A 115,343-nucleotide genomic window follows, 5' to 3' on the forward strand; every position below is an offset into this window, starting at 1 on the left:
TGGCGCACAATCGTCGGCCAGCGCCTGAATCGGAACACCTGGGGGAAATGCATGTTCGATGTGGTCGTCGTCGGCGGCGGGCCGACCGGCATGATGCTGGCGAGCGAATTGCGGTTGCGGGGCGTTTGCGTGCTCGTGTTGGAGAAAGAGGCCGAGCCGCCGCCGTTCGTGCGGTCGCTCGGGCTGCATGTGCGCAGCATCGAGGTGATGGATCAGCGGGGGTTGTTGGAGCGGTTCCTCGAAAACGGTAAGCAGTTTCCGATCCGGGGATTCTTCGCGGGTATCGACAAGCCCGCCCCCAGTGGACTGGACACCGCCCACGGATATGTGCTCGGGATCCCGCAGACGCGCACCGATCGGCTGCTCGCCGAGCACGCGGCCGAGGTTGGCGCCGAGATCCGGCGGGGCTGCGCGGTGGTCGCGCTGGAGCAGGACGACGACGGGGTGACCGTCCACCTCGGAGACAGCAGCGTGTCGCCGGTGCGCGCCCGGTTCGTGATCGGTTGTGACGGCGGGCGCAGCACGGTTCGGAAGCTGCTCGGCGTCGGCTTCCCGGGCGAGCCCTCGCGAGTCGACACGCTGCTCGGTGAGGCCGAGGTGACGGCCTCGCCGGAGGACATCGCCGAGGTGGTGACCGAGGTACGCAAGACCGAGAAGCGGTTCGGGGTCGGGCCGTCGGGCACGCCGGGGACATTCCGGGTGGTCGTGCCGGCGGAGCACGTGGTCGAAGACCGGTCGAAGCCGCCGACGCTCGCGGAGTTCCAGCAGCAGTTGCGCGCGTACGCGGGCACGGACTTCGGGCTGCACTCGCCCCGCTGGCTGTCGCGCTTCGGTGATGCCACCCGCCAGGCAGAGCGATACCGGGTCGGACGGGTGTTCCTGGCCGGTGACGCCGCGCACGTGCACCCGCCGATGGGCGGTCAGGGGCTGAACCTCGGGATCCAGGACGCCTTCAACCTGGGTTGGAAGCTGGCGGCGGCGATCAACGGCTGGGCACCGGACGATCTGCTGGACAGCTACGAGTCCGAGCGGCATCCGGTGGCAGCGGATGTGCTCGACAACACGCGGGCCCAGATGGAGTTGACCACGAACGAGCCCGGGCCGCAGGCCGTCCGACGGTTGGTGGCGCAGCTGATGGACTTCAACGACGTCAACCGGTTCCTGATCGAGAAGATCACGGCGATCGGTGTCCGGTACGACTTCGGCGAGGGCCATGCCCTGCTCGGGCGGCGGCTGCCCGACGTCCAGCTCGAACGTGGGCGGCTGTTCGAGCTGATGCGCTCCGGGAACGGGCTGCTGCTCGACCGGACCGGGCGACTCGCGGTGGACGGCTGGCGCGACCGGGTAGATCATGTCGTCGACACCAGCGAGGAGCTGGACATGCCGGCGGTCCTGCTTCGGCCGGACGGGCACGTCGCGTGGGTCGGTGCGGACCAGCCGACCCTGGAGGCGGCGCTGTCCAGGTGGTTCGGTGGTGCTCGCTGACACGCACCGAGAACGAGGAGGTCGGCATGGCGTTGCCGCGGTGGCTCGCCCGGTTCAACAAACGGTTCGTCAACCCGCGGGAAGTCCGTCGGGGCGTCCGACCGGTCCTGACGCACGTGGGCAGATCGTCCGGCAGGACGTACCAGACTCCGCTGGACGCCCACCCGCTGCCCGACGGATACCTGTTCCTTCCGCTGTACGGGCCGCGTACCGACTGGGTCCGCAACGTCCTCGCAGCCGGAACGGCGCGGCTGTCCGTCGACGGCGAGCAGGTGCAGTTGGATTCTCCTCGGCTGGTGCGCAAGCAGGAGGTCTGGTCGCTGGTTCCGGCGGGCACCAAGGCGCCACCAGGCCTGTCCGACGAGTCCGAACTGCTGCGGATGAGCCTTCGCCGAGACTGACCAACGGACCGAGCCCGGCCCCGGTCTGTCGCAGGGGCCGGGCAGAATCACGTTCGTGCTGGTGGCGGTGGTGTCCGACGACCGGGGCGGGGGAGTTCTGCAACCCCTCGACCCGACCGGCGCGTCGCTGGGCGTGCCCGAACCGGTCGTCGATCTGCCTGCCGCGGTGGCCGCCCGGGAACGCACCGACCAGCCGCGCTGGGTGTGGGCATCCGGGGCCGCGCTCTACCCGGCGCTGCTACGCGCCGGGGTCACGGTGCAGCGCTGCCACGACGTGGAGTTGACCGAGGCGCTGCTGCTCGGGTACGCGGGCCGGTGGGGTGAGCCCCGCGGGCTGGCAGCGGCCTGGGCGCGGTTGACCGGTGCGCCGGTGCCGGCCGATCCGCCGCCGCGCGCCGCCACCCCGCCCGGCACCGGCCAGGCCGCGCTCTTCGACGCCGTGCCGGGGCCGCCGGGCCCCGGCCTCACCGCCCTGACCCGGGTGTACGCCGACCAACTCGGCCGTGTCGCGGGGACCGGAGACCCGGGCAGGTTCCGGCTGCTCGTGGCGGCCGAGTCGGCCGGTGCGTTGATCGCGGCCGAGATGGGCGCGGCCGGGCTGCCCTGGCGGGCCGACGTGCATGACGCGGTCCTCGCCGAGTTGCTGGGTGAACCCTCTCCGGTGGGTGGGCCGCCGCGCCGGTTGGCGGAGCTGGCCGCGCGGATCGCCGGCGCGTTCGGGGTCCGGCAGGTGCACGCGGACAGCCCGGCCGAGCTGCTGAAGGCGTTCGCGCGGGTCGGCGTGGAGCTGCCGAGCACCCGGGCGTGGGTGCTGCGCGGGGTCGATCATCCAGCGGTGCCGCTGATCCTGGAGTACAAGGAGCTGTACCGGATCTGGACGGCGCACGGCCGGGCGTGGCGGGACGCCTGGGTGCGCGACGGCCGGTTCCGCCCGGAGTACGTTCCCGGCGGGGTGGTTTCAGGGCGGTGGGCCACCCGGGGTGGCGGCGCGTTGCAGATTCCGAAGGTGATCCGCCGGGCGGTGGTGGCCGACCCGGGCTGGCGTTTCGTGGTGGCCGACGCCGGGCAGTTGGAGCCACGGGTGCTGGCCGCGGTCTCCGGTGACGCCCGGCTCGCCGCCGCCGGGGCGACCGGTGACCTTTACGCCGCCCTGGCTCGGGACGCGTTCGACGGTGACCGGGGCCGGGCCAAGCTGGCGCTGCTCGGGGCCATGTACGGGCAGACCGGTGGGGCCGCGGTGCCCGCGCTGGCGGTGCTGCGACGCAGCTATCCGACCGCGTTCGGCTACGTCGAGGCGGCGGCGCGGACCGGCGAGGTGGGCGGCCTGGTGCGTTCCTGGTTGGGGCGGACCTGCCCGCCCGGCACCGCCGGGTTCGGCGTGGACGAGGCGGTTGGGACGGATCCGGAGGCGGACAGCGACGTCCAGTCGCCCCGGGCCCGGGCCGCCCGGGCCCGGGGCCGGTTCACCCGTAACTTCGTCATCCAGGCCACCGCGGCCGAGTGGGCGTCCACCCTGCTCGCGGTGCTCCGCGGCGAGTTGGCCGGCACCCGGGCCGAGCTGGTCTTCTTCCAGCACGACGAGGTGATCGTGCACTGCCCTGTGGCGCAGGCCGGGCAGGTCGCCGAGGCTGTCGATCGGGCCGGTCGACGGGCCGCCGCGCTGCTGTTCGGGGACACTCCGGTCCGCTTTCCGTTGGATCTGTCTGTCGTGGAGTGTTATGCCGACGCGGCCTGACGGTGCCTTCGAAAAGGTCATGTCCTGCTGCGCCAACTAATCCGGGCGAGACTGTTCACCAGAATTTCGTGGCCCATACATCTCTGCGGAACAGGGAATTCGTCTTCCGGAAAAGGCGTCGCCCGCTGTTTTGGCGTGCGCCCGCCGTATGTCACTCTGGCTCCGCGAAGGTGACCACTTCGATCGACATGGTGTCGGGTCCGGGAGGCGGCATGGCCAGGCGCGTCTATCTGCATATCGGTGCGCCGAAGACGGGAAGCACCTATGTGCAGAACGTGCTCTGGAACAATTACGCCGCTCTGCGGGACGCCGGCATTCTGTTGCCGGGAAGTGCCGTGGCGCACGACCACGCGATGGCCGATCTGCGGGCGGCGCCCTGGCGGGACAGCGACGTCTACTGGACCTGGGACCGGCTGGCCGAGAAGGCGCGCAGCTGGCCCGGTGATGTGATCATCAGTAACGAGGGGCTGGGCGCGGCGACCAGCGAACAGGCCGCCCGGGCGGTGGAGAGCCTGGAGGCCGCCGAGGTCCATGTCATCGCGGCCGGCCGTGACCTGTGGCGGACCTTCCCGTCCTTCTGGCAGCAGAGCGTCCGGGCGCGCAGTGGCTGGCGGTTCGGGGCGTTCATGCGCGCCGTCGAGGGTGGCAGGGCCGAGGCCTTCTGGAACAACCACACGGCGCCGCGCATGCTGCGCCGCTGGGGCGACCTGGTCCCCGCTGAGCACCGGTACCTGGTGACGGTACCGCCGCCCGGCGCACCGAGGGACCTGCTCTGGCGGCGGTTCGCCGGGATCCTGGGGATCCCGGACGGGCTGTGCCAGCTGGCGGAACCGACCTCCAACCCGTCGCTCGGCGCGGCCGAGATCGAACTGCTTCGCCGGGTCAACCTGGCGTTGGGCGACAGGTATCCGCTGCGGACGCCGTACCAGAAGGTGGTCCACCGACATCTCGTCGACGCCGTGCTCAAACGGCGTGAGGGGGTGCCCTTCGGCGTCGGCCTGGACCGGGCGGACTGGGTGCGGGAGCAGGCGGAGCAGCAGATCAAGGAGCTTCAGGACTACCCGTGCCGGATCGTCGGTGACCTCGACGACCTGCGGCCGACAGTGATGCGGCAGAGCATCAGCCCCGACGAGCTGGACGAGGAACAGCTGCTCCAGGTCGCTGTCGAGACGATCGTGGGCATGCTGGGTCACGCCGACACCCTCAGTCGGCGGCCGGACGGCCTAGCCGACAGCGTCAACGTCCTCTCCCGGCTCAGGACCCGCGCGGCCGGTGGCGTCAAACGCCGGCTGCGGCTGGCTGCCCGGCGCGATCCGTAGCCGATCAGATCGTGTCCCGGCGCTTCACCGGGCGGTGGCGGATGAGCCTCGGGCCGAACACAGCGGATCAGCCGAACATGATGAGAGCCGGATAGATACCCAATTTACACCAAATGCCCCGCCACTCTCCTCCGACCGCTGTCGTTGCAAACGGTGTGCGTAGGACGGGAGGGTCGGGGTCACACGGCCCCGACCGCTCCCACGCTGGAGGGAGCGCAGCTCTGAACCGGATCGCAGGAATGATCATCGCTGCGGGGGGTGGCCGCCGGATCGGCGGGCCGGAGGCCCTGCTGCACCAGGGCGGTAAACCCCTGGTCGACCAGATGATCGACACGCTGACGGAGGCAGGCTGCGGGCAGATCGTGGTCGTTCTGGGCGCCGCGGCCGACCAGGTCCGCCAGACCGCCGACCTGAGTCGCGCCACGGTGGTGGTCAACCGCGCCTGGGGTACCGGCGTGGGCTCGTCCATCCGGGCCGGTCTCGCCGGCATCGACGACGACCGGGTCGAGGCGGCGGTGGTGGTGCCGGTGGACATGCCCGGGCTCACCGCCGCTGCGGTCCGCCGGGTGGCCGCGCTGCCCTTCCCCGACGTGCTGGTCTGTGCCACCTACAACGGCCTGCGCGGTTACCCGATGCTGTTCGGCCGTCGGCACTGGCCCGGCATCGCCACCCTGGCCAGTGCCGACGTCGGCGCCCGCCCGTACCTGCTGGCGCACAAGGACCAGATCGTCGACATCGCCTGTGACGCGGTGGCCGACGGCAGTCGGGTCGATACCCCCGAGCTGATGGCCCTGTACGGCCTCACCGTCCCCGAACAACGCGTAGGCGCCTGACCCCCACCGCCCCTCCCGGGCGCGTTGATCAAGAAGTTTTGGTCGGGATCGCGCCGGCCGCAGGACCAAAACTTCTTGATCAACGCATAAGGAGTCGGGGGGCGGGGGCGGGGGTCAGGGGAGGCGGTTGGTGGTGGTCAGGCGGCGGTACCAGTGGGCGGAGTCCTTCCAGGTGCGCTGCTGGGTTTCGTAGTCGACGCGGATGATGCCGAAGCGGCGGTCGTAGCCGTACGCCCATTCGAAGTTGTCGAGCAGGGACCAGACGAAGTAGCCGCGTACGTCGGTGCCGGCGGCCATCGCGTCGTGCGTGGCGGCGATGTGCCGGTGGAGGTAGTCGATCCGGCGGTCGTCGTGGATCGTGCCGTCCGGCGACACGACGTCGTCGAAGGCGGCGCCGTTCTCGGTGATCATCAAGGGCTGGTCGGGATACTCGCGGTGCAGGCGCAGCAGCAGCTCGGTCAGGCCGGCCGGCTCGATGTTCCAGCCCATCGCCGTGTACGGACCGGGTTGCGGCAGGAACTCGACCTGCTCCGAGCCGACCCACGCCGAGTGCGCCGAGCGGCCGTGCCCGTCGGCGTCCGACTTGGGTGAGACGCCGTCCCAGGCACGGACAAGCGTGGTCGAGTAGTAGTTGACGCCGAGCACGTCCAGCGGCACCGCGGCGGTGGCCTCGTCGCCGTCCCGGACGAACGACCAGTCGGTGACCGCGGCGGTGTCGGCGAGCAGGTCCGCCGGGTACGCCCCGTCCAGCATCGGGCCGAGGAAGGCCCGGTTGGCCAGGGCGTCGATCCGGCGTGCCGCGTCGGCGTCGGCGGCCGAGCCCGACGCCGGCCGGATGACGTGCAGGTTCAGCGTGACCGAGAGCTGCGCCGCCGGTGCCAGGTCACGGATCACCCGGCCGGCCAGGCCGTGCGCCAGGTTCAGATGGTGTACGGCGGCCAGCGCCGCGGCCGGCTCGGTCCGCCCCGGCGCGTGCACCCCGGAGGCGTACCCGAGGTAGGCCGAGCACCACGGCTCGTTGAACGTGGTCCAGGTGTGCACCCGGTCCCCGAGCGACCCGACGATCTTCTCGGCATAGTCGGCGAAGCGTGCGGCGGTGTCCCGGGCCGGCCAGCCGCCCGCGTCCTCCAACTCCTGCGGCAGGTCCCAGTGGTACAGCGTGGCCACCGGCCGGATGCCGAGTTCGAGCAGCCGGTCAACCAGGCGGGAGTAGAAGTCCACTCCCGCCTGGTTGAGCGCGCCGGAGCCGCCGGGCTGCACCCGGGGCCAGGCGATCGAGAACCGGTACGCCCCGAGCCCGAGCGCGGCCACCTGGTCGAGGTCGTCGGCCCACCGGTGGTAGTGGTCGGCCGCGACGTCGCCGGTGTCCCCGTTCAGGGTGCGGCCCGGGGTGTGACTGTAGGTGTCCCAGATCGACGGCCCCCGTCCGTCCTCCTTCGCCGCGCCCTCGATCTGGTACGCCGCCGTCGCCGAACCCCACACGAATCCCTCAGGAAACACGACGTCGCTCATGTCGCCACCTCCGTCACCTCGCACTCGTACCCGGACGACGCGCCCGCCACCAGCTCGGCGCTGGCCGTTCCGTCCTGGTAGGACACCTCGAACTCGGTGCCCGGTCCACCGTCGGGTGCCGGTACCCGCACCCGGGTCCGCTGCCCGGGCACCGGCGCGAACATCCGCAGCCGTACGCCGTCGGCCCACGGGTAGTCCGGGCGGTCGGTGACCGAGCCGAACGCGATGACCGACCCGGGCCGGGCCAGCACCGGAACGCTGTCGAAGTCGTGCTTCTCGGTGACCCAGCCCGGACCGGTGACCTGGGCACCGGTGGTCAGCTGCGTCCAGGTGCCGGCGGGCACGTAGTAGGTCACCTGGCCGTCGGCGCTCATCACCGGTGCGACCAGCAGGTCCGGGCCCAGCATGTACTGCCGGTCGAGGTACGCGGCGGTCGGATCGTCCGGGAACTCCAGGACCATCGGCCGCATCACCGGTACGCCCTCGCGGTGAGCCTCCTCGGCCGCTGCCGCGAGGTACGGCATCAGGCTCAGCTTGAGCCGGGTGAAGCGGCGCAGCACGTCGACCGCCTCCTCGTCGTACGCCCACGGCACCCGGTAGGAGCCGGAGCCGTGCAGCCGCGAGTGCGACGACAGCAGGCCGAAAGCGATCCAGCGTTTGAACACCGCCGGGTCGGGGGTGCCCTCGAAGCCGCCGATGTCGTGGCTCCAGTAGCCGAACCCGGAGGCGGCCAGCGACAGCCCGCCGCGCAGCGACTCGGCCATCGCCACGAATGTCGACTCGCAGTCGCCACCCCAGTGCACCGGGAACTGCTGACCGCCGGCGGTCGCCGACCGGGCGAAGACGACCGCCTCGCCCTCCCCGCGTTCGGCCGCCAGCAGCTCGAAGACGGTCTTGTTGTAGAGGTACGCGTAGTAGTTGTGCATCCGTTGCGGGTCTGAGCCGTCGTGCCAGACCACATCGGTGGGGATACGCTCGCCGAAGTCGGTCTTGAAACAGTCGACGCCCATGTCGAGCAGCACCTTGAGCTTTCCGGCGAACCAGTCGACCGCGTCCGGGTTGGTGAAGTCGACGAGCGCCATGCCGGCCTGCCACTTGTCCCACTGCCAGACCGAGCCGTCCGGGTTGCGGACCAGGTAGCCGGCCTGCCGGCCCTCCTCGAACAGGTACGACCGCTGGGCGATGTACGGGTTGATCCAGACGCACACCTTCAGGCCACGCTCGTGCAGCCGGCGCAGCATCCCCTCCGGGTCCGGGAAGGTCGCCGGATCCCAGATGAAGTCGACCCAGTGGAACTGCCGCATCCAGAAGCAGTCGAAGTGGAACACCGACAGCGGCAGGTCCCGCTCGGCCATGCCGTCGATGAACTCGGTGACCGTCTTCTCGTCGTACGAGGTGGTGAACGAGGTGGACAGCCACAGCCCGTACGACCAGGCCGGGACCCGCGCCGGCCGGCCGGTGAGCGCGGTGTAGCGGCGCAGTACGTCCTTCGGGGTGGGCCCGTCGATCAGGTGGTACGTCAGCGACTGGCCCGGCACGCTGAACTGGGTCTGCGACACCACCTCGGAGCCGACCTCGAACGATACGTGCTCCGGATGGTCCACGAAGACCCCGTAGCCGGCGCTGCTGAGATAGAACGGCACGTTCTTGTACGCCTGCTCGCTGGCGGTGCCGCCATCGGCGTTCCAGATGTCGACGGCCTGGCCGTTCTTGACGTACGCGCCGAAACGCTCGCCCAGCCCGTAGATGGTCTCGCCGACGCCCAGGGCCAGCCGCTCGTGGACGTACTTGTTGCCCTCGGCGTCGGTGACCGCGCCGATGCTGCGCTCGGTGGACGAGGTGACCAACCGGTCGCCACGCAGGAAGTCCACCCGCCACGGCCCGGTCAGCGCGACCCGGACGGTCAGCTCGCCGGTGGTCAACCGCGCGCTGAGCCCGGTGACCTCCACCTGCACCGGATGCTCGGTGCTCTCGGCCAGGGTGAACCGCGGCTGCTTGGGCAGCCCACCGGTGTGGTGACCGATTGTCACTCCGACCACGCCGGGCGCGGGGGAGAAGAACCGTACGGTGATCACCGGCCGGTTGAGGGTGTCCCCGCGTCCGGTGATTCGCCCGATGGGTGCGAAGACGGTGAAGGACCGCTCGTCCGGCTCCACCGACTCCACGGTGCCGGGGCGCAGCACGCTGACCCCGGGACGCAGTTGCCAGTACCCGTCGGTGAACTTCACTTGTCGGCTCCTGCCGTGATGCCGCGCGAGAGGGTGCGCTGGAAGATGAGGAAGAACAGGATCGCCGGAAGGAGACTGATCAGTGCCCCGGCGTTCGTGGTGGGGGCGTCCATCAGCCGGTCGCCCTGCAACGAGGCCAGCGCGACCGGGACGGTCTGCGTCTGGTTGTCGATGAGCATGACCAACGGGATGAGGAACTCGTTCCAGGTCCAGATGAAGAAGAAGACGAGCAGCACCGAGATGGTGGGCCGGATGTTCGGCAGCACCACCCGCCACAGGGTTCGCCACCGGCCGGCCCCGTCGAGCGCGGCTGCCTCCAGCAGGGTGCGCGGGAAGGTGCCGAGCACCGAGGCGAGCAGGTAGGTGCCGAAGGCCGCCTGGATGACGGTGAAGATGATGATGACCGCCAGGCGGGTGTTGTAGAGCCCCGCCTCCTTGGCGAAGTGGTAGAGCGGGTAGATCAGCGCCTCCTGCGGCAGCATGTTGGCCAGCAGGAACAGGCCGATGATCCAGAGCCGGCCGCGGACCCGGCCGATGCCCAGGGCGTACGCGCTGAGCAGTGACACGACGACCGCGAGGACCGCCACCGAGCCGGAGATGAGCACCGAGTTCCACAGCTTCACCGGGAAGTCGACCTGCTCCCAGTAGGTGCGCAGGCCGGTGGTGTAGAACTCGCCCGGCCAGCTCAACGGGCCGTTTGTCGAGTAGTCGCCGGGCGACTTGAAGGCGTTGAGCAGCATGAACGCGAACGGCACCAGCATGGCGAGCGCCGCCGCGCCGACCAGCGCGAGCACGATCCACCGGGCGATGCCCCGGTGCCGCCGGTCAGCGGGACGCCGTACCCGTCGGGGCGGGGTGAGGGTGATCGCCATCAGAGCACTCCGTCCCGGCGCTCGGCACGGTTCTGCGCCCGGATGAACAGCACCGCGACCACGACGATGATCAGGGTCAGCACCATCGAGATCGCCGAGCCGTAGCCGACCTGCAACCGCTTGAAGAAGGTGAAGTACGCGAAGTAGGAGGGCACGTTCGTGGCGTTCTCGGGCCCGCCGCGGGTCAGCGCGAAGATCGGGCCGAAGACCTTCATCGCGGCGATGGTGCAGGTGAGCCCGACCACGAACGTCTCCGGCCGGATCTGCGGCAGGGTGATCGCCCGGAACCGCCGGAACCAGCCGGCCCCGTCGATCTCCGCCGCTTCGTACAGCTCCGGGTTCACCCGTTCCAGGGCGGCCATGAAGACCACCACCGGGTAGCCGAGCTGAACCCAGATCATCACGGCCATCACGGCGGGCAGCGCGGTGTTCGGGTCGCCAAGCCAGTCGTGGGTGAGCGAGCCGAGCCCGACCGCGTCGAGCAGCCCGTTGAGTGCGCCGTCGGGCCGCAGGATCCAACCCCAGACGATGCCGGCCACCACGACCGGGAGCACCTGCGGCAGGTAGAAGGCGGCCCGCAGCGCGGCGGCGGTGCGGGGCCGGAACCGGCGTCCGATGGTGTCGAAGAGCACCGCGGCGAGCACCAGTCCGATCAGGGTGGGCAGCACCACCATCGCGATGATCATCGCGACGGTGTTCTGGAACGAGGTCCAGAAGACGTCGTCGGTCAGCAGATCGCGGTAGTTGTCCAGCCCGATGAAGGTGGGGTCGCCGACGCCGGACCACTTGGTCAGTGAGAGGTAGCCGGTGTAGACCAGCGGACCGCCGATGACCAGCAGGAAGAGGACCGCGCCGGGGAGCAGGTAGGGCCAGTACCCGGCGTCGGAGCCGGACCGGCGGCGCCGACCTGCCGGTTTCCGGGCCGGGGCGTCGACCGTGTCGAGGGATGCCATGGAAATCCTTCCAGGGGCGGGCAGGCGCGCGGGCGCGCCTGCCCCGGCCGCCGTCAGTCGCGCTTGATCTCCGCGACGCCGTCCTGGTACGGCCCGGAGATCGCGTCGAGGACCTGCGCGGGCGACCTGGACTGGTTGATCAGGCCCTGGAATCCGGAGACCAGCACGTCGTAGTAGCCCGGGACCGGCCAGTCCGGGTAGAAGGCCAGACCGTCCTGGGAGCTGACCGTGTTGAAGTCCTCGATCAGCTTGCGGTCCTTCGGGTCGTTGATCGTCGCCGGGTCACCGGCCACCGGCACGCCACCGTTGTTGCCGATCAACGCCTGGATCTCCGGCCGCATGGTGATGTCGATGAAGTCGTACGCCAGGCTCTTGGCCTTGCTCGTCTCCGGGACCACCCACAGGTTGCCCGAGGAGCCGGCGTGCAGGGTGTTGCCGGGGAAGAGGAAGGTGTCCCAGTCGAAGGAGATCTCACTCTTGAAGCGGCCGAACCACCAGCTGCCGGAGACGATCATCGGGGTCTTGCCGGAAATGAATCCGGTGCCCATGTCCTCCGCCTTGAGGCTGGCGGAGTCCTTGGCGATGTACCCCTTGTCCACCCATTCGGCGAAGGTCTCGGCGCCGTACTTGAGCGGGTCGGCGGTGAAGTCCACCGGGTTGGCGTAGAGCTGGTAGTTGTCGACGAAGGCCCGGTCGGCCCGGGAGAGGGCGAGCTGGTAGAAGAGTTGCCCGGCCGGGTACTCGGCGCCGGACATGCCCAGCGGCGTGACGCCCTTGGCGACGAAGGTGTCCATCGCGGCGGTCATCTCGGCCAGCGTCGTCGGCACCGTGACCCCGTGCTCGGTGAAGAGGTCCTTGTTGTAGTAGACCATCACGTACTCGCCGTAGTTGGGCACGCCGTACCAGTTGCCGGAGCCCATGACGCCGTTGTCGTACCTGGCCGTGGTCTGGAGGCTGGGGCTGAGCGCGGTGTCCCAGCCACGCTCGGTCGCCTCCTCGGTGAGGTCGGTGAGCAGGCCCTGCGAGGAGAGCAGCCCGGCGGTCGCGTTGCCCTTGTTGTACTCCATCACGTCCGGACCCTCGGACGAGTTGATGATCATGCCAGCGTTCTGCTGGATCTGCTCGAACGCCTTGCGCTCGAAGCGCACCTCGACGCCCTCGTGCTCTTCCTTGAAGATCTCGATCGCCCGGTCCCAGGCGATGCCCATGGCGCTGTTGGCGCTCTCGTAGTGCCAGAGCTTGAGGACGTTGGCCTCGCTGTCGCCACCGTCGTCGCCGCACGCCGCCAGGCTGGTCGCCGCGAGCGCCGCCACTGTGGCGGCCACGGCTACGCTACGGAATCGTCGCATTGCTAGTCTCCCTGGTGAGTATCGAGCCGGTACTCCTTCAAGCCCGTCGTCGCGTGGCAGCGCGACGGCGGGCTGCTTCGGTACCCGGGGACGACCGTTCGTCGGCCGCCTCCGGGTCGGTGGTGCTGGCAGCCGGCGTACGTGGCGGGCCGCTGGATCCACGGACCTCCAGCACGCACGGCAGCAGTTCCTGGTGGATCTCCCCGTCGCCGCTCTCGACGTGCCGCAGCAGCGTCTGCACCGCGATGCGGCCGAGCGCCGAGCCGGGCGACGTCATCGCCGTCAACGCGGGCGTGGCCAGCTCGGCGACCTGCGGTGAGGTGACCATCGAGACGACGGACACGTCGTCGGGGACGGTCAGCCCCCGGGTGGACAACTCGCCGAGCAGCCCGAAGACGGCGCTCTCGTTCATCGCCAGCACGGCGGTGAGATCGGGCTCCTGGCGCAGCGCGCTGGCCAGTGCCGCTTGACCACTGGCGGCGCTGTCCTCGGCGGGGATCATCAGCGGTGTCAGACCGTGCTCGGTCATCGCGGCGGTGAAGGAGTCACGGGTGCGCAGGGCCGGGCCGTAACCCTCGGCGATGGTGTCGGCCGAGTGGTTGACGTAGACGATGCGCCGGTGGCCGAGGCCGACCAGGTGGTCGACCGCCGCGCGGACGGTGCGGTCGAAGTCGATGTCGACGTACGACAGGCCGCTCGGGTCCTCGGTGCGCCCGATCAGCACCGTCGGCACGCCCGCCTCGCGCAGCACGTCCACCCGGGGGTCGTGCAGCTGGACCTCCATCAGCAGCGCACCGTCGAGAATGCGCTGGCTGGCCAGCCGGCGCAGCTCGTCGAGGTCGCCGACGCCGATCGGGGAGAGCACCAGGTGGTAGCCGGCGGCCACGGCGGCGGAGGTCGCGCCGGTGACGAAGGCGGTCTCGGTGGCGCCGATGCCGCGCTCGTCCATCGGCAGCAGCAGGCCGAGGATCCGACTGCGCCGGCTGGCCAGCCCACGGGCCAGGGCGTTGGGCTGATAGTCCAGCTCGGCCATGGCGGCGAGGACCTTGTCCCGGGTGGCCTGGGAGATCGGTCGGGCGCCGGTGAGCACGTACGACACGGTGCTGACCGACACCTGGGCGCGACGTGCGACGTCCTGCATGGTGGCCATCCGGCACCTCCTCGCGGTATGCCCCGGCGTTGTCGAAGCGCTTCGACTAAGCAGTTCGACAGAAGGTAGGTCAGGTGTTACGACCACGTCAATAGGCAGTGACGAACTGAGGTCGGATCCCGCTCGATCAGCGTGCCGGCAGGTCGAATCAGCCTGTGGGCAGGTCGAAGAGGTCCGTTGCGGCCTGCCAGCAGACCATCCGCAGCCAGTCGTCACCCAGGTCGAGCCCGGCCAGACCGGTCAACTGGTCGGCGTAGGGGTAGGGGATGTTGGGGAAGTCGCTGCCCAGCAGCACCTTCCCGGCCAGCCCCAGCTCGCGCAGGCGCGGCAACTCCTCGGCCGGGAAGGGCACGAGCTGATCGAGGAACGGGGTGAAAGCCATCGTGGTGTCCAGCCGGACCCGCTCGTGCCGCTCGGCGAGATCCAGGAAGGCGGGATAGTCGGGCGCACCCAGGTGGGCGACGATCGCGGGCAGCCGCGGGTGCCGGGCGAGCAGCGCGGCGAACGGCTCCGGCCCGGTGTGCGCGGTGCCCACCGGCGCGTGCCCGGCATGCACGACCACCGGCACGTCGGCCGCGCTGAGCAGGTCCCACACCGGCGCCAACGCCGGGTCCGTGGGTGCGAAACCACCCACCTGGAAATGCACCTTGAACACCCGGGCACCGGCGTCGATCGCCTCGGCGACGTAGCGCGGCGCCGTCGGCTCGGGGAAGAAGGTGGCCGACGGCAGGCATCCGGGGGTGTCGCGGGCGAAGTCCAGCGTCCACTGGTTGAGTTGCTCGGCCATGCCGGGCCGGTGGGCGTACGCGAGTGCGCTGAATGCCCGTACCCCCAGCCGACGGAGGTGATCGACGCGTTCCACGTCGCTCCACCGGTACCGGATCGGCCACTCCAACCCCACCAACGGACCGGCCGACTCGAAGTACTCCCACACGCGGCGGCGCAGCCTCGGCGGCAGGAAGTGCACGTGGACGTCGGCCAGACCGGGCAGACCGAGCCCCTGCCAGAACCGTGGCACCGCCTCGTCGGCGGCCACGATCGCCGGGTCGACGGGCTCGACACTCACAGGTCGAGGTTGAACTTCTGGAGCACCGAGGGAGCGACCAGCCCGACCGCGGCCAGCACCGACACGATGGTCAGTGCGGTGCGGACCACGACGATCTCGGTCTTGCCCCCGGCCCGCAGCGCGATCTTGTCGGGCAGGCTGATCGGTGTCCACATCCGGCGTTTGATCGGAATCGGCCAGAGAATCGGTACGCCGGCTCTGGTGATCATGTCACCGATGATATGCACGAAACTGCCCACGCCGACGGCCAGCCCGATCATCGGATAGCCCCGGTCGCCGGGCAGGTTCGCCGCGGTGAACGTGGCCGCGCCGGCCGAGACCAGGGTGACGATGACCCAGCCCGCGCGCTCGGCCCACTCGTCGAACAGGCCGCGCAGCGCGAGGCCGATCATGAAGAACAGGATGCCGATGACCGCCCACTTGCCGTACCGCGCGCAGAGCGTGGTGGTGCCCCAACCCACCAGCACGGTGAACGGGATGGTGTGGGTGAGCGTCCGGTGGCCGTTGCTGCGCTTGGGATCGCGGCTGAGCTTGGTGGCGTAGTAAACGCCCAGCGAGACCTTCTCCACCACCTCGGCGATGAACAGCGAGAAGACACCGAACGTGCGGGCCACGGTCGCGCCGCCCTGGTTGCGGGTGACCTTGCCGGACAGATCGAGATCGGGCAGCAAAGCCCCACCGGCGCAGACGGCGGTGCCGACGGCCAACGCCAACGGCGACTGCTCGTAGTCGTAGAAGTGCTGTAGCGCCCAGGACCCGCTCAGCCATACCGCCGCGCCAGACAGCGCGTGCGACGGTCCCATCATCTCGGCTCGCCCTCCCCAGGGATCTTGAGCGCCAAAACTACGCCACTGTAGTTCGCGGCGACGCCGCAGGGGGACCATCCTTGTTGTCCACTTCGGACAACCATCGGAGGTGGTCGGTGGGCCGGGCCGACCACCAGGAAGTATGGCAGCGTGTGACGGTCGGTCGGCCCGATCTGTCGGCGATGGGACGGGCGGCGTCACCACCAGCGCTTGCGCGGCGCGCGGACGGTCACGTCGCCGAAGATCGCCCGGCAGCGCACCTCGATCACTGGTGCGCCCGCCGCGACAGGGCCACTGAGCTTGGACTGCTTGCTCCCGAAGATCGCGCTGCCGGTGAGCCGGACATCGGTGCCCTCCGCCACGACGATCGTGACGTTGCCGAAGATCGCCTCGGCGTCGATCCGGGTCACCCGCCCGGGCAGCCGGGCCTCGTGCAGCTCGATCCGGCAGTCGCCGAAGACCGCCCGGGCCTCGATGCGCTCCGGTGCCGGCCACGCGCCCTTGCGTACCTCGTTACCGAAGACGGCCAGCAGTTTCTCCGTCGCCGGGACGAGCGCGCCGGTGGCGGGTCGGGCCGCCACGTCCGGCAGATCCCTGGTCACCCGGGCCAGTTCGCCGCGGGTCTGTGCGGCGTGGGCCGCACCGGCCCGCTCGGAGTACTCGTCGAGGGTCAGCCGGCCCTCGGCCGTGGCCTTGCCGAGCAGCTCCACGACCTCCTCCCGTTCCCGGTCGGAGACTCGCAGCTGGTCGGTGTCGTCGTGCCGGTCCGGTTCCACGGTCCGAGACTAACCGCGTCCCGCGAACCGATTCTCAGGGACGGAAGCTGAGCCGGACGGTCGCCAGGTCGCTCGCCGCAGCCGCCCAGTCATGGTCGCGTGTGATCCAACCCAACGTCCAGGAGCGGCCCCGCGTCGGATCCGGCACGATCTGCGTGGCGCGCAGCCGGTCACCGTGCGGCGTCAACCACCCGAACTCCCACTCGACGGCGTCGCCGACCCGGCCGAGGCGGAACTCCTGGTAGTCGGGCAGGGTGCCGTCGGCCAGTTCCCGGTCCCGCACCGCCCGGAGCCGGGCGGCCGGTTCGGTGGTGACGTCGGCGCTGTCCGCGACGGTGAACGCACGACCGGTGGCCGGATCCTGGAAGCAGGCCACGTCGTTGTCGCGGGAGTGCCGCCAGTCGGCCGGCAACGCCACCCGGAAGCCGCCGGCATCGGCGTGCCACACCCAGCCGGCGGGCGGCCGGAATCCGTCGGTCGGACGGGGTGGGGCGGTGCGCAGCGAGGCGCCGTCGACCCACGGGCGTACGCAGGGCAACGGCGGGGGGACGACGCCGCCGGGCGGCGGACCGGGCGGGCGTCGCCCGTCGCGCGGGAACGGGCCGCCGGGCCCCGGCGCGCCCACGTCGTACGAGGGCGGGCTCTGCGTCCCCGAACCGGGCTGCTCCGCGCCGGTGCCCACCACCGTCAGCGCGGTGCCGATCCCGGCCGCCATGGCGACCAGCACGGCGACCCCCGCCAGTGCCCAGGACCGGGCCACCGGCTCCCGGCGCTGCCCGGTTCCCGGCGTCGCCGCCGGGGTGCTGGCGGGCGCGGTCGGTGGCGGTGACCCGCCGGTCGGGCCCGGGCCGTCCCCGCCGGTCCGGCCCGGGCCGTCCCCGCCGGTCTGATCCGGGTCGTGCCCGGCTGACGGCCGGGTGGCCTCGTCGGCGCCCGGGCGCCGGTTCGGCTCCCTGCGGGGCGAGCCGGCGGTCATCGCCGGAGCGTCAGCGACCCCGATGGACGCGGCGGTGCCGGCGGGAGACCCTCCGGTCGTGGGCAGCGGAGCGGTGTCCTCACCGGACCTGTCGGGTTCGTCGGTCGGGTCGGGGCCGGTGGCGGCCAGTAGCCGGCGGCGCGTCTCGGCGTGGTCGGTGCGGTGCGCGGGGTCGCGGCGCAACAGCCCGGCCAGCACCGCCGACAGCGGGCCGGCGTGCGGTGCCGGGTCCGGTGGTGCGGAGGCCAGCGCGCTCAACGTCGCCATGGCGGTGCTGCGGGCGTACGGGGCGCGGCCCTCGACGGCGGCGTGCAGCGTGGCGCCGAGCGACCAGAGGTCGGCGCGTTCACTGGACACCCCGTCGGCGGCCCGCTCCGGCGCGACGTACTGCGGCGAACCCAGGATGGTGCCGGGCCCGGTCATCGTCTGATCGCCACCGTCGAACACGGCCAACCCGAAGTCGGTCAGCAGCACCCGGCCGTCGTCGGCGACGAGGACGTTCGCCGGCTTGACGTCGCGGTGCAGCACCCCGGCGTGGTGCGCCGCCCGCAGCGCGTCCAGCAGCGCCAGACCGATCCGAGCGGTCCGCTGCGGCGACAGCGGCCCGTCCGCGTCGAGGAGGTCCTGGAGGGTACGCGACGGCACGTACTCCATCACGATCCACGGCTCGTCGGCCTCGGCGACCACGTCGTAGACGCGGACCACGTTGGGATGGTTCAGCCGCGCCGCGGTCCGCGCCTCACGCAGCGTGCGGGCCCGCGACTGGTCCAGCTCGTCACCGCCGAGCCAGGCCGGCAGCACCACCTGCTTGATCGCCACCTGGCGGTGCAGCAGCTCGTCCTCGGCCCGCCACACCGTCCCCATCCCGCCGCGCCCGACCAGATCGAGCAACCGGTACCGGCCGGCGATCACCGCTCGCACATTTCTCCCATCCGCCACGGTCCGGCGTACATCCCCAGGGTCTGGTCGACGTCCTCGGCACAATCGAGCACGTCGACTCCGACCCTAGCCAGCGGATCGGGAATCACCTATCCGACAGGTCCACTCAGGAGGCGGCACCTCCCACCGCGAGGAGGTTGCCGTCCGGGATGGCGATCGTCTGCCGGCGTGTGGGCAGCTCGGCGGCGACGCGCCGGGGTTGCGGCGCGGTGTGCTCGCGGCGGGCCGCGGCGTAGGTGTCGGCGGTGCGGTCGGCGATGGTGGCCCAGCCGTAGCGCCGGCCGACCATGCTGCGTGCCTGGCGAGCGACGCGGCGGGCGAAGACCTCGTCGCCGAGCAGCTGCCCGACGGCGCCGGCCAGCGCCGACGGGTCGCTGTGCGGGAAGGTGACGCCGGTGACGCCCGGTTCGACGATCTCGGCGAGTCCGCCGGTGCGGGCCACGGCCAGTGGCGCTCCGGCTGCGGCGGCCTCCAGCGCCACCATGCCGAAAGGTTCGTAGAGGCTGGGCACCACCGTCGCGTCGGTGGCGCCGAGCACCGCCGGCAGCTGGGTGTTGTCGAGGAAACCTGTGAAGCGGACGGTGCCGGCGAGCCCGAGCTGGTGGGTCCGGTCCTCCAGCTCGCCCCGGTAGGGGCCGTCCCCGGCGATCAGCACCCGCAGCCCGGGATGCCGCGCGCGTAGCTTCGGCACGGCGTCGACCAGGTGCTGCACGCCCTTCTCGTAGACCAGGCGGCCGGCGTACCCGACCAGCGGCCCGTCCCCGGCGAAGCGGGCCCGGGCCGAGGCGACCGCGCGGGGCCGGGCCCGCCAGGCCCGGTCGTCGACCCCGTTGGGCACCACGTCGACGCGCTGTCCGGGGGTGCCGAACAGCCTGGTGACCTGTTCGCGCATGTAGCCCGAGCAGGCGATGACCCGGTTCGAGGCGTTGCTCAGCCAGTGCTCGACGCCGTGGATGGTGCGGTTCATGTCTTCGGGTAGCCAGCCCTGGTGCCGGCCGGCTTCGGTGGCGTGGATGGTGGTGACGAGGGGGAGGTGGAGGTGGTCGCGCAGGGTCATGGCGGTGTGGGCGACGAGCCAGTCGTGGGCGTGGATGACGTCGTACTGACCGGTGCTGGTGGCGTGCAGGGCGGCACGGGTGAGGGTGTGGTTGAAGGCCATCGTCCAGGCCAGCAGGGAGTTGGTGGCGAGGGGGAAGGCGACGGGGTCTTCGGCGGCCCGGATGACGCGTACGCCGTCGACGTATTCCTCAAGGGGTGCGCCGTCGGTGTGGCGGGTGACGACGGTGACCTGGTGACCGGCGGCGGCCAGGGCCACCGACAGGGCGTGCACGTGTCGGCCGAGCCCGCCGACGAGAACGGGTGGGTACTCCCACGACAGCATCAGCACCCGCTGCGAGCGTGCGGGGTTGATGTCGATCACGTCGGCGTTCGGTGACATACGCGCCCCCTTTGACTTGTCTCCGCGCACCCCTGGGAAGCCCCCTGACGGGTGGCGTTCGCGTTGCGGCCGGATCGGGACCAATCCTGGTCGCACCTGGCTAACCAGCGGAGACATAACCGTTGCGGGGGTGTAAAGCGCTACCGGCGGACGCGCAGCAGTTCCGCCACCGACCATGCCTGGAAGGGACAACCGGTGGCGGTGTGCGGGGCCGTACCGTCGGCTGTCTCGCTGACCGAGCCGAGGCCGTACTCGCTCAGGTGCGCCTCCAGACCGGTGAACAGGTCGTCGACCGGCAGACCGGCCCGCCGGACGGCGTCGGCGTACGGGCCGATCAGCCACGGCCAGACCGTGCCCTGGTGGTACGCGGTGTCCCGCTCGGCCGGCCCGCCCCGGTGCCGGCCCAGGAAGCCGGGACAGTCGGGGGAGAGGCTGCGCGGGCCGAGCGGAGTGAGCAGCCCCGCCCCGAGGTGGCCCAGCGCCTCAGCATCCGGCTCCATCGGCGCGAACGGCAACGACCAGGCCAGCAGCTGGTTGGGACGCAGCAGGTCGTCGTCGTGGTGGGCCGCGCCACCGAGCGGATATGCGGGTGCGGGCGCGTCGACCACGTCGTGCAGCCAGCCGGCGGGAGTGGGAAACCGCTTCCGGAACGCCTCGACCGCCCGCTCGTGCAGCCGGTGCAGCCCCTCGGCGTCCTGCCCGGCCAACTCGGCCAGTTCGGCGACCCCGGCCACCCCGTTGACCCACAGGGCGTTGACCTCCACCGGCTTGCCGTGACGCGGGGTGACCGGCACCCCGTACACCCGGGCGTCCATCCAGGTCAGCGCGGCACCGGGGGCACCGCAGGCGAGCAGCCCGTCGGTCGGATCGACGGCGATGCCGTACCGGGTGCCGGCCACGTGGGCGTCGATGACCGCGCGCAACGCCGGCAGCAGGTCGTCGCCGAGGTCGGTGTCACCGGTGACGGTGACGTGCCGGCTGACCGCGTGCAGGAACCACAACGTGCCGTCGACGGTGTTGTACTCGACCCGCCCGGTGTCGGCGGTGTTGGCCAGCATCCCCTCCGACAGCGTCGCCGCGTACGAGCGCAGCAGCTCACGGCCCAGGTCGGCCCGACCGGTCCGGAGGAAGAGCCCCTCGTACGAGATCATCGTGTCCCGCGACCAGGCACCGAACCACGGATAGCCGGCCACCACGTCCGGGCCGGTGGCGGTCCGCACGACGAACGCGTCGGCGGCGAGCGCCAGGGTTGCCTCGACCGCGTCGGCCGCCCGGGCCGCCGCGACCACCTGCCGGTTGCGTTGCCGCGCCGACGCCACCACCTGCGGTCCCGGCGGTGGTTCCTGCTCCAGATCCGTGGCCCAGGCCAGCACCGAGAGCGTGTCACCGGGGCGGTGCAGGGTGTCGCGGAACTGGCCCGCATACCACAGGTCCTCCTCCGGGTGCAGGCCGCGCGCCGCCTCCTCGCGGTGGTACACGCCCCGCCACCAGTGGCCCTGCGGCGACCAGCCGGGCCCGGACAGCCGGTACGCCTCCTCGATCACCGCGCCGCCGTCGACCGGGTCCATCCGCAGCGGTGGTCCGTCGCCGCGCCGCTCGCCGTGCGCGTCCCGCCAGGTGCAGGCGGCGGCCAGTTCCAGCTCGACCGGGCCGCCGCTGACCAGCCGGTGCACCACCGCCACGCAGGAGCGGCCGGGCAGCATGGCCAGCTCCCGCTCGATCACCACGTCGCCGATGCGCCACCGCCAGCGCGGCAGCCCGTCGGTCAGGTCGAAGCGTTCCAGCAGCTCGAAGCCGCGCGGGTCCACATCGCCGGAGACCCACTCGTGCGCGCCGAGGCGCACCCGGGCACCGGAGGGCAGCAGCACCGCCGGATCGAGGCTTACCAGTCCCACCTTTCGGGAGGCCGGCGTTTCACCCGGAACCACCAGCAGCCCGTGGTAGCGGCGGGTGCGCAACCCGCCGACGGTGCCCATGGCGTACCCGCCGAGGCCGTCGGGTACCAGCCATTCACGGCTGGCGGCGCTGGTCAGCTCGCCGCAGACCTGCGAACCGTAGCGAATTTCGATCAACTTTCCTCCACGGCGGCGAGGTGTAACACGACACGACGACAATGGCCGCTGTGGTGCAGTACCCCGGCGGCGTCGAAGATGTTCAGGTGATCACTGACGTTTCGCCCTCCGCCCCCGACGTCGAGCGGATCCGGCTCGCCCAGGCCGATGCCGGGGAGCAGGACTGGCGCGCATGGGGTCCCTATCTGTCCGAGCGGGCGTGGGGGACGGTACGGGAGGACTACAGCGAGCACGGCACGGCCTGGGACTACTTCCCCCATGACCATGCGCGGTCCCGAGCCTACCGGTGGTCCGAGGACGGCATGGCGGGCGTGTGTGACGACCGGCAGACGTTCTGTTTCGCTCTCGCGTTGTGGAACGGACGCGATCCGATCATCAAGGAGCGGATGTTCGGCCTCGGTGGGGACGGCGGCAACCACGGCGAGGACGCCAAGGAGTACTGGTGGTACGAGGATTCCACCCCCACCCACTCCTGGATGCGGTGGCGGTACCACTATCCGCAGGCCGCCTTCCCCTACGACGAACTGGTCGCGGTCAACGGCCTGCGGGGCCGTGACGACACGGAGTACGAGCTTGTCGACACCGGCATCTTCGACGACGACAGGTACTGGGCGGTGACCGTCGACTACGCCAAGGCCGGACCGACCGACATGTGCATCGTGGTGACCGTGGCCAACCGTGGCGAGGAGGCCGACCGGCTGCACGTGCTGCCGCACCTGTGGTTCCGCAACACCTGGGCGTGGGGGCTGCCCGGCGGTGACCGGGTGCCCCGGATCGTCGGGTCCGGGCGGCGGCTGGTCGGCGAGCACTGGGTGCTCGGTCAGGTCGTGCTCGAAGGCGACGGCGACCCGACGCCGCTGCTCTGCGACAACGACACAAACGCCGAGCGGCTGTGGGGGCTGCCGAGTCGCACCCCGTACCCGAAGGACGGCATCAACGACCATGTGGTCGACGGTGCGGAGACGGTCAACCCGCAGTCGGAGGGCACCAAGGGAGCGCTGCACTACGTGCTGGACGTGCCGGCCGGCGAGCAGCGGCGGATCCGGCTGCGGCTGACCCGTACGGCCCCGCCGCCCGGCGGCGGCGAGCCGCCGCCGGCCGACCTGGGCGACGGCTTCGACGCGGCGGTGTGGGCCCGTCGCGCCGAGGCGAACCGGTTCTTCGACACGGTCATCCCGCCCAAGGCCAGCCCCGACGAGGCGTTGATCGCCCGGCAGGCCATCGCCGGGCTGATGTGGGGCAAGCAGTTCTACCACTTCGACGTCAAACGGTGGTTGGAGGGCGATCCCGGTTCGAACCCGCCGGCCGGTCGCCGGCACGGGCGCAACAGCCACTGGTGGCACATGACCAGCTTCGACGTCATCTCCATGCCGGATCCGTGGGAGTACCCGTGGTACGCCGCCTGGGACCTGGCCTTCCACTGCGTGAGCATCGCCCGGGTCGACCCCGGCTTCGCCAAGGAGCAACTGCTGCTCCTGCTGCGGGAGTGGTACCTGCACCCCAACGGGCAGATCCCGGCGTACGAGTGGGCCTTCGGTGACGTCAACCCGCCGGTGCACGCCTGGGCGGCGTTGAAGGTGTTCGAGATCGACGGCAGCCGGGACCACGACTTCCTGGCCCGGATGATGCACAAGCTGCTGATGAACTTCACCTGGTGGGTCAACCGCAAGGACACCGGCGGCAACAACGTCTTCGAGGGCGGGTTCCTCGGGCTGGACAACGTCGGCCCGTTCGACCGCTCGGCGGCGCTGCCGGTGGCCGGGGTGCTGGAGCAGTCCGACGGCACCGGCTGGATGGCGATGTACGCGCTCAACCTGCTGGACATCGCCATCGTGCTGGCCGAGCACGACCGCACCTGGGTGGACACCGCGACGAAGTTCTTCGAACACTTCGCCTACATCGCGGCGGCCGCGTACGACCAGGGGCTGTGGGACGACGAGGACGCGTTCTTCTACGACGTGCTGCGGTTGGCCGACGGCACGAAGGTGCCGTTGAAGGTGCGTTCGGTGGTGGGCCTGCTGCCGCTGGCCGCGGTCACCCGACTGACCGCGCGAACCCTGCACCGGTTGCCCGAACTGGGTGCCCGGCTGCGCTGGTTCCTGACCAACCGGCCTGAGTACGCCGCGGTGGTCGGAGCGCGGCGGCTCGGACCGGACGGGCGGCAGCAACGGTTGCTGTCCATGTGCGGCCCGGAGCAGGTGGTGCGGCTGCTCGCCCGGATGCTGGACACCGACGAGTTCCTCTCCGAGTACGGGCTGCGTACGCTGTCCCGCGCCCACCTGGACAAGCCGTTCGCGGTGACCCTGGGCGGGCAGGAGTTCTGCGTAGGCTACGAGCCTGCCGAGTCGACGAGCGGCCTCTTCGGCGGCAACTCCAACTGGCGCGGCCCGATCTGGATGCCGACCAACTTCCTGTTGATCAGCGCGTTGCGGGACTACGCCGCGTTCTTCGGCGACGACCTCCAGGTGGAGTATCCGACCCGTTCCGGGGTGAAGAAGACCCTCGACGAGATCGCCGACGACCTGTCGGCCCGGCTGATCGCGCTGTTCACCCGCGACGGTTGGGGCCGTCGGCCGATCTACGGCGCGGCGCAGTTGTTCCAGACCCACCCGGACTGGCGTGACCTGATCGCGTTTCCGGAGTACTTCCACGGCGACAACGGCGCCGGCCTGGGGGCCTGGCACCAGACGGGCTGGACCGCCCTGGTCGCCGACCTCATCCTCACCCTGCGCCGCTGACCGGGCTGCCCGACAGGCCTGCCTTCAGTCGCCAATCCGTCGTGACCGGGTGACCCTGCGTTACGCGGGCTAGCATCGGCGGCGTGTCCGGAGCAGACGAACCAGGCACCGGGCGGGACGGCGACGCTATCGTCACCACCGCCTGGCAGCTGGCCGAGGCCGAGGGCCTGGCCGCGGTGACCACCCGCCGGCTCGCCGAACGCGCCGACGTCGACCTCGGTGCCCTTTACCAGCGCTTCGCCGACCGGGACGCGGTGGTGGCCGCCGTCGCGGTGCGCGGCTTCGCCGACCTGGCCGCCGCACTGACCGGGGCACGCATGTCTGTCGATCGCCCGGCGGAGGTCTGGCCGGCGGTGATGGCGGCCTACCTGGACTTCGCGTACGCCAATCCCGAGGTCTACGACGCGATGTTCGCCCACACGCCGGAGCTGACCCTCGGCGCGGAGCAGGTTCCCGAGACGGTCGCGGCCACCTTCGGTGAACTGCGCACCGCGCTCAGGCCGTTGGCCGCCGGCCGCGACGCCGACATCCTCGCCGAGCTGGGCTGGAGCCTGCTGCACGGCATGGTGATGCTCACCCGGGGCGGCCGACTGCGCCCCGACACCCAGGACCACCGCGAACACCTCCTCAGCCAGAACCTCTTCACCCCCCGCCCCTCGTCTCGGTGATCAAGAAGTTTGCGTCGGATTTCGCGGGCGTGGACGACGAAAACTTCTTGATCAACCGGGAAGGGATGGGGTGGTTGCGGGGGGTGGGGTGGGGGCGTAGGTTGGCTGGCACGCCGATCGAGTGGAGGGGAGGTCAGAACAATGTCCGATGTTCTGCGCCCCGTCCGCGGCCCGGCGTCCACGCGGATCTGACCCGGGGCGTCGCTGTCCCGGAGGATCTGCCATGACCGATCTGGTCATCCGTCCGCTCGTCGCGGGCGAGGAAGAACTGTTCGACTCGATGCCCGACCCGCTGCCGCAACTGCGACAGATCAGCTACGCCGACGGGATCGCCAGTGGCGGCTACCGGCCGGAGCACACCTGGGTCGCCCTGCGCGCCGGCCGGGTGGTGGGCCGCGCCGCGTGGCTGCTGCTACCCGGTTCCGTCGGCGAACCGTGGCTGGAACGGTTCGACCTGGACCTCGCACCCGCCACCGAAGCCGCAAGCGTCGTGGGTGCTGCGTTGCTGCGCAGGGCGCACGCCGCGCTGGGCGGTCCGAAGGTGTATCACGCCGCGCTGCCGGCGTGCTGGCGTCGGCAACCAAAGGTGCGGGCTGTCGCCGAGGCGTCGATGGCGGCGGCCCAGCTCGCGGGACTAATCGAGCGGGGGGAGCGGCTGCGGTTCAGTTGGGCGGGTGGGCCGTTGCCGGCTCCGTCCGGCCGGTTCTCGTTCCGCCCCGCCGAGGACGCTGCGGAGATCAACGCCTTGGTGGCCCGGATCGCCGAGCCGGTCGTGCTGACCGGTGCCGAGACCGCCCGGATGGTCGCCGAGGTTGACCTGGCCAGCGACCCGCTGGACTGGTTGACCGGTACGCCGCCCGGAAGCTGGCGCGTCGCGCTCGACGGTGACGAAGCGGTGGGACTGGCGGGACCGACGGCCGACGCCTGCTTCCCGATGATCGCCTACCTCGGCCTGCTGGACGAGTCGGTGTTGGGCGAGCTGTTGGCCGACTCGGTCGCGGCGTTGGCCGGCGGCGGGGCGTACGAGGTGGTCGCCGACGTGGACGCGCACCGGGTGGCGGTGGTGGCGGAGCTGGAGCGGACCGGCTTCCGGCGGGTCCGTTCCCGGGTGGTCTTCGCCCCGGCCTGAGCCGATGATCGTCTGCATTCCAGTGACCCGAAACGCCGGCACGGCGGTCACTGGAATGCAGACGATCGAAGTCGGGCCCTGGTTATCCGGTGGTCCGCCGCGCGCCTGTTCGCCTAGAGTCCCCGAGGTGACGCGTGGGGGAACCATCGAGCCGGGCCGGGTGCTGGTCTTCGACGCCGACGACACCCTCTGGGAGAACAACGTCGTGTTCGAGCGGGTGATCGACGATTTCCTGAAGTGGCTGGACCATCCCACCCTGGACCGGGCGCAGCTGCGGGCCGTGCTCGACGACATCGAGCGGGCCAACGCCGTCACCCGTGGGTACGGCAGCAAGGTCTTCCTGCGCAGCCTGCGCGAGTGTCTGGAACGGCTGCGCCAGCGTCCGGCGACCGAGGCGGAGCGTCGGGAAATCGACGAGCTGGCGGTGGCGTTGGTGACCCACCAGGTCGAGCTGATGCCGGGGGTGGCCGACGCCCTCGACGAGTTGGCCGGCCGGCACGAGTTGCTGCTGCTGACCAAGGGCGAGCGCGAGGAGCAGCAGCGCAAGCTGGACGCCTGCGGGTTGCTGCACCACTTCACGGCCGCACACATCGTTCCCGAGAAGAACGTCGAGACCTACCGGTGGCTGGCCGGGCAGCACGCCCTGGACCCGGGCAGCGCCTGGATGATCGGCAACTCACCGCGCTCGGACATCCTGCCCGCCCGGGCCGCCGGCTGGAACGCGGTGTTCATCCCGAACGCCAACACGTGGGTACTGGAGCATGACGAGCTGGATCCGGCGGACACCGGCGTGCTGCACCTGAACGCTTTCCCGGACCTGCTACGCCACTTCTGAACATCGCCGAGCCGGCGGGCAGCGGGCGCCCCGACCATGCCTGGCCGGGGCAGGACCGGAGCGGGTGGTCCAGTCCTGACCCGGTCGGGTCGGCACGGCCGAGCGGTGCGGCGTCCGTCAGGTGATCTCGCCGCGGACGATGGCGACCGCCACCCGGCACAACTCGTCCATGTCGGGCTCAAAACCGGCCGCGATGTCGGGGTGCAGGCCGGCCCGGGTCTCGTCGAGCAGCCGTTGACAGACCTGCTCCACCGGCTCACCGGCGTAGCTGTCGCGTACGCGGTCGGCAGCCACCTGCAGGGCAGAGGTCAGCTGCTCCTCCAGCGGCCCGCGCAGCTTCTCCTGCACCGGGTCGTGTGGATCCAGCGTGACGTGTGGCTCCGACATGGCGCTCCCTTCGTCGGCGGCTGCGGTACCCCACCGCTGCCGTCGGTCAAACCCCGTCCGGTACGGCGGCGACGCGTACCTGGTACGAGAAGTCCTCGGCTGGCTGTTCCAGGTACGACAGCCGGCGGATCTGCTTGTCGTCGTCGTAGAGTGCGACGTCGACAAGCACGCCGAGGTGGGCCAGCCCGATGCTGGACACCCGCTTCTTGTCCTGAAGCACCGCGCACACCCCACCCAGCAGCGTGCTGGCGTCGGAGGTGCGGTGCCCGGGCGGGCAGCGCAGGGTCAGGTCGATCTCGATCGGGCCGGACAGTGGCGTCCAGCCGGTCTCCTGCGCGGCCGCGCAGGCGGCCTGCAACAGGGCGCGTACCCTCGTCGCCTGCCGATGCCCGGCGGCGAAGATGGACAGCGCTTCGGTCTTGACCGGTGGCAGGCCGCTCACCTCGAACGTCAGGGTGAGAGCGCGGGTGTCCTGCACCACGGCGGCACCTCCTCGTTGGGGACGATCCTGCCCAACCGGTAACCGGTGAGGGGCTGTTCCCGCGAGAACCAACCGATCGGGCGGGTCGGGGTCGGCCGGTGGCGTATCGACGGCGACGGCGTACGCGCTGGCGGCGGAGCTTGTTAAACGCTAGTCCACCTGACGGTCGCCCGGTAGCACCGGCCGGTCAGTCCCGTGGTGGGAAGGCGCAGAATTCGTTGCCCTCCGGGTCGGCCAGCACCCACCAGGACACCGCGTCGTCCGGCTCCCGCAGCAGGGTGGCCCCGGCCCTGATCAGCGCGGACGGCTCGGGGGCGGCCAGGTCGACGTCCCAGTGCATCCGGTTCTTGACGGTCTTGCGCTCCGGGACGGGGTCGAAGACCCAGTGGTCCCAGGGGAAGCCGGCGGCGCCGGTGACCGAGGCGTGCCCCTCCTCGCTGACCTGGACCTCGCCGCCGACGACGCCGGCCCACCAGGTGGCCTGGGCGCTCGGGTCGGCGGAGTCCACCACCAACTCGAACGGCCCCGGGCGGGGGTCGTCACCGGGGGCGAAGGCGCAGAACACGTTGCCGTCGGGGTCGGCCAGCACCCACCAGCTGATCTCCGAGTCCGGCTCGCGGACCAGCCGCGCGCCGGCTTCCAGCAGCGCTGCCGGGCTCGCCTCGGCCAACCGCAGGTCCAGGTGTACGCGGGTCTTGACGGTACGCGGTTCGGGCACCCGGTTGACCCAGATCGACTCGGCGCTGACACCGGTGGGTGAGTCGACCCGGGTGTCGCCGTCACCGACATCGACCAGTTCCCCGTGCAGAATCCGAGCCCAGAAGCCGCCGAGGGCGTGTGCGTCGGCGGCGTCGAGGCAGAGGTCCTTGAAGCGTGCGATCATCCGCCGATCATGCCGGCCGGCACCGACATCCGCCTCCGAAGGCCGCGGGCCGTGGTCAGCGGCGCTTGCCGGCCCCGGCGATCCGGTGCGACTGCCGGCACGTGACGTGGGCCACACACTTTGGTGTTTAGCGCGTGTCGGCTCGGGCAGGTTTCGCGGCTCCACACGTCGGGCAGTGTTTCAGCCACGAAACGCAGGGGTGCGAAGCAGCAGGTCAACGCCCTGACCGTCTCGCCGTGCGCCGGGGCACGGAGTCCTCCCCGGCTGTTGGCCGAGAACGAGGGGAGGGTCATGAGCGAGCGGAGTGATCCGGCCGGCGGTCGACGCCGGCCCCGCGTACGGATGGCGGCGACGGCCGCGGCACTGACGTTGTTGGCACCGATGGCGGCCTGTGCCGCCGGTGACGACGGCGGCGTGCCCACGATCAACCTGTACTACCCGCCGGAGCAGAACCTGCAGCAGGTGGTCGACCGGTGCAACACCGAGGCCGCTGGGCGGTACCGCATCGTCAACCGGGTGTTGCCGCGGGAAGCCGACGAGCAGCGGGTGCAGATGGTGCGCCGACTCGCGGCCGAGGACGACGGCATGGACGTGCTCGGCCTCGACGTGACCTGGACTCAGGAGTTCGCCAGCGCCGACTGGATCCTCGAATGGACCGGGCAGGACCGCGCCGAGGCGGAGCAGGGCACTCTCGAAGGCCCGTTGGAGACCGCCCGGTACCAGGACAAGCTCTACGCCGCGCCGAAGCACACGAACGTCCAGTTGCTGTGGTACCGCAAGGATCTGGTGCCCGAGCCGCCGACCACCTGGGACGAGATGATCTCGACGGCGCAGCGGCTGCGGGATCAGGGCCAGCCGCATCAGGTGCTCACCATGGGTGCCCAGTACGAGGGACTCGTGGTCCTCTACAACACGCTGGTGGCCAGCGCGGGCGGCAACATCCTCAACGACGACGGCACCGAGGCCGTGGTGGACGACGGTGCCGTGCGGGCACTTGAGGTGCTGCACGACTTCGCCACCTCCGGGGTGACCTCGCCGTCGTTCAGCAACGCCACCGAGGATCCGGTGCGGCTGGAGTTCCAGAGCGGTAACGGCGCTTTCCAGGTGAACTGGCCGTTCGTCTATCCGGCCATGCAGGAAGCCAACCCGGAGCTGGCGGAGCAGGTCGCCTGGGCCCGGGTGCCGGGAGTCGAGGAGGGCACGCCGGGGCGGGTCACCATCGGCGGCATCAACCTGGCCGTCAGCCGGTACTCGGAGCACCCGGAGGAGTCCTTCGAGGCGGCCAGGTGCCTGCGCGACGCGGAGAACCAGAAGTTCTCCGCGATCAACGACGGGGTGCCGCCGACCATCGAGAGCGTCTACGACGACCCGGAGATGGACGAGGCGTACCCGATGAAGGAGACCATCCTCGAACAGCTGCGGGACTCGGCGGTGCGACCGCTGACCCCCGCGTACCAGAGCATCTCGACCGTGACCTCGGCGATCCTGTCGCCGCCGTCGGCGATCGACCCGCAGGCGACCGCCGACGAGCTGCGCGAGGCCGTCGCCGCCGCCCTGGAGTCGAGGGGAGTCCTGCCGTGAGCGAGCACCGCGAGCGAACCATCGGCACCGACACCCGCAGCGGCCGGCAGGCCGCAGTGCCCGCGCAGCGGGACAACCGGCGCGGCAAGCCGCCGTTGAGTGAGAACAAGCGGGCCGAGCGCCGGCTGGGTTGGCTGCTGTGCGCCCCGGCGGCGCTGGTCATGCTGGCGGTGACCGCCTACCCGATCCTGTACTCGGTGTGGCTGTCGTTGCAGCGGTACGACCTGAGGTTCCCCGCCGAGCGGGAGTTCATCGGTCTGCAGAACTACGCCACCGTGCTCACAAACGAGTTCTGGTGGACGGCGTTCGGGGTGACCATGCTGATCACGGTGGTCACCGTGGCCGTGGAGCTGGTGCTCGGCATGGGACTCGCGCTGATCATGCACCGTACGCTTGTCGGGCGGGGGATCGTGCGGACCTCGGCGCTGATCCCGTACGGCATCGTCACGGTCGTGGCCGCCTTCTCCTGGCGGTACGCGTGGACGCCCGGCACCGGATACCTGGCCAACCTGTTCTCCGACGGCGCGCCGTTGACCGAGCGGGCCAGCTCGCTGGCGATCATCATGCTGGCGGAGATCTGGAAGACCACGCCGTTCATGGCGCTGCTGCTGATGGCGGGGCTGGCGCTGGTGCCGGAGGATCTGCTCAAGGCGGCCTCCACCGACGGCGCGACCGCCTGGCAGCGGTTCACCAAGGTGATGCTGCCGGTGATGAAGCCGGCGATCCTGGTGGCCCTGCTGTTCCGCACCCTGGACGCGTTCCGGGTCTTCGACAACATCTACGTGCTCACGTCGGGGGCCAACGAGACCTCGTCGGTGTCGATGATCGCCTACAACAACCTGATCCGAGGGCTGAACCTCGGCATCGGCTCGACGATGTCGGTGTTGATCTTCATCACCGTGGCGATCATCGCATTCATCTTCGTGAAGTTGTTCGGTACCGCTGCTCCGGGCAGCGACGACGGAGAGAGGCGCTGACATGGCTGACACCACCACCCGGGCCAAGGTGCGCTGGGGCCTGCTGGACGTCGCCGTGGTCGTGTTCGCGCTGACCCCGGTGCTGTGGATCATGTCGTTGTCGTTCAAGACGCCGGCGACGCTCACCGACGGGAAGTTCATCCCGCGGGAGTGGACGCTGGAGAACTACCGGACGATCTTCGCGACCGACCAGTTCGTCCGAGCGTTGGTCAACTCGATAGGCATCGCGTTGATCGCCACCACGATCGCCGTCGTGCTCGGCGCGATGGCCGCGTACGCGATCTCGCGACTGGATTTTCCCGGCAAGCGGTTGCTGATCGGCGTCTCGCTGCTTATCGCGATGTTCCCGCAGGTGTCGCTGGTCTCGCCGCTGTTCGAGATCGAGCGGCAGCTGGGCCTCTTCGACACCTGGCCGGGCCTGATCCTGCCGTACATCACCTTCGCGCTGCCGCTGGCGATCTACACGCTGTCGGCGTTCTTCAAGCAGATCCCGTGGGACCTGGAGAAGGCCGCCAAGATGGACGGCGCCACCCAGGGGCAGGCGTTTCGGCGGGTGATCGCACCGCTGGCCGCACCGGGCCTCTTCACCACGGCGATCCTGGTCTTCATCTTCTGCTGGAACGACTTCCTGTTCGCCATCTCGCTGACCTCCACCGAGCGCTCGCGCACGGTGCCGGTGGCGTTGTCGTTCTTCACCGGCGCCTCGCAGTTCGAGGACCCGACCGGCGCGATCTGCGCCGCCGCCGTGGTGATCACGGTACCGATCATCCTGTTCGTGCTCTTCTTCCAGCGCCGCATCGTCTCCGGCCTGACCTCCGGCGCCGTCAAGGGATAGGTGGTAACTCGTGGCTGACATCGTGCTCGACAAGGTGAGCAAGAAGTTCCCGGACGGCACCACGGCGGTGCGGGACGTCGACCTGGAGATCGCCGACGGCGAGTTCGTGATCCTGGTCGGCCCCTCCGGCTGCGGCAAGTCCACCACCCTCAACATGATCGCCGGGCTGGAGGACATCAGCTCCGGTGAGCTGCGCATCGGCGGGCAGCGGGTCAACGACAAGGCTCCCCGCGACCGGGACATCGCCATGGTGTTCCAGTCGTACGCGCTCTACCCGAACATGACAGTCCGGGAGAACATGGCGTTCCCGCTGCGGCTGGCCAAGCTCGACAAGGAGACGATCGCGCAGAAGGTGGAGGAGGCGGCGAAGGTCCTGGAACTGACCGCGTTGCTGGACCGCAAGCCGGCCAACCTCTCCGGCGGGCAGCGGCAGCGGGTGGCGATGGGTCGGGCGATCGTCCGGCAGCCGAAGGCGTTCCTGATGGACGAGCCGTTGTCCAACCTGGACGCCAAGCTGCGGGTGCAGATGCGTACCGTCGTCTCCCGCCTGCAGAAGCAGCTCGGCACCACCACCGTGTACGTCACCCACGACCAGACCGAGGCGATGACCCTCGGCGACCGTGTGGTGATCATGCGCGGTGGCGCGGTGCAGCAGGTCGGTCCGCCGCAGGAGCTGTACGACCACCCGAACAACCTCTTCGTGGCCGGGTTCATCGGCTCCCCGTCGATGAACTTCCTGACCGCCAAGGTCGAGGAGGGAACGCTGCGTACCGCCCTGGGTGACGTGCCGATCGGCGACCGGATCCGCCGTGAACTGGAGGGCGCCGACGCCCCTCGGGAGCTGATCCTCGGCATCCGTCCGGAACACTTCGAGGACGCCGAACTGATCGACGAGGAGACCCGCCGTCGGGGCATGGAGTTCACCGCCCCGGTGGACATCGTCGAGTCGATGGGCTCGGACAAGTACGTCTACCTGAGCGTCGAGGGGGAGCGGGCCACCTCCGCCGAGTTGGAGGAGTTGGCCGCCGACGCGGGTGCGGCCGACTTCAGCGGCGCCGGGTCGAACCTGGTCACCCGGTTGTCGGCGGAGTCGACCGTCACCGAGGGGGAGGACCGGCGGGTCTGGTTCAACCTGGAGAAGATCCACCTGTTCGACCCGTCCGACGGCCGCAACCTCACCCTGCACGAGGGCCGCGCCGCCGGCACCCTCGCCGACTGACCGGCCCGGCCGGGTGCATCTGCCACTGCGGATGCACCCAGCCGCAGGTGCGGGTCAGTGTGAGTGTCGAGGCACCGCGCTGCCGCTGCCACCGACCAGGAAGTCCAGGTCTGCGCCCTGGTCGGCCTGCTGGACGTGCTCGCTGTACAGCCGTACCCATCCGCGATCGGCCACCGGTCGCGGCGGCTGCCAGGCGGAGCGGCGTTCGGCGAGTTCCGCCTCGTCGACCAGCAGGTCCAGGCGGCGTGTCGGGACGTCGAGGCGGACCAGGTCGCCGGTGCGTACCAGCGCGAGTGGGCCGCCCACCGACGCCTCCGGCGCCGCGTGCAGGACACAGGTGCCGTACCCGGTGCCGCTCATCCGGGCGTCGGAGATCCGCACCATGTCGGTGATGCCGGCGGCGAGCAGCCGTCGCGGCATGGGCACGTTGCCCACCTCGGGGAAGCCCGGGTAACCGCGCGGCCCGGCGTTGCGCACCACGATGACGGTGTCGGGCGTGACGTCGAGGTCCGGATCGTCGGCGGCGACGGCGTACTCCTCGATCCGGTCGAAGACCAGCGCCGGCCCGGTGTGGGTGAGCAGGTGAGCCGAGGCGGCGGAGACCTTCAGCACCGCACCGGACGGCGCGAGGGACCCACGCAGCACGACGGTGCCCGATCCGGCGGGCTGGAAGGGTTCGGCCAGGGTGCCGATAACCTGCCGGTTCCAGCACTGGACGCCGTCGATGCTGTCGGCCACGCTCTTCCCGCTGACCGTGATCTGGTCCAGGTGCAGGAAGGGGGCGATCTCCGCCATCACCGCCGGCACCCCACCGGCGTACGCGAAGTCCTCCATCAGGTACGTCCCGGACGGCATCAGGTTGACCAGCACGGGCACGTCGGCCGTGAGGGTGTCGAAGTCCTCCAGCGACAGGGGCACGCCGACGCGGCCGGCGATGGCCAGCAGATGCACCACGGCGTTGGTGGAGCCACCGATCGCGGCGTTGACCCGGATGGCGTTCTCGAACGCCTCGCGGGTGAGCACAGTGGACAGGCGCTGATCCTGGTCGACCATGTCGACGATGCGCCGGCCGGCGGCGTGGGCGAGCGCGTACCGTCGTGAGTCGACCGCCGGAACCGCGGCGGCGCCCGGCAGTTGGACGCCCAACGCCTCGGTCACGCAGGCCATGGTGGAGGCGGTGCCCATGGTCATGCAGTGACCCCGGCTGCGGGACATGCAGACCTCCGCCTCGGCGCAGTCGGCCGCGGTCACCCGGCCGGCCCGAAGGTCCTCGGTGAAGCGCCAGACGGCGGTGCCGGACCCGATGTCCTGGCCACGGAACTTGCCGTTGAGCATCGGCCCGCCGGTGATCAACAGGGTCGGCAGGTCGACGCTTGCCGCACCCATCAGCAGGCCGGGCGTGGTCTTGTCGCAGCCGGAGAGCAGCACCACGCCGTCGAGGGGGTTGGCCCTGATCAGTTCCTCCGCCTCCATCGCCAGCAGGTTGCGGTAGAGCATGGTGGTGGGCCGCATGAGGGGTTCGCCGAGGCTCATCGCGGGAAACTCCAGCGGCAGGCCGCCGCTCTCCCAGATTCCCCGCTTCACCGATTCGGCCAGTTCGCGCAGGTGAGCGTTGCACGGGGTCAGCTCCGACCAGGTGGTCGCGATGCCGATCACCGGGCGACCGTCGAAGACGTCGTCGGCGAAGCCCTGATTGCGCATCCACGATCGATGAATGAATCCGTTGCGGCCGTCGGCACCGAACCACTGGCCGCTGCGCAGCGGTCGACTCGTCATCGACATCAGCACACCTTCCTGTCAAAGCTCTGGCCGCGCAGTGGGCGGCGGTCGAGGGGCAAGCTGTTGATCAGTTGGCGGCGGCTACCTGAGGCCCCCGACGGACAGCCCGCCGCGCCAGTGCCGCTGCAGGCTGAAGAACGCGATGATCAATGGGATGACCGACACCAGGGAGCCCAGGATGATCAGGCTCCACAGGGAGGTGCCGCCCGCGTTGTTCGCCGAGGCGACCCCCTGCCAGAGGCCGAGGCCGACGGTGACCGGGAAGAGCCGGTTGTCGGAGAGCATGGCCAGCGGCAGGAAGTAGTTGTTCCAGGACGCGACCGCGGACAGGAGCAGGACGGTGACCACCGCGGGGCGCATCAGCGGAAGGGCGATCTGGAGAAACGTCCGTACCTCTCCCGCGCCGTCGGCCCGTGCGGCGTCCAGGATCTCGTCGGGGACCGCGTCGCGCGCGTACACGTGCATCAGGTAGACGCCGAACGGGTTGAGCAGCGACGGGAGGATCACGGCCCAGACCGTGTTGGTCAGGCCGAGCCGGGCGAACATGATGAAGGTCGGGATGACCAGGGCGGTGGCCGGCACCATCAGCGCCCCGAGCACGACCGCGAAGCTGAAGCGCCGGGCGGCGAACCGGTACTTGGCGAACCCGTAGCCGGCCATGACCGCCAGGACGGTGGCGCCGATCCCACCGGCGAGGGCGTACAGCGTGGAGTTCAGCAGCCACCGCAGGTAGATGCCGCCGTCGTAGGTGAACAACTGCCTGAGGTTGCCGAGGTAGTCGACCTGGTCGGCGAACCAGAGGGTGTTGCCGCCGCCGAACAGGCCCGGTGCGTCCTTGGAGCTGTTGACGACGACCCACCAGAACGGCACGAGAAAGTAGATCACCAGGAAGCCGAGCAGGATCTGCAGCGGAAGGTGGCGGTGCGCTCGGCGGTGGCCGGCGCTGACGCTGGTGTGCTCGGACATCAGAGGAAGCTCCTCCGCTTGCGGGTGAAGAACAGGAAGGCGTAGACGCAGACGAAGACGACTCCGCCGAGGGCGAAGGAGATCGCCGACCCGTAGTTGAAGTTGGCCAGCCCGAACGCCTGTTGGTACGCGTACATGTTGGGCGTGAAGTCCGACCCGATCGTGCCGGCCGCCAGGTAGCGCAGGATCTGCGGTTCGTTGAAGAACTGCAGGGTGCCGATCAGCGAGAAGACCAGGATCAGGATCAGCGCGGGCGCGATCAGCGGAATCTTGATCCGCCGGGCGACCTGCCATCGTCCGGCGCCGTCCATGCGGGCGGCCTCGTAGAGCGTCGGGTCGATGCCCTGGAGGGCCGCGTACAGGATGATCATGTAGTAGCCGGCCCACTGCCAGGTGACGATGTTGAGCAGGCCGTAGAAGATCAGGTTGCTGCTGAGGAAGTCGGGTGCGGTGGCGCCGAAGAACCCGAAGACGTCGGTGAGCGGCCCGAAGCTCCGGCTGTACAGGAAACCCCACATCACGGCCCCGATGACCGTGGGGATCGCGTACGGCAGGAAGATCATGAGCCGGGAGAAGCGGGTGAACAGCGAGGTCACCGCGTCCAGGATGAGGGCCATGGCGAGCGCGACGGCGATCTGGACCGGGATGGCGACGAGCGCGAAGCGGATGACGAACCACGCTCCGGACAGGAAACTCGGGTCGGTGAACGCCTTCACATAGTTGTCGAACAGAACGAAGCTGGTGCCGCCGATCAGCTTCTTCTGAAACAGGCTGAGGTACAGCGCGTACGCCAGTGGGGCGATGAGGAACGCCAGGAAGACGACCCCGAACGGCCCGACGAACAGCCACCCGGTCAGGTGCTCACGGCGGCGCGTCTTGCCGCGGGTCTTGCGCTTCTCATCCTGAGTACGCGGTGCGCGCTTCTCGGTCAACGATGTCATCTCGGGCTCCGGGACGAGGGCCGCTGGGGGTGGAGGGTGGGCCGGTCGGGGGAGGACGGCACGGCCCACCCGGTCGGTCACTGGACGGTGAATCCCTGCTCGGTGGCGTGCTTCGTCACGTCTTCCTGGAGCCGGTCAGCGGCCTGCGATCCGGTGATGGAGCCGGCGCTCATCTCGCTGATCTGCTTGGTCATGGCATCGAAGTAGTACTGGCCGAACGGGCTGTAGACGACGCCCTGGTAGGCGTTGGCGGCGGGGACGTACACCTCCTTGTTCGCCTGCTGGCCGTCGAAGAATTCCACCTTGAGGTCGACGAACTCGGGGTTGTTGAGTGCGGTCAGGTTGAGCGGGAAGATGATCTGGTTGGTCCAGCCGTCGGTGAGCGACTCCTGGTCGGCGTAGAGGCCGTAGGCGGCCTTGGCCGCGAGTTCCGGCTGTTTGGACTGGCTGGTGACCGAGAAGGCCGATCCGCCCCAGTTCACCTGGACCGGATTGTTCGGATCCCACTGCGGCAACGGCGCCACCGCGAAGGTGCCGGTGTCGTCACCCTGACCCACGCCCGCGCCGGTCAGGTAACCGGGCGCCCAGGCGGCCGAGATGTAGGTCGCGTAGTTGCCGTTGATCACTCCGGAGATGTACTCCGGGGTGAACTGGTCCTGCGTCCCGACCAGGCCCTTGCGGACCAGACCGCCCCAGTAGTCCAGGACGTCCTTCGATGCCTGGTCGTTCAGTCGTACCCCGATCGATTCCGGCTGGGCGGGATCGTAGGTGAACGGGGCTGCGCCCTTCTGGATCTGCAGCGCCATCATCAGCGCCGGGACGTTCGCGCCGAGGTCACCGAAGAGCGGTCCACCGGCGTCCTTCACCTTCTGCGCGGCCTGCTCGTACTCGGCCCAGGTCTTCGGTGGGGTGACGTCGTACTTGTCGAAGATGTCCTTCCGGTAGATCATCGCCAGCGGGCCGCCGTCGACAGGTACGCCGTAGACCGCGTCGCCGACCGAGACGTCCTTCCAGGCGCCGTCGCCGTAGTTGGCCCGGACCGCGTCGAGGCCGTATCCACTGATGTCGACGAGCGCGTTCTGGATCTGGAAGGTCGGGATCCGGTCCATCTCGACCATGATCACGTCAGGCGCGCCGGTGCCCGCCGAGATGGCCGTCTGGAACTTGTCGTACTGGTCGCCGCCCTGCCCGACGTTGGTCCAGCAGACCTGGACCTCGTCGTTGGCCTTGTTGAAGTTGTCCACGACCAGTTGCATGTTGGGGTACCAGGCCCACATCGTCACAACCGGCAGGTTCTGCTTGGTGATGGTGTTGGTGCAGTTGCTCGCGTCGCTTCCGCCTTCGTCCGAGGAGCAGGCGGCCAGGCCGCTCGCGGCTACGAGCAGCGCCATCGTCGCGAGTGTTCGTGTCGTCTTCATTGACGTGGGTTCCCTTCGGGCTCGGTGCGCGAGGTTCCATGCGTCCACATCAGGGCTGGCGATCGATCCCTGGCAGCCACCTCCCATCGACTCGGCGGGGAATGGCGGTGTACTCGTCTCGCAACTCCGCGGGCAGCATCCACTCCGGGGCGTTCTGCCAGGCCAGCGGGCGTAGGAAGCGTCGGATCGAGGTGGCGCCCACGGAGGTGTGCACGGCATTCGTCGACGGCCAGGGACCACCGTGGTGCTGGGCCCACGACACCCGGACGCCGGTGGGATAGCCGTCGAAGACGATGCGACCGGAGCGGGCGGCGAGGACGTCGACCAGCCTGCGTACCGCGTCGCGGTCGTCCCCCGGTCCGCTGTGGATCGAGCCGGTCAGCGACGGCGGCACGGTCGCCAGCGCGGTGTCGAGTTCGGTGACGTCGCGGTAGCGGACCACGACCATCAGCGGGCCGAAGCACTCGCCGGCGATCTCGGCGGTCAGGCCCGGCAGGTCGACCTCCAGCAGCGTCGGAGCCACCGTGAAGCCCGCGTCGGCGTCGATCCGGGGCTGCGCGACGAGGCGAGCGCCGGCCTTCTCCAAGGCACTGGCCCCGCTTTCGTACGCGTCGCGGATGCGCTGGTTGAGCAGCACCATCCCGCCGGCGGCGGCGACCTTCCCCCGGAGCGCGTCGACAAGCCGGTCTCCGCCCGGGTCCGCCGGAAGGAACGCCAGCCCCGGCTTGGTGCAGAGCTGACCGCCCGAGGCGGTGAAGGAGGCGAACAGCCCGTCAGCGATCTGGTCTCCCCGGCTGGCCGCCGCGTCGGGCAGGACGACGATCGGGTTCACGCTGCCCAACTCGGCGTACAGCGGAATGGGGTCGGCGCGTTCGTCGATGGCCGCCTGGATGGCGCGGGCAGCGCCGATCGAGCCGGTCAGGGCGGCCGCCCGGATCGTCGGCTGGCGCACCAACGAACGGCCGGCCTGCTCCCCGTACACCGCCGCGAGCACGCCGTCGGGCCCATCCAGGTCGCGGACGGCCGACTCGATCGCGTCGGCGGAGGCACGCGACGTCAGCGGATGGGACGGGTGGGCCTTCACGACAGCGGGGCAGCCGGCGGCCAGCGCCGAGGCGGTGTCGCCCCCGGCGACGGAGAAGGCGAACGGGAAGTTGCTGGCGCCGAAGACGGCCACCGGTCCGAGGGGTACGAGCATCCGTCGCACGTCCGGGCCGGGTCCGAGTGGCGTGTCGACGGCGTGGTCGATGGCCGCCTCCAGGTACCCACCGTCGCGCAGCACCGCCGCGAACATCCGGAACTGGATCGCCGCCCGGGTCAGCTCCGAGTCGAGTCGTGCCTGCCCCAGCCCGGTCTCCGCCTCCGCCGTCGCGACCAGATCCGCACGACGGGACTCCAGGGAGCCGGCGACCGCGTCCAGCAGCTGCGCCCTGCCGGTCCTGCCCAGGTCGGACAGCCACTGTGCCGTTCGGAACGCCTGGCCGGCGATCGTCGCCACGCCAGCCTCGTCCGTCTCGGTGAGATCCGTCGGGTGTTGCCGGCCGTCGCGCGGATCGGTGGTGGTGACTTTCACAGCAGTCCTCTCCTCGCCAGATTGCTCATGAGATCGCGGACGCCGAACCGCCACGGCTCGCACTGCTCCGCGTGCCACACCCGGTTGACCAGGGTGCCGAGCGCCGGGCAGCTGATCCGCACCACGTCGTCGACCTTGTGGGTGAAGCCCTCACCGGGGCGCTCGCGGTCCTGGGTGGGGGCGAACATGGTGCCGAGCATCAGGACGGCGCCGTCGGGATACTGGTGATGGGGGCCGATCAGCTGCCGGACCAGCTCCGCCGGGTCGCGTGACATCCGCGCCATCTCCGAGGTCGCCGTCAGGTGGAAGTCGTCCACCCCGTGGACCTGGAGACCCACCTCCAGTTCGCGTATCCGGCTGAGCGGAAACCGCTCGTCGAACAGCCGGATCAACGGACCGAGCGCGCATGCGGCGTTGTTGTCCTTGGCTCGGGGGAGCAGCAGCGCCGACCGTCCCTCGACGTCCCGCAGGTTGACGTCGTTGCCCAGGGTGGCACCGACGATCCGACCGCTGGACTGGACGATGAGAGCGACCTCGGGTTCCGGGTTGTTCCAGGTCGAGGCGGCGAGTACGCCGACCGGAACGGCGGTGCCGACGGCGGAGAGCGGCTGACCCTTCGTGAAGATCTCGGCGTCCGGACCGATCCCCACCTCCAGGTACTGACTCCAGAGGCCTTCGGCGATCAGTGTGGCCTTGAGCCGCTCCGCCTCGACCGAGCCGGGGACCAGGCTGTGCAGGTCGGCACCGACGTCCGCGAGCATCCGGCCACGAATGTCCGCCGCGAGGGTCAGGTCTCCCCGCGCCCGCTCCTCGATGACGCGTTCGATCATCGAGACGGGAAACGTCACGCCGGCGGCCTTGACCGCTTGCAGGTCGACCGGGGCGAGCAGCCAGGGCCGGCTCCGGTCCCGGTTCGCGGCACCGGTGTTGGCCAGCAGCTCGTCGAAGCCGCCGACCCGTGGCCCGTCCAACCCGGCCACGGCCTTGGCGGGCTCGGGCAGCTCGCAGATGTCCCGGACGGTCGGAAACTGGCGGCTGAGGTCGATGACGTCGCCGTCGCGAACGGTCACCGGGGAGGGGCCGTCCACGGACGGATCCCAGATCCGGCCGATGAGGACGCTGTGGTCGACGTCGTCCGGCAACGCCTCGGCGGCACTGCCGAACCAGGGCTCCTTGCTCATCGTCGCTCCCCTGTCGCAGGTCAGAGTCGCCGAGCTGGAATCTGCAACGATCGTAGCGACATGTGCAACGGTGTCAATAGTCGGTTGCGCTGAGGGCGGACTACATTGCATATGATGCAACCGGCGGCCGTCCCGGGTCGCCGCGCGGAGGGAGACAGGACGTTGTCGCAATCGATTCGCCGGGCGGTCGACCTGATCCGTCGCGCCGCGGAGCATCCGCTGTCACTCACCGAGGCGGCGGAGGTCCTGGGAGTGCACAAGTCCACCGCCCTGCGGATCCTCCACACACTCGAATCGGCGCGCTTCGTCCGCCGGACCGGTGCCGGGACGTACGTGCTCGGCAGCGGCATCATCGAACTGTCGGAACTCGCCCTGGGCTCGATGGACCTGCGCCAGTTCGCCGCCGCGCCGCTGCGTGCGCTGCAGCGCGAGACCGGCCACACCGTGCACCTGGCGCAGCTGACCGGCGACGAGATCATCTACATCGACAAGGTCGACAGTCCCGCTTTCGACGCGGTCAAGCTGCCGTCGCGGATCGGGCGCGCGGTCTCGATCTACGCGAGCGCGGTCGGGAAGACCATCCTGGCGTACCTGCCCACAGAGGAACGCGACCGCCTCCTCTCCCACGTCGTCTTCGAACGATTCACCCCCACCACGTACGCCGACCGTGAGTCTCTCGACGCCGAACTCCTCCGCATCAAGGACCAGGGCTGGGCCGTCGACAACGGCGAACACGACACGTACGTCATGTGCGTGGCGGCGCCGATCAGGGACTCGCGCGGGCAGGTCATCGCCGCCGCCTCGATGACCGCGATCGAAGTCATCGCCAGCCTCGACCAGCTCAAGGAGAGCCTCCCGCTGCTGCTCGACACCGCGAACCAGATCTCCCGGGAACTCGGCCACCCCGCCGACCTCGGCTGAGCCCGAGCGGTGGAGCCCGCCCCGGGCCCGCGTCGGGGGAGTGCGCGGACCCGGGGCGGGCGGCTCATCTGGGCCGGGCCGGCACCCAGTCGGTGAAGCGGCGGTGCAGGTCGGTCGGCGGCTCGCTGCCGCCCAGCCCGGCGAAATGCTCGGCGGCCTCCTCGCGCAAGGTCACCAGATAGACCATCAGGCCGGGCATGTTGTCGCGGTACTCCGCGAGCAGACGCAGCTTCGCCGGGGAACAGGGCCAGGCGGTCCCGCAGGCCCGGCAGCGCCACGTGGGACGGGACGCGACGTGCTCGACCGGGCCGCTGCTCACCCTCCGGCCCGCGCGGCGGGGAGGGGCGGGCGCCGACGCGTGGCGTAGGGGACCGGTGCCAGGCGCACCGGACGCATACCCTGCGGCATCACGAACAACTGCCGCTTCTCCGTCGCGTCGCCGTGCCGATCGAGCTGATAGCAGTCGACCCAGGTCCAGCCGTACGGCGGGTGCCGGTCTGGCAGCTCGCGGATCACCCGCACCAGGATCGGGCTGGCGAACTGTGGGGAAGCCGCCCGGTCCAGCAGGTACACGCCGGGAGAGACCCGAGGCGTGCCGTCCTCCCGCGTCACCCGACATGGCGACGATCGGGCCGGGCCGGCCGGCGGGACGCGGGTACGACGGTGGTGGGCTTCGGGACGGGCACGGCGGGCCTCCTCAGTCGACACGGAGTTGGGGGAGGGCCGCCCGAGAGTGCTCGCCCACCGGGCGGCCCGTGCTGGTCCCGCCGACGGGTCGTGCCACGCCCGCGGTTCCGCTGGTGACACTCTGGTATGGGCGCCGTTACTCTCGGAAGGTGCTTTCGCTGTCCGGGCTGAGCTGGCGAAACGGCCGCTGACTCCGTGGCGACGTGGGTAGTTGACCTTCAGTGTGGGGAGCCTTGAATGCCTGACATGCCGAACCCCGTGGCGTCCTTCATCGTGGGCGAGATCCGCCGGGCACGGGGCGCGGCCGGCATGACCCAAGAGGCATTCGGGCGCGGCGCCGGCTTCAGCGCCTCCCACGTCAGCGCTGTTGAGGGCGGTACTCGGGCATTGACGTTGGACTTCGCCCGAGGCGCCGACCGCGCGCTGAGCAACGGTGGCCTTTTCGAGCGACTGGCGATGAAGCTCGGCGCACCGTCCTGGTTCCTGCCATGGCTCGACGCCGAGCGCGGTGCGACGCAGCTCCGCTACTTCGAGCCCAACCTGATCCCGGGCCTGTTGCAAAGCGAGGCATACGCTCGTGCTGTCTTACGACTCGATCCCCGCCTGACCGATGACGAGGTGGATCGCCGGGTCACCGGTCGGCTTGAACGGCAGGCCATCCTCACAAGGGAGTCTCCACCCCAACTCGTCGTTGTCGTCGATGAGGCAGCGATCCGTCGCGCGGGCGACGCAGGCGAGAAGATGATGGCCGGGCAACTCTCGCACGTTGTAGCTTGCGCAGAGCGACCCAACATCAGCGTCCACGTCATTCCGGCCGATGTTGGCCTTCACGCGGGGCTGTCCGGTCCACTGTCTCTGGCCCACATGCCGGACGGCAGTTGGATCGGCCACCTCGAAAGCCAGCTGGGCGGTGAGGTGGTGGACCGACCAGCTGACCTCGATACGCTCTTTCAGCGATGGGAGAGCGTCCGGACCGAGGCCCTTCCCCGGCGACAGTCCCTAAACCTCATCAAGGAAGCAGCGAACCAATGGACTTGAACGGCGCGCGGTGGCGCAAGAGCACCCGTAGCGGCACTAGCGGCGGCAACTGCGTTGAGGTGGCCGACAATCTCCCCGGCGTCGTCGGTGTCCGCGACTCGAAGAACCCGAACGGTCCCGCGCTGACCTTCGCCCCGTCCGCGTGGCGTGCATTCGTCACCCAGCTCTGCGATCGGATCTGACCCGGGCGCTTTGCCGTTGGCAGCGCGACACGCCGACACGACACAGCGCTGTGAGCAAGCGCCGGGAGGTACGTCGCTCGCCGGTGATGCCCGCCGGGCCGCCTACAACTACGGGGATGTTGCTGCCTCGCGGTGGCTTGACGCGACAACATCCCCGATGTTGTCGCCGTTCTCGGCCAGCTACGGCGTCAGCGTCCGGCGGCAGGCCTTAGGGGGCTGACCTGGGGCCGTTCGATTGGGTCAGGGCGTCGAGCAGTTCGGCCTCTCGGCCGGCGCTCAGGCCTGCGCGTCGGTCACGGTTCAGCCCCGCCTCGCGCTCCCATGCAAGGGTGTCCGCCAGCAGGTCTGGGCGTGGCCGGTGCCGCAGCCCGGCGGCGACCGCCGCCGCCCCGCTACGCGCCGACCAGCCGGACCAGCCCGGCTCGACCAGCCACATCGGCAGCGACTCCGGGCCCATGTACTGGGCCACGCCCTGGGCCACCAGCCAGTCGGCGTCCACGTCGACCACCGGGCCGGTGTGCCCGCCGATGGCGCGGCACCGGGCGATCCAATCGCCGAAGGGCACCACCGGCCCGACCGCGTTGAACGTGCCGACCGTCCCGGCCGTCGCGCTGTCCAGCAGCCAGGCGACCAGATCACGCACGTCGATCACCTGGGTCGACAGATCGGGAGTACGGGGTACCAGCATGGGTTCCTCTGGGGCGCGGGAGGCACGGGCGACCCAGTAGCCGGAGCGATCGGTGTGGTCGCCGGGGCCGCCGATCAACCCGGCCCGGGCCACCAGCAACCGGTCGCCGACCTCGGTGGTGGAGAGCTGCTCGCAGGCCACCTTCGCCTCGCCGTACTCCGCACGGTCGACCTCTTCGTGGACCGTCGCCGGGAGGGTGGCCGCCGACTCGTCGGCGCCGGGTGTGTCGTGGCTGGCGTAGGCGCTGACCGACGAGACGTAGCTCCAGTGCCGGGCCCGGTCGCCCAGCGCGCGCAGGGCCTGCCGGACGAAGCCGGGCTGCCACGACACCTCGATGACGACGTCCCAGTCCCGGTCGCGCAGCGCGTCGTATGCTGCGGGGTCGCGGCGGTCCGCCGCGACCAAGGTCGCGCCGTCCGGCACCGCGCCGCTCTCCCCACGGGCCAGGCAGGTGACGGCGTGTCCCCGAGCGACGGCCTGCCGGGCCGCCTCCTGCCCCAGCCATGCCGTTCCGCCGAGCACCAGTGTCTGCATGGCACTCAGCCAAGCAGTGGTGGCGCGGCGCGGCCAAGGATCTCTGCCGTGGGCAGAACGGCCGGGCGGATTCGCTGACCAGCGCCGAAGGAGGCACGCCCTATCCTGCACGCGTCATGGTCCGCGCATCCGGGGGAAGACATGATGTCGAAGGTCGTCATCCGGGCCGCCGCCGTCGCTGGCGCGGGAGGCACCCTCGTCGCGGTCTTCGGCCTGCCCTGGGCCTGGTACGGAGACCGGGCCGTACGCCTCACCGAGTTTCCGGGATGGGCCTGGTATGTCGGCGCGGCCGTCCTGCTCAACGTGGTCACCGCGTGGACGATCGCCGACCCGGGCCGGCGAGGGTGGCTGCCGCTGGTGGCCGGTGGGCTCGGTGTCGTCACGATCGTGGCCGCAGTCGCTGTCATGACCACCTACGCCGACGTGTTCCTCGGCCCGGTTGTCCCCGCGGTCCGTCCGTCGCTCGGACCGGGCGGGCCGGTCGCGGTGTTGGCGGGGCTCGCCGGCCTGGCCGCCGTCGCCGGCTCACGGTACCCGCAGTTCAGTCGCTCCAGCTGACCCGGGGCGGCAGGGCGAGGAAGTCGGCGTACCGGTGTGTCGCCTGCTCGATCTGCTCGCGGCGGGCCGGGCCGAGGTCGGCCAGCGGTTTCACGGTGAGAGTGACGCGGGTCTTGGTCAGGCTGCGTTTCCAGGTGCCGACCACCCGACCGCCTACCACGACGGTGGCCTGGAAGACGCCGTTGCCGCCGGGGATGATGGCCTGCTTGTGCTCGGGGTCGAGCATCAGCGCGCGGTCCTTGTAGCCGAGCAGGTATTCGTCGAAGCCGGGCAGGGTCAGCACGTCGTCCACCACGGCGCGGGGTGCGTCCAGCAGCGGGGTGTGCAGCACCGCCTCGACGCCGTCGACCAGAACGGTGGTCAGCTCCGCACCGGCGGCGGCGATGCCGCGTTTGGCGTCGGCAGCGGTCAGGCCCGTCCAGCCGGCGAAGTCCTGCCGGGTGGTGGGGCCGTGGCTGCGGAAGTAACGCAGCGCCAGGGTGGCCAGCGCCTCGTCGCGGTCGAGCTTTCGCTGTTCAGGTGCCCACTCGTCGAGCAGCGCGAAGGTCTGCTCGGTGCCGACGTTGGGGGCGATGCAGGTGACCCCGCGCTGGGCCGCGTACCACAGCAGGTGGTAGCCGCGCTGCCCAGCACCGTCGATGCCGGCCGCCACCAGCGCGGCCACGCACTCGGTGCGGGTCAGCCGACCGCCACCGGTGAGGATCCCACCCAGTACATCGGCCGCGCGGTCCGCCTCCGCCTCCGACAGGCCGAGAAACTCACGTCGCTTCGCCGCACCGGCGAGCGCGCGTACGCCGGTCAGCTCCAGCAGCCAGCGGGCGTCGCGGGCCGGCACCAGGTGGATGGTGCCGCGCATCGGCCAGGTCCGCAGTGCCTCCCGACGCTCCAACGCGGCGTGCACGTCGACGTGGGTCGACCCGGGCAGCCGTACGCCAAGCGACCACATGCCGCTGGCCAGGTCCTGGGCCTGCATGGCGCCGAACCACTCCACCACGTCGGCCACCGTCGTCGGCGCGGCGGCGGTGGGGTGGGGGCGCAGCAGCAGGCTGGTCATCCGCAGCGCGAGGGCCTCGGAGCCGCTCAGCGCGATCGTGCCGGGAGGTGCCACGACGTCGGCCGCCTTCCTTTCGGTGGTCGACGGCAGCATAGGTGCTGACACCGACAACACCGATCGGGCCGGAACACCGGGCGGTTCCCCCTGATCGCGCTACGCCAACATCGTTGGTGGCGGAGCGCGATCCCCCGTTCAGGTCGACCGGTGTGAGGGCGGCTACGGAAATGCCGGCACCGGTGTCAACAGGATGACGTTTTCCTACCTGTTCGAGAACTGTGAACCACGCAACTTGCGGATATCTTGAGCAAGCCGGGGCGGGCTCGCGGTCAGCCCCGACGGGGTTGCGGCACCCGGACGGCGGCCATGCCGGCTGCGGTCGCGGCCTCGATGCCCAGGTCCGCGTCCTCGAAGACCAGGCAGGACCTCGGCGGTACGCCGAGCAGTTCGGCGGCGCGCAGGAACGGCTCCGGGTCGGGCTTGGGACGGGCGTAGTCGCCCGCGCAGACCAACACGTCGAACCGGTCGAGGATGCCCAGCGCGTCCAGCGAGGCGGTGACCGCCTCCCGGGTGCTGCCGGAGACCACGGCGAACGGGATGCGTCCGTGCGCGTCGTCGATGTGCCGCAGCACACCGGGGATGCCGGCGGCGGTGGGCAGTAGCTGCTGGAAACGCGTCTCCCGGTGCGCGACGACCGTCTCCACCGGCATGTCCAGGCCGTGTTGTTCGTTCAGGGCGACGACGATGTCCGCGGTCGGTCGCCCGGCCCAGGCGTAGAAGAGGTCCTCGGGGAAGGCACAGCCCCACCGGTCGAGGGTGTCCCGCCACGCGATGTAGTGCTGGGGCATCGAGTCGACGATCGTGCCGTCGCAGTCGAACAGGTACGCCTGGAACTCGCCGTTCGGCAGGGGCAGCATCACCGGCCCAGGCTATCCGGCGGTGCGCGACGGTCGACGCGCCGCTCAGAGCCGCCGATACATCACCAGCAGGTCGACGTAGCCCTCGACGGCGTGTCGGAAGCCTTCCGGGATCCGCCCCACCACCTCGAAGCCGAGTGACCGCCACAGCGCCACCGCGCGGGTGTTGACCGCGACCACCGCGTTGAACTGCATCGCCCGGTAGCCGTCGGCGCGGGCCAGGCCCAGCACGTGCTCGCCCAGTGCCCGCCCGATGCCGCGCCCGGCCGCCGACGGAGCGACCATGAAACTGGCGTTTGCGACATGTGCCCCCGGCCCGAGCTGGTTGGGGGTCAGCTTCGCCGAGCCGAGGACCGTGCCGTCGGTGTCGACGGCGACCACGGTGCGGCCCGGCGGAGGTACCAGCCACATCTGTCGGGCCTGTGTCTCGTCGACGTCCCGGGGCCAGGTGTACGTCTCACCCGCCGCGACGATCTCGCGCAGGAACGGCCAGATGCCGGGCCAGTCGTCGGCGGTCGCGATCCTGATCTCCATCGCCGACCAGCCTGCCAGTACGCCGCCGGTGCCGGCCACCAGATATCCACGCGCGCCGCCCAATGTTTGTCACCGCAAGCATCGGGTAGTCGCCGGAGCTGATCCCAAGGAGGAAGGACGAGCGATGGCGGCACAGGTCAAGGTGGCGGTGATCTACTACAGCGCTACGGGCATCACCTACCAGATGGCGCAGGCGGCCTGCGAGGCCGCCGGTGAGGCGGGTGCGGAGGTGCGGCTGCGCAAGGTACGGGAGCTGGCACCGGACGAGGCGATCCGCTCCAACTCGGGATGGCAGGCGCACCGGATGGAGACCCAGGACGTGGAGGAGGCGCAGCCGGACGACCTCAGCTGGGCGGATGTGGTGATCTTCGGTTCGCCGACCCGCTACGGCCTGGTCGCCGCCCAGCTCAAGCAGTTCATCGACACCACCGGCCCGCTGTGGGCCCAGGGCGCGCTGGCGAACAAGGTCTATTCGGCCTTCACCTCCACCGCCACCGAGCACGGCGGGCAGGAGTCGACGTTGCTGTCGCTGTTCCACGTCTTCTACCACTGGGGCGGGATCGTGGTCACCCCCGGGTACACCGAGCCGAGCCAGTTCACCGCCGGCAACCCGTACGGTGCCTCGCACACCAGCAACAACGGCGAGACCGCGCCCGACCACGTCGCGCTGGGGGCGGTCGCGCTGACCGCCAAGCGGGCGGTACGCATCGGCGCGGCGCTCAAGCAGGGCATGGCCGCCTGAGCGGCCCGACACCACGGGACCGACGGTCCGGGCGGGGGCTCTCAGACCCGCCCGGACCGTCGGCCATGGACAGCGCTACCCGGGATCGGGCCGGCTATGCGTGCGCCGCCGGGGACAACTCACCGGCCGCTGCCGGCAGCAGGTCGCGCAGCAGGTCGGTCAGCACCGCCACCCCGTCCGGGCTGAGCACCGACTCGGGATGGAACTGCACCCCGGCGAAGCCGCGGCCCCGCAGGGCGTGCACCGCGCCGTCGGACTCGTCGCGCGCCAGCTCCACCGGCCCGTACGGCCCATCCAGGCGACCGGTGGTGGCGCGGGCGGTGAAGGTGGCGTAGAAGCCGACCCGGCGGGGCGTGCCGAAGAGGGTGACCGTGCGTTGCAGCCCCTGGTAGGGGGCGTCCCGGCGGTGCACGGGCAGCCCGAGCAGACCGGCGAGGAGCTGGTGACCGAGACAGACGGCGAGCGTCGGGTGCCCGGCGTCCAGCAACCGGGTGAGCAGGGCGCGCAACCTGGTCATCTTCTCCGTGTCCCCGGTCGGGTCACCCGGGCCCGGCCCGACCACCACCAGGTCGTACGCCTGGACCGGCTGCTCGTCCTGCCACGGCCGGACGGTCACCGACAGCCCGAGGGCGCCGAGCTGGTGGGCCAGCATCCCGGTGAAGGTGTCCTCCCCGTCGACGATGAGGGCCCGGCGGCCGGTCAGGGTGGGCAGGGCCAGAGCGCCCGGTGGCCGCTGGTCCAGCCAGAACCGGGCCAGCGGCGCGTTGCGGGCGGCGAGGGCGGCGCGCACCTGCGGATCGTCGGTGAGCCGGTGCGTCGTCTGCGGCCCGGCCGGCGCCTGCGGCCCGAGACCGAGGGCGGCCAGCACCCCGGCGGCCTTGGCGTGGGTCTCCGCGACCTCGGCGGCGGGGGTGGAGTGGCGGACCAGGGTCGCACCGACCGGTACCCGCAACTCACCGGCGGGGGAGATCTCGGCGGTACGGATCAGGATGGGCGCGTCGAGGCTCTGCCGGCCGGTCTCGTCGTGGCCGAGCAGGGCCAGCACCCCGGAGTAGTAGCGGCGTCCGGTGCGTTCGTGCCGGGCGATCACCCGGCAGGCGTTCTCCATCGGGCTGCCGGTCACCGTCGGCGCGAACATTGTCTCCCGCAGCACCTCGCGGACGTCCTTCGTGCCCCGTCCGGCCAGCAGGTACTCGGTGTGCGCCAGGTGCGACATCTCCTTCAGGTACGGCCCGACGACCTGCCCACCGTGCTCGGCGACGGTGGCCATCATCTTCAACTCCTCGTCGAGGACCATGTACAGCTCTTCGGTCTCCTTGGTGTCGGCGAGGAAGCGCAGCAGCGCGGCCCGGTCGGCAGCGGCGCCGGTGTGCCGGAACGTGCCGCTGATCGGGTTCATCAGCACCAGACCGTCGTCGACGCTTACGTGCCGCTCCGGGCTGGCACCGACCAGGGTGCGCGCCCCGGTGTGCACCACGAACGTCCAGTACGCTCCGCGCTCCCGGATCAGCAGTGAGCGCAGTGCCGCCAGCGCGGCGGCCAGCGGGGCACCCTGCACCTGGGCGCGCAGCGTACGGTGGATGACGAAGTTCGCGCCCTCTCCGTGGCCGATCTCGTCGGCCAGCACCCGGGCCACGATGGCGGCGTACTCGTCGTCGCTGATGTCGAAGGCGGCGCCGGTGGTGCGGATGGGCGCGGTCGGCAGGGCGTCGAGGACATCGGCCAGCGGCAGCCGGTGGTGGTGGTCGACGCGGAGGCATTCCAGTGGTACCCCGTCGTCGGCACAGGCGAAGCCCCGCTCGGCGACCTGGCGGTACGGCACCAGGGCCAGCGTCGCCGGGCCGACGGCTGCGGCGGGCAGCGGGATGTCGGCGAGCCGGTCGACGGTCGTCACGGCCCCGGTGAACAGGTCGAGATGCTCGGCGCCGTCGCGGCGTAACAGCGCGAACGGGCCGGGGTCGAAGCCGGCGGCGAGCGTGTCGAGCAGGTCGGTGAGCTGGTGCATCGGTCTCCTCAGGCCGGGTGACCACCGTTGGGGGGCGGCCCGGAAACCGGGAGATGACCGGCGGCCGCCTCGTCGGGCGGCCGCGTTGATGAAGCTACGCGCGGGGGAGGGCCGCCGGGTTGGCGGGCCACCAGCAGGTCAATCGCGCAAGCATGCGAACACTCTACGCGTCGGGTGGCCGGCGCGGAAGCCGATCGGCGGACCCGGTGCCCGGCAGCGTTGTCGAGTCACGATCACCGGGTACGTTGACCCGCGATGAAGATTCTCGCGCTGGACCTGGGCACCTCGTCGGTGCGTGGGCTCGTGCTGGACGACGCGCAACCGTTGCCGGGGGCGCTGGCTCGTCGCCGCATGGCGGTCACCGTCGACGACGAGGGTGCCGGCACCCTGGACGCCCGTGCCTACCTGGCCTGCCTGATCGAGTGCCTGGACGAGTTGCACGGACAGGGTTGGTTGGACGGGGTGGAACTGGTGGCGATCAGCGGCCAGTGGCACTCGGTGGTGCCGCTGGGCGCCGACGACGAGCCGCTCGGCCCGGTGCTGACCTGGCTCGACACCCGGCCCGAGCCCTCGGCCACCGCAGTCGGCCCGGTTGACCCGGACGCTTTCCACCAGCGCACCGGCACCTGGTGGCACCGCTGTTACTGGTCGGTGCGGCTGCCCTGGCTGCGAGTCCACACCGGTGACCGGGTGGCCCGGTTCACCGGACTTGTCGAGTACGTGCTCGGCGGGTTGCTCACCGAGGCGCCGATGTCGATGTCCCAGGCGTCCGGCACCGGCCTGTTGGACCTGCACACCTTGGACTGGGACCCGGAGGCCTGCGCGCTGGCCGGCAGCGACGGTGCCGACCTTCCCGAACTGGCCCCACGCGGCTGGCACGGGAGGCTGCGCGCCGAGTACGGGCGGCGGTGGCCGGCCCTGGCTCGGGCCCGGTGGACGCCACCGCTCGGCGACGGCGCCGCCTCCAACGTCGGCTCCGGCTGCGTCGACCCGACCCGGGCGGCGGTGACCGTGGGTACGTCCTCGGCGGTGCGGCTGTTGCAGCGGATGTCGACGTCCGCCGCGCCGACCGCCCTGCCCCACCGGTTGTGGCGCTACCGCGTCGACCACGACCATGTGGTAACCGGAGTCGCGTACTCCTCGGGCGGGAACCTGTTCGCCTGGGCGGACCGGGAGCTGCGGCTGCCGACCGGCCGCGAGTTGGAGGCGGCGCTGGACCTGCTGCCGCCCGACGGCGGTCGGCCGGCCAACGTCCGTTTCGGCGGTGACCGTCCGCCGGGCATGCGCCCGGCCGGGCTGGGCGAGCTGCGGGGACTGGGCTTCGGCACCACTGCGGTGGAGATGCTGGCCGGACTCATGTACGGGGTGTGCGAGCAGGTCGTCGACGACCTGGTGGTGCTGGAGTCCACGGTTGGCCGGCCGGTGGAGGTGGTCCTCGGCGGCGGCGCGATGGCCGCCTCGAGCTGGTGGCGGAGAGCGTTCGCGGCGGTGCTGGCCCCCCGGCCGGTCCACTTCGCGCGGCACCCGGAGATCGGGGCCACCGGCGCGGCGCTGGTGGCCACCGGCCGGATCGCCGATGCCGTGGTGGTGGCCGACATCGGCCGGACGGATGATCAAGACTCGGCGACCTCGGCATAGGGTTGCGACCAGCAGTACCCTTCCTTAACCGTTCATAAGGGCAGGGCGTTGACACTGCTCCCGGGCCTGGTTGGATGGACGGCGCTCCCCGGACCGCGGCGGACGCGTGGGGGAGGAGGAGCGGGTGGGTGTAGGACCGGAGCAGGCGCACGGGGTGTCGCAGCACCGCCGGCGTCGGTTCGACGTCCGGGTGGTACCCCACCGGCGTCGCTCTGCCCTGCGCCTGCGGGACTGGCGGATGCGTACCAAGCTGGCCACGGTGCTGGTGATTCCGTCGGTCGCCTTCCTGGTGCTGGCGGGGGTGCAGACCGAGAGCCTGGTCAGCCGCGCCAGCGTCCTGGGTGACTTCGCCGCCCAGGTCGGCATCGGACGCGAGATCACCACGCTGACCCACCGGTTGCAGATGGAGCGCGACCGTACGGCCGGGGAACTGCCCGCGCTGCGTGACGCCGCCGACGAGGAGGCGAGCGAGGAGCGGCTGGCCGTGTTGCAGCCCTACCGCGACGCCGCCGACCAGGCAGCGGCGGAACTGCGCGCGGCGGCTGAGCCGTTGGCCGAGGCGGACGCCTCGTGGCGGGACGTCTACGTGGTGGCCTCCCAGGCGTACCAGCAGGTCGGCTACATCCGGAACACGATGACCACGGTGGTGCTCAGCGACGACACCATCATCGGTAACTACCACCGGGCGATCGACGCGTTGCTGAATCTGCTCGCCCAGCCGACGCCCGGCGCCGACCGGCCGGAGCTGGCCGACGCGGTGCTGCGCTACGTGCAGTTCGCCCGGGCCAAGGAACTCTCCTCGCGGGTCCGGGCGGAGCTGTACGCGGCGGCCCGTGCCGGCAGCTACGACTCCGAGGACGCGGCCCAGCTGCCCGACCTGCGGGCGCGTCAGCTGACCGCGCTCGGCGCGTTCCGGATCGCCGCGACGAGCGCACAGGTGACCCGCTACGACGAGATGAGCCTGGACCCCGCCTTCATCGCCGCCTCCCGGATGGAGGAGCAGGCGCTGTCGCAGGGCACGTCCGGGTCGGCGGTGCTTGACGCGGAGCAATGGTGGACGGCCAGCGAGGCCCGCCACGAGCTGTTGCAGGCCTTTGAGGCAGACGTGCTGTCGGCCTCGGCGCGGCAGGCCGACGACGCGAGCGAGACCCAGCTGCGGGAGACGCTGCTGGTCGTCGGCGTGATCATCACGGTCCTGCTGGTGGCGGTGCTGATCTCGGTGCTGATCGGTCGGTCGTTGGCCCGGTCGATCCGGCTGCTGCGTTCACAGGCGCTGCGGATCGCGCAAATCGAGCTGCCCGAGGCGCTGGCCCGGCTGCGGTCGGTCTCCGGTGGCGTACCGCCGATCGACGTCTCGCCGGCGGTCGTACGGTCGCTCGACGAGATCGGAGAACTGGCCGAGGCGTTCGTCGCGGTGCACCGCAGCGCCGTCGGGGTGGCCGTCGAGCAGGCGAACATGCGTCGCAACGTCAACGCCATGTTCATCAATCTCGCCCGACGCAGCCAGGTGCTGGTGGAGCGGCAGCTGGAGCTGCTCGACGACCTGGAGCGCGAGGAGGGCGACCCCGAGCAGCTGGAGAACCTGTTCAAGCTGGATCACCTCGCCGCCCGGATGCGCCGTAACGACGAGAGCCTGCTGGTGCTCGCCGGTACCGAGTCGACCCGCCGGTGGAACCGGCCGATCGGGCTGAGCGCGGTGCTGCTGGCGGCCAGCGCCGAGATCGAGCAGTACCAGCGGGTGCGGCACGAGGCGGTGGCGGATCTGCACGTGGTCGGGCACGCGGTTGGTGAGCTGGTGCACCTGCTGGCCGAGTTGCTGGAGAACGCGACCGCCTTCTCCCGGCCGGACACCATCGTGCAGGTGATGGCCCGGGTGGAGGGGTCCGGGGCGGTGATCGAGATCGCCGACCAGGGCCTCGGGATGAGCCCGGCGGCACTGGCGGAGGCGAACGCGGTGCTGGCCGCCCCGCCGGCCGCCGACGTGGCGGCGGTCGAGCGGATGGGTCTGTTCGTGGTCAGTCACCTCGCCGCTCGGCACGGCATCGAGGTGCGGTTGCACGGCGGTGCCGGTGGACTGGTGGCCCGGGTACGCCTGCCGCGTCCGCTGCTCGCCGAAGCGCCGCCGCCGAGCCTGGACCCGGTGCCCTCGCCACGCGGGCTGCCCGTCGCGACACCTCGTCCGGTCGCCCCGGCCGACCCGGGGCCGGCGGATCTGCCGGTGGCCGGGCGACGTCCGACCACGGTGCCCCGCCAGGCCCACCCGGTGCCGGTACGCGCCGAGGACGTGCTCGCCCCGGCAGCGGCACCGGCCAGCGGCGGGAGCGGCTGGTGGTCGCGGGAGGGCCCTTCGTCGTCGGTCGTCCCCGCGGTCGGGGCCGGCGCGCCGGCCCCGCCGGCCGTGCCGGTGACCGCCGGGACGAACGAACGGGGTCTGCCGATGCGGGTGCCGATGGCGCAGCTCAGTGCGGTGACCCAGCCGGCCCGTCCAGAGCAGCAGTCGACGGCCCGCAACGATCCGGATCCGGAAGCCGTCGGCGGGATGTTGTCCAGGTTGTACAGCGGCGTACGGCGGGCAGAGGCTGAGGAGACCACCGAGATACCCGTGCCACCGCTCGGGGCGTGGAGCGAAGGAGGACGGAAGTGACGACGTTGTCGCAGGAGGCTCGCGACCTGAGCTGGCTGGTCAGCGCGTTCGCGGAGCGGGTGCCCGGGGTGGCGCACGCGGTGGTGGTCTCCTCCGACGGGCTGCTGGTCGCGATATCCGACCACCTGCCACGGGACCACGCCGACAAGCTCGCCGCGGTGACCTCGGGACTGATGAGCATCACCGCCGGTGCCGCCCAGATGTTCGACGGGGACGTGGTCAAGCAGACCGTGGTGGAGATGGGCCGGGGCTACTTCCTGGTGATGCAGGTACGCGACGGCTCGATCCTGGCCACCCTGGCGGCGGCGGACGCCGACATCGGCGTGGTGGGCTACGAGATGGCCCGGCTGGCCAAGCAGGCCGGGGAGATGCTGACCCCGGCCCTGCGCGCCGAACTTCAGCAGGCGCTGCCCCGCTGATCCGGCGGGGCAGTGGGCGGCCGGCCGAACGCTTACCGGAGGCCGGGCGCGGCGCCGGGGGTGGTGGGTCGGGAGGCGACCCACCAGGCGACGGTGGCGGCCACGGCGACGACGCCGCTGAACAGGAACGGCGCCTCGATGCCGGCTCGGGCGGCCAGGGCACCGCCGGCCAGCGCGCCCAGCGCGGTGCAGCTGTAGGTCACCACGCGGGAGGCGGCGATGACCCGACCGAGCAGCCCGCCCGGCACCAGCCGTTGGCGTACCGACAGCGCGGCGACGTTGAGCACGGCGAACGCGGCGCTGGTGGTGACCACCACGACCACCGCGACGGCGCGGTGCCCGACGACGGCAAGCAGGACCGGTACGCCGGCGGTGACGGCCATGGACCAGGTCAACACGGACCGGTGCTGGAAGCGGGCGACGAGACGGTCGGCGGCGAACGAGCCGATCAGTCCACCGGCGGCGCCGGTGGCCAGCAGCAGACCGAAACCGAACGCCCCGAGGCCGAGGGCATCGCGGGCGTAGAGCACGAAGATCGCGAACCAGGCGGTGTCCGCGGCGGCCACGGCAGCGGTGACGAGCACCAGGGTGCGCAGCGTCGGCTGGCGGATGAGCCAGCGCAGACCGGCCAGGGCACCGTCGCCGTCGGTGCTCGGCGGGGCGTCGCTGGCGGCTGCGGTGGCCCGGTGCGCCAGGGTGAGCGGCAGCGAGAGCACGAGTATCACCGCCAGGGCCAGGGTTGCCCCGTTGACGGCGAACGGGATGGCCGCACCCAGCACGAACAGCAGGGCACCCACCGGTGGGCCGACGAACTCGTTGCCGACGATCTCCCCGGCGACCAGCCGCCCGTTGGCCTTCTCCAGCTGCGCGTCGGGGACGAGCCTGGGTACGGCGGTCTGGGCGGCGGTGTCCCGGATGGTCTCGCCGACGCCGAGCAGGAACGCGGCGGCGACGACGAGCGAGATGGTGGCCCAGCCCAGGGCGACCGTGGTGGCCAGCGCGGCCAGCACCACCACGCGGCCGGTGTCGGCGGCGGCGAGCAGCGTACGGGTGGCTCGGCGGTCGGCGAGGGCCCCGGCGAACATCCCGGAGACGAGCCACGGCAGGAACTGCGCGGCGGCAACCGCACCTACGGCCAGCGGGTCGTCGGTGAGCGCGGCGGCCAGCAGCGGGAAGGCGGCCACCCGGATGCCGTCGCCGAGATTGGCCAGCGCGGCGGCGCTCCAGAAGGTCCAGAACGGCCGGCCCAGACGGTTGTGCTCAGGCATGTCGGGATCGTACGTGCCGCGGCGGCGGCCCCGGGGTCGGGCCGCCGCCGCGCTGACGCGTCAGACCGCGTTGTCCGCGATGACCTGGCGGTACCAGTGGGCGCTGCGCTTGAACACCCGTCGCTGGGTGGGGTAGTCGACGTAGATCAGCCCCCAGCGCTGCTCATAGCCCTCGGCCCATTCGAAGTTGTCGAGCAGGGACCAGACGTGGAAGCTCTCCAGCGGCACGCCTTCGGCGATCGCCCGATGTGCGGCGGTCAGGTGGTCGCGGAGGAAGGTGACGCGGCCGTCGTCGTCGACGGTGCCGTCGGCGCTGAGTTCGTCCGGCGTGGGCAGGCCGTTCTCGGTGACGGTGAGGGGGATCGGCCCGTAGTCGCGGGTGACCCGGGTCAGGACGTCGTACATCCCCTCGGGGTAGATCTGCTGCCAGTCCGCCTCGGAGGTGGGCCAGCGGCGTACCGTGCCGCCGGACGCGGTGACGTAGATCGGGGTGTAGTACTGCACCGCGAGCAGGTCGATCGGGGTGGAGATGATCTCCAGGTCACCGTCGCGGATGGCGCGGACCATCCGGCTGTCGGGTCCTAGATCGGCCAGCACGTCGGCCGGGTAGCTGCCGGTCAACGCGGAGTCGAGGTAGAGGCGGTTCTCGTAGCCGTCGTAGAGGCGGGCGGCCTCCGCGGCGGCGGTCGAGTCGTCCGCGGGGTAGCAGGGGTGCAGGTTGAAGGCGGGGCCGATGCGGCTCTTTCCGCCGGTGGCGCGCAGGGCGCGGACGGCGAGGCCGTGGGCGAGTTGGAGGTGGTGGGCGACCAGGTACGCCGCGTCGGGGTCCTGCCGGCCGGGGGCGTGGTGGCCGAAGAGGTAGCCGTTCTGCACCACGGTCTTCGGCTCGTTGATGGTCAGCCAGACCGGCACCCGGTCGCCGAGGGCGTCGAAGACGATGCCGGCGTAGTCGGCGAAGCGCTGGGCGACGTCGCGGGACTCCCAGCCGCCGGTGTCCTGCAGGCTCTGCGGCAGGTCCCAGTGGAACAGCGTGGCCATCGGGGCGATCCCGCGTTCGTGCAGACCGTCGACGAGACGACGGTAGAAATCGAGGCCGCGTTGGTTGGCGGCGCCGGTTCCGTCGGGCTGGATGCGCGGCCAGGAGATGGAGAACCGGTAGCTGCGCAGCCCCAGGTCGCGCATCAGATCGAGGTCTTCGGCATAGCGTTGGTAGTGGTCGGCGGCCACGTCGCCGGTGTCGCCGTTGCGGGTGCGTCCTGGCGCCCGGCTGAACGTGTCCCAGATCGATTCGCCGCGGCCGTCCTCCTTGGCGGCGCCCTCGATCTGGTACGCGGAGGTCGCGGCGCCCCAACCGAAGTCGGGCGGGAAGGACCGCCGGGTGCTCGGGCTCGACGCGGTGGCCGTCTCGTCGGCCGGGTCGCCGGGCTGGCAGCCGGCGAGACTGGTGGCCGCGGCGGTGCTGCCGAGGACGGCGCTGACCGGGGTGGCGGCGGTGGCGGAGAGCGCCGCGCGGCGCAGCAGGTGCCGCCTGGTGAGTATCGACATGGGTTCTCCTCGTGGATGGGGACGACCGCCTGAGCCCGGGAGCGCTCCCAACAAAGGGTAGAGGGTAGGCGGTCCCCGCCGGGTCGAGTCGTCACGAGGGGTGGGGCGGACGACCTCGGTGGCGGGATGACGTGGGGTGGGGAAGGGCGCTGTGCCGGTCGGGCAGTTGGTGCGAGCGGGACCGGGTGCGCCGAGTACCGCGGGCGGACCTTTGTGCGCGCCCGGGCGGTCGGCGGGGCGTCGCGGATGGCGGTCGGCGGGCGGGTCGACTGCCGTGCGGGGCGCGCGGGTGGTGCGCGTCTGACCCGTCGGCCTCTTTTCCCATCGTGAACGGGGGTTTAGTGTGGGGACGGGGGAGGGCAACCCCCGTCCCCACCGTGTTGCGGTACACGCACGTTCGGATTGGCGTCCCAGTTGTGCGTGTCGCGCGGGAGCCGGGCCACGCGAGTGGCTGAGGATCCACCTCCCTCCACTGTGGTGGGGTGACGGCTGACGGCGGTGTCCGGGCTGGCCCGCCGTCGGCCTGTGGTCTGTTCCCCGGAGCCGTGGGCACGACCCCGAGCGATATTCCGGGTGGAACTCTGTCGATGGAAGCGCTCCCATCGACGTTGTTGCGACTGTAACGCCCGTCACGGCTTTGTGAAAGCCCCAAAATGAGATCGAAACAAGTCGGTGTTTCCGGAAGTTCCCTTGCTGGTGTTGGGAGCGCTTCCATGGCACACTGTCGATCGACCGCGCGGAGCCAAGTTACGCGTGAGCGCGGGTCGCCGAGGGCTTCCGGCTCGTCCGGTACGGCGTCCTGCTAGCAGCGGGAGCAGCTGCCGTCCCATACGGCGCCCCCGCCGCGCTGGCCCGACCCGGGCCGCAGCGACCACCATCCACTGGCATCTCGGCGGACCCGTCGTCCCCGAGGCGCCACCGCCGGTGCGCCACCGCCACCGGCCTGGTCCGAGGAGACACCGCGCAGATGAGAAACCTGGCTAGACGCCGGCGCCTGGCGTGGCTCGCCGCCGCGGCGCTGGCGATCGGTGGGGCGACAGTCCCCGCCGCCGCCGCACAGGCCGCACCGGCCTGCGACGTGGTTTATACGACAAATGACTGGAGCAACGGCTTCACCGCCAACGTCACCATCAGGAACACCGGTGACGCGATCAACGGATGGACCCTGAAGTTCGCCTTCCCCGGCAACCAACGGGTCACCCAGGGCTGGTCGGCCCGGTGGAGCCAGAGCGGCAACGAGGTCACCGCCGTCAACGAGTCCTGGAACGGCAACATCCCGGCCGGCGGCAGCACCAGCATCGGCTTCAACGGCTCCTACTCCGGCACCAACGCGAAGCCGACCTCGTTCTCGGTCAACGGGGTCACCTGCGGTGGCACGGCGCAGCAGCCCCCGACGGTCAGCCTGTCGGTGCCCGCCGGCCCGTTCACGGCCCCGGCTACCGTGCCGCTGACCGCCACCGCCAGCGACCCCGACGGCACCGTCGCCCGGGTCGAGTTCTACCGCAACGGGCTGCTGGTCAACACCGACACCAGTGCCCCGTACGCGTACACCCTGGAGAGCCTGCCGGCCGGTGACTACACGGTTCAGGCCCGGGCGTACGACAACAGCGGTCTGTCCGCGATCGCCGAGCGGTCGTTCACCGTCGCCGCCTCCACCTCGCCGGCCGTGGTCGCCACGCCGACCGCGGTGACCGTCCCCGAGGGCGGCAGCTCGACGTTCAACCTCAAGTTGAGCCGGGCGCCCTCCGCGAACGTCGCGGTGAGCCTGGCGCGTACCGGCGACACGGACGTCACCGTCACGCCGACCTCGGCGACGCTGACCACGTCGAACTGGAACACCGGCGTCGACGTGACCGTCCGGGCGGCGGAGGACGAGGACACCGTCGGCGGCACCGCCACCGTCACCGCCTCGGCCACCGGCCACACCCCGGCGACGGTCACCGTCACCGAGATCGACAACGACGTGCCCGGCGGGGACGACGAGTACGTGCAGCGCTTCCTCACCCAGTACAACAAGATCAAGAACGCGGGCTACTTCAGCCCGGAGGGCGTGCCGTACCACTCCATCGAGACGCTCATCGTCGAGGCGCCGGACCACGGCCACGAGACCACCTCCGAGGCGTTCAGCTTCTGGCTGTGGCTGGAGGCCTACTACGGTCGGGTGACCCAGAACTGGGAGCCGTTCAACGACGCCTGGACGGTGATGGAGCGCTACATCATCCCGTCCGACGCCGACCAGCCGACCGCCGGCTCCGCCGGTGACGCCACCTACGCCGCCGAGCACGACCTGCCCAGCCAGTACCCGTCGCAGCTGGACTCGAACGTGCCGGTCGGCCAGGACCCGCTGCGCGCGGAGCTCCGGTCGACCTACAACACCGGCTCCGTCTACGGCATGCACTGGCTGCTGGACGTCGACAACGTCTACGGCTACGGCCGCTGCGGCGACGGCACCACCCGCCCCGCGTACATCAACACCTTCCAGCGGGGCACCCAGGAGTCGGTGTGGGAGACCGTGCCGCAGCCATCCTGCGATACCTTCGCCCACGGCGGTCAGTACGGCTACCTGGACCTGTTCATCAAGGAGTCGCAGGCCCCCGCCAAGCAGTGGAAGTACACAAACGCTCCGGACGCCGACGCGCGCGCCGTGCAGGCCGCGTACTGGGCGCTGACCTGGGCCAAGGAGCAGAACAAGGAGGCCGACGTCGCGGCCACCGTGGCCAAGGCCGCCAAGATGGGTGACTACCTGCGGTACGCCCTGTTCGACAAGTACTTCAAGCGGATCGGCAACTGCGTCGGGGCCAGCACCTGCCCGGCCGGCTCCGGCCGCGACTCCGCCCACTACCTGCTCTCCTGGTACTACGCCTGGGGCGGCGCGTACGAGACCAGCCAGAACTGGTCCTGGCGGATCGGCTCCAGCCACAGCCACTTCGGCTACCAGAACCCGTTCGCGGCCTGGGCGCTGACAAACGTCGACGAGCTCAAGCCGCGCTCGCCGAACGCGGCGGCGGACTGGACCAACAGCCTCGAACGGCAGTTGGAGCTCTACACCTGGCTCCAGTCGGCCGAGGGCGGCATCGCCGGTGGCGCGACCAACAGCTGGGGCGGGCACTACGGCCAGCCGCCGGCCGGCACGGCCACCTTCTACGGCATGTTCTACGACGAGGACCCGGTCTACAACGACCCGCCGTCGAACCGGTGGTTCGGCATGCAGGCCTGGTCGATGCAGCGCATCGCCGAGCTGTACCTGGTCAGCGGCAACGCCCAGGCCAAGGCGCTGCTGGACAAGTGGGTTCCGTGGGCGATCGAGCACACCACCCTGGGTGAGGACTGGTCCATCCCGTCGGACATGGAGTGGACCGGCCAGCCGAACAACTGGAACCCGGACAACCCGCAGCCGAACAACAACCTGCACGTCGAGGTGACGGTCCGGGGCCAGGACGTCGGCGTCGCCGCCGCCTACGCCCGCACCCTCATCGCGTACGCGGCGAAGTCGGGCGACACCGAGGCGAAGGAAACCGCCAAGGGGCTGCTGGACGCGCTGCACGCGCACACCGACGACCAGGGTGTCTCGACGGTGGAGAAGCGTGGCGACTACGAGCGCTTCGACGACGTCTACGACGCCTCCACCGGGCAGGGCCTGTACATCCCGCCGGGCTGGACCGGTGAGATGCCCAACGGTGACGCCATCGCGCCGGGGAAGAGCTTCCTCGACATCCGGTCGTTCTACAAGGACGACCCGGCGTGGCCGAAGGTGCAGGCGTACCTCGATGGTGGGCCGGAGCCCGAGTTCCGTTACCACCGCTTCTGGGCCCAGGCGGACGTCGCCATGGCCTACGCCGACTACGGGAAGTTGTTTCCCAACGGCTGAACGAACTCCTCCGGGTGGGCGGTGACCCACCCGGAGGCACCGGCCGGGCCTCGGGGGTAGAGGCAGGTCCGGTAGACGGCCTGACACCCACGGTCAGGCCGGGGTGGGTCGGCCCTCTGGCCGACGCAGCGGAGCGGTCGGCCCACCCCACCACCCCGACCCGCCGAGCACGGCGCGCACATAGCGAAAAAAAGTGACCGCCCCGGGATCACAACCCGGCCCGGGACGGAGTAACGTACATCACCGGAGAGGCCGCTCCCCCCGTGGCGGCCTCTCCCTTATTGTTCCTGCCCCGGTGCGTTCGACTCGCCGTCGTCCGGTGCCCTCGCGGCCGGCTCGGTCCGCGGCGTCACCGGGTGCCGCAGACCGGGGTGACCGGCCGGCAACGACCGGCGCAGCACCGCCCAACTGGCCGCCAACGCCGCCGCGACCAGCGGCCAGGTCAGTCCCACCCGGGCCGCGGTCAGGGCGAGCACGTGACCACCGAGATACAGCGGCACGAACACCGCCACCCGTAGCAGGTAGGTCCCCGTCCACACCCAACTGGCCCGCCCGTACGCCCGCAGCAGCGCCGGGTCACGGCGCCAGCGCCCGCGCTGCCCCAACGCGGTGCCGACGACCACCCCCAGCAGCGGCCAGCGCACGATGATGCTCACCGCCCACGCCAGCGCGCTGGCGGCGTTGGCCAGCACCTGCACGAGGAAGAAGTCTTCCGCCCGCCCAGTGCGCACCGCCACCAGCGCGGCCACGCAGACCGCGAGCAGCCCGACCAGCACCGACCGGGGCCGGTCACCGCGGCGCAACCGCCAGCCGGCCACCACCGTGCCGGCGATCAGCGCCGCCACCACCCCGACCCAGACCGACCGTCCGGCCACGAGCCAGCCCACCGCGAACGCGACCGGCGGCACGGTGGCGTCCACGGCCCCGCGGCGCCCGCCGAGCAGATCGGCCAGCGACTCGGGCCGCCCGTCCACGGCGACGTCCCGCTCCGACGTACCGGTCACGCGCCCTCCTTCGCCTGCGGCCAACCTATCTCCACGCCACGGACGGGCCACCGGCCGGACGCCGGTGGCGTGCCGCTAAGTTGTGCGGGTGCGCGTGACGCCCAGGGGTGGTACTGCGGTCTGGCTGGTCGTGCTGGCCCTCATTCAGACGGCGGCCTTCATCGCCGTCTGGCGATTCGCCCTGCACACGGAGATCGGCCAGTGGATCGACACGGTGGCCCTCACCGGCAACCGGATCGGCCGCGACCACATCGAGGAACCGGTCGACCGGATCCTCAACGCCATGTCCGTGGTGTCGCTGCTGGCAGTCACCGTGATGATCGGGTTCATCGCGCTGATCCGAGGTCGGGTCGCCCTGGCCGTCGCGGCGACCCTACTGATCGCGGGCGCCAACGTCACCACCCAACTGCTCAAGTACGGGCTGAGCCGCCCCGACTACGGCATCGACCTGGAACGGGCGTACGTCGGCAACAGCCTGCCCAGCGGGCACACCACGGTCGCCGGATCGGTGGCGGTGGCCCTGGTGCTCGTGCTCCCGCCCAAGGTGCGGGCCGTCGGCGCCGTGATCGGCGCCGGCTACGCCGCGACCGCCGGGGTGGCGACCCTGTCGGCGGGCTGGCACCGGCCCAGCGACGCGGTCGCCGCGTTCCTGGTGGTCGGCGTCTGGGCGGCGCTGGCCGGCCTGCTGCTGCTGATCACCCAGCGGGAACGGGCGGAGGTCGCGCCCGGTGACGCGCACCGGCTCACCGCCCTGCTGCTGGGCGTGGGCGGGCTGCTCGCGATCGCCGGCTGCGCGCTGGCCCTGTGGTGGCTGGTGGGACTGCGGTCCACCCCGGCGGCGGAGTTGTCCCGCCGTCCGCTGTTCGTCGGCTACGCGGGCAGCGCCGCCGGCGTCGCCGGCTCCATGGCGGTGGTGATGGCGCTGGTGCTCACCGCCGTGCACCGGCTCGTGCCCCGCTACAAGGGCTGACCGGATGAGCGTCGTACGGGCGGCCTTCCGCGACGAGTGCGAGCGGCTCGGCTCGGTGCTGCGTACCCTCGACCGCTCGGACCTCGACCGCCCGACCCGCTGCGTCCCGTGGACGGTGGCCGACCTGCTGGCCCACGTACGCACCGGGGCCGGCCGGCTGGCCGACATGCTGGCCGCCACGGCACCCGGTCCTGCCCAGGTCGATGCCGCCGGATACTTCGGCGCCGCGAAGTTCGTCCCGAAAGTCGACGCCGCCCGGATCGACGCCGCCCGGATCGACGCCGCCCGGATCGACGCCGCCCGGGTCGAGGCCGCCCGCACCGAGGCCGCCCGGGTCGAGGCTGTCCCGGGCGGCGGCGAACGGCTGGCGGAGCGGACCGGCGCGCTGCTCGACGCGGACTTCGACCGGACCTGGCGGGCCACCCTCACCGCGGTCGACGCCCACCCCGCCGACCGGGTGGTACGCACCCGGCACGGCGACGCGATGACGGTGACGGAGTTCCTGCGTACCCGGGTGGTGGAGGTCGGTGTGCACGGCCTCGACCTGGCCGAGGCGCTGAACCGACCACCGTGGCTCACCCCGACCGCCGCCCAGGTGATCGCCGAACTGCTCACCGGCGGGCAGGCGCTGCCGGTGGGCCTCGGCTGGGACCGGCTGACCCTGATCCGCAAGGCCACCGGACGCATCCCGCGCAGTCCGGCCGAACAACACGCCCTCGACACCGCCGGCATCCGACTGCTCGCCTTCGGCGGCTGACCGGCGACCGGCCCGCGTATCCGCATTCGCCCGCCGGGCCGTCGCCGGGGGCCCGGAGCAGACACGCGTCGCCGCTGCGCGCGGCAGCCGGCGGATCAGGCGGCGGTGCGGGGTGCCGGCACGTGCGGAACGGCGGCCCGCAGGTGGGCCAGGACCACCGGGTCGATCCGACCGGGTGCCAACCGCTCCTCCAGGTTCTCCAGCCCGGCCCAGGCGACCAACGCGTCCTCGGGCTCCGCCGGATCGGCCGGGTACCCGAGCCCGGTCAGCAGACCGGCGACCTCGGCGGCCAGCGCGCCGGTCAGGTCCAGCAGGGTGGCCGGATCGGGCCGGCTGAACAGCAGGGTGTGCACCGCGAGCAGCCGGTCGAGTTCCGTGACCGGGTCTGGATGGTCGTCGACCCGCAGGTCGATCATGACGTCGCCGGTGCCGCCGTACCCGCCACCACGGCGCACCACGAGCAGCCCCGCGCTCTGCCGGCCGCGCCGGTCGCCGCCAGCGGCCTCACCGGCCCGCAGCGCCGTGAGCAGCCGCTGCGCGAACGGCAGGTCGACACCGGCCAGCCAGGCGTCGCGGAGCGCGTCGACGACCTGCGGGCCGGTGAGGATGTTCCCCTGCGCCGCCCAGCCGTCGCCGGCCTGCCCACCGGCCCAGCCCCGGCAATGGGCGCCGGTCCAGGTGGCACCCGGCCCGGTGGCGGCGACCACGCCGAGCTGGCGGTGATCGCGTTCCGGGTCGGCGGCGACCAGGCCGGCGACCACGCCGGCGGCGGACACACCGGTCCGCAGCAGCGCCAGCCCCTGCGGCCGGTAGGCCAGGTTCACGTGCGCCTGGGTGGCGATCGCCCCCACATCGGCTGCGGCACCCGGCACGAGCGCGCCGGCGGCCAGGAAACGGCTCGCCACGACGATGCCGTGCAGCCGGCCGTCGTCGGAGCGGGCCACGAGCGAGAAGGTCACGCTGGGAAGGTTAACGCTGGTGACGGCCCTGCGACCGCCGCCATGACCTTGCCCGACGAGGCAGGGGCGGGCACCATCGACCGATGACGACGCGATGGGCAATGACGGTGCCACTGGGCGGGATCCCGCTCGCTGACCACGCCGCGGTGTACGCGGCCCTCGCCGACGCCGGCTACACCGACGTGTGGTCCTCCGAGGTCAACGGGGCCGATGCGTTCACCCCGCTGGCGCTGGCCGCCGCCTGGCAGCCCGGACTGCGGCTCGGCACCGCGATCACACCGGCGTTCACCCGTGGACCCGGCCTGCTGGCGATGAGCGCCGCCGCGCTGGCCGACGTCGCCCCCGGCCGGTTCGCCCTCGGCATCGGCGCGTCGTCGCCGGTGGTGGTCTCCGACTGGAACGCCGTGGAGTTCACCGAACCGTTCCGGCGCACCCGCGACGTGCTGCGTTTCCTGCGGGCGGCGCTGCGCGGGGAGACCGTCGACGGCGCCTTCGACACCTTCACCGTCCGCCGGTTCGCCCTGGAACGGCCACCGGCGGTCCCACCGCCGCTGCTGCTGGCCGCGCTGCGTCCGGGCATGCTGCGGCTGGCCGCCGCCGAGGCCGACGGAGTCATCCTCAACTGGCTCGCCGCCACCGACGTGCCCCGAGCGGTGACCGAGCTGGGGCAGCGGCGTCCACAGTTCGAGGTGGTCGCCCGGATCTTCGTCTGTCCCACCGAGGACGCCGGGTACGCCCGCACCCTCGGCCGGCGGATGATCACCAGCTATCTGACCGTGCCCGCGTACGCGGAGTTCCACCGCTGGCTCGGTCGGCAGGAGGCGCTGGCGGACATGTGGGCGGCGTGGGCGGCCGGCGACCGGCGCGGTGCCCTGGCCGCGATCCCGGACGAGGTGGTCGACGCGTTGATCCTGCACGGCTCGCCCGAGCAGTGTCGGGCACAGGTGAGTCGGTACGTCGACGCCGGGGTGGACGTACCGGTGCTGGCCTTGCTGCCCACCCCCGAGGTCACCGCCACCGACCCGGCGGCGCTGGCCACCCTTGTCGCCCGGCTCGGGCGCGACGCGAAGGAGTCGGCGTGAACCTCACCGACCGGGTAGCGGTGATCACCGGCGGGGCCGGGGGAATCGGTGCGGCGCTGGCCCGACGGTTCGCCGCCGAGGGAGCCGCCGCGCTGGTCCTGGCCGACCTGGACGGTGCCGCCACCGAGGCGGTCGCCGCCGCCGTGGGCCCGCTGGCCCGGGGCGTCGCCGTCGACGTCACCGACGAGGAACAGGTACGCGCCCTGGTCGCCGACACCGAACGCCGCTACGGCCGGATCGACGTGTTCTGCGCCAACGCCGGAGTGAGCAGCGGCGGGGGAGTGGAGGTCGACGACGCCGGCTGGGAACGGTCCTGGCGGGTCAACGTGCTCGCCCACGTCTACGCCGCCCGGGCGGTGCTGCCGGCGATGCTCGCCCGGGGCAGCGGCTACCTGCTGCACACCTGCTCGGCGGCGGGAGTGCTGACCGCCGTCGGCGACGCCGCGTACACCACCACCAAGCACGCCGCCGTGGGGTTCGCCGAGTGGCTGTCGGTGACCTACCGGGACCAGGGGATCCGGGTCAGCGCGCTGTGCCCGCAGGGGGTCGACACGCCGATGCTGGCCGACGGGTTGGCCGCCGGGCACCTCGGTGCCCAGGTGATCGCGGCCTCCGGCGCGGTGCTCAGCCCGGACGAGGTGGCTGCGGCGGCGGTGGCGGGCATGGCGGAGGAACGATTCCTGATCCTGCCGCACCCGGAGGTGGCCGAATATGCTCGCCGCCGCGCCGAGGACCCCGACGGCTGGCAGTCCGGCCTCCGCAAACTCGTCCGCCGGTTGCGTGCCGCCGATCAGGACGCGCCGCCGCTGCCGCCGAAGCCGGCAGCATCACCGTAGGTGGCGTTCTCGGCGATGGCGGCGGAGTGGCGGTCGGGCACACCGGTCGCCCCGACGCCGGAACCACGGCGTCGGCGGGGTGCGGAGCGACGCAGTTCCCGGGTGGCCTTCGCGGCAGCGGCCAGTCGCTGCTGACGGGTCATCGGCCGGGGGACCCGTCGGCGACGGGCGACGACGAGCGTCGCGGCGGTGACGGACACCACCGCGACCAGCACGGTGAGCAGAGCTAGCCAGGTGGTCACGGCTCGACGGTAGGCACCCCGGGCAAGCTTCAGCGGTGCCAGCGCAGCGGGCCGGGGTGCACCGACCAGAGCAGCCGCCGCCAGCGGGGACGAGCCGCTCGCACCGCCGCCGTGTAGGCGGTGGCCGCCGCGGCGGCGGCACCGGCCTGCACCTCGTCGGCCGTGCCGGGAGCGAAGCTGACCTGGTTGACCAGCCGGGCCAGCTCATCGACGGCCCCGTACGCCGCGGCCGGTGGCCGGACGTCGGTCAGGGCCTGCCGGGCCCGCGCGGCGACCTCGGTGGCGGACAGGTCGGCGGCGACCGGCCGGCCGGCCAACCGCAGCGTGTCGGTCAGCTCCCGCCAGGCGCCGGCGATGCGGTGGCCGGGGTCGCCCCGGTGCAGTCGGGCCCGGGTCTGTGCCCGGCGCAGACCGGCGAGGGTGGCCAGCAGCGCCACGACGACGAGCAGCAGACCGCCGCCGGTGCCGCCGACAAGCACCGGCGTCGGTACGCCCCCGCTGTCCGTGGGGCCGGCGGGAGCGGCCTGCGCCGGTGGCGAGGCGGTCGGCTCCAGGGTGGGCTCCGGCTGCTCCGACGGGGGCGGATCCTCCGGCTGGGGGCGGAAGTCCTCCTCCACCGGTCGGGGCTCCTCGTCCGGTCGGGGCAGCGGATCGAACGCCACCCAGCCGAGGCCGTCGAAGAGCACCTCCGGCCAGGCGTACGCGTCGGCGGCCCGCACCGGACCCGACCCGGGAGCGGCGAACCCGACCACCACCCGGGTCGGTAGCCCGGCGAGCCGGCCCAGCACCGCGAACGACGCCGCGAACTGTTCGGACGTGCCGCGCTGTCCACCGCCATTGCGCGGCCCGAACAGGAAGAACGCCAAGTTCGGGTAGGCGTGGCCACTAGGCGCGTCGGCGACCAGCCGGTAGTGCTCGGCCAGCCACTGCTCGATCGCCGCCGCCCGCGCGTACGGCGCGCCGTTCTCCTCGGCCAGTTGGGTGGCCAGCCGCCGCAGCTGCTCCGGTGCCCCGTCGGGCACGTGCAGCACCCGGGCCACCGCGTCCCCGGCCGGGGTGTTCGCGGTGGCCAGCAGGTTGGCGTCGGGGCGCTCCCGGGCCGACGTCACCGTGTAGCGCAGGCCGGGGGCGAGACCCTCGGGACGGATCAGCGTGCCGGTGCCCGGGTCGTAGGCGACCCGGGCGCCGCTTACCTCACGTGGGGTGGGTACCGCGGGCAGCAGCCGTCCACTGAGGTCACCGACGGTGATCTCCTGGCGGACGGTTTCGACGGTGGCGTACGGCGCCGGTTCGACGGCGGGCAGGATCCGGCCGGCGTTACGGTAGGTCGCGCCCACCCGCCAGGTGACCCCGTCGTAGTCGCTGAGCACGGCCAGCCGGATCCGCTCCCTGGCACTGCCCGTCGCCGCGCCCTCGGGCGGTTCTGTCAGGCCGGGGTCGCCGGGGGAGTCGGTCGCCACCTGGAACAGTTCCTGCTCCGGATTCAACGCCCAACCGGAGATCCGGATCAGCGGGTTCTCGTCAAGCGTCTCCACCTGCGGCGGCTGCACATAACGCCGAGGATCCACCGGCCGGGTGTCCACCAGGGCCGCCACCGCCGGGCCGAGCAGCACCGCCAGCGCCACCACCACCGTCGTACCGGCGGCCGAGGCCACCGCCAGCCGGGCCCGCACCCCCGACCGGACCGCCGGGGCGAGCCCGTCGGCGGGGTCACCGTCCGCGGGTCGGGACGACACCGCCAACCCGAGCGCCGCCGTCACCACAAACGCCACCGTCGCGCCGATCGCCGGCTCCGCGTTCGGTCCGACCACGTACACCGCACCGACGTGCAGCAGCACCGGCGGCAGGTAGCCCAGCAGCACCCGCCCGGCCCGTAGCGCCACCTCCGCCCCGGCCAGCCCAGCCAGCCAGGCGGCCACCACCGGCAGCAGGATCGTGTCCGGCGTCGCCTCCACCGGGATCATCGCGGTCAGCAGCCGGGGAATGGCGTTGCGGGCGGCGTCGCCGGCCACCTCGACGAACCCGCCCGGCACCTGCGCGTCAGCGGCCGCCACCCGCAGGCAGACCGCCGTCCACCCGAGCATGGCCAGCACCGACACCGGCGCCACCAGCCAGGACGGCAGCCGCCGGGTCACCACGCTGACCAGCACCGACCCGACCGCCGCGCCAGCCACCAGCATCGTCAGCAGCGACCCCGCGTACACCCGGCCGAGCACCACCCCGGCCAGCGTGACCAGCACGACAAGCGTCGCCGGCACCGCCACCGCCCGCAGCAGCCTCACCACCGGCGCACCCCGTCCCACTCGGCGGCGAAGCCCGCCCCGTCGGCCGCGTCGACGACGACCAGGCCGGCCGCGCCCGGCGGCGTCGGCTCCGCCGCCCCGAAGATCCCGACCACCACCGACGGGTACGCGCCGCGCAGTGCCCCGACGTGCCCCAGATCCTCGGTCGCTCCCGGTCCGGTGAGGACGACAAGCGTGTCGCCGAGCCGGTCGCGGCGCAGCCGTGCCGCCGCAGCCTCCAGCGTGCCCTTCCCGGTGAGCGTCACCGCCGCCAGTCGATCCAACGGTCCACTCGGACCGGTACCCGACCCGTCGCCGCCGACAGCGCCACCCGCCGCGCTACCGCCCCAACCGTCTCCGTCACCCGGGGCCGCGCCGTCCCGCCCGGTGCCGTCCGCCCCACCACCGCCCGTCGCCGTCCGGCCCGGACCGGTGCCGCCCGATCCGGCGGAGGTGTCATCGGCGCCGACGAACAGCAGTACCACCGGCAGGTCCTCGCGGACCGCCGCGGTGACCACCGACGCCGCCGCCTCACAGGCCGACTCGAACGACTCCGCCACCCCGTCGACCCGGTCCGGATGCGCGGTGGACCGGTTGTCGAGCAGCACCACGATCCGGGGCAGGCTGGTGTCCACGTTCTCCCGCACCATCAGCTCACCCACCCGGGCGCTGGTGCGCCAGTGGACGCGACGAAGCTCGTCGCCGACGACGTACTCCCGCAACGAGTCGAAGGTGATCGAACCGTGCGGGACCGCGTCGACCCGCCCGTCGAGACTGCGTCCCGCGCCGGTGGGCACCGCCCGCAGCGGATGGATCCGCGGATGCACCCACACCGGCACCACATCGCCGTAGGAACGGGCCAGCACCACCAGGCCGAGCGGGTCGCGGCGGGTCACCCGCAACGGCCCCACCGGCACCACCCCACGCCGGCTCGTCGGCACCGGGTAACTGACAGTGGTGTCCGCGCCGGGTCGCAGCCGCAGCACCGGCACCGGCACCATCCGGCCACCGCAGCGGTCGGTGGCCAACATGCTCGCCGCCCCCACCCGTCCCGCATTGCGTACGGTCAACGTCATCGTGGCCGGCTCGCCCCGGGCCACCCGATCCGGGTCGGCCCGCCGGGCCACCCGCAGCCGGGGCCGCCGGGCCGCGGCGACCAGAGCGACCGCCAGCGCGGTGCCGGCCGCCGCGCCGAGCAACGTCAACTCCGGGTACCCGAACCGGAAACCCGCCCCCAGCAGCAGCACGGCCGCGACGAGCAGACCGATGCCCCGGGCGGTGATCCCCACGCCAGACCTCGCCGGTCAGTGGTGCGCCGGGGCCGGCTGGCCCGACGGCAGTGGCACCGGCACCGAGGCGACCGCCTGCCGCAGCACGTCCGCAGCGGTCACCCCCCGCACCTGAGCGTCGGGAGTGAGCAGCAGCCGGTGCGCGAAGACCGGTTCGGTGAGCGTCTTCAGATCCTCCGGCATGATCCAGCCCCGGCCGTCGATCAACGCGTACGCGCACGCCGCCCGGGTCAACGCGATCACCCCACGTGGACTGACCCCGACCCGGACCTGCGGATGGGTACGCGTGGCCGCCGCCAGCCGCACCGCGTACGCGTACAACGGCTCGGCGATGTGCACCCGCCGGGCCATCCGGACCATCTCGCCGACGGTGGCGGTGTCGGTCACCGCCGCGAGCGCCTCGGGAGAGCGGACCGTCGCCCCGCGCAGCACCTCCACCTCCACCGACTCGTCCGGATATCCCACCGACAACTTCACCAGGAACCGGTCCAGTTGCGCCTCGGGCAACCGGTACGTACCGTCCATCTCCACCGGGTTCTGGGTGGCCACCACCAGGAACGGCTGCGGCACCGGATGCCGCACCCCGTCCACGGTGACCGTCCGCTCCTCCATCACCTCCAGCAGCGCCGACTGCGTCTTCGGCGACGCCCGGTTGATCTCGTCGGCGATGACGATGTTGGCGAACACCGGGCCGGGGTGGAACTCGAAGCCCCGGGTGGCCTGGTTGAAGATGGTCACCCCGGACACGTCGGAGGGCAGCAGGTCCGGGGTGAACTGGATCCGCCGCCACTGCCCCTTCACCGTCGCCGCGATCGCCCGCGCCAGGGTCGTCTTGCCCACCCCGGGCACGTCCTCCAGCAACACGTGCCCCTGCGCGAACAACGCGGTCAACGCCAGCCGCACCACCTGCGGTTTGCCGAGCACCACCGTGTTGACGTTCTCGGCCAGCCGGGCGGCCAGGGCGGCGAAGCCCTGCACCTCCTGCTGGGTGAGCGGTTCCTGGCTGTTCACCGTGGTGCTCCTCGCCTGGAGTGGATCAGCAGGTGGGCAGGACGCTTATGTCGTCCCCGCCCTCCAGGTTGAGCCAGGCCCAGGGGATGTAGTTCCGTCCGCTGTACTCGACCTGCACCCACCAGGTGCTCTGCTTGTTGTCGTTGTAGATCCAGGAGTCGATGTCCGTGCCCCGCACCTTGCAGTACGCCTTCAACCGGGTGCCCGGCTCCGCCCAGCCGACCTGGCGGTCGTTGTCCTGCCGGGGCACCGAGAAGATCTCGTTGCCGTTGCGGCCGTCGCGGTCCCGGTCGCAGTAGGTGCGCTGGTCACCGTCGGGGCCGTTCTCACAGGTGGCTATGCCGTACAGGGCGTCGGTCCGCTGAGCCCTGGTGGCGGTGCCGCTGCCGGCGGCATTGGTCGCCGTCACCGTGAACGTGTAGCTGGTGCCGGGAGTCAACCCGCTCATCGTGATGCTCGAACACGGGCCACTCTTCGCCGGCTGACCCGACCGGGACAGCGTACAACTGGCCTGGCCGCCACCGGCGTCCACGGTGAACGTCACAGTCGCCGCCGTCGCGGTCGCCGACGAACCGGTCACCGTCACCCGGGGCACCGCCACCGTACGCGCCGTCGTCGTCGCCTGCGCGCCCTCGCCAGCCTCGTTCACCGCCCGGACCCGCACCGTCACGTTCTGCCCGTCACCCAGGCCACCCACGGTCGCCCGGGTGTCGGTCACCTCGCTGCGCTTGTCACCCACCTCGACCACGTAACCGGTCACCGGCCGGCCGTTGGCCACCGCCGGCGTCCACTGCACCGCCACCGTCCCCGGCTGGTCGGCCACCGTGCTCGCCCGCAACTTCAACGGCTCACCGGGAACCGTGAACGGCACCACCGTGTTGCTCACCGGCGACGCCTCCGACGCCGCGCCCTTGTCGTTCACCGAGACCACCGTGAACGCGTACTGCGTGCCGTACTCCAGCTCGCCGGCCTTCACCACCAACTCCGTACCGGTCGCCTCACCGACCGGGGCGTTCGTGCCCGCAGAGGTCGCCGACACCGCGTACCGGGCGATCGTGTTGCCCTGACCGTTCGCCTCCGGCCAGCTCACCACCACCGTGCCGTCCGCCCGTGCCTCGGCGGTCACCTCGGTCGGCGCGTCCGGCACGTCCGCGGTCGGCGTCACCGGGTTGCTGTTCCGAGCTGGACCCGCGCCTTTCGCGTTCACCGCGTGCACCGAGAAGCGGTACGTCTCACCGTTGGTCAGCTCCGTGACCTCCACCGACCGCTGGTTCGCGCCGACCTCCAACCGCTGCCCGGCACCCTCCACCACGTACCGGATGATCTCGGCGCCGTTGGCCGCCGCCGGTCGCCAACTCACCCTGGCCTGCGCGTCGCCGGCCGCCGCCGTGACGTTACGCGGCGCGCCCGGCTTGCTCACCTGAGGCTTCTTCGGCGGCGGCGGAGGTGGCGGCGGAGGTGGCGGCGGCGGATCACCACCGAGCACGTCGTTGGCGTACTTGTCGACCTCCCGCACCTGGTGCGAGTCGTTGACCACCCGCGCGGTCGCCGCGTCCGGCGCGTTGATGAACAGGTAGTTCTCCCGCACCTCCAACTCCAGCGGGCCACCCCACCTGCCCCGGATCGTGTCGGTCAGCTGGCCAGTCGCGTCGAACGCGTACACCGTGCCCGCCGCCTCGTCCGCGCAGTAGAACCGCCCGGCCCAGGCCACCGCCGGGCCGAGCCGGTCACCGTCGCCCGGCACCGTGAACGACCGCACCTCGCCACCGTCGCCGATCGCGTGCACCTGCCGCTGCGCGGGCACCGTCACCGGCACCACCGGCCCGCTGGTACGCACCGGCAGGATGCCGGGCCCGGTCAGCGTCGACGCCAACGCCGTGCGGCGGGTCGTACCGTCCACGACGGTCACCAACGCTCCGGCCGTGCGGTCCAACACCGCCACGCCGTCATCCAACGTGGAGACCACCAACTCGTGGCTGGCCTCCGCCACGTCGTACGTCTCCACCTGCGGCGAACCCACCGGTGAGTCCGCCGCCTCCGACGGCAGCACCGCCGGGGTGATCGCCGAGACCGTGCCCTCCGCCGGCACCGCGACCCACAGACGGCCCTCGCCGTCGAACGCGCCGCCGGTGATCCCCGGCGGATAGCGGACCGGCTCGCCAACCGGGGCCAGCGACCGCGGATCCAACTGCCGCACCACACCCTGGACCGCGTCCACCACGAACGCGGCGTCCTCGTGCAACGCCACACTCACTCCGAGCCCGGGGGTGGTCGGCGTGGTCGCCGTGATCTGCAACGTCGCCAGGTCCAGCGCGCTGATCTGACCCGTGTTCAGATCCCGCAGCACCAGCAGCCGGTCCGTCTGTGTCACCTGCATCGGATGCCGCCGCGCCGCCGGCACCTCCATCCGGGTGTCCACCCGGGCGGTGACCCCGTTGACCCGCGCCAACTCGCTGCGCGCCGCGCTCCACAACCATGAACTCGCGTCGTAGTTGGCCACCGCGTTGTCCGCCGAACCCAGACCGAGCACGGTCAGCCCCATCGCCGCCAACAGCGCCACCACCGTACCCACGGTGACGAGACCACCGCGTACCCGGGACCGGGATCGTGGGGTGCGGGCCGGAACGGCCTCGTCGATGCTCGCCACAGCCGGCAGCCTCCCGTGTCGTCTCGGCAGGTGGCGCCCCCGTACGGCGACCCCTCCCCTGAGCCGGGAGCCATCATATGGTCACCCCACCGACCCCGGGAACCCGCACCGTCCGGCTGTGGACACCCAGCGTGGCGTGTCGTCGGCGTGTCCCGCCACGACTGTCCGTCCGGGACCGATCGGCCCCCTCAACCCGACGGGTCGGCCTACCGTGACGTGCACACCTGGTCGGAAGTGGCGAACTGGTCGGTGTCGTAGACGGCGAGCACCGCGAAGCAGTAGTTCACCCGGGTGCTCAACCCGTTGACCGTGTAGCTCGTCCGACCCGGGTCCACCGTGGCCATCATGCCCAGCGACTGCCCGGTCCGCCCACCGGCCACCATGAACGGCACCAACCCGTCCGACGGATCCGTCCAGGTCAACGTGATCGTCGTGGTGTCGTCGCGCATCGTCAGGTCCCCCGGAGGCGGGCCAACCGAACCGGGTGGCGATGTCGGCGCCGACGCAGGCCCCGACGAAGGCGCGGCCAATCGGTCCAGGACCAGCAGACCCACCCCGACCACTGCGGCCAGGGCCACCAGGACCGCCACCACCGCCACGCCGATCGCCACCCGGTTACGACCCGGCGCCGGCTCCGCCGTCGGCATCGCCAACGGCCCCTGGTACGGCGCGGCGATCCCCGGAACCTGAGCACCGGACGAACCCCAGGCCGGCGGCGCGGCGGGCCCCGGATAGGGCGGCGGCGCACCCGGTGAACCGTGCGGCTGGGCTCCGAGACCCGGGCCCGCCAGCCGGGGGTCATGCTGCGGGACACCGACCCCGGGTCCGTACGGGTTGGCTCCGCCACCCGGGCCCTCGGCCGAGCCGCCACCGCTCACCGGCCCGTACGGCGGGGGTACGGGGTGGGCGGCTCCGCCTGTCGCCGGGTAGCCGCCCGGCCCGCCGGTGGGCGCTCCGCTGGTCGGCGGTGCATACCCAGACGGTCCACCGGTCGTTGGTGGGTAGCCGGGTGGTCCGCTGGTCGGCGGTGCCCAGCCGGGTGGTGCGCTGTTCGGGCCGGGTTGCGGTAATGGCGCGGTCAGGTCGTGGGGGCCGGCCGTCGGGCTGACCAGTGGGGTGCCCTGCGGAGGCACCGGGGGAGTGCCCGGTGGTGCGCTGACCGGTGGCGCGCTCACGGGTGGCGCGCTGACCGGTGGCGCACTGACGGGTGGCGCGCTGATCGGTTGGGCCTGGCTCCAGGCCGCCTCGGCGAGCTGTCCCGGCGCTGGTGGCGCGCTGACCGGCTGCCCCTCGGCCGGCGGCTCGGTCACCGCCGACGACCAGGCCGGGGACGCGCTCACCGGTGAGGGCACAGTCTCCGCCGGTGCCGGAGACTCAGGCGTACGGCCGGCCCGAGCCGCTTCCTCCTCCAACAGGGGACCGATCTGCTGCACCCGGATGGTGGGCCGGGCCCACTCGGGATGCCCGGTGGAGGCAGACTCGACGCCCGCCGATGTCGCGTCGTCGACCGCCGGGGCGTGCCGCAGTACGCCGGTCTCTTCCTCGTCCTCGATCGGCTGGCGCGGAGCCGGTCCGGTCGGAGACTGGCTGGACGGCGTGACCGACGGTGCGGTGTGTGACGGAGCCGGCGACGACGGGGCCGGCACCCCGCTTGTCGGCCTGGTCGCGGCGGTAGCCGCAACCACCGGGGCGGGTGGCGCCCCTGCCGATCGGGCCCGGTCGACCGGAGTCGCGACCGGACGTACTGACTGATCATGAAAAGCGGTCCGGGCCTGCGGTACCACCGGCGGCGCAGGAACGCCGGGCGGCGTTGAAACCTGCGGCGGGGCAGATGGTGCCGTGGCTGACGGTGGCACCACCGACGGCGGTACGCGCGGTGGGCCAGGCGGCGCAGCGGATGTTGGCGAGGTGGGCCGCGGCACCTGTGGCACCACGGTTGGTGGCACGGCGGGGGGTGGCGGGATCTGCGGCGCCGCGGTGGGGGGTGGCGGTATCTGCGGCGCTGCTGTGGGAGGGGTTGGTGTGACCTGCGGCGCTGCTGTGGGAGGCACGGTGGACAACGGCGGGATCTGTGGCGGGGCGGGCCGCCCCGGCTCGGCCGAGGTCTGCGGTGCGGCGGGAATGACCGGTGGCGCCGGTACGGCGGCCCCCAGGGGGGAAACAGGCACGGGAGGGACGGTCGCCGCTCCAGGGACGCCGGAAGTGGGCTGGTCGCCGGCAGGCGGTGACGCCGAGGGGGCGACGGGACGCGCCGGTGCTGCCGTCGACGCCTCGTGCGGCTTCCACAGCGTGGAGAGCACGGCCAGGGAAACCGTCGGTTCGTCCAACGCTCCCCGGCCCGGCGGACTGGCCGGACCAGGCTGAGGGGCGGTCGGGACAGCGGGCTGAGGGGCGGGAGCGGCGTCGCCGAGATACTCGCGTGCCATGCGTACCGCCGGATGGTCGGCACCGAGCACGGCGGGGCCGGCAGCGGCCACGCGGGTGTAATTGCGGCGCGCCTCGTGGCGATTGCCCAGCTCGTCCGCGACGGACGCCAGCTCGAAGGCCAACGCCAGCATCAGCGGATCGGCATGCGGCCAACGGCGCTCCCCGGCGGCGAACGCCTCCTCCAGCACCCGCCGGGCCGCGCTCGGATCGTCCGCCTCCCGATGCAGCCTGGCCAGCAGATGAGCGGTGCTGAGCACGTCCGGATGATCTTTGCTGAACGGCGGCCGAGTGGACTCGACCGCATCGGCCAGCAGGTCACGGGCGGCGGCGAGGTTACCCGCACCACGCAGCGCGAGGGCCCGTTGCTGAGCGACGGCCAGGGGAGAGGCATGGGGCACGAGGCCCATGCTGCCGGGTACGGGCACCTCGACGCTACCCGGCGCACACACCTGCCGAGGGGGCGCTACCGGACCTCGCGACCAGTGCTGGACGGGGGCCGATGCCGATGTGCATGATCCACCTGTGGCGTGTACAGTAACTCCCCGTGCAGCCCACCAGGCGGCCTGCGGGTGATGAGATCACCGAGGCTGACGCGGTAGGCTGGGCGAGTAGGTCCGGGTGGCGGAATGGCAGACGCGCTAGCTTGAGGTGCTAGTGCCCGTATAGGGCGTGGGGGTTCAAGTCCCCCCTCGGACACGATCTTTGAACCCACGAACGAAGGCCGTTGACCTGGCTGAACTCAGGTCAGCGGCCTTGATCGTTTCTCGGGCTGTTGCCGCTGTGGGATCACCGTGGGATCACCGGCTGCGAGTCGCGCCGTCCGCACCAGCGGGCGGCGCGATCTTGTCTCCGCCCGCCGCGACGGTTACGGTCCCACTGCTGCGCATATAGGCGCGGTCGGCGGCAGAGCCCGCGACGCCGGGTCGAGGCCGCCTGCTCACGTGGAGGAACGGTGGCAACGATCGAGAAGAGGACCACGAAGGACGGCAAGAACGCCCGATGGCGGGTGAAGTGGCGCGACGGCGGCCGCCGCGACGGCGAGTGGGACGGCGAGACGTTCGACTACCAGGCCGACGCGAAGCGCTTCAAGGCGCTCGTCGACGCCAACGGCAACCACCGGCCGTCGCCGGAGCAGCTGGTCGAGCACGGCTTCGGCCACCTCGCGCCCGCCCCGCCTGCGGCGCCCGTCGACGAGCCGCCGGCGATGACGTTCCGGCAGTACGCCCTGGCGTGGCTGGACACCCTGACGAAGCCGAGCGCCGAGACGAAACGGAAGTACCTGGAGCGGCTGGAGAAGCACGTCTTCCCGACGCTCGGCGACCTGCCGATCGCCGGCATCACCCGGCGGATGCTGCGGGAGTGGCAGACCGGCCTGCTCGCCGCAGGTCTGTCTCGCAAGACGATCGCCAATATTCGCGGCGAGTCGGTGTTCCCGATCTTCCGGGCTTCGTGTCTGCCGGGCGAGGACGAGGAGCCGCCGCTGCGGACGTACAACCCGATGGAAGGACTGGCTCTGCCTGACGGCCCGAAGTTCGAGCGGGACTTCCTGGAGACGCCCGAGCAGGCGTCGATCCTGCTCACTGCGGCGTACGAAGTGGACCCGGAGGCCGCTGACCTGCTGCTGACGAAGCTGGCAAGCGGCCTGCGGTGGGGTGAGGTGGCGGCGCTGCCGCCGGAAGCCGTCCGCAAGCACCTCGGCACCATCGAGATCCGGCAGGTACTCCGCAAGGTCGAACGGCGCTGGGTGGTCGAGCCGAAGCCGAAGACGAAGAACGGCTACCGGCAGGTGCCGCTGCACCCGCTGGTGATGCACGTCGTCAACCACCGGGCTGAGAAGGCCGGCGACTTCGTGTTCTACGCACCCCGCGGCAACCACTGGCGGTACGAGGACTTCTATGACTGGCGGTGGGTGAAGATCCGCATGCTGGCGGAATCGCGCGGGCTGCGCGGGCACATGACGATGCACGGGCTGCGGCACTCGCTGCTGACGCTGCTCGCGACTGAGGGCCTGGAGCTGTCGGCGCTCAAGGGCGTCGCCGGGCACGCCCAGGTGGCGACGACGATGGACGTGTACGTGCACCACACGACGGCGCACCACGAGCCGGTTCGGCGGATCGTCGGCGGCTTCCTGGAGGCTGGCATACGCGCAGGCGAGCAGCAACGCGCAACTAGCGCCGGTCGGACGGCTGAGATCCGTGGCCGCGTTCACCGCTCACCGAAGGGACAGGCGGCGCGGCCAGCCACCGCGCCGAGACAGGGTCGATAGGCGGGCGGGTCTAGCGCATGAGGACGGGGGCGGGAAGCGAGCTAGGGGCTGGCTTCCTGCCCGCTCGCCTCCGATCGAGCCCACGCCTCCATCAGGTTCACGTCTGCTCCTTCGAGCTCCAGAGCGAATTGGCCGTGAGCGGTGGCATCGACGTTCGTGGCGGTTGCTGACCAAGAGACGATCACGTCATCGGTACGGCTAGCTGGGATCAGCACGATATAGCCATCCTCAAGGACCTCCGTCTGCCGAGGACGCAGGTCCAGCGGTTCGATTGTAAGTGTGAAGCTCCCTCCGCGTTCCAGGGTCGTTCTGGATCCGGGCACCTTGAAGGAAGGAGCGCTTGGCAGGTATGTGGACTGCTCCAAGTCCCTAATGATGTTAATCATCCTGTTTGGGGGGACTGTAAGACGAACGGTGTAACTCCTGATCAAGGAGCAGCACCTGATGTCTGATGGATCGATGGCCGCCGTGGATACTGCCGCGGTGGCGAAGAACGGGCCGGGACAACCGGCGGAGGGTCTCGACGGGGAACTCGTCGCCCAGATCGTGGAGCAGGCCCGTGCGGCGGGTCTGCAGCTGACCGGCGACGGCGGTCTGTTGCAGCAGCTCACGAAGCGAGTCCTGGAATCAGCGCTTGAGGGCGAAATCACCGATCACTTGGGCTATGACAAGGGCGAGCCGGCGGGCAGGAACGGCGGGAACTCCCGCAACGGTGTGCGGGCCAAGACGGTGCTCACCGATGTCGGCCCGGTCGAGATTGACGTGCCGCGCGACCGGGATGGGTCGTTCGCGCCGCAGATCGTCCGCAAGCGGCAGCGTCGGTTGTCCGGTGTGGACGACATGGTCATCTCGCTGTCCGCCAAGGGCCTGACCACCGGGGAGATCCAGGCCCACCTCGCCGAGGTCTACGGTGCCGACGTGTCACGGCAGACGATCTCGACGATCACTGACAAGGTTGTCGAGGGCATGACCGAGTGGCAGAACCGGCCTTTGGACCCGGTCTACCCGGTGATCTTCCTGGACGCGGTGCACGTGAAGATCCGTGACGGGAAGGTCGCCAACCGGCCCATCTACCTGGCCCTGGCCGTCACCGTTGACGGCACCCGGGACATCCTCGGGCTGTGGGCCGGTGACGGCGGTGAGGGCGCCAAGTTCTGGCTGCAGGTCCTCACCGAGCTGAAGAACCGCGGTGTCGCGGACGCGTGCATGGTGGTCTGTGACGGACTCAAAGGGCTGCCCGACGCGATCGGCGAGGTGTGGCCCGAAGCGGTGGTGCAGACCTGCGTGATCCATCTGCTGCGTGCCTCGTTCCGGTATGCCGGCCGGCAGCACTGGGACGCCATCGCCAAAGCCCTGCGGCCGGTCTACACCGCGCCCACCGAGCCGGCTGCCAGGGCCCGGTTCGCCGAGTTCACCGAGGCGTGGGGCGGCAAGTATCCGGCGATCGTGCGGCTGTGGGAGCAGGCGTGGGCGGAGTTCGTGCCGTTCCTGGCCTTCGACGCCGAGATCCGCACCGTCGTCTGCTCCACCAACGCCATCGAGAGCGTCAACGCCCGCATCCGCCGCGCCGTCCGCGCCCGCGGCCACTTCCCCAACGAGGCCGCCGCGCTGAAATGCGTCTACCTGGCCGTGATGAGCCTCGACCCCACCGGGCAGGGCCGCCGGCGCTGGACCATCCGCTGGAAGCCAGCCCTCAACGCCTTCGACATCGCCTTCGAAGGACGCCTGTCCGCAGGCCGCAAGTAGCCGTCAACAACCCGAGTTACACCGTTCGTTTGACAGACCCTGTTTGGGCGCGGGCCCCACTTCCGTGGCTGACGGGGAAGTAGGTCTCCAAGGTCCAGGGCGGCGAGATTCTCCTCGAACTCGATCGCATCGGCGTCGCCGGCCACGTGGAGCCTGACCTCCAACTGCCGGTAGTTCCGGGTGGACAGATTGGTTACTGTGAAGGTGGTAGACGGCAGGAGGTAGGCCGCGAGTGAGCGCATGATCTCCGGCCATCGAGCCCGTGTGTCGTCGAGGTACCGCTCGACCTCCCCCTTGTATTCCTCCACGGTGCGGGTCTCTGCATCCATGGCCGCACTGATCTGCCGGCTGGCCAGATCCAGACCCCAGGACTTTGTGTGCCGGACTTCGGTGATGAGCCCGAGCAAGCTCTCGCGTTCCATCTGAATGAAGGTATCGATGTCGGCGCTGGTCCAGGTATAGCGGGAAAGCATGGTGGGGTCTCCCACGCCGACAGCGATGTCTAGTGAGTTGTCGTCGGGCCGGTTGGCGTAGCGGTCAACCAATCGGCGTATGTCCCGATGATCGGCCGGGACCGACCGGGCTCGGCGGCGTACGTAAACCGCACCGTCTCCGATGCTGCCGAACTCCTTACGGTAGGTGTGAGGCGGGTCGCCCCAGGCCGGCGCAGACACCTCGATGATCAAAACCGTCTCACCGTCGTACTGGTCCCAATGTGGCTGCCAAACCGGCCCGTCGGAGCCGAGATAGCTGGTCAGCATCTTGTCCAAGTCGGCGTTGTCGATCTGAACGACGCCGGACACGTTGCCGGGCTCGACGCCGACCACCAGGATTCCGATCCCGCCGACATGGGCTGCGGCCTCGGTCGGATCCCGGTTGGCGAACGCGATAATCGCCTTGGCCACGATCATCGCCATCTGCTCCTTGGACCGCAGGTCCAGCCTTGACTTCCACTCTAGCCACGTCTGCTCGTCGGCAGGCTGAGCGTGGAATATCGCATCCAGCACGGCAGCCCACTCGGTGGGGCGCACAGGTCGTCGGGATGTGTCAATGTTCAGCACCTCACGACCGTACTTCGCAAGACCGGCCAGTCGGTACGTCGCGGCGGTGACTGCAGAACCAGGCTGGGCTTCGGACGGAACACCGTCGCGTCGCTGGTGGCATCGACGTGGAAGTTGCCGACTCGACGCGGCCGATTAGCCAGCTACTCCAGCTACTTTAGACCTTAAATCTGGCATCAGCACGCCCGATTGACAGATAGTCAATAGTGGACGTAACCTTGCACGTTATCTGCTGCGCTTAGCTCCGCGTTTCCCTGGAAGGGATCTATCTGTGACTATCACCGTCGACTCGTCGCGTCTCTCGCTGGTGCGTGAGGAGTCCACTTACCTGGCGATCCGCACCAGTCAGGGTGGCCGGACCGTCTACACGACACGAATCCCGCTCGCGGACCTGTCGGTCATCCTCACCATCCCAGACCCGGCCAAGCCGGACCCGGACAACCGTAAGGTGGATATCAACCATGCCAAGGGTTTCGGTCAGTACCTTGCCGACAACCCCCGTTGGGTGGCCCCGGCCCTTCTCATCCGTGACACTGGCGGCTGCCGCTTCGAGCCCATCAGCGAAGACGGCTCGGTCGGCTACCTCACCGTCCCGTGGTCCATCGGCGGTATCGGACGCCTGATCACGATCGATGGCCAGCACCGCATCCTCGGGGTCCACTTGGAGAAGAAGCGCATCACGGACGAGGTCTCCCGCATCGACCGGGAGATCCACCGCGCCAATGAGGCTAAGAGGGTGAAACTGGAACAGGACCGCGAGGCCCTGATTGGCCGAATGCAGCGACTCAAGGAAGAGTTCGTCGGTATTGACATCTACGTGGAGCCGGACGGCGTAAGCGGCCAGCAGATGTTCGTAGATGTCGCAGACAACGCTAAGGGCATCTCCGGTGCCGTTCGTGCCCGATTTGACACATCACGCATCGCCAACCGTACGCTGAGTGACATCGTCACTCATCCCCTCTTCCTAGGCAAGATCGACATTGAGCGGGACCGGATGACCTTGGCCAACCGCAACTTGATGGGTGCCAAGCATGTCGCCGACATCACGCGTGCCGTGATCGCCGGTCCCGGTGGCCGCGTCAGCAAAAAGGTGGAGTCGCTGACCGACAACGAGGTCATCGAGAGTGTCCGAGGCTTCCTGGATGTCATCTCCATCGCTTTCACCGCGCTCGCGGAGATCACCGAGGAAGACGTGGACAACTACGATCCCTCGCTCTCGGAGAAGAAGAAGAACGAGCCGCCGGCACCCCCCACCAAGGCCATGAAGCTGCGCGAGTCCTCGCTTCTCGGCTCGGTGGGCATGCTTCGCGTTCTGGGCGGCGTTTACCGTAACCTGCGGGAGGACGGGGCCGAAGACGGCGACATCCAGGAGTTCTTCAAGCGACTCGACCGGCACATGGCAGCCCCGGTCACCGAGGACAGCATTTGGCGTACCACGGCCGCTAACGAGGACTTCGAGCCGAACGCATCTGCTCCGATCATGCGTCAGCAGAACGTAGTGCATCTAACCAAGGTGATTACGGACTGGTACAAGAAGGCCCCGGCCGCTATCTGATCCATCAGCAACACAGCGGCCTTCTCCGCATCTCGTGCGGAGAAGGCCGCTGGCGTTCAGCGTTCTGGGGCCCGCGGCCTCGGCTGGTCGATCCCGTCCGCGGCGGTCGGGAATCGTCACCCATTACCTCTCGGACTGTCGGCTGGTGAAGGCCGATAATCCGACAGCTGTGGACGGCGTGAACATCAGCTCTCCACCGGCATCGTTCGGGCCATCGAGCCAAATCGACCGAGTCCGTCCGGCGTCGCAGTTAGCGTAGGCACGATCCGTCGCCCCGCGACGAGCTACTGGCCGCCGCCTTTCCGCGCGGTGACGCCTACAAAACGGTCCCCTCAGCGTGTGTACCTGAGGGCTCCGCTGTCGGGGCGTATCAGCCGCCCTTGGTGCAGGTCAGAACGATCAGGTCGTCCGGCAATAGCTTGGCGCCTGCCTTTGTCGACTGTTTCGTCACCGTCCAGTTCGTCAGTAGCAGCACCACGGTGTCGCGCTCGTCCTGGCTGCCGAACCTGATGTTCGTGAAGCCGAGCTTGCGCAGCTTGTCGTCGGCGATGGCCGCGTTCGTGCCCTTGAGGTTTGGCATGACCAGCTTCGTCGGAGCGGCCGGAGTGGTCGTCGCTGCTGTGGTGACCTCCGGCGCCGTTGTTGTGGGCGGCGGTGTTGGTGCCGGTGGGGCAGCAGACGGGGAGACGGGACTAGCGATCGCCGCCGCCGACGACTTCGGGTTCGCCTGCTGCTGGCTGTTGGCACCGAAAAGCGCAGCGATTCCGGTGATACCGCAGCAGGCGAGCACGAGGGCCCCGACGACGATGCCGATGATGGCGCCGGTGCCGAGCCTGCGCTTTGGCGGTGCCGGAGGCGGGCCGTAGGCGAACTGCTGCGTGGGCGGCGGTCCGGGAGCGGCGGCGGGGTCGTGTGGAAATTCTGAAGTCACGGTGCATTGTCGTGGGCAGCGGCAACGGGCAGCACTGGCCACTCGGCCGCGCCGTTGAGGAACATGGCTTCCAGGGCTGGCGTGTCGCCGACGGTGGATGGCTGGTCGTCGCGTTGCGGCAGCCAGTTGTTTGCCGCGTATGGGCCTACCCGCGAGAGCTGGCTCGCACAATGCGGGGAGGGCCGCCGGTAGCTCCCAGCGAAGAGACAACGCTAAGCAGTTGATCGGCTGTTGGCGGCCATCGGCCGCAGGTAGGTGTAAACCGTCTCGCGGCTGACGCCGAACTCCTTGCCAGTATGGACTTACGCTCGCTGACGGCGGCGCGCTCGCGGAGTTGCTTTGCCTGCTCGGCGGTGAGCGCGGGTTTGCGGTCGGTGTGCATACCGCGCTGCTTGACCGCGGCGATGCCCTCGCGTTGGGGTTCGAGGATGAGGGCGCGTTCGATCTCGGAGAACGCGCCCATGACCGACAGCAGCAGGGTGGCTATCGGCGAGTCATCGCCGGTGAACGTCAGGCTCTCCTTAGCGCACTCGACCCGTACGCCCTTGCCGTTAGGGTGCGCACCAGCCAGCGCAGGTCGTCGAGGTTGCGGGCGAGTCGGTCCACCGAGTGCACGAGTACCGTGTCGCCGTCGCGGACGAACGGGATCACCTCGTCGGGCGCCGGCCGGATGGTGCCATAAGTAGAGACACCAAGAGGTCCGACACCGGTCGCGGCACGATCAAGCTCAGCGGGCTGGATTAGCTATTCAGACACCAGACCGCCGTATGAGCCGAAATCCAAGGCGGTGTTTGCCTCGCCGGCTCCGGTCAGACCAAATCGCCGCATCCGACCAGCGTCGGCGTGTCCTCCGGTCTCTTCTCGTAGCTTGATCAGGTCCCGCAACGCGTCGGTGTTGCCGTGGTCGGCGGCTTGTCGGTACAGGGCCTCGGCGCCGGCGGTATCTCCAGCCTCTTCCCGCAGCCCGGCCAGGAACCGCAGCGCGCCGGTGTTGCCATGGTCGGCGGCCTTGATGGCTAGGGTCTCGGCGCCGGCGGCATCCCCAGCCTCTTCCCGCAGCCCGGCGAGGTGCCACATCGCGTCGGTGTCGCCATGGTCGGCGGCATGTCGGTACAGGGCCTCGGCGCCGGCGCGATCCCCAGCCTCTTCCCGCAGCCCGGCCAGGTGCCACAGCGCGTCGGTGTTGCCATGGTCGGCGGCCTTGATGGCTAGGGTCTCGGCGCCGGCGCGATCCCCAGCCTCTTCCCGCAGCCCGGCCAGGAGCCACAGCGCGCCGGTGTCGCCATGGCCGGCGGCCTTGATGGCTAGGGCCTCCGCGCCGGCCGGATCTCCAGTCTCCTCCCGCAGCCCGGCCTGTAACCGCAACGAGAGGGCGTTGCCATGGTCGGCGGCATGTCGGTACAGGGCCTCGGCGCCGGCGGTATCTCCAGCCCCTTCCCGCAGCCCGGCCAGGTCCCGCAACGCGATGGTCATGCCATGGTCGGCGGCCTTGATGGCTAGGGCCTCGGTGCTAGCGGTATCTCCAGCCTTGTCCCGCAGCTCGGCCAGGTTCTGCAACGCGTGAGTGTCGCCGTGGTCGGCGGCTTGGGTGTACAGCCAGATCACGTGCTGGTAGCGCCCCCGTCGTCCGGCCTCGACCCCGAGGGCGGTCAGCAGCTCGGGTTCGGTGATAGTGGTACTGAACGCCTGCCACAGGGTGTCGGGCGGGTAGATGCCGGCGCGTTCGGTGCGGCCGAGTTGTTCAAGGTAGTCGGCCAGTCGGTAGCACGGCTGGTCGTCCGGTACGGCCGGCGCGTCTGGCGTGGGGTGCTCGCTGCGGGGGCGGATGCGGGTCAGCGGGCCGCGGGCGCCGGTACACGGGGCGGCGGTGTAGGCGAGGGCCTGTTCAAGCCAGTCCTCACCGCAGGTGTCCCAGTCATGGTCGTCGAGGTAGCCAGGCGCAGCCCGCTCTAGCAGGGCATGTGGCAGGGCGAGGGGGTGACCGAGTCGTCGGGCGTCCATCGCCGCCTGAAGGACTGCTCGGGCCGCGGGCGGTGCGGTGCGGTAGCGGTCCTCCAGCGCGGGTGCGCCGGCCAGGTACTGGGTAATCCGACCGTTCTCTGCCCGTTCAACGGCGTACCGAAGCCGGGGATCGACACTGGAACCACGCTGTGCGGCGGCCTCGGTCGGGGTGAACGCGTCGGGCAGGTTCCGTGCGGTGCCAGTCAACAGTTCCCGAGCCTGGGCGTACACGTCGAAAACGCCGCCAGCCGGGCTAGTAGTTAGCGTATTCCAATACTCCTGCCACAGTGTGGCCAGGACCAGCACTGGTCCGCGGCCTGGATCCTGCAGCAGGCTCCGCAGTCCTGCAGCGATACGTTCTGCCAGCTTCGGGTCGGCGGGCATGAGGTAGTGCTGGGCTTCGTTGAGCCACACGACCGTTTCCGGGCCGACCTTCTCCAGCTCGGCCAGCGCTGCTTGTGGGCGGGTCGGGTCGTACGGATGCCACACCCGCCATCGCCCCGGATCTTGACCGTCCAGGTAACGGACCAGCTCCCAGCAGGCTCGGGTTTTACCCGTTGACGATTCGCCCACCAGTGTGACCAGCCGCGACCGGCCACCGGCGAGCAGCTCGTCAACGACCTGTCTTAGCCGGGTGTCGTGAACCCGCGGCACGTACCCCGGCAACAGGTCCAAGCCCGTAGTGGCCACATCGGTGAGCTCGATGGCTCGATGGACTTCGAGCGTCAGGGGATCACACTCGGCGACTGGGCGACCTATCCGGACGGGTGGCTCCACCGGATCGGCGGACGCGGCAGCGATCCACAATTGTCGGACCTGCTCGGCGACCGTCGCCGCCGATTCACGGCCGGCGGCTCGGGCAAGAGCGACTGCAACTGTCGCCGTGTCCTGCTGCGACGCCAGCCCGTCACCGGCGATGATCTTGCCGATCAGGTCCTTCTTCGGCGCACCGGGCAGATCGTCATCGTCGGCGATCTGCCGGACGAGTTCATCCAACCGTGGCCGGTCCGCCTCGACGTACAGCACATACACCGCATCGCGAAGATCCCGCAACGGCCCTGCGGGCAACTCCTTCTTCTCCACCGCTCTGGAACGGCGGATCTCCGGTCGGGACTCGTCGGCACCCATCGCGAAATAAGTTTGCCGTACGCGGGTGATCACGCCCTCGCCGGCACTGCCCGTCGGCACTCATCGGCACCAAGGTGGACCACCGCAGGCAGCGCTGAACCTGGAGTCACAGCCGGCCTGCTCCACAGGTTCCTGCCAGACCGAAGGACGTTCCGATGAGTACCCGAAACAGCGACCGCCCGCAGGGCAACGGAATCCGCGTCGCCCTCGCTGCCCTCACCGGCCTGATCGCCGGCGCCGCCCGCGCAGCCTTCACCTGGCTGTTCAACCACCTCGACTCCTGACTCCGAAGGGGGCAGGACCGGAATCCCTGGCCCCGGGTCCTGCCCGCCTTACCGATACCGCCCGCTGATGCTTGCGGTCAACCCGGGCTCGGACAGCCGCAGCGGCAGGTAGCCGTCGGCGTCGAGCTGGGCGAGTTCGCCGTCGCCGTCGATGGAGTGGGTGCCGTAGAAGCGCCTGAACGCCTGCGGCCGACCGGAATCCCGGTCGGCCGCAGCAGTTCATCTGCACTGCGGGCGGTGCCAAGTTGCTCGGCGTCCACCTCGGCCGACCTTTTTGTGACTATCCGAACCCAGCACGCGAAAGATCACCGAAGGGCTGCGATCCCTCATCACCGGGTCGGATCGATAAGCGCACCCCGCTTACGTAACTTCGAAGAGCCTGATTAGTTGCGATCAAACCAGCCCGAAACGGCCGACCTGATCAGTTGCCACTCCGACAGATGCATTGCTCCCTCGGGAACTCTTCGATACCGTGTCGCCTCGACATGCTGCTATCGCCAACGGAGGTTCGATGTCGCAGCAGAGCCGCGACAGCCGCGCGGAAGAGAAGAGCGGCGATAGGCGCACGAGTGACGCACGGCCCGCGGCGGAAAACGCAACGGAACTCCGAACCAAAAAGATCATCGCCATCCTCGGCGCGTGCACCGCAGTTCTGGGGCTGCTGACCGCCGTGCTCGGCGTGGTAAATGTGCGGGTTAACCAGCAGAAAGACCAGGCTGAGGGGCAGGTTGAGTCACTTTCTGGCGAGGTGTCCAGTCTCTCGGAGCAGACAGCTAAGCTCAAGACCGAGCGAGACACGCTGGTTCTAGACATCGACGGGCTGCGCAAGGAGCGGGATACCCTGAGGCAGGAGCTGGACGAGGCTACCAGCGGGGATGGCGGATCCTCCTCGGACGGCACCCCGCCCAAGTTGATCTACCTGGCCGACGAGCAGATGTTGCGCGGCTCAACGCCCGAAAGGGGTGCCGCCAACGTGGGCGGCGAGACCTACGTGCACAGCATCTCTATTGCGCAGGGCTACGGGCGGTCAGAAGCTAAAGAAGTCTACGTCGAATACGACCTGCGCAGCCCGTACACCAAGTTTACTGCCACCCTTGGACTGTCGGACAAGAACCGGAACGCCAACCGGGTAGTCAAGTTCGAAGTGATCGTGGATCAAGAGGTGATTCGTGAGGTTACCCTCGCCGCTGGCAAGTCCGAACGGGTCGATGTGTCGGTGGCCGACGGGCAACGGCTACGCTTGCAGATGACATTCTTTCGGCCCGCGGACGCTTCCGGCTATGACGACAACGATACGGCGGTCTGGGGCGATGCGGCACTGCGGATCTGACACCGACAACCCGAAGAACTCCTAACTTTGGAGCTCTTCGCCATTAGATGATGGCGCAGGCGAGGCTGAGGAAGGCTTCGTGGATGTCGTCGTGGATCTCCAGTGGATGCGGAGGCACCAGTGAAGCCAGGCGATGGTGCATTCCAGACGTATCGGTGTACGCCGAGGCCGGAGCCGTGGGCGCGCCGCGTCGAGATGATCACTTAAGCGCAGCAAAGGGCCGTGCCTTTTCTTCCGCTGAATCGAGCATCTTCCTAGGACGACCTGGGCGCTGTGAGGTGGTGGGGGTCGGTATCTGACCGGCGCGCCGCGACAGCTGAGTGTGACCCCAGGTCGGAGATCCCCACGTCAGCGGCGCCCCGCCAGAGCCGGGCAGCGCTTGTACGCGGCGGCTAAGTCCTCGTCTGTGAACCGGACCAGCCGGCCGAGGCGCTGGCACGGCACGCGGCCCTTCGACACCCAGCGCCGCAGGGTCGTCTCTGCGATGCGAAGCTTTGCTGCGGCTTCCGCGTAGGTGTAGTCCTGGCTCACCTGCCTGCCCTCCCGCTCTCGACTGCGTGGCCACCATAGAGCATTGCGGCCGTACTGGTCTACTGTGAGATGCGCCAGGACACGATGCGAATCAACCATTTCCAGCCCTCTCGTTTACCGAGATGGTGTACGGCTACTATCGGATACTGCGGGTGCATGGCACGCGCCGCGCGCTGGAAGTGCTGTTGGTGGCACACCGCCGTTCCACGGTGGAGGCCCAGGTTCGAGTCCTGGCCGGCGCTCTCCACGCCCGGCCACAGGGGAAGGTGGTGAGAGGCGCGTGTTCCACGGCAGCATCCCGGCCGACCTGCGCTCGATCATCTACGAGCACGCCGAGTCGTGGCCCGACACCGACCTGTACGTCGGCTGCTCGGGGAACTTCACGATCGAACGAACGCTGCACTCCCGGCCGGGCGAGCGCCGGGCCATCCACGGCAACGACGTCCAGGCGTACTCGAGCGCCCTCGGCTGGTGGCTCGCCGGCCGCGATCTGGACTACCGGCTCAAGGACGAGCACCGCGACCTGCTCGGCTGGCTGGAGCCGTACCTGGCCACGCCGACCGACACGCTCGCGTCGCTGATGCTCGGCACCCGGTTCCTCCAGTACGTCGGCCGACCGGGCGTCTACTACGAGCGGATGGTCCGCGCCACGGTCGGCCAGTTCCCGACGATGCACGCCAAGACGGTGGCGAAGCTGAACGCGCTGACGCTGCGCCTCGCCTCCTACTACTGCGGCGACGTCCGCGAGTACCTGGAGACGGTGGTGCCGGCCGACGGGCCGGTGGCGATGTTCCCGCCGTTCTATGCGGGCGACTATGAAGCACAGTTCGCCGGCATCGATGAGTTCTTCGACTGGCCGGCGCCGAGCTACGACATGCTCGACGAAGACGGTAAGGAGCAGATCATCGGCGCGGTCCTCGACCGCCCCCACTGGATCCTCGGCCTGCACATCCCGCGCGACGAGCTGCGGCCCTGGCTGCGCGGCGTCGTGCAGACCTCCAACCGCGGCATGCCGATCTACGTCTACGCCTCGTCGGGGGCCCGCCGGGTCGTCGCCCCCGCCCAGGACGTTACGCCGATCCTCGCGCCGAAGATCGGCCCCGCCGAAGACCTCGGCGACCGTATGGCCATCCACGTGCTGACCGGCGGCCAGTTCGCCGCCATCCGCTCGCAGTTCATGTCGAAGGCGATCCTGCCCGGCTCGCCGCTGCTCGCCTGCGGCGTCAGCGTCGACGGGAAGCTGATCGGCGCGTTCGCGTACCTGCCGCCCAAGTTCGACCCGAGCACCGCGTACCTGATGAGCGACTTCCCGGTGTCATGGACCCGGTACCGGCGGCTGGCGAAGCTGATCGTGATGGCGGCCGCCAGCCGCGAGACGCAGCTGCTTTTGCAACGCTCGCTGTCGAAGCGGCTCACCTCGTGGTCGACGACGGCGTTCACCGACCGGCCGAACTCGGCGAAGTACGGCCGGGGCATCCCCGGCGTGAAGTTGCAGAAGCGCAGCGAGCCGGCCGCCGACGGCATCCACCGGTATCAGCTCCAGTACGGCGGCCCGCTGGGCGACTGGACGCTGCGAGAGGCGCTGGCGGAGTGGAAGCGCCGCCACGGGAAGGACATGCGATGACCGACGACCACCGCGGCGGCCAGGTGGCGGCCGCCGACGTCGACCTGGCGGTGCGGGCAGCCGCCCGAACGGCCTACCTGCGGTCGTACCCGGCTGACACCATCCGCGCCGACGCGTACGCCGAGCGGATGGTCGCCGACGTGCCCTACCGGGCCGAGATGGCCGCCGCCCTGGCGGCCCTCGCCGACGCCGGCCGGCTGATGCCCGTCGACGAGGAGACAGCGCACCTGATCCAGCTGCGGGAGGACGGCTGGACGATCCAGCACCCGCTGTCGTGCCGGCCGACGCTGTTCACCTGCGAGATGAACCAGGCGGCCACGCACGCCCTCACCGCCCCGCCCGCCACGCTGGGTGTCTTCGAGTGCGGCGCCGACAATGGCCGGTTCGTGATCGGAACGGCCCGGTGAGCGGCGTCGACAAGCAGCCGGCGGCCACCGACGACGGCCCGCTGAACCTGCGCCCCGCCCGCGTCGACCCGGCCGCCCTCACCCTGCTGGAGGTCAACGCCCGGTACATGCGGAAGGAGACGTACGACCGCCTGGTCGCCAACGTCCGCCGCGACGGAGCCCTGACCAGCACGCCGCTGGTGTGGAACGACGAGCCGGGCGGCCGGATGGTGGTGCTGTCCGGCAACCACCGCATCATGGCGGCCCGCGACGCCGGCCTGGATCTGGTCGACGTCATCGTGGTCGACCAGCCGCTCACCCGCGCCCGACAGGTCGCGTTGCAGCTGTCTCACAACGCCATCGAGGGCGAAGACGACCCCGCCACGCTGAAACAGCTGTACGAGGAGTTGGACGACGTGGACTGGCGGGCCTACTCGGGCCTGGACGATAAGCAGCTCGACCTGCTCGCCCAGGTCAACCTAGAGGGCCTATCCGAGGCGAACCTGGACTTCGCCACCGTTCAGCTGGTGTTCCTGCCGAACGAGCTGGACGCCGCCCGGGCCAGCTTCGACGAGGCACGCAAGCTCGTCCAGGCAGATGCCCGGTGGCTCGCCGGCTACGGCGACTACGAGTCCACCCTCGACGCGCTCGCGACGGCCCACGGCGCTCACAACGTCGGCAACGTGGCCACCGCCCTCGGCGTCATCCTCGCCGTGTTCGAGCGGCACCTCGGCGAGCTGCGCGACGGCGTGTGGTACGACCCCGAGGCCGGCGAGCCGATCGGCAACGTCAACCGCCTGGTCCCGATCGAGACGGTGATCGAGGCGCGCTCGATGCCTGTCGATTCGGTGTCCGTGCTGGCCCGCGCCGTCGACCAGCTCGTACGCAAGGGCGAAGTGCCTGCCGACCAGCGATGGCGAGCCTTGGAGTACCTGGCGGCCGACTATCTGGCGGGCCTGTGATGGGAAGGTGCGAAGCGTCCGCCGCGTCAACGCGCGGCGGACGCCCGCTGTTCCGCCGCCTCCTAGGCGTGCGGGTGGAGCGGCACCAGCTCGGACGCGTACGCGTACGTCAGGTCGAGGTAGTCAACCCCCGGCCGGTACACGACGTGCCAGTGCAGCCGTACCCGATGGCTGAAGGTGACCTCAGCGTCACCGTCCACGTCGGGGTCGACGAGCCGCAGACCCTGACGGCCCGCGATCGCATCGGGCCTGCCCCAACCGGTGAAGGTGACATCAGCCTCCACCTCGACCATGCCGACCTCGTCGCCATCGGGGAACACGTCGTGCTGGTCCCAAGAGATGGTGCCAAGGTCCGGCTCGGCCCTGTCGACCACGATCTCGTGGAGGATGTCCGTCGGCAGCTCGACGTCATCGAACGTCAGGCCAGCGATCCAGTTCTGCCCGAGGTGCCGCGCGACGCTGTCGCCGGTCATCCCCTTGCACCAGCCCGCAACCGCGGCGGGCAGCAGACTCTCCAGCGACGGGAACAGCGACTCCAGGTCGGCCTGGAGCTCGCGCTTCCGATCATCCTCGTACTGCTCGCGCACTCGGCGCAGCGCTGCCGCGTACGAGATGCCCTCGGCCTCGGCAAGCTGCTTGGCAGCCTTGTTCTTGGTCATGGTGAAACGCCCTCCTCAGCAGCCCCCCACGCAGCCGCCATTGAGAAGACGTGCCACGTCAATCACGCCATCGCGTGACCGTTCCCGCGCGAGCTTTAGGCCCTTGTCCCTCTGCGCCAACCCATGCCGGGCGTGGGGCCACCGGCGGTCGGCAGGAGAAACCGGTGACGCAGGGCCACCGCTATCACCACTCTAGCCACCAGCAAGCACAACCGTCTACGTGACGCAACACCTGTCCCGATTGTGGCCAGCGCATATGCGGGCCGCTATGCCGAGTTGCGACCCTCTAGGAGGAGGCATGGACACCCGCTCCGACCTGTACGTCGACCTGGACGAGCGGCAGTGCTACGAGCTGGACCGCCGCTGCGACTACCACCCGCCGGTCAACCTGGAGCAAGCCGAGCGGCACGCCCGGTGGAGAGCCGCCGTCAAGGTCGTCATGGCCGAGGCGATGCGCTCCCTGCCGCCCGGCCGCGAGTCGTCACTGGTGCTCACCGCCCTGGACGACGCCCTCATGTACGGCAATGCCGCGATCGCCCGACCTCCGATGTCCGGAGCGCGACCCGCAGGCCCCTGAGACGGGGCGGTCCGGCCGGCACTTCTCCGTCGGCCGGGCGTCCGCACCACCAGCACAACGAGGAGGTGACCATGAGCGAGCCGGAGATCCTGGCCTGGGATCGGCAGGACCGCGAGCCCGAGAAGGCGTACGGCTACTTCGTGCTGTACCGGGACCTCGGCCGCACCCGCACCGTCGCCAAGGTCGCCACCGAGGTCAACAAGAGCCGGGATTACCTCCACAAGGTCGCCACCGCATGGAAGTGGGTGAAGCGGGCGCAGGCGTGGGACCGCGAAGAGGACCGGCTGTACGTCGAGGGCCTGGCCGAGCAGCGCCGCGACATGGCGAAGCGGCACGCCCGGATCGCCGGCGCGTTGCAGGCCAAGATCGTGGCCCGGTTGCAGTCCCTCGACGCGTCGAAGCTCAGCCCCGGCGACATCGCCCGGTGGCTGGAGGTGGCGACCCGGGTCGAGCGCCTGGCGCTGGGCCTGCCTGACTCGACAACTTCGCACACCGGTCCGGACGGCGGCCCGATCCGCGCCGAGGTCGAGCAGATGAGCGAAGCGCAGCGCGGCGACTTCTTCCGGGCGCTGATGGCCGAGGCGGCGGCCCGCGCCGGCCAGGCCAACCCGATCGCCGGCCCCGACGACCCGGCCGGCCCCGACGACCCGGCCGGCCCCGACGACCCGGCCGGCCCCGACGACCCGGCCGGCCCCGACGACCCGGCCGGCGACGACGACCCGGCCGGCGACGACGAGCGCGAGGAGGGCACAGGTGGAGCGTCGACGGAGGACTGACCGGCGGGTGCGGCTGGCGGTGGAGCTGCACGCCCCCCGCTGGGCGGTGTGGTCGGCGGGGCTGGGACTGCTGGTGCTCGGCGTGAGCAACGCGGCCGCCGTGGTGGTGCTGATGGTGGCGCGGTGAGGCGTGGCCCCCGCTCGGCGCGGCTGCTGACCGGCCACCGCCGGCCGCCGGCCGCCCAGTCCGCGTACCGGCCGGGCGGCCCGGTCGTCGGGGTCGGGCCGCACACGTGGGCGGCGCTGAACGTCCAGGGCCGGGCGGTCGGCCGCGCCCGGGTGGTGACGCTGCCGCCAGCGCAGGTGGCCGCGTTCCGGCGGCGGGTGTGGGCGTGGCGGCTGCTGCTCGCCGGCTGGACCGGGCTGACCGGGCTCGCCGCCTGGGCGACGCTGTGGCGGATCGGCCCGGCGGCGCTCACCTGCCTGGCGCCGATGCTGGCAGTGCTGGTGCTGCTCGCCTCGTGCGCCTCGTCGGATCTGCGGGAGCAGGAAGACGAACTGCGGCAGGGGCGCTGAGACATGCTGCTGTCGTACCCGGACCCGGCGCTGATGACCGACGCCGAGCTGGCCGCGTACCTGCGCGAGGTGTCCGATGTGCAGGGCCTGGTCCGCTACGACTGGCGGCGGCACGCTCGCTCGGAGCAGTTGGAACCGGCGTACTACCGGATCTGGATGCTGCTGGCTGGCCGTGGCTTCGGCAAGACCCGCACGGGCGCGGAGACGGTACGCGGCTGGGCTGGCGCGCGGCCGGGCGGGCACTACGCGGTGATCGCGAAGACGCACCGCGAGGTGTTCAATGTGTGCTTCACCGCCCGCCGGGCCGGGCTGCTGGCTGTGGTGCCGCCGAAGGAAGTGCGGACGTTCAACAAGAGCGAGCCGTACCTGGTGCTGCGCAACGGCGCGATCATCCGTGGGTTCGGCGCGCAGGACCCGGACACGCTGCGCGGCTACGACTTCGACGGCTGCTGGCTCGACGAGTACGCGGCTTGGCCGTTGCAGACGGCGCAGGGCGTGTTCGACATGCTGTGGTTCTGCATGCGTGAGGCGCCCGACCCGCGCATGGTGATCTCGACGACGCCGAAGCCGCTGCCGCACGTCAAGAAGCTGCTGACGCGGGCGAAGAAGCAGCTGGCGCGTGGCCGGCGGCCCCGGGTGGTCATCACCCGAGGCAAGACGCTGGACAACGCGGCGAACCTCAGCCCGGAGGCGTTGGAGGAACTGCTGGAGCAGTACGGCGGCACCCGGCTGGGTCGGCAGGAGTTGGACGCCGAGTTGCTGACCGACGTCGACGGCGCATTGTGGAAGTCGGCGTGGATCGAGGCCGGCCGGATCGACAAGGACGACGTGCCGCTGCTGGTGCGGACCGTCGTGTCGGTGGACCCGGCGGACACGGTGTCGGACACGAGCGATGAGACGGGCATCGTCGCGGTCGGCCGAGGTGAGGACGGCGACCACTACGTGCTGGCCGACCGGAGCATGAAGATCGCCGGGGTGGCCGCCGCCCGGCGGATCTGGCAGTGCTACCTGGACGTCGACGCCGACGTGGTGATCTACGAGGGGTCGTCGGCGTGGCTGCGGGACATCCTGGTCGACGCCTGGGTGGCCATGCAAAAGGAGGGCCTGCTGCCGGGCGGCGACCCGCCGATCGACGTGGTGCAGGCCCGCCAGTCGAAGCGGGTACGCGCCGAGCCGGTCGCTGCCCGGTACGAGGTTATTCCGCCCCGGGTGCATCACGTCGGCACGTTCCCGGCGCTTGAGGACCAGCAGACGACGTGGACGCCGGAGTCCGGGGATTCCCCGGACCGGCTCGACGCGCTGGTGCACGGGGTGGCGTATCTGCGGGCGAAGGAGTCTCGCCGCGCCGTGGTGGCCTCGCCACTCGGACAGCGGGCTCGGCCCTCCTCAGGACTGCGCTGATGTCGGAATCAGCCCAGCGCTTCCGCGAGGATCTGGACGCCCGTTGCCTCGGCCCAACGGATGATCCGCTCATGTCCGGACCGGTGCCACGCCGGCAGGCGGATCCCGCCGTCTGTGGTGATCTGTGCTACCTCGGGTGCGCCGAACGCTTGGAACAGCTCGCTGGTCAGGCGGTACGTCGTGGCGACCAGGCCGCTGCCCCCCGTGCAGAGGTCGTCGATATCGGCGACGGTGTCGGCGTACGGCTGTTCGGTGATGGATTCGGTACCGATTCGATCGTTCGCCCAGCCGATGTTGGACACGAGCGTGACCGGGCCATGGTGCGTGGGCCAGATCGTTGCGCGGACGGTCGCGAGCCCGCCGGCCGCCGCACGATCGCGTGCGTGGCGGGCAAGGAATTGAAGCCCTGCGGCGACACCCAAGGTGAGCCACTGCGAGTCCACCAGACGGCCACCGGGATCCATGTTCCCGGATTTCTCCGAGCTGACGTCGGTGGAGAATGCGCCGCTGCCGTTCTCGTGCAGTTCGCAGGCGCTGCGCGAGTAGGGCCTGCCGGGCTCGAAGGAGCCGATGCCTACCAGGCGGCGATGCCGGACAGTCGAGCGGGCGAAGCTGCGTACCGGAATGCCGAAGGCGTCGGCGGGGTTCATGTTGCTCAGCTGGAAGTCCCTCAGGGCGGCTGTGTCGATGGTGAAGCCACCTGGCACGTCCGGGACGAGGGTGACCAGCACGAACAGTTCCGTGGGGGCATGGCGCGAGGCGAAGTCAGCTTCGATGCGTACGGCCTCTTCGATGCGGCTGGTCAAGCCGGCGAACCGCGCCCGGTACGCCTCGGCCACCTCGCTCTCGGACAACCAGACCGTCTCGGTGCCGATCCGCTTGGGGTAGAGCAACGACTTGTTCTCGTTGACGTAGGCGTGTGGCGCGGTCGCCGATCGCGCGACCCAGATGATGAGGAAACCTCTGCCGGGGCGCTCGGGATCTTCGACGGGGATGACGTCGAAGGTCGGCGTTGGCTGGGTATTGCCGCAGACGGTCTGTCGGAGACGTCGTCGTTCGTCGTCGCTGATGTCAACGCCGGTGTCGTGCTTCGCGCGTCCCTTTTCGTCTTCGTCCATGCCGAGGATGAGGATGCCGCCGGTGGCGTTCGCGAGTGCACCGACGTCGCCGCAGAGCTTCTTCCGTTCGCTGTTGCTGCCGCCATAGGTGTCCCGCTTGAAGTCCAGGTCGGGGCCTTCGGTCGTGGCGGGGATGAGTCCCTTGACTTGGCTGTAGGTCAGGGATTCGTCGATTGGTCCGCCGAGGAGCTGTTCGAGGCGACGGTTCCGCAGTGTCGGCATGGAATCGATCGTGGACCGTCCGGCTCTCTTCAGGCAAATCCGCAGTTCAGGCGGTCCTTCGATTAGACGTAAATGATCATGAATGATACAATGATTATGTACGGCACGGGCCGTACGTAGCTCACGTGGAGTAGGAAGGACTACCAGTGACAGCAGCCACCAAGCGGCGCACCAAGACGAAAGCGCCGTACCTCGCGGACCTCGACCCGCGCGACCTGCTGGCCAACCCGCGCAACGTCCGCACCCAGGACAGCGACCTGACCGAACTGCGCGCCTCCATCGCCGCCAGCGGCGTCCTCCAGGCCCTCCTCGTCGTCCCCGACGACGACGGACACCTGATCGTCGCCGGTCACCGACGCGCCAAGGCCGCCGCCGAGGCGCTCGCCGCCGGGGAATGGCCAGACGGCATGCCGCCGACCGTGCCATGCCTCGTGCGCCCCGACCTGGCCGGCGTCCCCGCCGACCAGGTCGTGTCCATGCTGATCGAGAACGACCAGCGCGCCGACCTCACGCCCACCGAACGGGCCGTCGCGTACGCGCAGCTGGAGCTGTTCGGCCTCGACCCGAGCCAGATCGCCAAGCGCACCGGACGCAGCTACAAGCACGTCCACGACTCGCTGCGGCTCGTCACCCTCGGCGAGAAGGCCACCGCGGCCGCCGACGCCGGTCGGCTGACCCTCGACGACGTGGCCGAGCTGCAGGAGTTCGAGGACGACCCGCAGACGCTGGAGAAGATCCTCAAGGACGTCGACAGCAGCTGGGGCATCAAGCACAAGGCCGGCGAGGAACGCCGAAAGCGGACGGTCAAGGAGGCCGTCGCGGCGCTCAGAGCCGAACTCGAATCGGCCGGCGTGACCATCGTCAAGAAACCCAAGGACGGGTGGCCGTACAACTGCCAGATGGCGCGGCTCGACCAGCTCGCCACCGCAGACGGCGAGAGCATCGACTCGGAGACGGTGAAGGCACTCGACGGCTACGGCGCACTGATCGAGGAGCGCTGGGACACCGCCGAGGCCGTCATCGTCTGCCTCGACCCGGAGGCCCACGGCTTCAAGCGAACCGGGCACAGCTACTGGAAGAGCCCCGCCGAGATCGCCGCAAAGGAGGCCGCCGAGAAGGCGAGGGAGGAGCGCCGCGAGCGGTTGAAGGAAGCCGCCACGGTGCGCCGCAAGTTCCTGGTCGAGAAGTACGGCAGCGCGAAGGGCGCCAAGACGCTGCTCGTCGACGCGATGCGGCTCGCCGTGGTGGCGCCTGGCTTCCTCGCGCATCACGTCGACGAGGACCTGATCCGCGACGTGGCCGGCGGCGAGCTGGACGACGGCCTAACCGCCGGACAGGACCGCCTCAACCGGCTGCTCGTGGCCCGCATGATCGGCGCTCAGGAGTACAACGCCGGTGAGGCTGCCCTCGGCCGCTGGGTGAAACGGCAAGACCTGATCGCGCCCTGGCTGACCCGCCTGGAGGCGGACGGCTACGAGCTGTCCGACGCCGAAGCCGCGTGGCGGACCGCGCTCATCGCCGAAGAGGAGGAACGGCGGCGCGAGGAAGCCGAGGAGGAAGCCGAGCGCCTGCGGCACGAGGCCGAAGAAGAGGACGACGAGGACGGCGTGCCGGATGTCGTCGACGTGCACCTGCCGGAGCACGACATCGAGCCGCACGACGCCGTGGCCGACCCGCGCGCGGATGCCGACCAGAACGCGGGTGAGTCCGAGGCCAGCGTGTGAGTGTGACCCCTTCGGGTCAGCCGGCGGCGCGTACCAGCTCGGTGCGCGCCGTCGGCGCCGGCCCGACCGACAGCAAGGAGAAGCCGGTGGGTGAGGAGTTGCTGCGCGGCACCTGCCCGGCCTGCCTCGCGGCGATCGGTGAGACGCACGCCGATGACTGCGACGTGGCCGAGTGCCTGGCCACCGGCCGCAAGCGCATGTGGTGCCGCGCCCACGCCGACAGCTCGGGCCACGACTGCGGGCAGGCCGACTGGACCGGCTGGTGGCCGGGCCACCGGGAGTGCCGCGAGTTCGGCTGGCACGTCGAGTGGGACCGGGAGGCCCGCACCTGGTCGCGATGCTCCCCAGACGTGCCCGGGTCGGGGCCGGACCTGGCCCGGCTGTACGCGCAGGCCCGCTGGAACGCCGACCAGCGGCAGTGGGAACGACGGCGGGCGGTGGTGTTCACCGGGATGCTGCGCGGCGGCCGGGCCGCTGCCGAGGTGCTGGCGAAGGTGGCGCTGCGCTGGTCGGTGCGGGAGGGCCTGGACGTGGTGTGCGAGCACGTCGGCTCCCGTGCCTGGCGGTCCGTGGTCGCGGACGTGGTCGACGGCCGCGCCGAGGTGTTGGTGGTGCCGTCGGCGGCGGCGCTGGGCCACGGCCGGCAGCTGTTCGACCGGATCGCGGCGTGCGCGGCGCGGGCGGGACCGTCACCGGCCCGGGCCTGGTGATCGACGAGGACGGGCGGGTCGTCGAGACGATGCTGCCCGGAAGGGAAGTTCAGGATGGAGGACGGTAAGCGCGGCGCGTTCGAGGTTGCGCGGGAAGCCCTGCTGGGGCGCTACGGCACGCCCGACCCGACGCGGATGCGGGCACTCGGCGCGGATGACGTCGAGGTCGGCGCGGCGCTGAACATCGCCCGGCGCGACGAGGGCGGCTTGGCGCAGGATAAGCGGATGATCCTGGCGTGCCCGCCGACGAACATGAACGAGCTGCTGGAGGGCGCGCCGGGGGTGCCTCGGTACGTGCCGACGGTCGACCACTCGCTGACGCGGTGCGCCGACTGCGGTACGGACATGTGGATCGGGCCGAGGCAGCAGCAGACGGCGGTGCGGGCACCGGGCGCGTTCCTGCTGTTGTGCATGGTGTGTGCGGTCCAGGAGACGGAGAGACGCGGGGCGGTGCCGGTGATCGGGGACCTCGGTGGCAACGACGGGAGGCCACGGCACGCGGGCTAGTCCGATTGGCGGACCAGCGATCTGAGCTAGTCCGCTGTGCGGACCAACCGGGGCGGGCCACGGCGAGGCCATAACCCGCCCCATCGCGTTCTGTCGGCCGGGCGGCTCGAGATCACCGTTGGCGGGTCCCATCGGCCGCGACCTCTGCTCGCCTGGCTCGCGCGGGTTGACCACATAGGAATCCTGCTTTTGTCGGCGGCCCTTGGCCATCTGGCCACCATGCCCGCGGCTCATCGCGGTTGACATCCAACATGGACGTAGACCACGGTGGGCGGTGCGGATTTCGGCGGAAACGGGAGTATCTGCCAGTCGGCGAGCGCACGCTGACGGCCGCCATTCAGGTGCTGCGGGCGTAGCCGGCCAGACCGCGCCGCACGTAATGACGGGAGGCCAGTGGCGGGTGTGCACGTGAGCGCTATACCTGAACCTGGCACCCAACTGACCGTCGATGGCCAGCTCGTCACGTTGCTGGCTGCGACGCCGAACCTGTCCGGGGCCGATCTCGTCTTCCGCCGCGGTGATGGCAGCCTAGCTGAGGCGTCATTCGATGCCGACGACCTGCGTCGAGCTCTTGTGCCGGTCAATGATGCTGGTGGAGACGCAGAGCGCGCATTGACCGGCCTGTGGGGCCGCTGGATGCAGTACGCGGTGCCCCGCATCCGTTCCGCGGTGCTGGCCACTAGGCCGCTGCGACCGTACGCGCATCAGGACGAGGCTGTCTTCACCCACATGCTCGCCCAGCCGCGCCTGCGCTTCCTGCTCGCTGATGAGCCGGGAACTGGCAAGACCATCATGACCGGGATGTATATCGCCGAGGGGACGCGGCGCGGGTTGATCCCCGGTCGCACGGTTATCGTCGTCCCGGCTCACCTAGTGGAGAAGTGGCGGCGGGATCTGCGCCGGTACTTCGCCATCGAGGCCGATCGGCTGACCCCGGAGCTTGCCCGCGACCCCAAGGATCTCGACCCGCGCGTTAGCGTGTGGGTCGTCTCGGTCGATCTTTATACCTACAACCGTGACGTGCGGCGCAAGGTCGCGGGCTCTCGTGCCTCCTGGTCGCTGGCGGTCTTCGACGAGGCACACAGACTGACCCCTACCTCCCAGTACCTGACGGCGGCCCGGGAACTGGCGGCACGCACCCACCATCTGTTGCTGCTCACCGCCACACCTCATCGGGGCAAGGAGCACTTCTTTCGTGGACTGCTCAACCTCCTCGACCCCACCCTCTACCCATGGGATCCCCGGCAGACCGAGTACGAGACGGCGCTGCGGCCGAGCACGCTCTCATTCCTACGCCGGATGAAGGAGGAGCTGAAGGACCTGGAGGGGCGTCCACTGTTCCCGCCGCGGTACGCCGAGACCGTCCCGGTCGATCTAACCGGCGCGGAGGAGACGGCCTACACCGCTGTCATGGACTACGTCGACAACTTCTACGGCGAGAACGCCACCCTGGCGCGGTCGATCTACGGGAAGCGGGCCGCGTCATCTGTGGTGGCGGCCGCAGCGACCATCCGCCGCCGCGAGGAAGCCCTGCGCGGTCCGGCGAGCTCCCGTTCCGACGCGCCGGTCCCGGAGGAATTCGTAGGCGACGGGCTCGATCTGCAGCTTGAGGTCGCCGACGACGAGGCGTGGCAGCGCGCCGAGGACGCGGTGGTCACCGCCCGCAGCAAGGCGAAGGGCAAGGAACTCGAACGGATCGAAGCTGTCCTGGTGGCGCTGCGGCTGGCGACCGTCACCGGTATGCCGACCAAGTGGCTACGGGCGCGCGAGTTGATGGAGCGCCATGGGATCCGGCCGGGCGACGGCCAGGTGCTCGTGTTTACCGAGTTCGCCGACACCGCGCGTTGGCTGGTGGGCATGTTCACCGACGTCGGCTTCACCGTCGAAACGCTCGAAGGTGCTGTGGGTCATCGAGAGCGAGACAAGCTGCAGCAGCGCTTTCTCGACGGTGGCTTCCAGGTGTTGGTCAGCACCGACGCCGGTGGCGAAGGCATCGACTTGCAGAGCGCAAATGTCATGATCGACTGGGACATTCCCTGGTCGCTGGTTCGCCTCGAACAGCGCATGGGCCGGCTGCACCGAATCGGTCAGACCCGGTCGGTGCACATCTATCACCTGGTGTCACCAGTCACCCGCGAAGGCCGTGTCCAAGAGGTCATGCTGCAGAACCTCGCCAGTGCCGGCGACGCGCTCGGCGGCCGGATCTTTGACCTGTTGGACGCGACGGCCGCGCGAGCCGGGTTCGACTACGGCCGTGCTCTCGTTGAGGCGCAGAAGTCCGGTGTCGCCGCGCACATCCCGATGCCCGGTGCCCAAGAGCTGCTCGCCGCAGCTCGTGAACTTGTAACCGACGAGGACCGACTGCACACGCCGGCGAACACAGCGGCCGCGGTGGCCCGGTTCCGCGCCGACCGGCTGGAGGCCATCAACCCGGTCATCGTTGATGCCTTCCTCGACCAGCTTGCCTGCTCCCACAGCTGGCAACTCGGACCGGGGCCGGCGAAGGGAATCCGCGAAGTCACGTCGCGGTCACTGCTACCGGCTGCCCTCGGCGGTGCCACAAGCCGGCTCGTCGCCGCCGACGGTGCATCGGTAAGGCAGGCGATCAACGACGGTTCGCAGGGTCTGGAAGATGTCGTCGTCCTCGGCCCGACCGAGGAACCGTTCGCCGAGCTCGTCGACCTTGCGTTGCGCGACGGTGAGGCCGAGTTGGTCCGTGGCACCCACCTGGTCGACACTGCCGCCCTGACCAGCTATACGTTGCTCTTGTACGACTCTGAGGTCGAAATCCACGACGGTCTCCGGCGGCTACGCCGGAAGGCACCGCTGCTCATTCGGTTCTCCGGTGCCGGAGCCTTCGAGGTCGCCTGGGAGTCGCTGATGACCCTGCGGGCCTCTAGGCCGGCCGCCACCGGCGGCACCCTAACGCCAGCCATGCGCACCGATGGGTTGGCACAGGCGCAGGCAGCGTTGGTGCGGGAGGCTGACCGGCAACGTGCCGAGCGGACGGCGTGGGTGGAAAAGGCACGCGAACAGCTCGACCAGGTCGAGTACCGATACCTCGACGAGCTCGATGAACTCCCTGCCGAAGTGCGGCGCGAGCGGCGGGAGCAGTTCGCTGCCTTGAAGGCCGAGCGCGTCCGACAGCTTGAGGACATCGGCAAGGTCACCGGCACCGCTCCCCGCCTCGTCGGCTGGGCGCATGTCGTCGCGGGCGCCCGCACCGCCGAGCTCGGGTACGACCCCGACAGCGAGCGTATCGCTGTGGCGAGCGTCCTTGACGAGCTCGAGCGCCTCGACTACATCGTCGACGACCGGCAGACCGCTGGCGTCGGCTACGACCTGTTCGCCCGCCATCGGCACACAGGCGAGCAGCGCCTGGTCGAGGTCAAGGGCTTGGAGGGTGTGCTCAAGTCGATATGGCTCGAGCAGCACGAGTGGGCGCAAGCCCAGCAACGCGGCCAGGACTACTGGCTGTATGTCGTCATCAACTGCGCGACCTTCCCCAAGGTCGTCATTCGAGCGCAGGATCCCGCCGGGCAGCTGTCGAGCGGGCCACGACGCATCGAACGATTCCAGATCAAGATCACCGACCTGAAGCGGCTAATGAAGGGCGAACAGTGAGCATCGACGAGGCCAACCGGGCGACTTGCATGCCGGCCGACCCTAATAAGGCCGGCGACATGCGCGAACGCCTGATTGACCACTGGTTCCCCTGCACCACCGTTGATGCCGCCGTCGGTACACCTGTTGGCTCGGGTCGCAGCGAAAAGGCGATCTTCCCGTGGTTCGCGTCCCGTCCCATCGCTCAGGCACGCGCCGCCGTCCTCACAACTCTGCTGCCCAACGACGATGGACTCCGGGAGTTCGTCGAGGCCGCCGTACGCACCGGATCCTCGGAGGCGTTCGATCGGCTGGCTGATCGAATTGCCGACAACTACCCAGGCCGTACTCCCGTAGTCATCGACATCTTCTCCGGCCGAGGCATCATCCCGCTCGAGGCGGCGCGTGTCGGTGTGACCGCTGTTGGCACTGACCTGAGTCCAGTGGCCACCCTCGCTGGACGTCTCCTCGCAGACTGGGCGATTCGTGACTGGTCTACCGAGCCCGCGCTGCCGTTCACAAGTAGCCAGCCCGCGACGTTCGATCTCTCGAGCGCCGACCGGCTTGTAGCCGACGCGCGGCTGCTGCACGAGGAGATCGGCCGGCGGACCCGAGCCGTTCTGAGCGCCCACTACCCGGCCGATGCGAACGGGCGGCAGCCCTGGGGCTACCTGTGGACCGTCTCCATCCCCTGCGACCAATGCCGGCGGCGGTTCCCGCTCATTGGCAGCTTCGTGCTCCGGCACCCCTACCGCCGCACGCAGGACGAGGGCCAGTCGATGAGGCTCGTTCTCAACGGTGACGCGTGGCGGGTCGAGGTGATCGCGGGCCCCACCGACGCCCAGCCCACGTACTCCTCGGCGGGCAAGAAAGGCAAGAGCGCCCGCTGCCCGTTCTGCAACCACGTGCACACACTGGAAACCGTGAAGGCGAAGGGCTTCGCCGAGCAGTACCTCGACGAGCCGCTGGTCGCCGCCGACTTCGCCACCGATGATGGCGACACGAAGAAGACCTTTCGGGTACTGCGGCAGGACGAGCGTGACGCCGCTGTATCGGCCCGACCGGAGCTACTGCCGAAGGCCGGGCAGTTGTCCGCTGTACCCGACGAGGTCATCCCGCCTGGCAACGTTCACACAGTCCAAGCCAGCGGCTATGGGTACACCAACTACGGCGACCTCATGTGCTCGCGGCAGACCCTGCTGTTCGGCACCCTGGCCCAGCAGATCCGTGTATGCCACGAGGAAATGCTCGCGGCAGACATCTCGGCGGACTACGCGCACGCGCTGGCGGCGTTCGCTGCGGCGACCCTTGTACGTGGGCTCCGCTATGCCACTCGCGGTGCAATGTTGCGTCCGCACGGGAAACCTGACGGCTCTGCCCAGAATCGCGTTCAAGTCGGCGACATCTTCCGGAACGAGGCTGGTCTATCCTTTCAGTTTGACTTCTTCGAGACCGGCATCGGCCAGGGACCAGGAACCTGGGCGGGGCTGACCGAGACTGGTATGAGCCCGCTTGCGGCGCACCTGCGGGGACGGAGAGGGCGACCGGCACGACTTCGGCGGGAAAATGCGATGGCGCTGCCCTTTCGTGATGGCACCGTGGATGCGATCGTGACTGACCCGCCGTACTACGACATGATCGAGTACTCCGACGCTTCGGACTTCTTCTACGTCTGGCTGCGCCGAGCGCTTGTTGATGCCCAGCCTGACCTGTTTGCGGAAACCATCGGCACCGAGATCGCCCCTGACCTTCAGAATAAGGACGACGAGATCATCGTCCGCCGGGTGTTCAACGGCGGTGTTCGGCACGACCGCGAGTTCTACGAGCGGTCCCTCTCCCGTGCATTCCACGAAGCGCGACGGGTGCTTCGTTCTGACGGGCACCTGGTCGTCGTCTTCGGTCACTCCGACCCGGACGCTTGGCTCCGCTTGCTTGGCGCACTGCATGACGCGGGGTTCGTCGTGACCAGCGCTTGGCCGTCCCGAACAGAGACATCGAATACTGGCGTTGCGAGCATCAAGGTGACGGTCACGATCGGTTGCCGCGTTGCGACCTCGCAGCGGCCCGTCGCTACGGCTGCGCAGGTTGATCGTGAGGTCGCGACGGCGGTCAAGGCTGCAGTCAAACAGTGGGATGCCGACGGGCTGGCGCTCACCGATCAGCTCATGGCCGCATACGGGCCGGCGATGGAGGTGTATGGCCGATACAGCTCCGTACTGCTTCCGAATGGGGAACAGGCCAGTCTCGACCGCTACCTCACGCTGGCGCGGAGCTCCGTGCGGGACGCGACCGCGCTCAAGCTTGACCAGTTGCCGCTGGAAACGTTCGACGCTCCGACTCGGTTCGCCGTCTTCTGGCAGCGGCTTTACGGCCGCACCGATGTTCCGAAGGGAGAAGCCCGGTTCCTCGCACAGGCCGACAACCTGCGGCTGGAGGACATGCGCGGCGCACTGCTAACCGAAAGCAGGAGCGGTTTCAAGCTGCGCTTGGACCCACCAGACTCCTTCAGCGACCGTTCATCGACCTTCGAGATTGCCCGGGTCGTGGCGAAGGCGTGGGAAGAGGGCGGCACCGAGGCGGTGGCCGCAGTGCTGGCGAAGGCAGACAGGCAGGCCAACGACGCACACCTGTGGGCAGTCGTCGCCGAGATCGTGCGGCAGCTGCCAGCGAGTGACCCGGTCGCAAAGGCACTCACGGCGGTGCAACGCAATGCCGGAACCATCGGCACGATGATCCAGTACGCCGCGGTGGCCGCTGAGAAGGAGGCCGACGCGCAAGCCCAAATGGTGCTGCCCTTCGAGGAGGAATTGTCGTGACCGCAACCGCCGCACATGCTCCCCATTGGGCAGACTTCCTCAAGCTGCGCCCGGAGGTACGCACTTCCGACGGGTCTATTGGCGAGCTGCAGATGAGCCTACACAAGGCCGTCTACCAGACCGTCGATGTGCCCTACCGCAAGGTCGAATACTACGGTGACATTACCGAGCCCACGCCGAACCTCGTCGGATTCTTCTCCCGCGTTGCTCGCCGACTCGGCACCGAAGCTGACGCTCCAGCCTTGTTCCACCTAGACCAGGGAATGGGAGGCGGCAAGAGCCACGCGCTGGTCGGTTTGTACCACATGGCCAACAGCCCAGCGGACTTCTTCGCCACCGAACTCGGTCAGCGGGTGCACCAGGAAACTGGACACGGGGCGGCAGCCGTGGACCTTGAGGGCGCGACCGTGGTCACGCTGACTGCTGACTACTTCAGCCCAGGAAGCACGAACGAGGTGTTCGGTCCGGCGACCAACCTGTTCGAACGGTTTGTCTGGGCACTCGTTGGCAGCGATATGGATCGCTATAAGCGCCACGTGGCCGCCGGTCCGAACAAGGGCACGCTCCAGCAGGCGTTGACCGAGAGTGGTCGGCCGGTGCTCATCCTGCTCGACGAGCTCATGGACTATGTCCTGGCGCTCTCCGATGTGGCGCACATCGACACGATGCCAGGCGAGAAGGCGTTCCTCAACGCGTTGATGGACGCCTGCGACGATGTGCCCCGGGTGGCGTTCGTCGTCGTCATGATCCGTTCCGAACTCGATGAGCGGGGCTACCCGCCGCAGGCCCTCGACTTCCGCGACTACGTGGCTGCCCGGCTGGTCCGTAACGGCCAGACTGTCCCCGTCACCGAGGCGCAGGATTTCTCCGCCATCATTCGCCGACGGCTGTTCGAGCTTCCGGACGGCGAACTGCCCATCCGCGACCTGGCTCGTCGGTATGTGGCTGCGGCCGAGCAGGCCTGGCGCGACAAGGTGTTCGAAAAGCTCGGACCCAACCGTGGCCTGTCCGGCTTCGAGGACAGAACGTCGGCCAGTTACCCGTTCCATCCCGAGCTGATGCGACTGGTCCGCGAGGAGTGGGCGCAGGTCTCCGGATTCCAGCGAGTCCGTTCCACCGTCGCCATTTTCGCCCGCACCGCGATGCATTGGGTCACCGAGCACAAGGCCGGGCGGTGGGCGCCGCTACTTATCGGCGTTGGTGACATTCCACTTACCGTGGCCCTTGAGCAGTTGCTATCGTCCGGACTGCTACTCGGCAATGACCGGGCCATCCAGGGCTACCGGGCGGTCGCCAGTACCGACATCACCAGCACGGACGGCGGCACGGGCCGCGCGGTCGTCGTCGACGCAGCCCTCCGTCATGACGGCGTGACCGTCGCGCAGCCCGCGCCAGCCGTCCGGATGGCCACCGCCCTGCTGTGTTACTCGATCGTCGGCAGACCGCAAGGCCGGCGCGGTGCGACGAAGGCCGAACTGTTGGCCGCCATCTACGGGCCGGCTGGTGTTGGGGTGCCCTTCCCTGCTGCCGACGAAGTGTTCAACAAGCTCACTGGCGACGAGGGGCTCGGCGCGCTGGAGGTCACTACGCCGACGAATGCACCAGCACGCTGGCACCTGTCAATCAAGCAGACGCTGCGGATGTACTTCACTGCTGCGATGGCGTTGGTGCCACTCGATGCCCGGGGTGAGCTGGTGTGGCGGGAGGCGCGACGGCTCGCGTCGAAGGGCACCTTCGACGAACTCGTGCTTGTCGACAGGCCAGCTGACGATCGGGCTCCGCTGGACAAGGTGTTCGAGGGGGTGGACAGTGCCGAGAACCGCCTCGTGCTGCTGGACCCGCGTCGATGGACACTGCTCAACGGCAAGGACTCGGTCAGCCGTGACGACATAACTGCACTGCTCGGGCTCGGGGACCAACCGCTGCGCGTCGACAACGCCGCCAGCTGCGTGGTCGCCTGTGTGAACACCCAGCGGCGTGACATCGCGTTGAAACGGGCCGCGGAGGTTCTCGCCTGGCGTGAGGTGATCAAGCAGCTTACCGATGATACCGAGGATGAGCTGCGGGACGCCCGCAGTAAGCACGACGATGCGGTGGGGAAGTTGCGCCGCGACATCGAACGCGCCTACCAGCACTACGCCTACCTGGTCCGTGCCGGGGACCTATACGTCGAGTTCAAGCGGTTCGACGAGGACAGCCGGACCGCGCTCAATGGCGGGCACCTATGGACCGCGCTCGTAGAGGCGGGGCGCGCGACGCTGCCTGCGGCGCTGTCCGCCGGCTACCTGGCCGCGCTCCTGGAGGGCTTCGATCGTGCGCTGACGCCACGCGAGGTCGTGCAGGCGTTCTATAAGAACCCCTCGTTCCCCTTGGTCACCTCCACGGACGAGATCCGTCGCGTCCTGTTCGAGCTGCTGACCACCGGCTGGGAACTCGTCGACGCGGATGGAAACTCGCTGTCGATCACCGGCCCCGGACAAATCTCGATCAACTCGATCAGTCAGTCCCTGCGTCGTCGGATCGAGAAGCCAAGCCCCACCCCAACGCCGGGCGCACAACCTGCTGGCCCGATGGCGTCCGGCCCGGATGTCCTCGGGGGAGATGGGGATGGGGATGGGGCCACGCTCTTCGGAGGCGACGAGTACCGTGCCGATCCTGCACCGCCCGACCCCACGCCGTTGCAGCCCTCTCGGCCGAAGGTGTACAAGCGTTACAGGGTCGAGTTGGCTAATCGCAGCATCACAGGTGCGGACACGCGTGACCAGGCATGGCAGCTACTCAAGGAACTCGCAAAGGTTATCGACAGCGCCAATCCCGCTGACCATCAACTGCTCAGCATTAACCTGACCCTGGTGACCGTCGAAGGGGAGCAGGGTCAGATTGAGGGCAAGGCTCAGGCGCTCGGCGCGCAGGTGCGCGTTGAAGATGACGACTTCTAGAGGCTGATGTCCACCAGCTCCGACGTATGAAAGGCGGGTTGCTCGCCTGCATCGACCAGGGGCCGTGACCCTCAAGCGAGTCACGGGTTCGACGGTCAAGGCATGGTAGGGAGCCTCCCCTTCGATCATACCTATGCGGCCGCAATGTCACTGCGTATGCTCGTATCTGTGGGGGAGCTGATCGAGGTCGCGGTGGTACTGCTCTTCGTTGCCCGGGTGACCCGGTTGGTCGTCACCGACGAGATCACCCGCCCACCACGGGAAGCGATCATCCGCCAGCTCCCTGAAGGCAGCCCGCTGGCGTACCTGTTGTTCTGCCGATGGTGCCTGTCGGTGTGGATCGCCGTGCCGGGTGCCGCCGCATGGTGGCTGCTGTCCGATGTCCCTCGATGGTCCGGTCTGTGGTGGGCCGACGTGCCGACGGTCGCGCTGGCCCTGTCCCACACAACCGGCTTGCTAGTTCGCACGGAGCCTGAGGAGTAACCGCATGGCCTGGTGGGGCACGAAGCCCAACACCGACAGCGAGGTTGGCAGGGCAACTGCGGTCGTCGCCTCGGCGGCGAAGATGCGCTACGACTCCGGTGGCAGCCTGCGGAAGGTCAGCAAGCAGCAGTGGCAGGAGGAGGCATGGCGGCACTACGAGGAATGCGGCGAGCTGGCCTACCTGGTGAACACGATCGCCAAGGCGATGGGCCGCGCCCGGCTGTACATCACGCAGGTCAACGACGAAGGGCGGCCCGTCGAGACGCCGGACCAGGCGCCGGCCGGCGTCAACGAGACGTTTCTCGGCGGCCCAGGCAAACAGGCCGAGCTGCTGTCCGACGCCGGAGTCCAACTCGGTGTGCCAGGCGAGTGCTACCTAATTGGTGAGCCGGAACGCGATGAGGACGGTAACGCCACCGACCGGGAGACGTGGATCGTCGCGTCGACGGATGAGCTGTCTGAGCGGGCCGGGAAGTACATCCTCGACCAGGGCGCGGGCACCAGGGAACTGGAGCCCGACGAGACGGTCATTGTGCGGATCTGGTCGCCGAGCCCGCGCAAGCACGCCCTGCCGTCGTCCCAGGTGCAGTCCAACCGCCGGGTGCTACGGCTGATCGAGCGGCTGACGCAGTACGTGCAATCGCAGATCGACTCTCGATTGGCGGGTGCGGGTGTGCTGCTGCTGCCGAATGAGCTGAGCTTCGTCGCTCCCGAGCAGGAGGAGAACCCGGAGGACGGGGTGTCGTCGTTCCTGGCGACGCTGACCGAGGCGATGACCACCGCCGTGAAGGACCGCGACTCAGTTGCCGCGTTGGTTCCGATCGTTGTGCAGGGGCCGGCTGAGCACCTAGAGAAGGCCCGTCTGCTCAGCTTCGCCACGGAGCTGTCGTCGTCGGTCCCGTCGATGCTCGACGGCGCGATCCGCCGGCTCGCCCTCGGGCTGGACGCCCCACCCGAGATGCTGCTGGGGATGACCCAGGCGAACCATTGGGGCGCCTGGATGACCGACGAGGCGACGATCAAGTACCACGTCGAGAGCAAGCTTGAGCTGGTGTGCGCGGCACTGACGCAGCAGATGTTGTGGCCAGCGCTGGAAGGTGCGGCGGGCGTCGCTGACGCGAAGCGGTGGATCGTTTGGTACGACACCAGCGAGCTGACGCAGAGTCCCGACAAGGGTGCCGACGCGAAAGATCTCTACGGACTCGGTGAGCTGTCCGGCGACGCGCTGCGCCGGGAGACGGGGTTCGGTGATGAGGACAAGCCCACGGACGATGAGCGGGAGCTGCGCCGACTCCTGGAGATCATCCGGACGGTGCCGGCGGCCGGGCCGCTGCTCGTGCAGCGGCTGCTGGAGGTCGCACAGGTTGGCGTACAGGTCGACCTGGCAGCGTTGAAGCCGCCCGAGCCGGATGAGCCTCCTGCCGGTGAGCCGCCGACCGCCGAAGATCCCGCGCCGGCCACGGCGCCGCCACCCGACGGCGACACGGAACGCCGTGGCCCGCCCGAGAGGGCGGCGCTCGCCGCTGCGGCGGAACCGCTGACCGGGCCGTTCGTGGCCGCGTGCGAGGCGCTGGCGCTGCGGGCGTTGGAAGTCGCCGGGAAACGGGTCATCGGCCGTGAGCGGTACCGGCACAGCGACCTGACCGTGTGGGAGTACCACACGGTGCGCCAGTCCACGCCCACCTCGGTGCCTCGCCTGCTCCAGGGTGCGTTCACCGCGGTCCCGGCCGTGGCGGGCCGGCTTGGCGTCGACCCGGAGAAGCTGACGACGGCCCTCAGCGGCTACGTCGGCGGGCTGCTCGTGGCCGGGCGGCGGCACGACGTCGACGAGCTGCGCGAGCACTTGGCGCGCACCGTCGCCGGGGAACTGGTGCCGGCGTGACCGCCCCGACCGCCCCGACCGCCCTCGTCCCTAATCTGGTCCGTCCTGGCGTACTGGCACGCTTGCCAGCGGTCCGGGCGCGGCAATGGCTGCCAGGTCATCCGCTGGTGGCAGTGCCGCACCTGGGGCTGGTGGGGAGAGCTGTGGGACGGCGACCAGCCGCCCCTGAGCGATGCGGAGCACGCCTGCGACTCGGAGGAGGCGGCCTGCTACCAGCAGACCAGGAGGACCGGTGGCTGAGCCGCAGAGTGTGACCCTGAGCGAGCTGCGTGCCGCTCTTGCGCAGGTCGGCGTCGTCGTTGACGAGGACTTCGTGAGCCTGGAGTTGCGAGACAACGGGCTGACGGTGCAGCGGCTGGTGAGAGCCGAGTCGGGGATGCCGGCGTGCCTGCCCGGCGGTGGTGTGCAGTGCGTCGGACAAACCATCACCGTCGTCGCGGAGACACCGCCCGACCCGGAGGAGTGATCGTGGCCGACCGGGACCGATGGCTGCCACTGCGGCTCACCCACGAGGCGCGGGTGGTGGCCGCCGAGAAGCGTGTCGAGCAGGCTGTCCGTGCGGCCCTGGCCGCGTGGCTGGGGTCGGCGCGCGCCGTGACGCTACCGGTCACCGCGGCGGCCCTGCCTCCGGACCAGGCGGCGCTCGCCGGCGCCGGGCAGGCGTGGTTCGAGGCGATGACGGTGCACCTGCTGCCCGCCGTCGACGAGACGTTCCTCGAGGGCGTCGCGGACGCGGGCGGTGACGTCGACGTCTTGCGGGTCGAGCAGTTGAAAGACGAGTACCTGGCGGCGTTGCCGAACCGGCTCCAGGGGGTGCCGGACTCGGCGTGGACGCAAGTCACGGCGGCGATCACCGAGCTGACCGCCGAAGGTGCGAGCATTCCGCGGATCCGCGACGCCGTGGAGGCGCTCCTCGGCGAGCTGGCGTGGGAGGACCGGGCAGTGACGATCGCCCGTACGGAGACGATCGGCGCGTACAACGCGGGCACACTGACGGCCTGGTTGACGTCCGCGCGGGCGCTCGACGAGAAGTTGGACAAGGTGTGGGTGTCCACGCACGACACGCGGACGCGGCATGACCACCGGGCGGCGGACGGGCAGCGAGTCGCCCTGGACGGCGTGTTCATGGTCGGTGGGGTGCCGCTGCGGTTCCCGGGTGATCCGGCGGCACCACCCGGTCAGGTCGTGAACTGCCGCTGCACGATGATCGAGGTGCCGGCCGGCGAGCCGCTGCCTGCGATCCCGAAGCACCCGTGGCCCCGACGGGACCGGGCCACGGGGTTGGACAACACGGTGACGGCGGCGGGAGCCGCGAAGGGTGGCAGACAGATGGCGACGTGGAAGGGGACGCTGGCGCCG

Annotated in this window: 92 protein-coding genes, 2 tRNA genes and 2 pseudogenes (1 of these 96 running past the window's edge); 51 read left to right on the forward strand and 45 right to left on the reverse strand. The window is 70.3% G+C overall.

The genetic code is table 11. The features are described 5' to 3' along the window. Positions 1-51 precede the first annotated feature (51 nt). The 5 genes from rox (at position 52) to O7624_RS25910 (ending at position 5,773) form a co-directional block, all read left to right on the forward strand. Complete coding sequence (gene rox, locus O7624_RS25890; protein ID WP_282237595.1) at positions 52-1,485, forward strand: rifampin monooxygenase; 1,434 nt, start codon at positions 52-54, stop codon at positions 1,483-1,485. A gap of 26 nt (positions 1,486-1,511) precedes the next feature. Continuing rightward, a complete protein-coding gene (locus tag O7624_RS25895; RefSeq protein WP_139233179.1) occupies positions 1,512-1,886 on the forward strand; it encodes a nitroreductase family deazaflavin-dependent oxidoreductase in 375 nt (124 codons plus the stop codon). A 25-nt stretch (positions 1,887-1,911) separates the two neighbouring features. Next, complete coding sequence (locus O7624_RS25900; protein ID WP_282240765.1) at positions 1,912-3,621, forward strand: bifunctional 3'-5' exonuclease/DNA polymerase; 1,710 nt, start codon at positions 1,912-1,914, stop codon at positions 3,619-3,621. Between the two features lie 212 nt (positions 3,622-3,833). Beyond that, positions 3,834-4,940 carry a hypothetical protein gene (locus O7624_RS25905; RefSeq protein ID WP_282237596.1) on the forward strand — a complete coding sequence of 369 codons (1,107 nt, stop codon included), beginning with the start codon at positions 3,834-3,836 and terminating at the stop codon, positions 4,938-4,940. 239 nt (positions 4,941-5,179) lie between these two features. Next, positions 5,180-5,773 (forward strand): NTP transferase domain-containing protein, encoded by a 594-nt coding sequence (locus O7624_RS25910; RefSeq protein WP_093407260.1) that lies wholly within the window; start codon positions 5,180-5,182, stop codon positions 5,771-5,773. 114 nt (positions 5,774-5,887) lie between these two features. Here the strand turns inward: O7624_RS25910 and O7624_RS25915 are convergent, their stop codons facing one another. From O7624_RS25915 to O7624_RS25970, 12 genes are all read right to left on the reverse strand, one after another. Beyond that, on the reverse strand, positions 5,888-7,285 hold the full coding sequence (locus O7624_RS25915) for a GH1 family beta-glucosidase (RefSeq protein ID WP_282237597.1): 1,398 nt from the start codon (positions 7,283-7,285) through the stop codon (positions 5,888-5,890). Next, on the reverse strand, positions 7,282-9,513 hold the full coding sequence (yicI, locus tag O7624_RS25920) for an alpha-xylosidase (RefSeq protein WP_282237598.1): 2,232 nt from the start codon (positions 9,511-9,513) through the stop codon (positions 7,282-7,284). Before yicI ends, O7624_RS25915 begins: the two co-directional genes overlap by 4 nt. Continuing rightward, the gene (locus O7624_RS25925) at positions 9,510-10,385 is read right to left on the reverse strand and encodes a carbohydrate ABC transporter permease (protein ID WP_282237599.1); all 876 of its coding nucleotides are present in this window, start codon (positions 10,383-10,385) and stop codon (positions 9,510-9,512) included. Before O7624_RS25925 ends, yicI begins: the two co-directional genes overlap by 4 nt. Beyond that, entirely contained in the window at positions 10,385-11,338 is a 954-nt protein-coding gene (locus O7624_RS25930) for a sugar ABC transporter permease (RefSeq protein WP_282237600.1), read from the reverse strand. The genes O7624_RS25925 and O7624_RS25930 overlap by 1 nt, the downstream gene beginning before the upstream one ends. Before the next feature lie 53 nt (positions 11,339-11,391). Next, the gene (locus tag O7624_RS25935) at positions 11,392-12,687 is read right to left on the reverse strand and encodes an extracellular solute-binding protein (protein ID WP_093407246.1); all 1,296 of its coding nucleotides are present in this window, start codon (positions 12,685-12,687) and stop codon (positions 11,392-11,394) included. 37 nt (positions 12,688-12,724) lie between these two features. Continuing rightward, positions 12,725-13,837, reverse strand: a complete 1,113-nt coding sequence (locus O7624_RS25940; protein ID WP_282237601.1) for a LacI family DNA-binding transcriptional regulator — start codon at positions 13,835-13,837, stop codon at positions 12,725-12,727. 148 nt (positions 13,838-13,985) lie between these two features. Beyond that, entirely contained in the window at positions 13,986-14,876 is an 891-nt protein-coding gene (locus tag O7624_RS25945) for an amidohydrolase family protein (protein WP_282240766.1), read from the reverse strand. Positions 14,877-14,899: 23 nt separating this feature from the next. Then, a complete protein-coding gene (locus O7624_RS25950; protein WP_093407241.1) occupies positions 14,900-15,709 on the reverse strand; it encodes a metal-dependent hydrolase in 810 nt (269 codons plus the stop codon). 197 nt (positions 15,710-15,906) lie between these two features. Then, complete coding sequence (locus tag O7624_RS25955; protein WP_282237602.1) at positions 15,907-16,485, reverse strand: DUF1707 domain-containing protein; 579 nt, start codon at positions 16,483-16,485, stop codon at positions 15,907-15,909. Positions 16,486-16,519: 34 nt separating this feature from the next. Beyond that, complete coding sequence (locus tag O7624_RS25960; protein WP_282237603.1) at positions 16,520-18,373, reverse strand: serine/threonine-protein kinase; 1,854 nt, start codon at positions 18,371-18,373, stop codon at positions 16,520-16,522. A gap of 133 nt (positions 18,374-18,506) precedes the next feature. Then, positions 18,507-19,838 (reverse strand): glycosyltransferase family 4 protein, encoded by a 1,332-nt coding sequence (locus O7624_RS25965; RefSeq protein ID WP_282237604.1) that lies wholly within the window; start codon positions 19,836-19,838, stop codon positions 18,507-18,509. A gap of 140 nt (positions 19,839-19,978) precedes the next feature. Beyond that, positions 19,979-21,910 (reverse strand): amylo-alpha-1,6-glucosidase, encoded by a 1,932-nt coding sequence (locus O7624_RS25970; protein WP_282237605.1) that lies wholly within the window; start codon positions 21,908-21,910, stop codon positions 19,979-19,981. A 41-nt stretch (positions 21,911-21,951) separates the two neighbouring features. On the opposite strand from O7624_RS25970, the gene O7624_RS25975 reads away from it, so the two are divergent. The 4 genes from O7624_RS25975 (at position 21,952) to O7624_RS25990 (ending at position 27,280) form a co-directional block, all read left to right on the forward strand. Next, entirely contained in the window at positions 21,952-24,648 is a 2,697-nt protein-coding gene (locus O7624_RS25975) for a glucosidase (protein ID WP_282237606.1), read from the forward strand. 83 nt (positions 24,649-24,731) lie between these two features. Next, positions 24,732-25,316 (forward strand): TetR/AcrR family transcriptional regulator, encoded by a 585-nt coding sequence (locus O7624_RS25980; protein ID WP_282237607.1) that lies wholly within the window; start codon positions 24,732-24,734, stop codon positions 25,314-25,316. Between the two features lie 223 nt (positions 25,317-25,539). Further along, positions 25,540-26,445, forward strand: coding sequence for an acetyltransferase (locus O7624_RS25985; RefSeq protein WP_282237608.1), 906 nt, complete (start codon positions 25,540-25,542; stop codon positions 26,443-26,445). Between the two features lie 160 nt (positions 26,446-26,605). Continuing rightward, the gene (locus tag O7624_RS25990) at positions 26,606-27,280 is read left to right on the forward strand and encodes an HAD family hydrolase (RefSeq protein WP_282240767.1); all 675 of its coding nucleotides are present in this window, start codon (positions 26,606-26,608) and stop codon (positions 27,278-27,280) included. 117 nt (positions 27,281-27,397) lie between these two features. Here the strand turns inward: O7624_RS25990 and O7624_RS25995 are convergent, their stop codons facing one another. From O7624_RS25995 to O7624_RS26005, 3 genes are all read right to left on the reverse strand, one after another. Next, on the reverse strand, positions 27,398-27,667 hold the full coding sequence (locus O7624_RS25995; RefSeq protein WP_093407224.1) for a hypothetical protein: 270 nt from the start codon (positions 27,665-27,667) through the stop codon (positions 27,398-27,400). 46 nt (positions 27,668-27,713) lie between these two features. Further along, positions 27,714-28,145, reverse strand: coding sequence for a hypothetical protein (locus O7624_RS26000; RefSeq protein ID WP_093407610.1), 432 nt, complete (start codon positions 28,143-28,145; stop codon positions 27,714-27,716). 190 nt (positions 28,146-28,335) lie between these two features. Next, a complete protein-coding gene (locus O7624_RS26005) occupies positions 28,336-29,031 on the reverse strand; it encodes a VOC family protein (RefSeq protein WP_282237609.1) in 696 nt (231 codons plus the stop codon). A 291-nt stretch (positions 29,032-29,322) separates the two neighbouring features. On the opposite strand from O7624_RS26005, the gene O7624_RS26010 reads away from it, so the two are divergent. Genes O7624_RS26010 through ugpC form a run of 4 tightly spaced genes read left to right on the forward strand, consistent with a single transcriptional unit; the run spans position 29,323 to position 33,643 of the window. Then, the gene (locus O7624_RS26010) at positions 29,323-30,612 is read left to right on the forward strand and encodes an ABC transporter substrate-binding protein (RefSeq protein WP_282237610.1); all 1,290 of its coding nucleotides are present in this window, start codon (positions 29,323-29,325) and stop codon (positions 30,610-30,612) included. A 56-nt stretch (positions 30,613-30,668) separates the two neighbouring features. Continuing rightward, positions 30,669-31,589: a sugar ABC transporter permease gene (locus O7624_RS26015; protein WP_348774992.1), complete on the forward strand. Its 921-nt coding sequence runs from the start codon at positions 30,669-30,671 to the stop codon at positions 31,587-31,589. Position 31,590: 1 nt separating this feature from the next. Beyond that, positions 31,591-32,424, forward strand: coding sequence for a carbohydrate ABC transporter permease (locus O7624_RS26020; RefSeq protein ID WP_164448176.1), 834 nt, complete (start codon positions 31,591-31,593; stop codon positions 32,422-32,424). Positions 32,425-32,434: 10 nt separating this feature from the next. Next, positions 32,435-33,643 carry a sn-glycerol-3-phosphate ABC transporter ATP-binding protein UgpC gene (gene ugpC, locus O7624_RS26025; RefSeq protein ID WP_282237612.1) on the forward strand — a complete coding sequence of 403 codons (1,209 nt, stop codon included), beginning with the start codon at positions 32,435-32,437 and terminating at the stop codon, positions 33,641-33,643. Between the two features lie 54 nt (positions 33,644-33,697). Here ugpC and O7624_RS26030 read toward each other — a convergent pair whose 3' ends face one another. The 6 genes from O7624_RS26030 to O7624_RS26055 form a co-directional block, all read right to left on the reverse strand. Then, the gene (locus O7624_RS26030; protein ID WP_282237613.1) at positions 33,698-35,425 is read right to left on the reverse strand and encodes an IlvD/Edd family dehydratase; all 1,728 of its coding nucleotides are present in this window, start codon (positions 35,423-35,425) and stop codon (positions 33,698-33,700) included. A gap of 78 nt (positions 35,426-35,503) precedes the next feature. Next, entirely contained in the window at positions 35,504-36,388 is an 885-nt protein-coding gene (locus O7624_RS26035) for a carbohydrate ABC transporter permease (protein ID WP_282237614.1), read from the reverse strand. After that, positions 36,388-37,329 carry a sugar ABC transporter permease gene (locus tag O7624_RS26040; protein WP_093407206.1) on the reverse strand — a complete coding sequence of 314 codons (942 nt, stop codon included), beginning with the start codon at positions 37,327-37,329 and terminating at the stop codon, positions 36,388-36,390. The genes O7624_RS26035 and O7624_RS26040 overlap by 1 nt, the downstream gene beginning before the upstream one ends. A 77-nt stretch (positions 37,330-37,406) precedes the next feature. Next, the gene (locus tag O7624_RS26045) at positions 37,407-38,720 is read right to left on the reverse strand and encodes an extracellular solute-binding protein (RefSeq protein WP_282237615.1); all 1,314 of its coding nucleotides are present in this window, start codon (positions 38,718-38,720) and stop codon (positions 37,407-37,409) included. Between the two features lie 76 nt (positions 38,721-38,796). Next, positions 38,797-40,320 carry an aldehyde dehydrogenase (NADP(+)) gene (locus O7624_RS26050; RefSeq protein ID WP_282237616.1) on the reverse strand — a complete coding sequence of 508 codons (1,524 nt, stop codon included), beginning with the start codon at positions 40,318-40,320 and terminating at the stop codon, positions 38,797-38,799. After that, positions 40,317-41,501: a fumarylacetoacetate hydrolase family protein gene (locus O7624_RS26055; RefSeq protein ID WP_282237617.1), complete on the reverse strand. Its 1,185-nt coding sequence runs from the start codon at positions 41,499-41,501 to the stop codon at positions 40,317-40,319. The genes O7624_RS26050 and O7624_RS26055 overlap by 4 nt, the downstream gene beginning before the upstream one ends. Before the next feature lie 162 nt (positions 41,502-41,663). Here O7624_RS26055 and O7624_RS26060 point away from each other — a divergent pair, with 162 nt between their 5' ends. Then, the gene (locus tag O7624_RS26060; protein ID WP_282237618.1) at positions 41,664-42,422 is read left to right on the forward strand and encodes an IclR family transcriptional regulator; all 759 of its coding nucleotides are present in this window, start codon (positions 41,664-41,666) and stop codon (positions 42,420-42,422) included. A 64-nt stretch (positions 42,423-42,486) separates the two neighbouring features. On the opposite strand, the gene O7624_RS26065 is transcribed toward O7624_RS26060, so the two are convergent. Both O7624_RS26065 and O7624_RS26070 read right to left on the reverse strand, forming a co-directional pair. Beyond that, positions 42,487-42,741: a flavin reductase gene (locus tag O7624_RS26065; RefSeq protein WP_282237619.1), complete on the reverse strand. Its 255-nt coding sequence runs from the start codon at positions 42,739-42,741 to the stop codon at positions 42,487-42,489. Beyond that, on the reverse strand, positions 42,738-43,034 hold the full coding sequence (locus O7624_RS26070; RefSeq protein ID WP_282237620.1) for a hypothetical protein: 297 nt from the start codon (positions 43,032-43,034) through the stop codon (positions 42,738-42,740). Before O7624_RS26070 ends, O7624_RS26065 begins: the two co-directional genes overlap by 4 nt. A gap of 312 nt (positions 43,035-43,346) precedes the next feature. Between O7624_RS26070 and O7624_RS26075 the strand changes: the two genes are divergently transcribed. Further along, complete coding sequence (locus O7624_RS26075) at positions 43,347-44,147, forward strand: helix-turn-helix transcriptional regulator (protein WP_282237621.1); 801 nt, start codon at positions 43,347-43,349, stop codon at positions 44,145-44,147. Beyond that, a complete protein-coding gene (locus O7624_RS26080; protein ID WP_282237622.1) occupies positions 44,138-44,329 on the forward strand; it encodes a DUF397 domain-containing protein in 192 nt (63 codons plus the stop codon). The genes O7624_RS26075 and O7624_RS26080 overlap by 10 nt, the downstream gene beginning before the upstream one ends. A 208-nt stretch (positions 44,330-44,537) precedes the next feature. Here the strand turns inward: O7624_RS26080 and O7624_RS26085 are convergent, their stop codons facing one another. After that, entirely contained in the window at positions 44,538-45,551 is a 1,014-nt protein-coding gene (locus tag O7624_RS26085) for an NAD-dependent epimerase/dehydratase family protein (RefSeq protein WP_282237623.1), read from the reverse strand. A gap of 141 nt (positions 45,552-45,692) precedes the next feature. Here O7624_RS26085 and O7624_RS26090 point away from each other — a divergent pair, with 141 nt between their 5' ends. Beyond that, the gene (locus tag O7624_RS26090; RefSeq protein ID WP_282237624.1) at positions 45,693-46,109 is read left to right on the forward strand and encodes a hypothetical protein; all 417 of its coding nucleotides are present in this window, start codon (positions 45,693-45,695) and stop codon (positions 46,107-46,109) included. Here the strand turns inward: O7624_RS26090 and O7624_RS26095 are convergent. The 3 genes from O7624_RS26095 to O7624_RS26105 all read right to left on the reverse strand — a co-directional run bounded on the left by O7624_RS26095 (position 46,093) and on the right by O7624_RS26105 (position 48,611). Beyond that, on the reverse strand, positions 46,093-47,163 hold the full coding sequence (locus O7624_RS26095; protein ID WP_282240768.1) for a winged helix DNA-binding domain-containing protein: 1,071 nt from the start codon (positions 47,161-47,163) through the stop codon (positions 46,093-46,095). The genes O7624_RS26090 and O7624_RS26095 overlap by 17 nt on opposite strands. Before the next feature lie 326 nt (positions 47,164-47,489). After that, entirely contained in the window at positions 47,490-48,080 is a 591-nt protein-coding gene (locus O7624_RS26100; RefSeq protein WP_282237625.1) for an HAD-IA family hydrolase, read from the reverse strand. A gap of 42 nt (positions 48,081-48,122) precedes the next feature. Continuing rightward, on the reverse strand, positions 48,123-48,611 hold the full coding sequence (locus tag O7624_RS26105) for a GNAT family N-acetyltransferase (RefSeq protein WP_282240770.1): 489 nt from the start codon (positions 48,609-48,611) through the stop codon (positions 48,123-48,125). Between the two features lie 124 nt (positions 48,612-48,735). Here O7624_RS26105 and wrbA point away from each other — a divergent pair, with 124 nt between their 5' ends. Next, positions 48,736-49,353, forward strand: coding sequence for an NAD(P)H:quinone oxidoreductase (gene wrbA / locus O7624_RS26110; protein ID WP_093408070.1), 618 nt, complete (start codon positions 48,736-48,738; stop codon positions 49,351-49,353). Between the two features lie 94 nt (positions 49,354-49,447). Here wrbA and O7624_RS26115 read toward each other — a convergent pair whose 3' ends face one another. After that, the gene (locus O7624_RS26115; protein ID WP_282237626.1) at positions 49,448-51,358 is read right to left on the reverse strand and encodes an anthranilate synthase family protein; all 1,911 of its coding nucleotides are present in this window, start codon (positions 51,356-51,358) and stop codon (positions 49,448-49,450) included. Between the two features lie 255 nt (positions 51,359-51,613). Between O7624_RS26115 and O7624_RS26120 the strand changes: the two genes are divergently transcribed. From O7624_RS26120 to O7624_RS26130, 3 genes are all read left to right on the forward strand, one after another. Continuing rightward, entirely contained in the window at positions 51,614-52,996 is a 1,383-nt protein-coding gene (locus O7624_RS26120; RefSeq protein ID WP_282237627.1) for an FGGY family carbohydrate kinase, read from the forward strand. Between the two features lie 124 nt (positions 52,997-53,120). Next, the gene (locus O7624_RS26125; protein ID WP_282237628.1) at positions 53,121-55,640 is read left to right on the forward strand and encodes a nitrate- and nitrite sensing domain-containing protein; all 2,520 of its coding nucleotides are present in this window, start codon (positions 53,121-53,123) and stop codon (positions 55,638-55,640) included. A 5-nt stretch (positions 55,641-55,645) separates the two neighbouring features. Continuing rightward, the gene (locus O7624_RS26130) at positions 55,646-56,059 is read left to right on the forward strand and encodes a roadblock/LC7 domain-containing protein (protein ID WP_155218583.1); all 414 of its coding nucleotides are present in this window, start codon (positions 55,646-55,648) and stop codon (positions 56,057-56,059) included. Positions 56,060-56,091: 32 nt separating this feature from the next. Here O7624_RS26130 and O7624_RS26135 read toward each other — a convergent pair whose 3' ends face one another. Both O7624_RS26135 and O7624_RS26140 read right to left on the reverse strand, forming a co-directional pair. Next, positions 56,092-57,327 (reverse strand): MFS transporter, encoded by a 1,236-nt coding sequence (locus O7624_RS26135; RefSeq protein WP_282237629.1) that lies wholly within the window; start codon positions 57,325-57,327, stop codon positions 56,092-56,094. Between the two features lie 60 nt (positions 57,328-57,387). Next, positions 57,388-58,872 (reverse strand): GH1 family beta-glucosidase, encoded by a 1,485-nt coding sequence (locus O7624_RS26140; protein WP_282237630.1) that lies wholly within the window; start codon positions 58,870-58,872, stop codon positions 57,388-57,390. Positions 58,873-59,839: 967 nt separating this feature from the next. On the opposite strand from O7624_RS26140, the gene O7624_RS26145 reads away from it, so the two are divergent. Then, positions 59,840-62,740, forward strand: a complete 2,901-nt coding sequence (locus O7624_RS26145; protein WP_093408059.1) for a glycoside hydrolase family 48 protein — start codon at positions 59,840-59,842, stop codon at positions 62,738-62,740. 278 nt (positions 62,741-63,018) lie between these two features. Here the strand turns inward: O7624_RS26145 and O7624_RS26150 are convergent, their stop codons facing one another. Beyond that, positions 63,019-63,744, reverse strand: coding sequence for a DUF3159 domain-containing protein (locus O7624_RS26150; RefSeq protein ID WP_282237631.1), 726 nt, complete (start codon positions 63,742-63,744; stop codon positions 63,019-63,021). Positions 63,745-63,826: 82 nt separating this feature from the next. Here O7624_RS26150 and O7624_RS26155 point away from each other — a divergent pair, with 82 nt between their 5' ends. Then, entirely contained in the window at positions 63,827-64,714 is an 888-nt protein-coding gene (locus O7624_RS26155) for a phosphatase PAP2 family protein (protein WP_282237632.1), read from the forward strand. Between the two features lie 4 nt (positions 64,715-64,718). After that, positions 64,719-65,471, forward strand: coding sequence for a maleylpyruvate isomerase N-terminal domain-containing protein (locus O7624_RS26160; RefSeq protein ID WP_282237633.1), 753 nt, complete (start codon positions 64,719-64,721; stop codon positions 65,469-65,471). A 95-nt stretch (positions 65,472-65,566) separates the two neighbouring features. On the opposite strand, the gene O7624_RS26165 is transcribed toward O7624_RS26160, so the two are convergent. Beyond that, positions 65,567-66,430: a DUF1028 domain-containing protein gene (locus O7624_RS26165; RefSeq protein WP_093408048.1), complete on the reverse strand. Its 864-nt coding sequence runs from the start codon at positions 66,428-66,430 to the stop codon at positions 65,567-65,569. Positions 66,431-66,531: 101 nt separating this feature from the next. On the opposite strand from O7624_RS26165, the gene O7624_RS26170 reads away from it, so the two are divergent. Together O7624_RS26170 and O7624_RS26175 are read left to right on the forward strand one after the other, a co-directional pair. After that, positions 66,532-67,512, forward strand: a complete 981-nt coding sequence (locus tag O7624_RS26170) for an LLM class F420-dependent oxidoreductase (protein ID WP_282240771.1) — start codon at positions 66,532-66,534, stop codon at positions 67,510-67,512. After that, positions 67,509-68,348 carry an SDR family oxidoreductase gene (locus O7624_RS26175; protein WP_282237634.1) on the forward strand — a complete coding sequence of 280 codons (840 nt, stop codon included), beginning with the start codon at positions 67,509-67,511 and terminating at the stop codon, positions 68,346-68,348. Before O7624_RS26170 ends, O7624_RS26175 begins: the two co-directional genes overlap by 4 nt. Here the strand turns inward: O7624_RS26175 and O7624_RS26180 are convergent. The 6 genes from O7624_RS26180 to O7624_RS30700 all read right to left on the reverse strand — a co-directional run bounded on the left by O7624_RS26180 (position 68,303) and on the right by O7624_RS30700 (position 78,644). Continuing rightward, a complete protein-coding gene (locus tag O7624_RS26180) occupies positions 68,303-68,590 on the reverse strand; it encodes a hypothetical protein (RefSeq protein ID WP_282237635.1) in 288 nt (95 codons plus the stop codon). The genes O7624_RS26175 and O7624_RS26180 overlap by 46 nt on opposite strands. Before the next feature lie 29 nt (positions 68,591-68,619). Further along, positions 68,620-70,875, reverse strand: coding sequence for a transglutaminase domain-containing protein (locus O7624_RS26185; protein ID WP_282237636.1), 2,256 nt, complete (start codon positions 70,873-70,875; stop codon positions 68,620-68,622). After that, entirely contained in the window at positions 70,869-72,161 is a 1,293-nt protein-coding gene (locus O7624_RS26190; protein ID WP_282237637.1) for a DUF58 domain-containing protein, read from the reverse strand. The genes O7624_RS26185 and O7624_RS26190 overlap by 7 nt, the downstream gene beginning before the upstream one ends. Positions 72,162-72,176: 15 nt before the next feature. Beyond that, a complete protein-coding gene (locus O7624_RS26195; RefSeq protein WP_204002867.1) occupies positions 72,177-73,172 on the reverse strand; it encodes a MoxR family ATPase in 996 nt (331 codons plus the stop codon). Between the two features lie 25 nt (positions 73,173-73,197). Next, entirely contained in the window at positions 73,198-75,819 is a 2,622-nt protein-coding gene (locus O7624_RS26200; protein ID WP_282237638.1) for a fibronectin type III domain-containing protein, read from the reverse strand. A 206-nt stretch (positions 75,820-76,025) separates the two neighbouring features. Continuing rightward, a complete protein-coding gene (locus O7624_RS30700) occupies positions 76,026-78,644 on the reverse strand; it encodes a tetratricopeptide repeat protein (protein WP_348774965.1) in 2,619 nt (872 codons plus the stop codon). Between the two features lie 214 nt (positions 78,645-78,858). Here O7624_RS30700 and O7624_RS26215 point away from each other — a divergent pair. The 3 genes from O7624_RS26215 (at position 78,859) to O7624_RS26225 (ending at position 82,258) form a co-directional block, all read left to right on the forward strand. Continuing rightward, positions 78,859-78,942 (forward strand) — tRNA-Leu (locus O7624_RS26215). A 256-nt stretch (positions 78,943-79,198) separates the two neighbouring features. Beyond that, positions 79,199-80,512 carry a site-specific integrase gene (locus O7624_RS26220; protein WP_282237639.1) on the forward strand — a complete coding sequence of 438 codons (1,314 nt, stop codon included), beginning with the start codon at positions 79,199-79,201 and terminating at the stop codon, positions 80,510-80,512. Positions 80,513-80,956: 444 nt separating this feature from the next. Further along, positions 80,957-82,258: an IS256 family transposase gene (locus tag O7624_RS26225; RefSeq protein WP_282236516.1), complete on the forward strand. Its 1,302-nt coding sequence runs from the start codon at positions 80,957-80,959 to the stop codon at positions 82,256-82,258. A gap of 578 nt (positions 82,259-82,836) precedes the next feature. On the opposite strand, the pseudogene O7624_RS26230 reads toward O7624_RS26225, so the two are convergent. Next, positions 82,837-83,319 (reverse strand): annotated as a pseudogene (locus O7624_RS26230) (ATP-binding protein); the annotation flags it as partial. Positions 83,320-83,590: 271 nt separating this feature from the next. On the opposite strand from O7624_RS26230, the gene O7624_RS26235 reads away from it, so the two are divergent. Further along, positions 83,591-84,874, forward strand: a complete 1,284-nt coding sequence (locus O7624_RS26235; RefSeq protein WP_282237640.1) for a DNA sulfur modification protein DndB — start codon at positions 83,591-83,593, stop codon at positions 84,872-84,874. Between the two features lie 370 nt (positions 84,875-85,244). On the opposite strand, the gene O7624_RS26240 is transcribed toward O7624_RS26235, so the two are convergent. The 3 genes and pseudogenes from O7624_RS26240 to O7624_RS26250 form a co-directional block, all read right to left on the reverse strand. Continuing rightward, a complete protein-coding gene (locus O7624_RS26240) occupies positions 85,245-85,847 on the reverse strand; it encodes a PASTA domain-containing protein (protein WP_282237641.1) in 603 nt (200 codons plus the stop codon). Between the two features lie 170 nt (positions 85,848-86,017). Next, positions 86,018-86,480 (reverse strand): annotated as a pseudogene (locus O7624_RS26245) (recombinase family protein); the annotation flags it as partial. Positions 86,481-86,549: 69 nt separating this feature from the next. Beyond that, positions 86,550-88,994, reverse strand: a complete 2,445-nt coding sequence (locus O7624_RS26250) for a hypothetical protein (RefSeq protein ID WP_282237642.1) — start codon at positions 88,992-88,994, stop codon at positions 86,550-86,552. Between the two features lie 95 nt (positions 88,995-89,089). Between O7624_RS26250 and O7624_RS26255 the strand changes: the two genes are divergently transcribed. Together O7624_RS26255 and O7624_RS26260 are read left to right on the forward strand one after the other, a co-directional pair. After that, positions 89,090-89,218: a hypothetical protein gene (locus O7624_RS26255; RefSeq protein ID WP_282237643.1), complete on the forward strand. Its 129-nt coding sequence runs from the start codon at positions 89,090-89,092 to the stop codon at positions 89,216-89,218. Positions 89,219-89,729: 511 nt separating this feature from the next. Further along, positions 89,730-90,548 (forward strand): NPCBM/NEW2 domain-containing protein, encoded by an 819-nt coding sequence (locus O7624_RS26260; RefSeq protein WP_282237644.1) that lies wholly within the window; start codon positions 89,730-89,732, stop codon positions 90,546-90,548. A 348-nt stretch (positions 90,549-90,896) separates the two neighbouring features. Here the strand turns inward: O7624_RS26260 and O7624_RS26265 are convergent, their stop codons facing one another. Further along, positions 90,897-91,079 (reverse strand): helix-turn-helix domain-containing protein, encoded by a 183-nt coding sequence (locus O7624_RS26265; RefSeq protein ID WP_282237645.1) that lies wholly within the window; start codon positions 91,077-91,079, stop codon positions 90,897-90,899. Between the two features lie 170 nt (positions 91,080-91,249). Between O7624_RS26265 and O7624_RS26270 the strand changes: the two genes are divergently transcribed. From O7624_RS26270 to O7624_RS26285, 4 genes are all read left to right on the forward strand, one after another. Continuing rightward, positions 91,250-91,321 (forward strand) — tRNA-Gly (locus O7624_RS26270). Between the two features lie 38 nt (positions 91,322-91,359). After that, the gene (locus O7624_RS26275) at positions 91,360-92,703 is read left to right on the forward strand and encodes a hypothetical protein (RefSeq protein ID WP_282237646.1); all 1,344 of its coding nucleotides are present in this window, start codon (positions 91,360-91,362) and stop codon (positions 92,701-92,703) included. After that, the gene (locus O7624_RS26280) at positions 92,700-93,110 is read left to right on the forward strand and encodes a DUF6085 family protein (protein WP_282237647.1); all 411 of its coding nucleotides are present in this window, start codon (positions 92,700-92,702) and stop codon (positions 93,108-93,110) included. The genes O7624_RS26275 and O7624_RS26280 overlap by 4 nt, the downstream gene beginning before the upstream one ends. Continuing rightward, positions 93,107-94,051: a ParB N-terminal domain-containing protein gene (locus O7624_RS26285; protein WP_282237648.1), complete on the forward strand. Its 945-nt coding sequence runs from the start codon at positions 93,107-93,109 to the stop codon at positions 94,049-94,051. Before O7624_RS26280 ends, O7624_RS26285 begins: the two co-directional genes overlap by 4 nt. A gap of 62 nt (positions 94,052-94,113) precedes the next feature. Here the strand turns inward: O7624_RS26285 and O7624_RS26290 are convergent, their stop codons facing one another. Continuing rightward, a complete protein-coding gene (locus tag O7624_RS26290) occupies positions 94,114-94,710 on the reverse strand; it encodes a hypothetical protein (RefSeq protein ID WP_282237649.1) in 597 nt (198 codons plus the stop codon). A gap of 298 nt (positions 94,711-95,008) precedes the next feature. Between O7624_RS26290 and O7624_RS26295 the strand changes: the two genes are divergently transcribed. The 5 genes from O7624_RS26295 (at position 95,009) to O7624_RS26315 (ending at position 97,980) form a co-directional block, all read left to right on the forward strand. Further along, positions 95,009-95,287 (forward strand): hypothetical protein, encoded by a 279-nt coding sequence (locus O7624_RS26295; protein WP_282237650.1) that lies wholly within the window; start codon positions 95,009-95,011, stop codon positions 95,285-95,287. 71 nt (positions 95,288-95,358) lie between these two features. After that, positions 95,359-96,063 carry a hypothetical protein gene (locus O7624_RS26300; protein ID WP_282237651.1) on the forward strand — a complete coding sequence of 235 codons (705 nt, stop codon included), beginning with the start codon at positions 95,359-95,361 and terminating at the stop codon, positions 96,061-96,063. Beyond that, positions 96,041-96,190, forward strand: coding sequence for a hypothetical protein (locus tag O7624_RS26305; protein WP_282237652.1), 150 nt, complete (start codon positions 96,041-96,043; stop codon positions 96,188-96,190). The genes O7624_RS26300 and O7624_RS26305 overlap by 23 nt, the downstream gene beginning before the upstream one ends. Continuing rightward, on the forward strand, positions 96,187-96,579 hold the full coding sequence (locus tag O7624_RS26310; protein WP_282237653.1) for a hypothetical protein: 393 nt from the start codon (positions 96,187-96,189) through the stop codon (positions 96,577-96,579). Before O7624_RS26305 ends, O7624_RS26310 begins: the two co-directional genes overlap by 4 nt. 3 nt (positions 96,580-96,582) lie before the next feature. Then, positions 96,583-97,980, forward strand: coding sequence for a terminase family protein (locus O7624_RS26315; protein ID WP_282237654.1), 1,398 nt, complete (start codon positions 96,583-96,585; stop codon positions 97,978-97,980). Between the two features lie 8 nt (positions 97,981-97,988). Here the strand turns inward: O7624_RS26315 and O7624_RS26320 are convergent, their stop codons facing one another. After that, positions 97,989-99,320, reverse strand: a complete 1,332-nt coding sequence (locus tag O7624_RS26320) for an ATP-binding protein (RefSeq protein ID WP_282237655.1) — start codon at positions 99,318-99,320, stop codon at positions 97,989-97,991. Positions 99,321-99,466: 146 nt separating this feature from the next. Between O7624_RS26320 and O7624_RS26325 the strand changes: the two genes are divergently transcribed. From O7624_RS26325 to O7624_RS26370, 10 genes are all read left to right on the forward strand, one after another. Further along, on the forward strand, positions 99,467-101,044 hold the full coding sequence (locus tag O7624_RS26325) for a ParB/RepB/Spo0J family partition protein (RefSeq protein ID WP_282237656.1): 1,578 nt from the start codon (positions 99,467-99,469) through the stop codon (positions 101,042-101,044). A 2-nt stretch (positions 101,045-101,046) separates the two neighbouring features. Then, on the forward strand, positions 101,047-101,754 hold the full coding sequence (locus O7624_RS26330) for a hypothetical protein (protein WP_282237657.1): 708 nt from the start codon (positions 101,047-101,049) through the stop codon (positions 101,752-101,754). Positions 101,755-101,808: 54 nt separating this feature from the next. After that, the gene (locus O7624_RS26335) at positions 101,809-102,261 is read left to right on the forward strand and encodes a hypothetical protein (protein ID WP_282237658.1); all 453 of its coding nucleotides are present in this window, start codon (positions 101,809-101,811) and stop codon (positions 102,259-102,261) included. A 408-nt stretch (positions 102,262-102,669) separates the two neighbouring features. Then, positions 102,670-105,885 carry a helicase-related protein gene (locus tag O7624_RS26340; RefSeq protein WP_282237659.1) on the forward strand — a complete coding sequence of 1,072 codons (3,216 nt, stop codon included), beginning with the start codon at positions 102,670-102,672 and terminating at the stop codon, positions 105,883-105,885. Then, the gene (locus O7624_RS26345; RefSeq protein WP_282237660.1) at positions 105,882-108,680 is read left to right on the forward strand and encodes a hypothetical protein; all 2,799 of its coding nucleotides are present in this window, start codon (positions 105,882-105,884) and stop codon (positions 108,678-108,680) included. Before O7624_RS26340 ends, O7624_RS26345 begins: the two co-directional genes overlap by 4 nt. Continuing rightward, entirely contained in the window at positions 108,677-111,619 is a 2,943-nt protein-coding gene (locus O7624_RS26350; protein ID WP_282237661.1) for a DUF499 domain-containing protein, read from the forward strand. Before O7624_RS26345 ends, O7624_RS26350 begins: the two co-directional genes overlap by 4 nt. Before the next feature lie 168 nt (positions 111,620-111,787). Next, positions 111,788-112,102 (forward strand): hypothetical protein, encoded by a 315-nt coding sequence (locus O7624_RS26355; RefSeq protein ID WP_282237662.1) that lies wholly within the window; start codon positions 111,788-111,790, stop codon positions 112,100-112,102. A gap of 4 nt (positions 112,103-112,106) precedes the next feature. After that, positions 112,107-113,984 (forward strand): hypothetical protein, encoded by a 1,878-nt coding sequence (locus O7624_RS26360; RefSeq protein WP_282237663.1) that lies wholly within the window; start codon positions 112,107-112,109, stop codon positions 113,982-113,984. Positions 113,985-114,216: 232 nt separating this feature from the next. Next, positions 114,217-114,450 (forward strand): hypothetical protein, encoded by a 234-nt coding sequence (locus O7624_RS26365; protein WP_282237664.1) that lies wholly within the window; start codon positions 114,217-114,219, stop codon positions 114,448-114,450. A gap of 2 nt (positions 114,451-114,452) precedes the next feature. Next, positions 114,453-115,343: the 5' end (the start) of a phage minor head protein gene (locus tag O7624_RS26370; protein WP_282237665.1), read on the forward strand. It continues 1,317 nt past the right edge of the window; the window shows 891 of its 2,208 coding nt (coding positions 1-891); it begins with the start codon at positions 114,453-114,455; the stop codon falls past the right edge of the window.

Origin of the sequence: Verrucosispora sp. WMMD1129 (assembly GCF_029581255.1) — a bacterium.
GTDB classification, from domain to species: domain Bacteria; phylum Actinomycetota; class Actinomycetes; order Mycobacteriales; family Micromonosporaceae; genus Micromonospora; species Micromonospora sediminimaris.

Excerpts from the sequence above, each read along its gene's own strand:
- O7624_RS26120 (WP_282237627.1), top strand. The coding sequence starts at position 51,614 with ATGAAGATTCTCGCGCTGGACCTGGGCACCTCGTCGGTGCGTGGGCTC.
- O7624_RS26225 (WP_282236516.1), top strand. The coding sequence starts at position 80,957 with ATGTCTGATGGATCGATGGCCGCCGTGGATACTGCCGCGGTGGCGAAG.
- O7624_RS25895 (WP_139233179.1), top strand. The coding sequence starts at position 1,512 with ATGGCGTTGCCGCGGTGGCTCGCCCGGTTCAACAAACGGTTCGTCAAC.
- O7624_RS25975 (WP_282237606.1), top strand. The coding sequence starts at position 21,952 with ATGGCCGCTGTGGTGCAGTACCCCGGCGGCGTCGAAGATGTTCAGGTG.
- O7624_RS26075 (WP_282237621.1), top strand. The coding sequence starts at position 43,347 with ATGCCTGACATGCCGAACCCCGTGGCGTCCTTCATCGTGGGCGAGATC.
- O7624_RS26170 (WP_282240771.1), top strand. The coding sequence starts at position 66,532 with ATGACGGTGCCACTGGGCGGGATCCCGCTCGCTGACCACGCCGCGGTG.
- O7624_RS26295 (WP_282237650.1), top strand. The coding sequence starts at position 95,009 with ATGGACACCCGCTCCGACCTGTACGTCGACCTGGACGAGCGGCAGTGC.
- O7624_RS25940 (WP_282237601.1), bottom strand. The coding sequence starts at position 13,837 with ATGGCCACCATGCAGGACGTCGCACGTCGCGCCCAGGTGTCGGTCAGC.
- O7624_RS26300 (WP_282237651.1), top strand. The coding sequence starts at position 95,359 with ATGAGCGAGCCGGAGATCCTGGCCTGGGATCGGCAGGACCGCGAGCCC.
- O7624_RS25950 (WP_093407241.1), bottom strand. The coding sequence starts at position 15,709 with ATGATGGGACCGTCGCACGCGCTGTCTGGCGCGGCGGTATGGCTGAGC.
- O7624_RS26335 (WP_282237658.1), top strand. The coding sequence starts at position 101,809 with ATGGAGGACGGTAAGCGCGGCGCGTTCGAGGTTGCGCGGGAAGCCCTG.
- wrbA (WP_093408070.1), top strand. The coding sequence starts at position 48,736 with ATGGCGGCACAGGTCAAGGTGGCGGTGATCTACTACAGCGCTACGGGC.
- O7624_RS26030 (WP_282237613.1), bottom strand. The coding sequence starts at position 35,425 with ATGTCGATGACGAGTCGACCGCTGCGCAGCGGCCAGTGGTTCGGTGCC.
- O7624_RS26085 (WP_282237623.1), bottom strand. The coding sequence starts at position 45,551 with ATGCAGACACTGGTGCTCGGCGGAACGGCATGGCTGGGGCAGGAGGCG.
- O7624_RS26035 (WP_282237614.1), bottom strand. The coding sequence starts at position 36,388 with ATGTCCGAGCACACCAGCGTCAGCGCCGGCCACCGCCGAGCGCACCGC.
- O7624_RS26005 (WP_282237609.1), bottom strand. The coding sequence starts at position 29,031 with ATGATCGCACGCTTCAAGGACCTCTGCCTCGACGCCGCCGACGCACAC.
- O7624_RS26140 (WP_282237630.1), bottom strand. The coding sequence starts at position 58,872 with ATGTCGATACTCACCAGGCGGCACCTGCTGCGCCGCGCGGCGCTCTCC.
- O7624_RS26045 (WP_282237615.1), bottom strand. The coding sequence starts at position 38,720 with ATGGCGCTGCTCGTAGCCGCGAGCGGCCTGGCCGCCTGCTCCTCGGAC.
- O7624_RS26115 (WP_282237626.1), bottom strand. The coding sequence starts at position 51,358 with ATGCACCAGCTCACCGACCTGCTCGACACGCTCGCCGCCGGCTTCGAC.
- O7624_RS25930 (WP_282237600.1), bottom strand. The coding sequence starts at position 11,338 with ATGGCATCCCTCGACACGGTCGACGCCCCGGCCCGGAAACCGGCAGGT.
- O7624_RS26135 (WP_282237629.1), bottom strand. The coding sequence starts at position 57,327 with ATGCCTGAGCACAACCGTCTGGGCCGGCCGTTCTGGACCTTCTGGAGC.
- O7624_RS25910 (WP_093407260.1), top strand. The coding sequence starts at position 5,180 with ATGATCATCGCTGCGGGGGGTGGCCGCCGGATCGGCGGGCCGGAGGCC.
- O7624_RS26080 (WP_282237622.1), top strand. The coding sequence starts at position 44,138 with ATGGACTTGAACGGCGCGCGGTGGCGCAAGAGCACCCGTAGCGGCACT.
- O7624_RS26020 (WP_164448176.1), top strand. The coding sequence starts at position 31,591 with ATGGCTGACACCACCACCCGGGCCAAGGTGCGCTGGGGCCTGCTGGAC.
- O7624_RS25915 (WP_282237597.1), bottom strand. The coding sequence starts at position 7,285 with ATGAGCGACGTCGTGTTTCCTGAGGGATTCGTGTGGGGTTCGGCGACG.
- O7624_RS25905 (WP_282237596.1), top strand. The coding sequence starts at position 3,834 with ATGGCCAGGCGCGTCTATCTGCATATCGGTGCGCCGAAGACGGGAAGC.
- O7624_RS25965 (WP_282237604.1), bottom strand. The coding sequence starts at position 19,838 with ATGTCACCGAACGCCGACGTGATCGACATCAACCCCGCACGCTCGCAG.
- O7624_RS25995 (WP_093407224.1), bottom strand. The coding sequence starts at position 27,667 with ATGTCGGAGCCACACGTCACGCTGGATCCACACGACCCGGTGCAGGAG.
- O7624_RS26010 (WP_282237610.1), top strand. The coding sequence starts at position 29,323 with ATGAGCGAGCGGAGTGATCCGGCCGGCGGTCGACGCCGGCCCCGCGTA.
- O7624_RS25925 (WP_282237599.1), bottom strand. The coding sequence starts at position 10,385 with ATGGCGATCACCCTCACCCCGCCCCGACGGGTACGGCGTCCCGCTGAC.
- O7624_RS26055 (WP_282237617.1), bottom strand. The coding sequence starts at position 41,501 with ATGAGCAAGGAGCCCTGGTTCGGCAGTGCCGCCGAGGCGTTGCCGGAC.
- O7624_RS25935 (WP_093407246.1), bottom strand. The coding sequence starts at position 12,687 with ATGCGACGATTCCGTAGCGTAGCCGTGGCCGCCACAGTGGCGGCGCTC.
- rox (WP_282237595.1), top strand. The coding sequence starts at position 52 with ATGTTCGATGTGGTCGTCGTCGGCGGCGGGCCGACCGGCATGATGCTG.
- O7624_RS26255 (WP_282237643.1), top strand. The coding sequence starts at position 89,090 with ATGAGTACCCGAAACAGCGACCGCCCGCAGGGCAACGGAATCCGCGTC.
- O7624_RS26315 (WP_282237654.1), top strand. The coding sequence starts at position 96,583 with ATGCTGCTGTCGTACCCGGACCCGGCGCTGATGACCGACGCCGAGCTG.
- O7624_RS26260 (WP_282237644.1), top strand. The coding sequence starts at position 89,730 with ATGTCGCAGCAGAGCCGCGACAGCCGCGCGGAAGAGAAGAGCGGCGAT.
- O7624_RS26105 (WP_282240770.1), bottom strand. The coding sequence starts at position 48,611 with ATGGAGATCAGGATCGCGACCGCCGACGACTGGCCCGGCATCTGGCCG.
- O7624_RS25985 (WP_282237608.1), top strand. The coding sequence starts at position 25,540 with ATGACCGATCTGGTCATCCGTCCGCTCGTCGCGGGCGAGGAAGAACTG.
- O7624_RS26280 (WP_282237647.1), top strand. The coding sequence starts at position 92,700 with ATGACCGACGACCACCGCGGCGGCCAGGTGGCGGCCGCCGACGTCGAC.
- O7624_RS26320 (WP_282237655.1), bottom strand. The coding sequence starts at position 99,320 with ATGCCGACACTGCGGAACCGTCGCCTCGAACAGCTCCTCGGCGGACCA.
- O7624_RS26040 (WP_093407206.1), bottom strand. The coding sequence starts at position 37,329 with ATGACATCGTTGACCGAGAAGCGCGCACCGCGTACTCAGGATGAGAAG.
- O7624_RS26095 (WP_282240768.1), bottom strand. The coding sequence starts at position 47,163 with ATGACCAGCCTGCTGCTGCGCCCCCACCCCACCGCCGCCGCGCCGACG.
- O7624_RS26360 (WP_282237663.1), top strand. The coding sequence starts at position 112,107 with ATGGCCTGGTGGGGCACGAAGCCCAACACCGACAGCGAGGTTGGCAGG.
- O7624_RS26145 (WP_093408059.1), top strand. The coding sequence starts at position 59,840 with ATGAGAAACCTGGCTAGACGCCGGCGCCTGGCGTGGCTCGCCGCCGCG.
- O7624_RS26160 (WP_282237633.1), top strand. The coding sequence starts at position 64,719 with ATGAGCGTCGTACGGGCGGCCTTCCGCGACGAGTGCGAGCGGCTCGGC.
- O7624_RS26090 (WP_282237624.1), top strand. The coding sequence starts at position 45,693 with ATGATGTCGAAGGTCGTCATCCGGGCCGCCGCCGTCGCTGGCGCGGGA.
- O7624_RS26290 (WP_282237649.1), bottom strand. The coding sequence starts at position 94,710 with ATGACCAAGAACAAGGCTGCCAAGCAGCTTGCCGAGGCCGAGGGCATC.